Raw genomic sequence first — 114,182 nt, 5'->3', positions numbered from 1 at the left:
CGGCGACTTCGGCGTCGCACCCGACGTCGAGCTGTTCTCGCCGCTGCACGTCGAGAAGACGTCCTACACCGACGTCATCACGGGCGAAGGCACGCCGCTGACGTCCCCCTCGCAGCTCACGGTGCTGGACATCGCGCTGTTCGACGGCAGCACAGGAGAGCAGGTCGTGCAGACCGAATTCGACGGCGATATGACCCGCCTGTCGAACATCGCATCGTGGACGCAGCAGATCCCCGGCATCGGCGAGGTCCTCGAGTGCGCCACTCCGGGTACCCGCATGGTCGCCGCCATCGCTCCCGCCGACTTCGGTGAGGCAGCGCTCTCGAATTTCCAGCTCGACGAGGACACCACGGTCGTCGCGGTCATCGACGTGCTCGACACGAAGCTCGCAAGGGCGACGGGTCCGAAGCAGTTCAACAACGCGCGCAACCTGCCCACGGTCGTCCGCGCCGCTGACGGCCGCCCCGGAATCATCGTTCCGGACGGCGCGGCGCCGTCCGAGCAGGTCGAGCAGGTCCTGATCAAGGGCGAGGGCGAGAAGCTCGAGCAGGACACGGTCGCCTGGGTCAATTACACCGCTGTCGGCTGGGACTCGAAGACGGTCAGCGGCACGAGCTGGGACACGAACCCTGTCTCGGATCTCGCCCAGACCGCTCCGGCAGTCGCCGAAGCGATGGTCGGCGAGACCGTCGGATCCCAGCTGCTCGTGGTCGTACCCGCTGCCGAGGGCGGCGAAGCGATGGCCTACGTCGTCGACATCCTGGGTACCAGTCCCGCACCGGGGCAGTGATGGCGGTCCAGATCCCCGCGGAGGAGCGCCTGACGAATCTTGTCGTGGCGCTCATGGCCACGGAGGTCGGACTCACCAAGCAGCAGATCCTCGACAACGTATCGGGGTACCGTCAGCGCGCGGATGCCGGCACCAGGGCCGATGCGCTGGAGAAGATGTTCGAGCGGGACAAGGACGAACTGCGTTCGCTCGGAATCCCCGTGGAGACCATCGGTGACGCGACGGACCCCAACGATCTGCGCGAGGCGCGGTACCGCATTCCTCAGGCGGAATACGACCTGCCGGCCGACATCGACTTCACCCCGGCCGAACTCGCCGTGCTGCAGCTCGCGGGGAGCGTGTGGAGCGCCGAGTCCGTCTCGGGCGACGCCCAGTCCGGTGTGCGCAAGATCCGCGCGCTCGGCATCGACGGCGATGCGCCGATCATCGGGTTCGCGCCGCGGATCACCACGAGAGACGCCGCGTTCGGACCTCTCCAGGACGCGATCGAGTCGAGCCGCGTCGTGCGTTTCGACTACCTCAAGCCGGGGGAGGAGACCGCGCGATCGCGTCGCGTACGCCCTCTCGCGCTCGTCGACTACGAAGCGCGCTGGCACGTCTACGGCATCGATGCGGATGTCGAGGAGGAGCGCACCTTCCTGCTCAGCAGGATCGTCGGGGACGTGCGCGCGACCGCCGAGCGCTTCGACCCAGAACTGCGTGCGGGGGCGGGGGAGCGTGCCATGTCGGGTCTGGAGGACGTTGCTCGGCGCAACAGGGCGCTCCTCGAGGTGACGCCGGGCACAGAGGCGTCGCTCCGACTCGGCCGCCGGGCCGTGCCCGCAGCGCAGGGGATCCACGTGCACTACGTCGACCGGCACATCTTCGCCGACGAGCTCGCCTCCTACGGACCGGAGGTGCGCGTGGTGGAACCGGCCGACCTCCGCGACGCCGTGATCGAGCGCCTCGTGCAGATCATCGACGCACACCGGGACGAGGACCGATGATGGCCAAGCCCAAGCCTCTGCTCGCGTCCGAGCGGGTGCGCCTGTACCTCACGCTCGTTCCCTACCTGCTCGAACGAGGCCAGGTCTCCCTCGCCGAAGCCGCCGAGGAGTTCCAGGTCACGCCGGATCAGATGCGCGCCATGGTCGAGAAGCTCACGGTCATCGGCCTCCCGGGTGACTCGGGATACTGGCAGCAGCCGCACGAGCTGTTCGACATCAACTGGGACCTCCTCGACGAGCAGGACGTGATCGAGATCACGAACGACGTCGCGCTGCGCCGCGTGCCGCGTTTCACCGCGCGCGAAGCAGCCGCTCTGCTCGCGGGTCTGCAGATGGTCGCCGCGGTCCCCGAGGTGGCGGGGTCCGGGCTGGTCTCCGGCCTGATCGCGAAGCTGTCCCGCGGCGCGGCCGACGCGCCGGCCGCGGTCGTCGTCGCGACGGATGCCGTGGACGAGGTCCGTGAGGCCGTCTCCCGGGCGCTGCGCGAGGGCGTCGCCGTCTCCTTCACCTATCAGGCGCCGGATGCCGAGCCGACCACGCGCACGGTCGATCCCGTTCAGGTGATGATCACGAACGGCCAGTGGTACCTGCAGGGGTGGTGCCACATGCGCGAGGCCATGCGGACCTTCCACCTCGACCGGGTGAGCGAGCCTCGGCTGACGGACATCGCGATCACCCATCAGGGCGAGAGCGTCCCCGACCTGTTCACCGACGGTCTGCCCGACGGCAACGTGTCGGTGCGGCTGCCTCCGCTGCTGCTGCCGCTGCTCAGCGGATTCGTGGCGGACGGCGAAGAGCAGGACGGTCGGGTCCTCGCCCATGTTCGCCTGTCCGACCCCCGAGGCATCAAGCGTCTCGCCGGCCGATTCGGCGGGCGCATGCAGGTGCTCGGCCCGGCCGTGGCGCGCGCGGCGACGCGCGAATGGGCCGCCGCAGGACTCGCGCTCTATCATCGACCAGACGACCACTCAGATGGTTAGACTGATACGAACCCCCGAACCGAGGAGAACCACATGGCCGGCTTGACCGGATGGCACCTGCTCATCGTCCTTGCTGTCATCCTGCTCCTTTTCGGCGCAGCGAAGCTGCCAGCGCTCGCGAAGAGCGTCGGACAGTCCGCGCGTGTCTTCAAGGGTGAGATGTCCGCGATGAAGGACGAAGACGCCTCACGCAAGAACACCTCGACTGCTGCAGAGCCGGAGACGCCGTCGTCTTCCACGACGACCGACAACGGAGCCGCGTCCGGCACTGATCGCACGACCTGACCGCGGTGTCGGAAGGTGCGACGTCCCCGATCGAGGGGGACACTAATCGGCGTGAGCGCAGGATGTCGCTCGGAGCGCATCTCGTCGAACTCCGCAAGCGTCTGCTGATCTCGGCGGCAGCGCTGGTCGTCGCGATGATCATCGCGTTCTTCATCACGGACCCGATCATCGACTACATCACCCGTCCCTTCGAGGTCGTCGACGCGGCCAAGGGCGGCAAGGGACTCACCGGCCTCACCTTCTCATCGGTGACGGCGCCGTTCGACCTGCGGATGCGGATCGCGTTCTCGATCGGCATCTTCTTCGCAGCCCCGGTGTGGTTGTGGCAGATCTGGGCATTCCTGATGCCAGGGCTCACCCGCAAGGAGATCAAGTTCACGCTCGGCTTCGTGGCGGCAGCGGTGCCGCTCTTCTTCGCGGGCTGCTACGTGGCGACCTTCCTCGTGCCGCATGTGATCGAACTCATGGCGACGTTCACGCCCGAGGGCGGGAACAACCTCTACGAGGCCTCGAAGTTCTACGACTTCGTCTTCAAGCTGATGATCGTCGTGGGTGTGGCCTTCGTGCTGCCGGTCTTCCTCGTCGCGCTCAACCTCGCGGGAATCATGTCGGGCAGGGCGATCCTCAAGGGATGGCGCATCGCGATCCTCATCGCCACGCTGTTCGCGGCCCTGACGACGCCGGCCGCCGACGTGGTCAGCATGCTGATCCTGGGCGGCATCCTGATCGTGCTGTTCTTCGCGGCCGCGCTCTTGTCGATGCTGTTCGATCGGCGCAAACGCAAACGAGACGCCGCTGCGGGTCTTCTGCCGGACGCGAGCGCATGAGCTCGCCGGCCGACCGGTACGCGGCTGCCCGCGCGGCGGCCGACTCCCCGGAGACGGCCGCCTTCGCGTCGCGTCAGGCGTTCGATCTCGACCCGTTCCAGCTCGCGGGCTGCCACGCCCTCGAGCGCGGACGCAGCGTCCTGGTGGCGGCGCCCACCGGAGCCGGCAAGACCATCGTCGGCGAGTTCGCGATCCACCTCGCGATGCAGACCCCCAACCAGAAGGCGTTCTACACCACGCCGATGAAGGCGCTGTCGAACCAGAAGTTCCGAGAGCTCGTCGAAGTGTACGGCGCCGATCAGGTAGGTCTGCTCACCGGCGACACGAACATCAACGGCAACGCGCGCATCGTCGTGATGACGACCGAAGTGCTCCGCAACATGCTCTATGCGGATTCGTCGGCACTGACCGATCTCCGCTACGTCGTGATGGACGAGGTGCACTATCTCGCCGACCGCTTCCGCGGCCCGGTCTGGGAAGAGGTCATCCTGCACCTGCCGGCATCCGTCCGGCTCGTGTCGCTCAGCGCGACCGTCTCGAACGCGGAGGAGTTCGGCGACTGGCTGGACACGGTCCGCGGCGACACCGAGGTCATCGTCTCCGAGATCCGTCCGGTTCCGCTCGAACAGCACGTGCTGGTGCGCGACGATCTGCTGCCGCTGTTCGATGACCGCGCCGGCATCGCGACGGCACAGGTGAATCAAGAGCTGCTGCGCATCCGCTCGTTCACCGGCTCCCGATACGACAGCAACCGCCAGGCGCAGAGCTACGCCAGCAATCGGCACGCCGGGCGGCAGGCGCAGCGTCCGCCGCGGGGCGGCAAGCGCCCCGTGCGCGCCGCCAACGCGCGCCGTATCGAGCGGATGGACCGGCCGGACGTCGTCGACCTGCTGGCGCGCTCGAACCTGCTTCCGGCGATCTTCTTCATCTTCAGCCGCGTCGGCTGCGACGCCGCCGTGCAGCAGGTCAGCCGATCCGGCATCCGGCTGACCTCGCACGAGGAGCGCACGGAGATCCGCGCGATCGTCGAGGAGCGCACACGGTCGCTGCAGGACGAGGACCTCGGAGTGCTGGGATTCTGGGAGTGGCGCGAGAACCTCGAACGCGGCGTCGCGGCGCACCATGCGGGACTCCTGCCGGCCTTCAAGGAGATCGTCGAGGAGCTGTTCCGGCTCAAACTCGTCAAAGTCGTGTTCGCGACCGAGACGCTGGCGCTCGGCATCAACATGCCCGCTCGCACGGTCGTCCTCGAGAAGATGGAGAAGTTCAACGGCGAGGCCAGGGTCGCGATCACGTCCGGCGAGTACACGCAGCTCACCGGCAGGGCCGGCCGGCGCGGCATCGACGTCGAGGGCCACGCCGTGGTGCAGTGGACCGAGGGCATGGACCCGCAGGCCGTCGCCGCGCTCGCGTCGCGGCGCACCTACCCCTTGAACTCCAGCTTCCGTCCGACCTACAACATGGCGGTCAATCTGGTCGACCGATTCGGGCGTGCGCGGGCGAGAGAGATCCTGGAGAGCTCCTTCGCCCAGTTCCAGGCCGATCGCGCGGTCGTCTCGCTGGCACGCGAGGTGCGCGAGGCCGAGGCATCCCTGGCGGGCTACCTGTCGGCGATGGAATGCGAGCACGGCGATTTCGCGGATTACGCGGCGATCCGGCGCGAGCTCAGCGACCTGGAGAAGAAGCATCGTCAGGACGCGCACGGGCCGAGGTCGGCGCGCGACAAGCGCGTGAAGAAGATCGAGAGCCTTCGGCGGCGGATGCAGCGCCATGGATGCCATCGGTGCCCCGATCGCGAGAAGCACGCACGGTGGGGCGAGCGCTACTACAAGCTCAAGCGCGACACCGATCGGAAGCGGCGTCAGATCGAGACGCGCACCGGTACAGTGGCGCGGATCTTCGACCGCGTCCTCGACGTGCTCGCCGCACTCGAGTACGTCTCGGGCTCGGGCGACGAGCTCGTCCTCACGGATGCCGGTCGCACCATGCGGCGCATCTACGGGGAACGCGACCTCCTCGTCGCCGAGAGTCTGCGTCAGGGGCTCTGGAAGGGCCTCGATGCTCCGTCGCTCGCCGCGATGGCGTGCTGCCTGGTGTACGAGCCGCGTCGTGACGAGGCGAACTCGGGGGAGCGAGGTCTGCCCCGCGGAGCATTCCGCGCCGCATACGAGCGGACCACCGATCTTTGGGCGCAGCTCGACGATCTGGAGCGCGACCACCATCTGCCCGGCTCGGAGCCGCTCGCGGCCGGACTCGCGGGTGCGATGCACGCGTGGGCGCGCGGCCGGATGCTCGACCGCGTCCTGGTCGACGCCGACATGGCGGCGGGCGACTTCGTGCGCTGGGCCAAGCAGACGATCGATCTGCTCGATCAGCTCTCGATCGTCGCGGATGACATCGAGGTCGCACGCACCGCACGACAGGCCCTCGACGGCGTCCGCCGCGGCATCGTGGCCTACTCGGGGATCTGAGGCACCAGGATGCCGGAGCAGATCCCGCGCCCTCGCGCGCTCATGCCGCTGTGGCTGGCCGCCATCGTGGCGGCCGCGAGCGGCTGGCTCATGGATCTGGCGTACCCCGATGCGGCGGTGTGGATCCTCGCGTTCCCCGCGACCGCACTGCTGCTTCTCGCGCTGATCGGTCGGCGGGCAGGGGGCGCGCTGCTCGTCGGCCTGCTCCACGGCCTGGTCTTCTATCTGCTGCTCGTGTCGTGGACCGCGCGTTATCTCGGCCCGATCCCGTGGCTCGCGCTCGCGGGGCTCGAGGCGCTGATGACCGCTGTCGCCCTGATCCCGATCACGCTCGCCTACCGCTGGATGCCGCGGGCGTTCCCCGGCGCCTTCGCGCGACTCCTCGCCCTGCCCGCTGTCGTCGCCGCGCTCTGGGTCGGCCGCGAGCTCGTGGTCGGTGCGCTCCCGTACGGGGGCTTCCCCTGGGCACGACTCGGGATGACGCAGGCGGCGAGCCCGCTGGCGACGCTCTCCTCGTGGCTCGGCCTGAGCGGCCTGAGCTTCGTCATGGTGTTCGTCGTGGCGGCGCTCATCGAGTCGGTGCGGATGCGGCTGTGGCGGCGACCGGTGCGGGTGCTGCTCCCGCTCGCCGCAGTCGTGCTGCTGTTCGTGGTCCCCGCGTTCCCGACGTCCGCCACGGGAACCCTGCGCGTCGGCGCCGTCCAGGGCAACGGTCCGACGGGTTACTTCGACGAGCGTCCGCCGTATTCGATCATCGATGCGCAGACGGATGCCACCAGGCCGCTGTACGGGGAGGACATCGACCTCCTGGTCTGGCCGGAGGGATCCGTCGACGGCGACCCCTTCCAGAACGCGAACCTGGCTCGCCGGATGACGCTGGTCGCGAACCGTGCGGACGCGCCGCTGCTCGCCAATGCCGCGACCGAGCGCGACGGCGAGTACTTCAACACCTCGATGCTGTGGCTGCAGGACGGCACAGCGGAGCAGGCCCACGACAAGCGGCACCCGGTGCCGTTCGGGGAGTACGTCCCCGACCGCGCGTTCTACAACGCGATCGTCCCGGACCTGATCGGACTGATCCAGCGCGAGTACACCCCTGGGACGAACCCGCCGGTCATGGACGTGGATGGCGTGCTCGTCGGGCTCGCGATCTGTTTCGACGTGATCTACGACGACGTGATCCGCGAGGGCCTTAACGATGGGGCAGAGGTGCTGATCCTCCAGACCAACAACGCCGACTTCCGCGGCACGGACGAGAATCTGCAGCAACTCGCGTTCGCGCGCATGCGGGCGATCGAGACCGGCCGTTCGGTCGTGAACATCTCGACCGTCGGCACCAGTCAGATCATGCGCGCGGACGGGTCCGCGGTGGCCTTCCTGGATGCGGATGAGGCCGGAGCGATGCTCGAGGATGTCGAGCTTCGCTCCGGCCTCACGGCGGGTGTCGTCCTGGGCCCGTGGGTGCAGCAGCTGCTGCTGTGGGGCGGACCGGTGGCGCTCCTGTTCGGGTGGTGGCGCGCCCGTCGACGCGCTTAGGCGCCGATCTTCTCGCGGGTGGGGTCTTCACCGGCGCCACGACGGGCGCGGAGGAAGGCGAGGCGCTCTTCCAGGAGCTCCTCGAGTTCGGCGCGCGTGCGGCGCTCCATCAGCATGTCCCAGTGGGTGCGCGCGGCCTTCTCGTCGCTCTCCTCGAGCGTGACGGACTTGCCGTCGACCTGCAGGCGCGCTTCGGCGCCGCAGGAGCGGCACTCCCACGTCTGAGGGGGCTCGGCGTCCGCCGCGAACATCAGGTTCGTGACGTGTCCGCACGTGTCACAGGTGTAGGTGGTCTCGCGGCGCTCCATGAAAACGACGCCCTCTTCGCTCTGTAGGCTCTGGGCGCCGAGTCGGATGCCGCGCAGGCTGCGATCTGCCATTGTGTGGTCCTCTCGTCGCTCTCAGGTATAACGCTCTGACCTGTGCGCTTCATCCACGGCCCTGATTCCTCGGCGCGATTCACAGTGGAATCCCAGCAGAACGTGCTTCAGGGCGAGGCGAGGGCCTTCAGGGCTACATCGGCGCGATCGGTCACGATGCCGTCGGCCCCCGCCGCGACGAGGCGGCGCATGTCCTCCGGATCGTTCACCGTCCAGACGTGGACCTCGACACCGACGCGGTGCGCAGCGCGGACGAGAGACGCCGCGAACACCCGGATCGGTCCTCGGCGCTCCGGGATCTGCACGGCGTCCACGTCGCGGAGGACGCGAGCGGGGGAGAGGCGCAGAGCCGACAGCGCGCGCAGCGCCATGATGGTGTCGCGCCCCGCCGAGGTCGCGGGACGCTGCTCCGCTCCGGCAGCCAGGACCGCGTCCACGGCCCGTCGCCGACGCGCATCAGAGAAGCTCGTCACGAGAACACGGTGCGCGTGCGGGGCGATGATGGGTCCGAGGGGGCCGGCCGCGGCATCCGCCTTGACGTCGATGTTGAACCGGATCTCCGGGAATCCGGTGAGCGCCTCGGCGACCGTCAGCAGGCCGCCGTGCGGAGCGAGGAGGTCGGCGAGTTCGAAGGTGCGGACGTCCGAGACCGGACGCGGGTCTCCCAGCAGGCGTTCGAGCGTCTCGTCATGGAACAGGACGACGTCGCCGTCCGCGGTGACCCGGCAGTCGGTCTCGATGTACTCGGCTCCGGCGGCGTGGGCAGCTGCGAAGGCCGCAGCCGTGTTCTCCCACACGCTCGAGTCCTCGTCCGTCGAGGCCAGGCCTCTGTGGGCGAGAACGCGAGGGTGCTGCGAGCCGAGGAAGTACGGGTGCGTCACGCGCCGGGCGTGCCCGAACTCGGCGGTCCCTGGCGGGGCGTGAAGGCCGTGCCGATGCCCTTGAGCGCCTCGGTGAGCTCGCTCGGGATGATCCACAGCTTGCTGGACGGGCTCTCGCTGATCTTCGGCAGCATCTGCAGGTACTGATAGGCGAGCAGCTTGTCGTCCGGCTGACCCTGATGGATCGCGGTGAAGACGTTCTGGATCGCCTCCGCCTCGCCCTGTGCTCGGAGCACGGCGGCCTGCTTGTCGCCCTCGGCCTGGAGGATCGCGGCCTGGCGCTGACCCTCGGCCTCGAGGATCTGGGACTGCTTGGACCCCTCGGCGGTCAGGATCGCGGCGCGACGGTCGCGCTCGGCGCGCATCTGCTTCTCCATCGAGTCCTGAATCGAGATGGGCGGGTCGATCGCCTTGAGCTCGACGCGTCCGACGCGGATGCCCCACTTGCCGGTGGCCTCGTCGAGCACGACCCGCAGCTGTCCGTTGATGTTGTCGCGGCTGGTCAGCGCCTCTTCGAGGTTGAGCCCACCGACCACGTTGCGCAGGGTCGTCGTGGTCAGCTGCTCGACGGCTCCGAGGTAGTTCGCGATCTCATAGGTCGCGGCGCGGGCATCGGTGACCTGGAAGTACACCACCGTGTCGATCGACACGACGAGGTTGTCCTCGGTGATGACGGGCTGCGGCGGGAACGAGACGACCTGCTCGCGCATGTCGATGAGCGGCCGCAGCCGATCGATGAAGGGGACCAGGATGTTCAGACCCGGCGCCAGTGTCTTGTGGTAGCGCCCGAGCCGCTCGACGACGCCGGCGGTGGCCTGCGGGATGATGCGGATCGCACGCGCGACGGTCACCACCACGAAGATGATGACGGCGATCGCGAGGATCCATCCGATCACGGCTGGGATGAACGAGTCGTCCACGGGGTCTCCTATTCGCCGGCGGGGCGTACGACGGCGATGGCGCCGTTGATGGAACTGACGATGACGGGGGCGCCCTGCGGGATCGGCGTCGCGGTCGCGGTCCGCGCCGTCCAGGTGTCGCCGTTGGAGAGCTTGGCCTGTCCGGTGAGCTGGGTGATGTCGGACAGGGCGAATCCCGGGAGGTCGATAAGCGCTTCGACGTTCGACTTCGTCGGATCCTCACCGCGGCGCAGCCGTTTGAGCAGCGGGGGTCGCAGGAACAGGATGAACAGCGCCGCCGCGAGGGCGGCGGCGAGCACCTGCACCCAGACGGGGACACCGACGAGATCGGTGACGAGACCGACCACGCTTCCCAGCGCCAGCATGAGGAACGTGAAGTCGAGCGAGAGCATCTCGATGACGAGGAACGTCGCGATGAGGACGAGCCAGCCGATCCAGGCCCACTGATCCACGAGTTCGACGAACGCGGAGAAACCGTCCATGCACCCTCCTTTGCGGTCAACCTATCACGCGGCCGCAGCGGGGGAGGGGAGGGGGCGATTGGTAGGCTGGACCGGCCGCGCGACTGCGGCCGTACCCGCTTATCAAGGAGTCATCGTGACCGACGTTCTGCCCGCAGGATCCCTCACCGGCAAGGTCGCGCTCGTGACCGGTTCGTCGCGTGGAATCGGTGCCGACACCGTCCGCTACTTCGCAGAGGCCGGCGCCGACGTCGTCATCAACTTCCGCAACAAGGCACCGCGCGCGGAGAAGCTGGCCAACGAGCTTCGCGCTCTCGGACGGCGCGCGCTCGTCGTCGGAGCGGACCTCACGGACCCGGCATCCGTCGCGGAGATGTTCGATCGGGTGCGCGAGGAGTTCGGACGACTGGACATCCTGGTGCTCAACGCGTCTGGCGGCATGGAATCCGGCATGGCCGAGGACTACGCGCTGCTGCTGAACCGCGACGCCCAGCTGAGCGTGCTGAACACCGCGCTGCCGCTGCTCGGCGAGGGGTCGAGGGTCGTCTTCGTGACCAGCCACCAGGCGCACTTCATCCGGACCACGCCGACCATGCCGGAGTACGAGCCGGTCGCTCTGTCCAAGCGCGCCGGAGAGGATGCGCTGCGCGAGCTCATCCCCGAGCTCTCCGAGAAGGGGATCGGCTTCACGATCGTCTCCGGCGACATGATCGAGGGCACGATCACCGCGACCCTGCTCGAGCGCGCCAACCCCGGTGCGATCTCGGCGCGCCGTGAGGATGCCGGGAAGCTCTACAACGTCTCGGAGTTCGCCGCCGAGGTCGCACACGCCGCGCTGGACGAGGTGCCGGTCGACAACACGCGCCTCGTCGGAGACACGTCGTCGTTCGTCGCCGAGTAGCCGATCACGAGAGAACGGCCCCGCCTGCTGATGCAGACGGGGCCGTTCTGTCGTCGGAGCGATCTCAGGCGAGCTCGGTCCGGATGTCGTTCGTGATCGACTTCTCGTCCTTGCCGAGGGTGATGGCGCGGACGATCTGCACGATACCGATGACGACGAGAGCGATGCCGAGGATCCACCACAGCACGAGCACGGTGTACAGCGGTGCGAAGAGCACCACGACGCCCGCGATGATGCTGATGATCGCGAACGCGATCGTCCAGCCCTTGGACGCAGCCTGCTTGATGAGCGTGAGCGACACGATGCCGTCGACGATCCAGCCGACGCCGATGAAGATGCCGACGATGATCGCCAGGGTGGCCGTCGTCGCTGCGAGGTTCGCGAACGCGATCACGCTGACGACGACGTAGAGCAGGCCGAGGGCGATGTGGCCGACGCGCGCCCAGCCTCCGCCCTTGCCCGAGAAGATGCCGATCGCGATGTTCACGAGTCCGGCGATCAGGAAGAACAGCGCGAGGATCCAGGTCAGGACGCCGGCGGACTTGCCCGGCCAGACCAGCAGCAGGATGCCGACGACGAGAGCGAGGACGCCCGAGACCGCGAGCGCGACACGCAAAGAGGTGAATACGGATTTGGCTTCGGAGAGTGCGTCCGACATGAGAGTGCCTTTCTGGGAAGAACCTGTGAAGGTCGTGACCCAGAGTAGCGCGCGGCGCGGGCGAGAGGCCGAAGCGCACGCGGGCGGTGTCATTCTCGGTCACGACCTGGAATGATCGGTCCGGTGAACGACGCCGCGACCAGAGCACTCCAGGAGCTCGTCCTGATGCGTCGGGTCAGGGACCGCATCGACCGCGAGTATGCGCAGCCGCTGGACGTCGAGGCGCTGGCCCGCGGCATCCACATGTCGGCGGGCCATCTCAGCCGGCAGTTCAAGCAGGCGTACGGGGAGTCGCCGTACGCCTACCTCATGACGCGGCGGATCGAGCGGGCCATGGCGCTGCTCCGGCGCGGCGATCTCAGCGTCACGGAGGTGTGCTTCGAGGTCGGGTTCTCGTCGCTGGGTACCTTCAGCACACGCTTCTCGGAGTTGGTGGGCATGCCGCCGAGTGCTTATCGGGAGAATCCGGGTCTCGGGCCGGGAATCCCGTCGTGGGTCGAGAAGCAGGCCACCAGACCGATCAGGAATCGAGAAGCGAAAGCGGCCGTGCGACCGTAGCGTCGAATCCATGAACATCACCATCAACGCGAGTTTCCTTCCGCACACCGACGCCGAGGCGTCGCTCGCCTTCTACCGCGACACGCTCGGATTCGAGGTCCGCAAGGACGTCGGATACCAGGAGATGAGGTGGATCACGGTGGGTCCCGTCGGGCAGCCAGACACGGCGATCGTGCTGACGCCGCCCGCGGTCGACCCCGGCATCAATGATTCCGAGCGCGCCACGATCCTCGAGCTCATGGCGAAGGGCAGCTTCGGCGGTATCGTTCTCGCGACGGACGATGTCGACGAGGCGTTCGCGGCCATCGAGGCGAAGGGCGCCGACGTCGTGCAGGAACCGATCGACCAGCCGTACGGCATCCGCGACTGCGCCTTCCGCGACCCAGCGGGCAATATGGTGCGTCTGCAGCAGGCCTGAACCAGAGAGGACGACGATGGCGAGCATCGCCGATTCGCACGACAGCATCCGGGTGGCCGGTGCCCGTGAGAACAATCTGAAGGACGTCAGCGTCGTCCTCCCCAAGCGCCGGCTCACGGTGTTCACCGGAGTGTCGGGCTCGGGCAAGAGCTCGCTCGTATTCGACACGATCGCGGCGGAATCGCGCCGCATGATCGATGAGACTTACAGCGCGTTCGTGCAGGGGTTCATGCCTTCGGTGCCGCGTCCCGATGTCGATGTGCTGGAGGGCCTCACCACGGCGATCATCGTCGACCAGGAGCGCCTCGGTGCCAACCCCCGGTCGACGGTCGGCACCGTGACGGATGCGAACGCGATGCTGCGCATCCTGTTCTCGAAGCTGGGAGAGCCGTATATCGGTGGACCGACGGCGTTCTCCTTCAACATCCCGACCCAGAAGGCGAGCGGGGTCATGACAGGGCCCGGCGGCGAGAAGAAGATCGTGAAGGACGCGATCTACCTCGGCGGCATGTGCCCGCGCTGCGAGGGCAGGGGAGCGGTGTCCGATCTGGATCTCGCCCAGATCGTGGACGAGTCGAAGTCGCTGGACGAGGGCGCGATCATGGTGCCCGGCTACACCGCCGACGGCTGGATGGTGAAGGGATTCTCGGCATCCGGCTTCTACCCGGCCGACAAGCCGATCGCCGAGTTCACGGAGAAGCAGCGTCACCTCTTCCTCTACGGAGAGGTCACGAAGGTCAAGATCAGCGGCATCAACATGACCTACGAGGGCCTGATCCCCAAGATCACGAAAGCCATGCTCTCCAAGGATCTGGACGCCCTTCAGCCGCACATCCGCGCCTTCGTCCAGCGGGTCGCGACGTTCAAGACGTGTCCGGAGTGCGATGGCACGCGGCTGACCGAGGGCGCGCGTTCCTCGAAGATCGCAGGAAACAGCATCGCGGATGCGTGCCGGATGCAGGTGACCGACCTCGCCGAGTGGGTGGCGGAGCTGGATCTGCCCGGTGCGGGTCCTCTGCTGGACGCGCTGCGCGCGAACCTGAACTCATTCGTCACCCTCGGCCTGGGCTATCTCAGCCTGGACCGGCCGAGTGGAACGCTCAGCGGGGGAGAGGCGCAGCGGATCAAGATGCTCCGGCATCTCGGCTCGTCGCTGACCGACATCACCTACGTCTTCGACGAGCCGACCATCGGACTTCATCCGCATGACATCCAGCGGATGAACTCGTTGCTGTTCCAGTTGCGGGACAAGGGCAACACGGTGCTCGTGGTGGAGCACAAGCCGGAGACGATCACGATCGCCGACCACGTGGTCGATCTCGGGCCGGGCGCCGGTGCTGCCGGAGGCGAGATCTGCTTCGAGGGGACCGTCGAGGGACTCCGTGCGAGCGACACGATCACGGGTCGCCATCTCGACGACCGTGCGACGCTTAAGGATGCCGTGCGCGAGCGCACCGGGGTCATCGAGGTCCGCGGGGCGGACGACAACAATCTCCAGAACGTCGACGTCGACATCCCGACGGGGGTGCTCACCGTCGTCACCGGGGTCGCCGGTTCAGGCAAGAGTTCCTTGATCCACGGTTCGGTCACACCGCGCGATGGGGTCGTGTCGATCGACCAGAGCGCGATCAAGGGGTCGCGACGCAGCAACCCTGCGACCTACACGGGCCTGCTCGAGCCGATCCGCAAGGCGTTCGCGAAGGCGAACGGGGTCAAGCCGGCGCTCTTCAGCGCGAACTCCGAGGGTGCCTGCCCGTCGTGCAAGGGGTCGGGTGTGATCATCACCGAGCTCGGTTTCATGGACACGATCGAGACGCCATGCGAGGACTGCGGAGGCAAGCGCTTCCAGGCGGCGGTGCTCGAGTACACGCTCGGCGGCAAGGACATCACCGAGGTCCTGGATCTCCCTGTGTCCCAAGCGCGGGAGTTCTTCTCCGATGGCGAGGCGAAGATCCCCGCGGCGATGGCCATCCTCGGTCGACTCGAGGACGTCGGCCTCGGGTATCTGTCCCTCGGGCAGCCGTTGTCCACCCTGTCCGGCGGCGAGCGTCAGCGCGTCAAGCTCGCCATCCAGATGGGGGAGAAGGGCGACGTCTACGTTCTCGACGAGCCCACGACAGGCCTGCACCTCGCGGACGTCGACACGATCCTCGGCCTGCTGGACCGGTTGGTGGATGCCGGCAAGACCGTGATCGTCATCGAGCATCACCAGGCGGTCATGGCGCACGCCGACTGGATCATCGACATCGGACCCGGCGCCGGTCACGACGGTGGACGCGTCGTGTTCGAGGGATCACCCGCCGAGCTCGTCGCCGCCAGGTCGACGCTGACGGGGGAGCACCTGGCCGAGTACGTCGGCGCGTGACGGCAGCCGTCAGGAGAGAATGTCTCCGAGCTCGCTCAGCGAGCGGATGCGATAGGTCGCTTCGGAGAAATCCTGCGTCTTCGTGAACTCGTTGTGCACGACGACGCAGTCGATCCCTGCTGCCACGGCCGAGCGGAGGCCCCGAGTGGAGTCTTCCACGACGAGCGCGTCGGCTTTCGCGGCACTGAAGCGTTCGAGAGCTGTCAGATAGGGCTCGGGCGATGGCTTGGCCTGGTCGTAGTCCTCTCTGGTGAGCACGAAGTCCATGAAGCGGAGGATGCCCCGGTCGCCATGGATCAGTTCGAAATCGGTCTTCTTGGACGTCGTCACGATCGCCATCCGAACGTGCTGCGAGAGCTCGTCGAGCACATCGAGGACGCCGTCGATCTCGATCCGCTCGGTCCGCAGCGAGTCCCGATAGTACGCGTTCCGGACCTTCTTCAGGCCGTCGATCGTCAGGTCATCGATGCCGGCGAGAGCCGCCTGATGCCAGGTGCCGAGCCCGTGGGCCATGTCCTGCAGATACTGGTCGAGGTCGAGCGCCACGCCGACCTCGGCCAGCGCACGTTCGCCCGCCTTGTAGTACCAGTACTCGGTGTCGACCAGCACGCCGTCGTTGTCGAAAAGGATGAACTGCTTCACGGATCCCGATTCAGTCGCGGCGCGCGACGATCGTGTAGGTGCAGGGGATGAGGTCGCGCTCGGCATCCGGCCATGCGAAGCCGCCATCGACCTCCACCATGCGCGGACTGAACCGCCAGGGAAGTGTTCTGCCCTCATCGAAATGGATCAGACGGAGACCAGCGCGCAGGAGCGCTCCGATGATCTCGGACAGCGGGTGCGGCCATTCGTACGTGCGGGCGTGCGCAACCTTACCGTCACCGACGTAGGTCCCTTCGTCGTCCCACTGCTGCGCTCGTCCGTCTCCGAAGTAGGCGTACCGGGTCGTGAGGGTCGGCGCGTTCTCGTCCAGCGAGTAGAGGGTCGGGTGACCATCACGGATGAAGAACGTCCCGCCGGGCTTGAGCAGCGCGTGCACCTGTTCGGCCCACCGGTCCAGGTCGTTCAGCCAGGTGATGGTGCCGATGCTCGTGTACACGACGTCGAAGTCAGCGGACATCGCGGCCCGGGCATCCAGGACGTCCGTCTCGACCCAGGTGATGTGCGCGCCGACACGCTCCGCGAACCGGGCAGCGGTCCGCAGCGCAGCAGGGGAGAAGTCGACACCGGTGACCGCTGCGCCGGCGCGCGCGAGCGAAACCGTGTCGGTCCCGATGTGGCACTGCAGGTGGCAGACATCGAGTCCGGCGATCGTCTCGTCCGCGAGGAAGCGCGTCAGCACCGGGAGATCTTGGCGGACGACGTCGCTGAGATGCTCTGGATCGTCGAAGGCGTCGAGACCGTACGCCTGTTCGTGCAGCGCGGCGCGGTCGTCCCAGTTGGCGCGGTTCGCCGCGCGGGCGGTTTCCCAGTCGATCCGGATTTCTCCTGAGAGCCCTGCAGGATGTTCATGTGCGAGCGTCACAGGGAAGAGTTCGGTTCGGGCGATGACCCGGTCGCGCTCATCCGCCAGCTCGAGGCGTCGTGGATCGGCGAGGAAGGCGTCCAAGGACGCTTGCGAAGGGAACGTGTACAGCTGAACTTCGTGCGGATGCTGGTCGTTGCCAACGCCGAACGCCCGATGCAGGATCTCGGCGCCGTGGTCTGCGAGCAGCGAGATCACGGCGTCCTCGTACGCGCTCATCTCTGCAACGAGACCCGGTCGCGCCCAGAGCAGACAGCACAACGTCAGGGAACGTGAATCGGGCATGGATCCGATCATGCCAGGTCGATCCGGACGAGGATCGCGCTGACGCCTGTCACAGCCCCATACAATGCTGCCTGGTTTCACCGATAATGCACATTATGTCAGTTCGAGCGAACGAACCGCTCCCGCATCGCCAGTCGACCGCGCGTGCTCGCGGTTCAGGCGCTTCTGGAGGCGCCGAGTGAACGCCGCCCGATGAACAGCCACGCCAGTGGCCCGATGACCGGTACGAAGATCGCGACCAGCGTCCACGCGAGCGCTTGAAACGATGAAAGCGATCTGGCCGCACGTGCGACCGAGATGAGTGAGATCACGAGAAGAATGAACGTGACGGCCGCTGCACCCGACCACGCGATGTCGTACCAGGCGGGCACCAGCGGATTCACGGACTCAGGCATGCGATGAGCCTAACGGAACGCACGTCACCTCTCTCAGAGCTCACGGACGGTCAGCAGTGACCGGCCGTGTTCGCTCTCCTTGACGACTCGACCGCTCTCGATGAACCCGAGCTTCTCGAGCGCTCGTCGTGATGCGAGATTCCAGTCCCACACGCTGGCCCAGACGCGTCGGTAGCCGGCGGAATCCGCCCATGCCAGCACCGCCTGCCCGGCCTCGGTCGCGTAGCCACGGTTGTGCACCGCTTGCAGAAGCTCGAACGCGAGTTCCGGCTCGTCTGGTTCGCCATTGCCGTCGAACACCACGCCGCAGTAGCCGATCACATCGCCGAGATCCCGGCGCACGACGGTGAGCAGCCCCGGCCTCATGTCCGCCCGCTTGGACCGAAGGTTGGCCGCGATGTCCTCTGTCGAAGGACGCCCTGCCGCGTCGATCTGCCGATGCGGCGGAACCCGCCCGTCGCGTTCGGTCCAGAGCTGCCGGAAGACGACCGCGTCCGACTCCTCGGAGCGCCGCAGGATGAGGCGCTCGGTGTCGAGAGCGCTGAGTGGGGTATCCGCGGGCATAGGCAGATTCTCCCAGAGCCGCGCGCGAGTCTCACTCCCCCGGCGATGGAGTCTCCTGAACGAGCACGGCCAACCCGTCGATCACCCGCTCCACGCCGAAACGCCAGGCATGGTCGGGGCTGTAAGCCGCCTGCATCGTTGCACCTGCGGCCGCGCCGACGCGCGTGGCAAGGGGGAAGTCGTCACCGACATAGCGATCGAGGCGCGCGCCGAGCGACTCCCACTCCTCCCCCATTCCAACCGGCGTCGTCGCGATCGCGCGAGCCGCCGACCGGACGAAGTCGAGGACGAACGTCACGGCGGCATCCCGCGTGACGTCGTCGAGGCCGGTGCCGTCGAAGGCGTGCAGGTCATGGTCGTACTGGGCGATGGCGCCCGGCCCGAGTGCCGTTCGCGGATCTGTCACCTCGAGGAGCCAGAGGTGCGACAGGAACAGCTCTCGCTCGGCTTCCGCGACAGCGCGGACGCGCGAGCGCCAGTCCTTCTGCGCGAACAGGGGTCGAGGCATCCGATGCCGCGTCGCGTCCGCCATCAGGACGAGCAGGTCATCCCGGCTGTTGACGTGCGTGTACACGGACATCGTCGATATGCCGAGCCGCTCCCCCAGTCGCCGCATCGTGACGGCGGCCAACCCGTCGGCGTCAGCGATCTCGATCGCCGCATCGACGACCTCCGTGCCGGTCAGGCGCGACCGCGGCCCTCGGCGGCCCGCCCGAGGAGCCTCGACGTGGTCTGCCCAGAGCAGATCGATCAGGTGCTGAACCATGCCGTCGACTTCTTTCTCGGATGCGGAATATCGAGCCGTCCCATTACGCTGTACATCGTACATTGTATAACGACGAGAGGGCCCCATGCAGATCAACGCCACCGCAGTGTCACTCAACGTGCCGGACGAACAGGCGTCTGCGCACTTCGCGATCACCCATTTCGGGTTCACCGAGGCCATGGCTGCCGAAGGATTCGTGTCGCTCGAGCATCCGACTGCCGGGGTCAACGTGATCTTCCTGCGCACCGGATTGGGAACGTTCAAGCCCGAGCGCATCGCCGGCTCGGCGGGACAGGGTCTGCTGCTGGTGTTCGTCGTCGACGACATCGACGCGGAGTTCGCGCGGATCGCGGCGAACGGCGCGGAGGTCGTCACCGCACCCGAGACCGAGCCCTGGGGCGAGCGCTACTGCCAGTTCGCCGACCCGAACGGGCTGGTGTGGCAGCTCGTCAGCTGGGTGGACGCGCCGCAGGAGTGACCCTCACCCGTTGATCCGGATCAGCGCGCCTATGCTGAGGGCCGTGCTGATCTGGATCAACGGGGCCTTCGGCGCCGGCAAGACCCACACGGCGTTCGAGCTGAAGCGTCGGCTTTCGGGCGCCCATGTCGCGGACCCCGAGGTGGCGGGCTTCGCCCTCCAGCGGATGCTTCCGCCGGCCGCTCGTCGAGACTTCCAGGACCTCGCGCAATGGCGCTCTTCGGTGGTTGAGACGCTGCAGCAGATCGACGCGGTGCATCCGGGCCCGGTGTTCGTTCCCATGACGATCGTGCGCGACGACTACTTCGACGAGATCCTCGGCGGGCTGCGCGTCCGCGGCGTCGACGTCCGCCACTACGCGCTGATCGCCAGTCCGGAGACGCTCCTGAAGCGGTTGAGCACACGCATCGCCTTCATACGCTCGGGCCTGCGCCGAGAGTCCTGGGCGGTCGAACAGATCCCCCGCTGCGTCGCGGCCCTCGAGCAGGAGCGCTACGCCACCCATGTCGCGACGGATGATCGGACGACCGACGAGGTCGTCGAGTGGATCGCGCAGGATGCCGGTCTGACGCTGACCGCGCCGCGACTGGTCCCCTGGCGCTACCAGTTGCGGCGCTTGCGCGTCGGCATGCAGCACATCCGCTGAGCTAGCGTTGGATCCATGGGCGAAGCCACACCGACGATCGAGATCCGCACCGCGCGCGACGACGAACTCGAGCACGTGGTGCGGCTCCGTTGGATCTGGAATATCCACGATCGGGGCCAGCAGCCGGGCATGACCGAAGCCGAGTACGTCGCGGCGGCCGCCGGCTGGGCGCGCCAGCACGCCGCATCGCACATCCCGTTCGTCGCCGCGGCCGGTTCCGACATCGTCGGCATGGCCTGGCTCGCGCTGGCTCCGCGGGTTCCCACCACGAGCAGTCTCGCCCGGCTGTCCGGCGACCTCCAGTCCTGCTACGTGCTCACGCCGTACCGCGGCCGTGGCATCGGCGGACGTCTCGTGAAGACGGTGCTCGAGGCCGCACGCGACCACGGGGCCGAGCACGTGACCGTGCACACCTCGCCCGAGTCCATCGCGATGTATGCGCGCAACGGTTTCGAACCGCACCCGCGGCTGCTCTTCGCGGACACCACGAGCAGTGCATGACCGGCATCCGCATCACCGTGTGGGACGGCGACGAACACGAGCTCGCGCGCGCCGCTGACCTGTACGCTCAGACCTTCGCCGAAGCGCCCTACCTCGAGGACGCCTCGGCCGCCCGAGCATCTTTCGTCGAGCGCATCCACCGTTACGCCATCACAAAACCCGACGTCCGGTTGCTGCTCGCGTGGGACGGCACGGATGCCGTGGCGCTCGCCCTGGGCACAGGAATCGCCGCCGGTGATTGGTGGCGGGGCCGCATGGCCGCGCTTCTGGACGAGGACGTGCTGCGTCGCTGGTTCGGAGACGCCTGCTTCTGCGTCATGGAACTCGCCGTGCGCCGTTCGCACCGGCGCGGCGGGGTCGCCGCGGCATTGATGGAGGAGCTGCTCGCGGACGTGCCCTACGCGACCGCCGTGCTCAGCCGCTACGCCGAAGCGGAGGCGGCGGCACAGTTCTACGCCGCCCTCGGATGGGCCGAGATCGCCACCGGCATCCGCATCGGCGACTCTCCGGAACTCTGCGTGCTCGCGCGGGATCTGCGCTGACACGGGAGTAGCGTAGAGAGGTGCGATCGGCTCCCCTCTCCCCCGCGACGACGCCGGGGTGGCGGGCCTGGCTGATCTGGTCGGTGGGCGTCGCCGCCTACACTCTCGCGATCACGAACCGCACCTCGCTCGGCGCCGTCGGCGTCGATGCCGCCGAGCGCTTTCAGGCCGACGCCTCGACGCTGTCCCTGTTCGCGGTCGTGCAGCTCGCCGTCTACGGCGGGATGCAGATCCCGATCGGCATCCTGCTGGACAAGTACGGCTCACGTCCGATCATCACGATCGGCATGGTGCTGATGGCCGCGGGGCAGCTCGTCATGGCCGTCTCGCCGAGCATCGGAATCGCCCTCGTCGCGCGTGTGCTGCTCGGTGCCGGCGACGCGGCGGTGTTCCCGGCCGTCCTGCGCCTGGTGGCCACGTGGTTCCCCGCGCAGCGAGGGCCCGTCATGGTGCAGTTCACCGGCCTGGTCGGGCAGACGGGACAGCTCGTCGCCCTCATCCCGCTCGCGGCGCTCCTGCACGCGACGACATGGACCATCACGTTCGGCAGCATCGCCGGCCTCGGCATCCTGTTCGCCGTCCTCGTGTTCGCGGTGATCCGCAACCATCCACCGGAGCTCGCCGCTGACGTCACCGTGAACACCGACACCGGCGTCGTCCGCGTCGTGACCAGTGCGATCGACACGGGTGTCGGAATCCGCGCGGCGTGGGCGCACCCCGGCACCCGGTTGGCCTTCTGGTCGCACTTCACCACGCCGTTCGCGGGCACGGCGTTCGTGATCCTCTGGGGAATGCCCTTCCTGACCGCGGGCGAAGGCCTCTCGACCGCTCAGGCGGCAACGATCATCTCGGTGTATGTGGTCTCGGGAATGCTCCTGGGTCCGCTGATCGGCGACCTGTCGCGTCGCATCCCGAACCACCGTTCGCTCGCGCTCGTGCTTCCTGCCGTCGCCGCGCAGATGATCGCATGGACGGTCGTCATCGTTCTCCCGGGTCCCGCACCGATCTGGCTCCTGTACGTTCTGGCGATCGCACTCGCCACCGGCGGCCCGGCATCCATGATCGCGTTCGACCATGCCAGGACGCACAATCCGTCGCACCGGCTGAGCACGGCGACCGGCGTGACGAACGCCGGGGGTTTCATCGCGGCGCTGATCGCGATCTTCCTCATCGGGCTCGCGCTCGATCTGCAGGGCGCTGGGACACCCGAAACGTATTCCCTGGATGCTTTCCGCATCGCCTTCCTCGCCCAGATGCCGCTCTGGCTGCTGGGAGCGACGTTCATCGTGATCGAGCGGAAGCGCACCCGCATCCGCATCGGTCTGGACCCGGAACGGAGACGGCCATGACGTTCACCTTCGCGCAGGACGACACCAGGATCGATCGTGCCAGGGTGCACGCGTGGCTGAGCGAGAAGTCGTACTGGGCGGCCGGTCGCCCGCGACCGAAGCAGGATGCCGCGATCGACGGATCGCGCAACTACGGCGTCTGGGACGATGCCTCGCGCGTCCAGGTCGCGTACGCGCGGGTGGTCACCGATGGCGTCACCTTCGCGTGGCTCTGCGACGTGTTCGTCGATGAGGCTGTGCGCGGACAGGGCGTGGGAAAGATGCTCGTGGAGGGCATCATCGCGGACCTGCAGCCCCTCGGGCTCAGCCGGATGCTCCTCGCGACCGCCGACGCGCACGGCCTGTACGCGCAGTACGGTTTCGAGAACCCGGATGACCCGAGGCGCTACATGGTCCGGACGATGTCCTGACGCGACTTCTCGTCAGAACGCTCCCGGCTCATCCGAACGCATCGAGCGGCGTGAGACCTGCTCCCCCGCGACCGGATCGGTCTCGGTACGGGTCACCACGTCGGTACGGCGGCGCTTGGCGAGCATGATCAGTCCGATGATGAAGACGACCGCGCCGGCACCCATCAGGATGTAGCCGATCAGATCGAGGTTCGCCCACTCGACTTCGACGTTGACCGCGAATGCGAGGATCGCGCCGATGACGAACAGCACGACTCCGGTTCCGATGCTCATGAGAACTCCTTCCGGGACCGACAGGTCCGGTGGGGGCGCAGGAGCGCCTGGGGTCCCCAGGATCGGGCATCCGCGGCCGGAGAACCAGGGGGTTGACATGCGCGGACAGAGCCTCAGCGCCGCGGAGTCCACCCCACCGGTCGTGCACCGTCCGCCATCGCCTGTTCCCGGTCCGCCCGCGCCGACCAGCCCTGCGCCGCGTCCAGGGCATCGAATCCACCGCGCGCGAGTCGCATGCCGACATCGGCATGATGCATGCGCGGTGCTCCTCCTCGGCGAACGGATGCCCGGACGCTCCACGCGTCGTCGTCGAAGCCGCCACCGCGGAACACCCGGTAGTCGTCGTACCGCGCCGGGTCGAGCAGATCCCAGCACCACTCCCAGACGTTTCCGAGCATGTCGAACAGGCCGTTCAGGTTCGGCAGCTTCCCACCGACATCCTGCGGGTGACGCAGCCCGTCGGCGCTCGTCCAGGCGATATCCGGGAGCGGTCCGTAGTGCGGACCGGTGGATCCGGCGCGGCACGCGAGTTCCCATTCGGCTTCCGTCGGCAGACGGTAGCCGTCGCTGTCGACGTGCCAGGTGACGTCCTCGCCGTCGAACGAATAGGCAGGGTCCAAGCCCTCCCACTCGGAGGCCGCGTTGCAGAACCGCACGGCTCGGAGCCAGCTCAGGTCGGCCGCGGGCCGACGCGGATGCCGGGACGCGATTCCGAGGACCTCGGCGAACTGCTCCTCGGTGACGGCGAAGACGCCGATCTCGAAGCTCTCCAGCGCCACCGTCCGGTGCTGCTTCCGCCGCGCGTCGTGGAGGGTGACGGAACCGGCGGGGATCCGCGCGAGCTCGAAGTCCGTCACGACGCGGTCGCCGCGTCCCGCGCGGGCATCCGGATCGCGAAGATCCGCATGAAGTACTGGCAGAGGGGCCCCACGAGCAGAGCGAAGGCGAGTGTTCCGATCCCGACGTTCCCGCCGAGCAGCCATCCGATCAGGACGACCGTGACCTCGATGGCGGTCCGCACGATCCAGATGCGCCACCCGGTCACACGATGAAGACCCGTCATGAGCCCGTCGCGCGGTCCGGGGCCGAAGTGCGTGCCGATGTACAGTCCCGTCGCCGCCGCGAGCATCACGAGGCCGATCACGAAGAAGCAGATCCGCAGCCACAGGTCCTGCCCCGGCGGAATGATGGCCAGCCCGACATCCGCCGCCGGCCCGACGAGCAGAGCGTTCAGCAGGGTTCCGATGCCCGGCTTCTGCCGCAACGGGATCCAGAGCAGGAGCACGACGATGCTCGTGAGGATGGTGATGACGCCGAAGCTCAGCGGGACGTGATTCGCGATGCCCTGGGTGAGCACATCCCACGGCGCCGCGCCGATCTCGCCGCGGACGATGAAGGCGATCCCGATCCCGTAGAGGAACAGTCCGACCAGCAGCTGTGCGGTCCGCAACGGCAGACGTCGACTGGTGCGAGCGGTCACTGCGGTGCCAGTTCGATCCAGGTCGGATGCTTGGGCTCGCGCCCGTCGCCCGACGATGTGCGCGTCACCCGGCGCTTGACCCACGGCCCGACGTGCTGCCGGTAATACGCGAACCCGCTGGGTCCGGCCGACGGATGGGCGGTAGGCGCCCACCAGGCCGCCGGAGGCTCGTAGCCGAGTCCGTGCAGCACCCGCGCGGCGACGCGGTGGTGCCCTGCGGCGTTCATGTGCAGGCGATCCTCGGACCAGTACGGCGGAGAGGACAGCTCCTTGTCCGGCCAGTTCAACGCCCTGACCACGTCGGGTCTATTCTCGATCCGCCGGATGACGGCATCCGACAGCTCGTCTCCCCTGCGCTGCACGAGCGAGCCCATCGGCAGCTGACCCGAGGGGTTCGCACCGGAGAGCAGGATCAGGGTGACGCCCTCCTCGTCGCAGCGGCGCAGCACACGCGAGAACGCGTCGGCGATGTGCTCGACATCGGTCCGAGGACGCAGCATGTCGTTGCCTCCGCCGTTGAAGGACAGATGGGTCGGCCGCAGCGCGAGCGCCGGCTCCAGCTGCTGCTCCACGATCGGCCAGGCGAGCTTTCCGCGGATCGCGAGGTTCGCGTACTCGATCGGGTGGCCCGCGGCATCCGCCCAGCCCTGTGCGGCGATATCGGCCCAGCCGCGCACGCGCCCATCCGGAAGCTCGTCTCCGACGCCCTCGGTGAACGAATCGCCGATCGCCACGAATCTCACTGCACTCACCGCACCAGCCTATTGCTCGCCGCGGGGCGGAGCGCGCGGCGCGGGTTCTCGTCCTCAGGCGGCCGAGAGGACGAGAACCCGCGTGCGCGGATCAGGGGCGTGCGCCGCCGTTCGACGAGGGATGCGGCAGCCCGACCTCCGCCAGGACCGGCATGTGGTCGGAGGCGAGCGTGGCGACCACCTCGGCCGCGAGCGGCGTCACCTCGTCCGAGGCGAGCACGTAGTCGATGCGGCCGATGGGGTTGTCGCTGTCGAAGGTGTATCCGGGGCCGTCCCCCACCACCGACCAGACATCGGTGAGCTCCTGCGTGAACACGTCGTACTCGGTGGTGTCGGGTGCGGCGTTGAGGTCGCCCACGAGCACCACCGGCATGCCGGCGGACCGGGCCATCTCGTTGAAGACGGCGGCCTGATCCAGGCGTCCCTGCGCGCTCTGGTGCGTCAGGTGCGTGTTGTACACGCGAAGCTCGACTCCGCGCACGTGCACGTCGGCCTGAGCCAGGCCGCGCTGCTCGCCACCTGCGTGGTTCGGCAGCGGCGTGTTCGCGCAGTCGTCCATAGGGTACGACGACAGGATCGCCGTCCCGTACTGGCGTCGCTCGGTCCGGCCGTCGGTGGGATCGAGGTCGAGGTTCGCGGCGTAGCAGTAAGACATGTCGAGCCGCTGCGCCAACCACGCGGCCTGGTCGACGTACTCGGAACGCGCACCGAAGTGACGGTCGACCTCCTGCAGACCGATGACATCCGCGCCCGTGGACTCGAGCACCTGCGCGACGCGCTCCAGGTCGAGCACGCCGTCGGCTCCCTGGGCATGATGGATGTTGTAGGACACGATGCTCAGGCTGCGCTGAGCCGCATCCGGAAGCGGTGCCGACGTGGCGCCGGCCGGTGCCGAGCCGAGCAGTGCGATGCTCGTCACGACGATCGCGCAGGCGAACAGAGGGGGGAGGCGTTTCATCGCGTGGGGATCCTTTCGCGCCGTGCGGAGCGCACGGTCCGGATCAGCCAAACGCCTGCGCATGACCGGGAGGTGAAGCGGAGGTGAGCTCGTCACGGCGCACCAGTCACCCTCGGACGCAGGTCGGGTGAACACTTCGTGTCGCGCCGTGCGCTCAGCGGTCGTCGAGCGCTTTGCCCCGTCGATCGACGAGTCCCCAGGCGGCGACGGCCGCGACGACGAACACGGCCGCGAAGACGACGAACAGCAGCGGAGCGCCACCGGCGACCAGCAGCACGGGGACCAGCAGCGGCGCGATGATCGAGGCGATCCGTCCGACTCCCGCCGCCCAGCCTGCGCCCGTTGCGCGCAGGGAGGTGGGATAGATCTCCGGGGTGACCGCGTAGAGCGCACCCCACGCCCCGAGGTTGAAGAACGACAGCGCCATGCCGCTGGCGATGATCGAGGTCTCCCCGGTCGCCGTCCCGAACAGCACGGCGGACACCGCGGATCCGACCAGGAAGATCGACAGCGTGAGACGTCTCCCCCACACCTCGATGAGCCACGCCGCCACCGCGTAGCCGGGGAGCTGGGCGAGCGTGATGAGGAGCGTGAACCCGAACGAGCGCACGAGATCGTACCCGGCATCGACGAGGATGCTGGGGATCCAGATGAAGGCGCCGTAATACGAGAAGTTCACGCAGAACCAGACGAGCCAGATGCAGATCGTGCGCACGCGGAACTCGGCGTGCCAGAGCGTGCTCAGTCGTGCCCTCGTCGTCGCGGCCAGGGCGCGGGACGGCGGCTCCTTGCGGATGGCAGGGCCGGTGATGATCCCGGCATCCGTCTCGAAGGCCGTGACGATGCGCTCCGCCTCGGCGATCCGTCCGCGACCGGCGAGCCAGCGGGGCGACTCGGGCAGACCCCAGCGGACGACCAGGGCGTAGACGGCGGGGATGGCGCCCAGCGCGAAGGCCCAGCGCCAGCCGTCTTCGGACGCCGGGATCACGAAGTAGCCGATGAGGGCCGCGGCGGTCCACCCGACGGCCCAGAAAGCCTCGAGGATGACGATGAGCCGGCCGCGGATGCGGCTCGGTGCGAACTCGCTCACGTACGTCGACGCCACGGGCAGTTCGGCTCCGAGGCCGAGGCCCACGAAGAACCGCAGCACCAGCAGTGCGGCGACCCCGCCGACCAGCGCACTCGCGCCCGTGGCGATGCCGTAGATCAACAGCGTCAGGGCGAACACCTGGCGGCGGCCGAGGCGGTCGGCGAGAAGGCCGCCCAGGCTCGCGCCGATCGCCATGCCGATGAATCCCACCGACGCGATCCAGCCCGTCTCGGTCTTCGTCAGATCCCACTGCTGGGCGAGCACGGCGATGATGAAGGAGATGAGCCCGACGTCCATCGCGTCCAACGCCCAGCCCACGCCGGAGCCGGTGAGGACTTTGAGGTGGCGTCGTGTGAACGGGAGATCGTCGAGTCGCCCCCCGAGGGAGGCGCGACTCGGCAGAGTGTCAGCCATGACCCTCATCGTAGAGCCGCACCGCGCCTGCCCCGTGCATCATTCCGCGAGCAGTTCGCGCACGCGCGGGATCACCACGGTGCCGTACAGCTCGATGCTCTGCATCATCTGCTCGTGGGCCAGAGTCCCGGTGGCGTACTTGAGGTCGAAGCGTCCGAGGCCCAGCGTGCGCACCGTGTCGGCGATCTTCTGGGCGACGCGTTCCGGGGAGCCCGAGTAGATCGCCCCGGCGGGTCCGACGTCGTTCTGGAATCGCGCCCGGCTGTACGGGGGCCATCCTCGCTCGGCGCCGATGGTGTTGTTCATCGCCTCGAAGCCCTCGTATGCGGCGTCCCACGCCTCCTCGTCCGTGCGTGCGATGTGGCCGGGCGAGTGCACGGAGATCGGGTGCGAGGTCGTGCCGAAGCTCGCGACCGAGCGGTGGTAGAGGTCGACGAACGGTGCGAAGCGTCCGGCCGGACCACCGATGATGGCGAGCATCAGTCCGAGACCATGACGTGCGACGCGCACCACGGACTCCGGGCTGCCGCCGACGCCGACCCAGGTGCGCAGGCCTCGCTCGGTCTTGGGAAACACGTCCGCGTTCTCGAGGGCCGGCCGCATCGTGCCCGACCAGGTCACCGGCTTCTCCTTCAGCAGCTCCACGAACAGGTCGAGCTTCTCCTCGAAGAGCGCGTCGTAGTCACGCAGGTCGAAGCCGAAGAGCGGGAACGACTCGACGAACGATCCGCGGCCGAGCACGACCTCGGCTCGGCCGTTCGACACGGCGTCCAACGTGGCGAAGCGCTCGAACACGCGGACCGGGTCATCGGAGGACAGCACGGTCACCGCGGTTCCCAGCCGGATCCGCTCGGTGCGCGAGGCGATCGCCGCAAGCACCATCTCGGGTGCGGAGACGGCGAACTCCGTCCTGTGGTGCTCCCCCACTCCGAAGAAGTCGACGCCGACGCGGTCGGCCAGTTCCGCCTGTTCGACGATGTTGCGGATCGTCTGCGCGGCGGAGAGCATCTCGCCCTCGGAATCGCGCGTGATGTCGCCGAAGGTGTCCAGTCCGAACTCGATGTCCATGTCAACCCTTTCCTATTCAGGTGAATGAACCAGGATGGTCGCCGTGGCATTCCCGGCGACCGCCGGATCGTCAGCGCAGCAGGGCCGTGCGCAGCGTGTCGAGTCCGACACCGCCCATGTCGAGCGCGCGCTTGTGGAAGTCCTTCACGTCGAACGCGTCGCCCTGGCGTACCTGATAGGCGTCGCGCACCTGCTCCCAGATGCGCTGACCCACCTTGTACGACGGCGCCTGACCCGGCCAGCCGAGGTAGCGGTTGACCTCGAACTGCACGAACTCATCCGACATGTTCACGTTCTTGCGCATGAAGTCGAGCGCGTACTCGGCATCCCACGTGCCCTGACCGTCCAGCCGCGGCTTCCGGAGGTGCACGCCGATATCCAGCACGACGCGGGCTGCGCGCATGCGCTGGCCGTCCAGCATTCCGAGCCGGTCAGCAGGGTCGTCGAGGTAGCCGAGCTGCTGCATGAGGCGCTCGGCGTACAGCGCCCAGCCCTCGGCGTGCCCGGATGTGCCTGCCAGCAGGCGGCGCCACGAGTTCAGCTCGGCGCGGTTGTAAACGGCCTGCGCGATCTGGAGATGATGGCCGGGTACTCCCTCGTGGTAGACGGTCGTGAGTTCACGCCACGTGTCGAACTCGGTGACGCCCTCGGGCACGGACCACCACATCCGGCCCGGACGCGAGAAGTCGTCCGTCGGACCGGTGTAATAGATCCCGCCCTCCTGGGTGGGCGCGATCATGCACTCGAGCGTGCGGATCTCCTCGGGGATGTCGAAGTGCGTGGCGCCGAGCTCCGAGACGGCGCGGTCGCTCGTCTCCTGCATCCAGCGCTGCAGCGCGTCGGTGCCGTGCAGCTTGCGCGACGGGTCGGCCTCCAGGTGCGCGACGGCCTCCTCGACGCTGGCTCCGGCGAGGATCTCGTGTGCGATCGCGGTCTGCTCGTCGACCATGCGACGGAGCTCTTCGATCCCCCACTCGTACGTCTCGTCCAGATCGATCGTGGCGCCAAGGAATCGTCGCGAATTGAGCGCGTACAGGTCGCGCCCGACGGCATCCTTCTCGTCTGCGGCGTCGGCCAGTGTCGTCGCCAGGAATGTGCGCAGCTCGTCGTAGGCGACGCGTGCCGCCGAGGCGTTGTCCGCGAGGGTACGGGCGAGCGATGCGGGCAGCTCGCCTTCGGCCGGGGTCGCTTCGGCGACGAAGGCCGCGAAGAAGCCGTCGTCCGCCGTGTACCGTTCGATCTGCGTCGCCACTTCGACCGCCTGCCGACGGGCGGGCGTGACGCCGCGGGCGATTCCCTCGCGCAGGGTCGCCGTGTAGCCGCGCAGAGCGGCGGGGATCGCATTCAGACGCATCGCGATGACATCCCAGTCGTCGGGCGATGCGGTGGGCATGAGGTCGAACACCGAGCGGATGTCCTGGGGTGCCGAGGCGATGACGTTGAGATCGCGCAGGTGCCACTGCGCTTCGTGGAGTTCGAGTTCCAGCCGCAGTTCGCTGCCGAGGTCGGCCTTTGTGACCTCGTCGATGGCGTCGACCGGCTGCAGGGCCTCCAGCTTCGTCAGCGTGCGGCGGACCTCGGATGCGTAGTGCTCCTGCCCCTCGGGGCTCAGGTCGGCGTAGCGATCGTTCGCTTCATTGCGTCCGATGTAGGTACCGAGGGTGGGCGCGAGGAGGACGAGATCATCGACCCATTCCTCGGCGACCTGGTCGATCGCGGTGGGGGTGCGCGGAGTTGTGGTCATCCGCCCAGCGTACTGCGCACCCCCACCGCCACCACCGTCAGTGCGCTGCCTCGTTCCAGTCGCGCCCGCGCCCGACCTGGACGTCGAGTGGAACGGTCAGCGCGGCCGCACCGGCCATACGCGTGCGGACGATCTGCTCCGCGGCCTCCCACTCCCCTGCGCCGACCTCGACCACCAGTTCGTCGTGGATCTGCAGCAGCACGCGTGAGCGCATGCCGGCGCTCACGAGGTCGTCGTGGATCCGGAACAGGGCGATCTTCATGATGTCGGCCGCGCTGCCCTGGATGGGCGCGTTGAGGGCTGCGCGCTCAGCGTTCTCACGCAGCACGCGGTTCGGGCTGGTGAGGTCGGGGAACGGGCGACGACGGCCGAAGATCGTCTCGGTGTAGCCGACCTCCTTCGCTGCGAGGACGGACGCGCGCAGGTAGTCGCGCACCGCGCCGAAGCGGGCGAAGTACTCCAGCATGAGCTGCTTGGCCTCGGCCTGCTCGATGCGCAGCTGCTTGGAGAGGCCGAAGGCGCTGAGTCCGTACACCAGGCCGTACGACATCGCCTTGACCTTCGTGCGCATCGCCGACGTGACGTCGGCGGGCTCGACGCCGAACACGCGGGCGCCGACGAACCGGTGCAGATCCTCACCGCTGTTGAACGCCTCGATGAGACCTTCGTCACCGGACAGATGCGCCATGATGCGCATCTCGATCTGCGAGTAGTCCGCCGTCAGCAGCGTCTCGTACCCCTCGCCGACCTCGAACGCGCTGCGGATGCGGCGCGATTCCTCTGTGCGGACCGGGATGTTCTGCAGGTTCGGGTCGGTGCTGGACAACCGGCCGGTCTGGCTGCCGGTCTGCACGTACGTCGTGTGGACGCGGTGGTCGTCCTTGATGGCGGTGTCGAGGGACTCGATGATCTGCCGCAGCTTGGTCGCCTCGCGGTGCTGCGACAGCTGCTCGAGGAAGGGGTGCGGGCTCTTCTCCTGGATGTCGGCGAGCGACGCGGCATCCGTGGAGTACCCGGTCTTGGTCTTGCGCGTCTTGGGCAGCTGGAGCTCTTCGAACAGCACCTCCTGCAGCTGCTTCGGCGAACCGAGGTTCACCTCTCGACCGATCGTGGCGTATGCGTCCTGCGCGATGGCATCGGCGCGGGCGCCGAGCTCGGCGGAGAACGTCGAGAGGACCTCGTGGGAGACCGCGACGCCGGCGATCTCCATGTCGGCGAGCGTGAGCAGCGTCGGCAGTTCGATGCCTGTCAGCACCGAGGCCACCGACTCTGGCAGATCCTCACGCAGGGCGGCCGCCGTACGCAGGGTGAACCAGGCCTCCTGCGCCGGCGTGGCGCCATCGGTCTCGGGCACGAGCTGCGTCGGGTCGGCTTCCGGGAGCTTCTCACCGAGGTAGCGCTCGACGAGGTTGCCGAGCGTCTTGTCGGGGAAGCTCGGCCGCAGCAGCCAACCGGCCAGGATCGTGTCGTAGGCCAGACCGCCGATGCGGATGCCGGCGCGCAGCAGAGCCTTCACCTGCGGCTTGGCCTCGTGCATGACTTTCGGAGCGTCGGATTCCAGCCAGGGGCGAAGCGCCTGCGCGGTCTCGTCGTTCCAATCGGCCTCGTGCAGGCCCGTGCTGCCGGCGACGCCGATCCTGATGGGCATCCCGCCGGCGAGCACGAGGGTGAGAGCGAGCTCGTCGTTCTGAGCCGAGAGCCAGTCTGCGAGATCTGTCGGCGACGATTCGACGGGCGCGGGGATGACGACGGCGGGCGTGTCGTCCTCGACGGCTTCGGCGCCGACCGCCTCGAACACGCGCGGCAGCAGGGTGCGGAACTCGAGACGGGCGAAGATGTCGCGCACGGCCTGCGCGTCGATCGGCGCGACCACGAGATCCGCCGGTGCGAGCGGCAGCTCGACGTCGGTCAGCAGCCGGTTGAGCTTGCGGTTGCGACGCACGTCTTCGATGTGATCGCGCAGATTGCCGCCGACGACGCCCTTGATCTCGTCGGCGCGCTCGAGGAGCTCGTCGAGACTGCCGAACTGCGTCAGCCACTTCACGGCGGTCTTCTCGCCCACCTTGGGCACGCCGGGCAGATTGTCGCTGGTCTCACCGACCAGTGCGGCGATGTCGGGGTACTGCTCGGGGCGCACGCCGTAGCGCTCCTGCACCGTGAGCGGGTCGTAGCGCTTGAGCTGGGAGACGCCCTGCACCGACGGGTACAGCAGCGTCACCTCGTCGTTGACCAGTTGGATGGTGTCGCGGTCACCGGACACGACCAGGACGTCGTAGCCCTGCGCCGAGCCCTGCTTCGCGAGCGTCGCGAGGATGTCGTCGGCCTCGATGCCCTCCTGCGTGAGGACCGGGATCGACATCGCGGCGAGACAGTCCTGCAGCAGCGGGATCTGGCCGCGGAACTCCTGCGGCGTCTCGGACCTGGTGGCCTTGTACTCGGGGTATTCGTCGGTGCGGAACGAGTGCCGGGACGTGTCGAAGGCGATGGCCATGTGCGTCGGCTTCTCGGCCTTGATGAGGTTCACGAGCATCGACAGGAAGCCGTAGATGGCGTTCGTGTGCTGGTTGTCCTTCGTGGTGAAGTTCTCCACGGGGAGGGCGAAGAAGGCGCGATAGGCGAGCGAGTGGCCGTCGACGACCATGAGGGTAGGCTTTGCGGAGTCCGTCACCCTGTCAGCCTAACGAGGACGACAGACATGCGTTGAGGAGGATCGGTGAGCGACAGCATCCGGATGAACGGCCTGGAGTGGGCGACCGCCCGCGGCATGGGCGCTCTGGCCGAGAAGATGGGCATCGAGTTCACCGAATTCGGTGTGGAGCGCGCTGTCGCGACCATGCCGGTAGAAGGCAACACGCAGCCCGTCGGCCTCGTGCACGGCGGCGCATACGTCGTGCTCGGCGAGTCGCTCGGTTCGATGGCCGCGAACCTCCACGCCGGTCCCGGCAAGCTCGCGGTCGGCGTGGACATCAACGCCACGCACACGCGATCGGCCACGTCCGGTGTCGTCACCGGAGTGTGCACGCCGCTGCACCTCGGACGCAGCATCACGGTGCACGAGATCGTCGTCTCCGATGATCTGGGCCGTCGGTGCTCGACGATCCGCATCACCAACATGATCAAGGATCTCCCGGCCTGACGGGCGCCGCGGTGCGGCGGCCTCAGTCGGAGAGGATCCGCTGGAACAGGATGTGGTCCTGCCACTCCCCCGCGATGCGCAGGTACTTCGGCGCGATGCCGATCCTCTCGAAGCCGTTGCGCGCGAGCACGCGCTGCGACGCCGCGTTGTCGAGCAGCGTCGCGGCCTGCAGACGGTGGAGCCCGAGCTCCGTGCGGGCGTGATCGATCAGCACGGACACGACGCGGGTCATGATGCCGCGGCCGGCGAGCGACGCGTCGATCCAGTAGCCGAGATCGGCACTGTGGAACGCTCCGCGGACGACGTTCGCGATGTTCGCCACGCCCACCATCCGACCGTCCTCGTGGACGATCACGAAACGTGCGGCTCGGCCGCTCTCGTGGTCGCGGAGATGCTGCGCGATGAGCGCCTCATGCCATTCGACGGTGTAGAAGCTCTCGTCGCGCACCGGGTCCCAGCGCGCGAGGTGCGCCCGGTTGGCGTCGTATGCAGCGGCGTACACCTCGGCATCCCCCGATTCGACCAGACGCAGGCGGATGCCGTCGTCGAGGTCGAACGTCACTTCTTGGGAGCGAGCTGCTCGATGATCGCCTTCGCGACGTCCTGCATGGTGAGGCGACGATCCATCGACGCCTTCTGGATCCAGCGGAACGCCTCGGGCTCGGAGAGGCCCATCTTCTCGTTCAGCAGGCCCTTGGCGCGGTCGACGAGCTTGCGGGTCTCGAAGCGCTCGACCATGTCGGCGACCTCGGCCTCGAGCGTGATGATCTGCTCGTGGCGGGCGAGAGCGATCTCAATCGCCGGCAGCAGGTCGTTCGGCGTGAAGGGCTTCACGACGTACGCCAGCGCGCCGGCCTCGCTCGCGCGCTCGACGAGTTCCTTCTGGCTGAACGCGGTCAGCAGGACGACCGGGGCGATGTTGCCCTTGTGCAGCTTCTCGGCGGCGCTGATGCCGTCGAGCTGGGGCATCTTGACGTCCATGATGACCAGGTCGGGGCGCAGCTCGGTCGCGAGTGCGACGGCGGTCTCGCCGTCTCCGGCCTCACCGACCACGTCGAATCCGTTGTCTCGCAGGATCTCGACGATGTCGAGACGGATCAGCGATTCGTCTTCGGCGACGACGACGCGTCGCGGAGCGGATGCCGTGGACTGTTCAGCCTGTTCTTCGGTCACCCGTTCATTCTACGGGAGTGCAGGCGATGTCCGGTCGACGGCGTGTCGGCCGGGGCGGAGTGTCCATGATCCTGCGCTACAGTCGTAGACGCGATACAGGGCCGGCGTGGCGGAATGGCAGACGCGGAGCACTCAAAATGCTTTGTCCGAAAGGGCGTGTGGGTTCGAGTCCCACCGCCGGCACCGAAGGATGAGATCCGCCGCGGCGACCGTCACTCCGCGAGAACGGCGAGCTCCGCGATGACGCGCGGATGCGCGAGGATCCGGAAGTGGCCCCCGGCATCGAGGCGCACGTTCTTCGCCCCCGGCAGTTCGCTGCCCTCGGGGATGTGCGGATCGAAGCGCGCGTAGATCGACACGATCCTGCTGTTCGCCTCCTGCTGGCGCGCGAGTCCGATGATTCCCGGATCCAGCGGCGAGAAGGCCCGCAGCGTGCGCACCGGCATGATGCGTGCATAGCGCGACCCGCCGAAAGGAGTGGCGATCGCCAGCATCGAGCGCACCCGTTCCCCCGCCCGACCGACCATGACGAGCTTGCCGGCGAGACCGCCCTTGCTGTGCGCGACGATGATCACGTCCCGCAATTCGGACTGCTCGAGGAAGACCGTGACGTCCTCGGCGAGCTCGCTGATCGGACGGCGGTTGCGGTGCAGCGCCCGGACGACGTGGACGGGATGCCCCTGTGCGTGCAGCGCCTCGACGAGCGGCCTCAGGAACTGCCAGGTCTCGTAGACGCCCGGAAGGACCACGATCGGCGTCCTGGATCCGCTCTCGAACGATGCCGGATCGGTGCGATCGACGGCGGCACGAGCCTGCCACGCGATGGCGTAGACGTAGTCGCGGAACCACCACGACGCCCTGCGAAGAAGGGACGTCATCGTCGATACGTCACAGGGCGCGGGGTAGTGATCCCGCGCCCTGTGACGAGGTCCATCAGGCCCCTGCGGCCTTGTAGATCGGAGCGGCGCCGCCGACGGCATCCCCGACCTTGTGGACGCGGATGTCGTTCGTCGAGCCGACGATCCCTGGAGGGGATCCGGAGATCACGACGACCTTGTCGCCTTCGGCGGCGAGACCGTTCTTCAGCAGGTAGTCGTCCACCTGCAGGAACATCATGTCGGTGTGCTCGACGACATCGACGAGGTTCGAGCTGATGCCCCACGTCAGCGCCATGCGGCGACGGATGTCGGGCTCCGGCGTGAACGCGATCATCGGGATGCGCGAGCGCAGACGAGACAGGCGCCGTGCCGAGTCACCCGACTGCGTGAAGACGCACAGGTACTTCGCTTCGACGAACTCGGCGACCTCGAGCGCGGCGAGCGTGATCGCTCCGCCCTGGGTCTTCGGCTTGTTCGTGAGCGGTGCGATGCGCTCCAGGCCGTGCTCCTCGGTCGACGCGATGATGCGTGCCATGGTCTCGACCACGACGATGGGGTACTCACCGACGCTGGTCTCACCGGACAGCATCACGGCATCCGCACCGTCGAGGACGGCGTTGGCGACGTCGCTCGTCTCGGCACGCGTCGGCACAGGGCTGGAGATCATCGACTCGAGCATCTGCGTCGCGACGATGACGGGCTTCGCGTTGCGGCGGGCCAGCTCGACCGCGCGCTTCTGCACGATCGGCACCGCCTCCAGCGGCAGCTCGACACCCAGGTCGCCACGCGCGACCATGATGCCGTCGAACGCGTCGACGATGCCCTCGAGCGCGTCGACGGCCTGCGGCTTCTCGATCTTGGCGATGACGGGGACGCGCACGCCCTCCTCCGCCATGATCTCGTGCACGCGGACGACATCCGAAGCGTTGCGGACGAAGGACAGCGCGATGAGGTCGGCACCGATCTTCAGACCCCAGCGCAGATCCGCCTCGTCCTTCTCGCTCAGCGCGGGGACGTTGACGGCGACACCCGGCAGGTTGATGCCCTTGTTGTTGGACACCGGGCCGGCGACGATCACCTTGGTCGTGACGACGGTTCCATCGGTCTCGACGACCTCGACGCGGACCTTGCCGTCGTCGATGAGGAGGAAGTCACCGGGCTTGACGTCCTGGGGCAGGCCCTTGAACGTGGTCCCGCAGATCTCGCGGTTTCCGATGATCTCCTCGGTGGTGATCTTGAAGATGTCACCGACCTCGAGGTGGTAGGGGCCGGCCTCGAACTTGCCGAGGCGGATCTTCGGACCCTGCAGGTCGACGAGCACGGCCACCGCCTTGCCGGCGTCGTCGGCTGCGCGACGGACGTTGGCGTAGTTGGCGTCGTGAACGGAGTAGTCGCCGTGGCTGAGGTTCAGTCGGGCGACGTCCACTCCGGCTTCGATGATGGCCCGCACGTTCTCATAGGAACTGGTTGCGGGGCCGAGGGTGGCGACGATTTTCGCGCGTCTCAACAGAAGTCTCCAGGGTAGAAGAGGAATAGAACTGGCGACGGTGCCGCAGTCAGCCTACGCGGGCTGCAGGCCGATCGCGACATCCGTCGGACGCACCGGTGCAGGCAGCACCGTCTCGCCCATCAGGAAGCGGTCGACGCTCGCCGCGGCGGCGCGTCCCTCCGCGATCGCCCAGACGATGAGCGACTGTCCTCGCCCGGCGTCACCGGCCACGAACACGCCCGGGATCGTCGACTCGTACGAGTCATCGCGCCGGAATGCGCCTCGGTCGGTCACCTGCGGGCGCGTCTCGTCGGTGTAGCCGTCCTGCTCAGGGCCGGTGAAGCCCATCGCGATCAGGACGAGGTCCGCCGGGATCTCGCGCTCGGTGCCGCTCTTGGGCACGCGACGGCCGTCGACGTACTCGGTCTCGGCGACACGCAGCGCGCGCACCTCGCCCGCGTCGTTCGAGAGGAACTCGACGGTCGATGCGAGGTACACCCGCTCGCCGCCCTCCTCGTGCGCGGACGACACTTCGAAGAGCGTCGGCATCATCGGCCATGGCTGGTGGTCGGGCCGGGCGTCACCGGGCTGGCGGCCGATCGCGAGGTTCGTGACGCTGAGCGCCCCCTGACGGTGGGCCGTACCGATGCAGTCGGCACCGGTGTCGCCGCCACCGATCACGATGACGTGCTTGCCCTCGGCGGTGATCTGGTTCGGGACCTTGTCTCCGGCGACCACGTGGTTCGACTCGACGAGGTACTCCATCGCGAAGTGCACGCCGTCCAGGTCGCGGCCGGGGATCGCCAGGTCGCGCGGGACGGTGGCACCGGTCGCGATGACGACCGCGTCGTAACGGGCCCGCAGATCGGCCCAGCTGATGTCCTTGCCGATCTCGACGCCGGCGCGGAAACGCGTGCCCTCCTCCTGCATCTGACGAAGACGAGCCTCGATGTGGCTCTTCTCCATCTTGAAGTCCGGGATGCCGTAGCGCAGCAGGCCGCCGATGCGGTCGTCGCGCTCGAACACGGCGACGGTGTGGCCGGCGCGCGTCAGCTGCTGAGCGGCGGCGAGACCCGCGGGCCCGGAGCCGACGACGGCGACCGTCTTGCCGGTCAGGCGCTCCGGCGGCTCCGCCTCGACCCAGCCGTGCGAGAACGCCTCATCGATGATCGAGACCTCGACCTGCTTGATCGTGACCGCCGGCTGGTTGATGCCCAGCACGCACGAGCTCTCGCAGGGCGCGGGGCACAGCCGCCCCGTGAACTCCGGGAAGTTGTTGGTCGCGTGCAGGCGCTCGATGGCCGCGCGCCCCTCGCCGCGCCAGGTGAGGTCGTTCCACTCAGGGATCAGGTTGCCCAGCGGGCATCCGGAATGGCAGAACGGAACGCCGCAGTCCATGCAGCGTCCGGCCTGACGACGCAGCACCGCCTGGTCACCGGGTTCATAGACCTCTTTCCAGTCCATGATCCGCACCGGGACGGGGCGACGAGCAGGCAGCTCGCGCTCCGTCACCTTCAGAAAGCCCTTGGGGTCAGCCACCGGTCACCTCCAGGATCCGGTTCCAGATGACGTCGCCGTCCGGGTCGAGCCCGGCCTGCTCCGCCTCCTGGCGCATGTTCTGAACCGCGGCGAAGTCGCGCGGAAGCACCTTGACGAACTCGGTCGCCACGGTGTCGAAATCGGCGAGCATCTCTGCCGCCAGGGGGGATGCCGTGCGCTCGACGTGCTCGGTGAGAAGACTCCTCAGCACCTCGAGATCGGCGCGGTCGAGCTGCTCCAGACGCAGTTCGCCGCTGTCCAGGGACTGGGCGTTGACCTTGTCCGTTCGGAGTGCATGGACGTACGCGATGCCACCGGACATACCGGCGCCGAGGTTGCGACCCGTCGCGCCGAGGATGACGGCGAGACCGCCGGTCATGTACTCCAGCGCATGGTCTCCCACGCCTTCGACGACCGCTGTCGCCCCGGAGTTGCGCACCAGGAATCGCTCGCCGACCACGCCCGAGATGAAGATCGTCCCGCTCGTGGCGCCGTAGCCGATGACGTTGCCCGCGATGACGTTCTCCTGAGGCACGATGGTCGCGCCGCGCGGCGGACGGATCGTGATGTCGCCACCGGACAGGCCCTTGCCGACGTAGTCGTTCGCGTCGCCCTCGAGACGCAGCGCGATGCCGGCCGGCATGAACGCGCCGAGCGACTGCCCCGCCGTTCCCGTGAGTGTGACGTCGATCGTCTCCCTGGCGAGCCCTGCGGCACCGTAGCGCGTCGTGACCTCGTGACCGAGCATCGTCCCGACGGCGCGTTCCGTGTTGCGGATCGGCAGCTCGATGAGCACGGGCGAGCCGTCCTCGAGCGCTTCCTGAGCCATCTCGATGAGCTGGACGTCGAAGTGCGCGTCCAATTCGTGGTCCTGCTCCCGGCCGCTGCGGCGGGGCTCGGATGCCGGGAACACCGGTCCCTCGAGGATCGGCGACAGGTCGAGGCCGTCCGCCTTCCAGTGCTCGATCGCCGCGTCGGCCTCGATGAGGTCGCTGCGTCCGATGATCTCGTCGAGCGAACGGAAGCCGAGCTCGGCGAGGATCTCGCGCACCTCCTCCGCGATGAACTCCATGAAGTTCACGACGAACTCCGGCTTGCCCGTGAAGCGCTCGCGCAGCACCGGGTTCTGCGTCGCGACACCCACAGGGCAGGTGTCGAGGTGGCAGACGCGCATCATGATGCATCCGCTCACGACGAGCGGGGCCGTGGCGAACCCGAACTCCTCTGCGCCGAGCAGGGCGCCGATGACGACGTCGCGTCCGGTCTTGAGCTGACCGTCCACCTGAACGACGACGCGGTCGCGCATGCCGTTGAGCATGAGCGTCTGCTGCGTCTCGGCGAGGCCGAGCTCCCACGGGGTTCCGGCGTGCTTGAGCGAGTTCAGCGGACTCGCTCCGGTGCCGCCGTCGTGTCCGGAGACGAGGATGACGTCGCTGAGCGCCTTGGCGACACCCGCAGACACCGCGCCGATGCCGGACTGGCTGACGAGCTTGGTGTGGATGCGGGCATCCGGGTTGGCGCGCTTGAGATCGAAGATCAGCTGCTTGAGGTCCTCGATCGAGTAGATGTCGTGGTGCGGCGGCGGCGAGATGAGGCCGACGCCGGCGGTCGCGTGACGGGTGCGGGCGACCCACGGGTACACCTTGCCAGGAGGCAGCTGACCGCCCTCGCCGGGCTTGGCGCCCTGTGCGAGCTTGATCTGGATGTCCTCCGCCTCGGTGAGGTACTGGCTGGTCACGCCGAAACGTCCGGAGGCGACCTGCTTGATCGCGCTTCGGCGCTCCGGGTCGAGCAGACGATCCGGTTCCTCGCCGCCCTCGCCCGTGTTGGACTTGCCGCCGATGCGGTTCATCGCGATGGCGAGCGTCTCGTGCGCCTCACGGGAGATCGAGCCGTAGCTCATGGCTCCGGTCGAGAACCGCTTGACGATCGCGCTCACGGGCTCGACATCGTCCAGCGGCACCGGGGTGCGCTGGCCGGTGCGCAGCGAGAACAACCCGCGCAGCGTCTTCAGCTCGGCGGCCTGGTCGTCGACGAGCTTGGTGTACTCGCGGAAGATGTCGTACCGGCGGGTGCGGGTCGAGTGCTGCAGCCGGAAGACGGTCTCCGGGTTGAACAGGTGCGGCGACCCGTCCCGACGCCACTGGTACTCGCCGCCGGTCCACAGCCGCTCGTGTGCACGTGCGGCGGCGTCCTCCGGGTAGGCGTAGTCGTGGCGGGCCTGGTTCTCGGTGTAGACCTCGTCGATGCCGATGCCGCCGAGTTTGGTCTCCGTGCCGGTGAAGTACGCGTCGATGAACTCCTGGCTGAGGCCGACGGCCTCGAACACCTGGGCGCCCGCGTACGAGGACACCGTGGAGATGCCCATCTTCGACATGATCTTCAGCACGCCCTTGCCGAGCGCGTAGATCAGGTTGCGGACGGCCTTCTCCGGCGTGACACCCGTGATGAAGCCGGTGCGGACGAGATGCTCGACCGTCTCCATCGCGAGGTACGGGTTGACTGCTGACGCCCCATAGCCGATCAGCGTCGCGACGTGGTGCACCTCGCGGACGTCGCCCGCTTCGACGATGAGTCCCACCTTCATGCGGTTCTCGCGCCGGATCAGGTGGTGGTGGATCGCGGAGACCATCAGCAGCGAAGGGATCGGGACGAGGTCCTTGTTCGAGTCGCGATCCGAGAGGATCAGGAACTCGGCGCCGTCGGCGATCGCGGCGTCGACCTCGGCGCACATCTCCTCGATGCGGTCGGGCAGCGACTGCGGTCCGGCGTCGAAGTGGTACAGCCCCCGGATCGTCACCGAGCGGCGGGCCGGCATGGCCTTGTCGATGTGGCGGATCTTCGCGAGCTCGTCGTTGTCGATGACCGGGAAGTCGAGCGTGACGGTGTGCGCGTGCTCCGGACCCCAGCTGAGCAGGTTGCGCTCCGGCCCCAGGCCCAGCTTCAGGCTCGTGACGACCTCTTCGCGGATCGAGTCCAGCGGCGGGTTGGTCACCTGGGCGAACTGCTGAGTGAAGTAGTCGAACAGCAGACGGGGGCGCTCGCTCAGCACGGCGATCGGCGTGTCGGATCCCATGGCTCCGAGCGGCTCGACGCCGTTCTGGCCCATGGGCGTCAGGAGGATGCGCACCTCTTCCTCGGTGTAGCCGAAGGTGCGCTGGCGCCGGGTGATGGATGCCGGCGGGTGCACGATGTGCTCGCGCTCCGGCAGGTCGGCCAGGCGGACCGATCCCTCATCGAGCCATTTCTGCCACGGGTGCAGCGTGGCCAGCTGCTGCTTGATCTCGGCATCCTCGACGATGCGGCCGGCGGCCGTGTCGACGACGAACATCTTGCCCGGCTGCAGGCGACCACGGCGCTTGATGCGCTCCGGCTCGAACTCGAGCACTCCGGTCTCGGAGCCGATGACGACGAGTCCGTCCGTCGTCTCGGTCCAGCGGCCGGGACGAAGACCGTTGCGGTCGAGCGTCGCGCCGACGAGCGTGCCGTCGGTGAAGATGAGGGCGGCAGGGCCGTCCCACGGCTCCATCTGGTTCGAGTGGTACTCGTAGAACGCGCGCAGCTCGGGAGAGATGTCCGTCTGCTTCTCGTAGGCCTCCGGCACCATCATCAGGATGGCGTGCGGGAGGCTCCGGCCGGTGAGCGTGAGCAGTTCGAGGACCTCGTCGAAGGAGGCCGAGTCGCTCGCGCCGTCCGTGCAGATCGGCAGCAGCGGGCGGATGTCGCCGAGGAGCTCGGATTCGAGCTGCGACTGGCGGGCGCGCATCCAGTTCCGGTTGCCGCCGACGGTGTTGATCTCGCCGTTGTGGGCGAGCATCCGCAGCGGCTGCGCGAGCGGCCACGACGGGAACGTGTTGGTCGAGTACCGCGAGTGCACCACGGCGAGTTCGCTGGCGAAGCGCTCATCCTGGAGATCGGGGTAGAACGGCTCGAGCTGGAGCGTCGTCACCATGCCCTTGTAGCCGAGCGTGCGGCTGGAGAGCGAGACGAAGTAGGCGCCGAGCTCGTGACCGGCGCGCTTGCGCAGCCGGTAGGCGACGCGGTCGAGCGCGATGCCGGAGAGCGCGGGGGCGTCGCCGTGCGCAGGGCGCGCGACGAAGAGCTGCTCGAAGGCGGGGCGCGCCTCGTCGGCGAGCTTGCCGAGGTGCTCGTTGGCCGTCGGGACGACGCGCCATCCGAGGACGGTCAGGCCCTCTTCTCGGGCGATCCGCTCGACGCCGGCCTTCTGCGTGCGCCGCTCCCCCGCGTGCAGCGGGAGGAAGGCGAGGCCGACGGCGTATTCGCCGGCCGCGGGAAGTTCGAACCCTGACACAGCGCGGAGGAACTCGTCGGGCATCTGGGTCAGGATGCCTGCGCCATCTCCGGTGCCCGCATCCGAGCCGATCGCGCCGCGGTGCTCCAGGTTGCGCAGGGCTTCGAGCGCCTGCTGGATGATGTCATGACCTGGCGTGCCGCGGAGCGTGGCGACCATGGCAAGGCCACAGGCGTCCTTCTCGAACGCCGGGTTGTACATCCCCTGCTTCGGGGGGTAGGCGCCGGAGGCGCCGTAGGGAGGCTGGAAGTACACCAGTTACCGTCCTCAGATATTCAAGTGACACCGGGGACGACGTCGGCCCGCTCGTTCAGTGCAATGGATCTCCCGCCACGAGGCGGCTTATCGGGCGCCTGCCTCGTTCGTGGGAGCGGTGCTTGTGGCGGTGGCTCCTGCGGTGACCTCTTCGGACGGAGGCTCGCTCACGTCGACGAAGTCAGAGGGATTGTCCTGCGATTGTACATCAGCGTCGACGTCCTTCCGGCTGTAGCCGGGCTGGTACACCGACGGCTCGCGACCGGGGTGACGGCGCGTCTGGACGATGATGATCACGATGCCGACGACGACACCGAGGATGGCCGCCCAGACGTTGCTGCGCAGGCCGAGGATGATCTCGCTCGGGTCGATCCGGATGGACTCCCAGAGGATGCGGCCCGCGCTGTACCAGATCAGGTAGACCGCGAACAGGCGGCCCCACTGGAAGTACAGGTTGCGACCCAGCCACAGCAGCACGAGGACGCCGAGGCCGTTCCAGATCACCTCGTAGAGGAAGGTCGGGTGGAACAGCGTGCCGTCGGCGAGCCCTGGGGGGAAGGCCGGGTTGTCCGACTCGATCTCCAGTCCCCACGGCAGGTCCGTCGGCAGTCCGAACAGCTCGTGGTTGAACCAGTTGCCGAACCGGCCCATGGCCTGCGCCAACAGAAGGCCGGGCGCAAGAGCGTCCGCGAAGCTCCAGAACCGGATCTTCGCCCAGCGGCAGCCGAGCCACGCGCCCACCGCACCGCCGATGAGGGCGCCGTAGATGGCGATGCCGCCCTCCCAGATCGCCCAGATCGAGCCCGGCTGGAAGGGGTTCCACGTGTTGATGCCCTCGCCGAAGTAGTCGTTCGGGTGGGTGAAGACGTGGTACAGACGTGCGGCGATGATCGCCAGCGGCACCGCGATGATGACGATGTCGATCACGATCCAGGGCTCCGCACCGCGCTTGGTGAGGCGGTGGTTGGTCATCAGCGTGGCGACGATGATGCCCGCGATGATGCAGAGCGCGTAGTAGTAGATCGTCACCGGACCGATCGAGAACGTGTTCTCGGGCGGGCTCGGGATGCTGGTGAGCACGCCGGTGAGTGTGCTGGAGAGCGCGAGGGACATGAGTGCGATTCTAGTTTCTCTGGTCGGAGCGGGTGGACAGCGGCGTTCCCGCTGCCAGGGCGCGTGTCGTGACGGCGAGCCCGTCGAGGCCGCCGTCGCGGAGAGCGCGGACGAGTGCGGTGCCGACGATCGCGCCGTCGGCGTACTCCAGCACGCCGGCGATCTGCTCGGCTGTGGAGATGCCGATACCGACGCAGGCGCGATTGTCGCCGTGCTCTCGGAGGCGCGCGACGAGAGTGCGCGCCGCCTTGTCGAGCTGCGTGCGCTCTCCCGTGATGCCCATGGTGGACACCGTGTAGATGAACCCGGTGGACGATTCGGCCACGAGATCCAGGCGCGCGTCGGTGGACGTGGGCGCCGCGAGGAAGATCCGGTCCAGACCGGTGCGCCTGCTCGCTGCGATCCACTCGGCCGCGGCATCCGGTGTGATGTCCGGGGTGATGAGCCCTGAGGCTCCTGCCGCCAGCAGATCGTCCGCGTAGCGGTCGACGCCGTACTGGGCGACGGGGTTCCAGTAGGTCATCACGACGACGGGGACGTCGGTCGCTGCGGTGATCTCCCGGAGCGCCGTGAACAGGTCCTTCGTGCGGTATCCGGCGGCGAGGGCGGCCTGCGTGGCCTCCTGGATCAGCGGGCCGTCCATCACCGGGTCGCTGTACGGCGGCCCGAGCTCGATGACGTCGACGCCGTTCTCGGCGAGCGTGATCGCCGCGCGGATGCTGGTGTCGAGGTCGGGATATCCGACCGGGAGGTAGCCGACGAAGGCTCCGCGGCCGTCGTCGTTGGCGCGCCGGATGGCGTCTTCGACCCGGCTCATGCGTTCGGCTCCTCGTCGTACAGCTCGAAGTACCGCGCGGCGGTGTCCATGTCCTTGTCGCCGCGGCCGGACAGGCACACCGCGATCAGCCCTTCGGGGCCCATCTCGCGGCCGAGCCGGATCGCGCCGGCCAATGCGTGCGCGGATTCGATCGCGGGGATGATGCCCTCGGTGCGGCTGAGCAGCCGCAGAGCCTGCATCGCCTCGTCGTCGGTGGCGGGGATGTACTCGGCCCGGCCGATGTCGGCGAGCCAGGAATGCTCCGGCCCCACGCCGGGGTAGTCCAGACCGGCCGAGATCGAGTGCGATTCGATCGTCTGGCCGTCCTCGTCCTGCAGGACGTAGGTGCGGGCGCCGTGCAGGACGCCAGGACGACCGCGCTCGATCGAAGCCGCATGCTTGGGGGTGTCGACGCCGTCGCCCGCGGCCTCCACGCCGTACAGCTTGACCGTCTCGTCGTCCAGGAACGCGTCGAACATGCCGATCGCGTTGGACCCGCCGCCGACGCAGGCCACGACGGCATCCGGCAGCCGACCGGCCGTCTCGAGCAACTGCGCGCGCGCCTCTTCGCCGATGATCTTCTGGAAGTCGCGCACCATGGCGGGGAACGGGTGCGGCCCGGCCGCGGTGCCGAAGATGTAGTTCGTGGTCTCGACCGTCGCGACCCAGTCGCGGTAGGCGTCGTTGATCGCGTCCTTGAGGGTGCGCGAGCCCGTGCGGACCGGGACGACCTCGGCGCCGAGCAGACGCATCCGCGCGACGTTCAGGGCCTGGCGCTCGGTGTCGACCTCGCCCATGTAGATCGTGCAGTCCAGTCCGAACAGGGCGGCGGCCGTCGCGGTCGCCACGCCGTGCTGGCCGGCACCGGTCTCGGCGATAACGCGAGTCTTGCCCAGACGGCGCGTGAGCAGCGCCTGCCCGAGGACGTTGTTGATCTTGTGGCTGCCGGTGTGGTTGAGGTCCTCGCGCTTGAGGAAGATGCGCGCTCCCCCGGCGTGCTCGGCGAAGCGCGCCACCTCGGTCAGCGCCGACGGCCGCCCGGCGTAGCTGCTGAGCAGACCGGCGAGTTCGGCTCGGAACTCCGGATCGGCGATCGCCTCCTCGTACGCGACGGTGAGCTCGTCGATCGCCGCGATGAGGGACTCCGGCATGTATCGCCCGCCGAAGTCGCCGAAGAACGGCCCTGGTTGATCGCGCAGACTCACTTATCCGACCTCCAGAAAACGGTGCAGCGTGGCGACGGGGTCTCCGGTGACGAGAGCCTCGCCGATGAGGACGACATCCGCACCCGCGCCGCGATAGTGCGCGACGTCTTTCGGCGACAGCACCGCGGATTCCGCGATCCGCGTCGTCCCGTCCGGGATGAGATGCCCGATGCGGCTGAACAGCTCGCGATCCAGTTCGAGCGTCTTCAGATCGCGCGCGTTCACGCCGATCAGCGGTGCACCCAGATCGGCGGCGACGGCGATCTCCTCCGCGGAGTGCGTCTCGACCAGCGGCGTCATCCCGAGATCGGTGATCAGCTCGAAGAGCTCCGAGAGCACGCGCTGCTCGAGACCAGCGACGATCAGCAGCGCGAGATCGGCACCGGCCGCTCGCGCTTCGAAGACCTGGTACGGCGTCGCGATGAAGTCCTTGCGCAGGACAGGGACCTCCACGCGAGCGGTGACCGCCTCCAGGTCGGCGAGACTGCCGCCGAAACGGCGCTCCTCGGTCAGAACGCTGATCGCCGACGCGCCACCGGTCTCGTACAACGAGGCCTGATGGGCAGGGTCGGGGATCTCGGCAAGGGCGCCACGGGACGGGCTGGCCCGCTTGACCTCGGCGATGATCTTGACGCGGGATGCCGGGGCGAGAGCCGCACGGGCATCCTTCGCGGCCGGACGAGCCAGGGCTGCCCTCTCGACGTCCGCGAGCGGGCGCGCCTGCGCACGACGCTCGGCGTCTTCGACAGCGCCGGCCGTGAGGTCGGCGAGAACCACTAGTGCGCCTTCGGCGAGTACTTGGGGCCCTTCACGCCGTAACCGGCCTTCGCGAGGATCCACCCCAGCAGCGCGCCGATCACGATGATGCCGACCGAGACCCACACGAACAGCGGCTGCTCCAGGCAGAACGCGACGGTGCCGGCGGCGACGCCGAGCAGCATGACCACCACAGCGGTCCAGGCGGCAGGCGAGTGTCCGTGGCCGGGGTCTGCGATGGGGTTGCTCATGGGGATTCCTCCGGGTCGATGGCGGGCGTCGTCAGTCTATCGGTCTCAGCGCGTCGGGTCGGTTCCCCGCGACAGCTCGTCCCAGGAATCGATCGCGTCGACGGGGCCCGTCGCGGCGGTGGCGTCCGTGGCGGTGCGGAAGCGCCGGCCGCCTGCCTTCCATCCGCGCGCCGTGATCATGACGAACACGGAACCGACGAGCAGGACGATCCAGCCCACCAGGGCGATAGTGGGCCACGCCGTCGGCTGGACGGCGTCGACCAGGTCCGCGATCGCCGTGTCACCGGCGAGACCCGTGAGCTCCGTGACCGTCGACGCCACGGCGCTCAGCGGTCGCGTGATCAGGATGTTGAGCGTCGACCAGCCCAGCAGCACCGCGATCACGGCACCGAGCGCCGCGAACACGTAGCGCAGCACGGGGCCGACGATCGCGAGCACCGCGGCCAGAGCCAGCACCGCGAGGCTGAGCGGGGTGAGCAGCACGAGGGCCTGTGCACCGGTCACGAGGATCGGTTCGGCGGCGTCGTGCCGCTCGACGACGAGCCAGGTCTGGGTCGCGGAGAGCACGCCGATCCCGCCCGCGGCGAGGAAGCCGAGGACCGAGAGCGAACGACCGCGCTGCGCGAGACTCATGCGTCCGCCGCCTGGACGGGCTCCAGGTCGGTCGTGTCGAAGCAGGTCCGTGTACCGGTGTGGCACGCGGGCCCGCTCTGGTGCACCTGCAGCAGGATCGCGTCGCCGTCGCAGTCCAGGCGCGCCGCGTGGACGCGTTGGGTGTTGCCTGAGGTGTCGCCCTTGCGCCAGTACTCCTGACGGGACCGCGACCAGTAGGTCGCGCGCCCGCTCGTGAGCGTGCGGCGCAGGGCCTCGGCATCGACCCAGGCGAGCATGAGCACCTCGAGGGTGTCCCACTGCTGCACGATCACCGGGGCGAGGCCCTCCGCGTTGAAAGCGACCTGTGCGATGCGGCTTTCGACCTCGGTCATCGGACCAGCACCCCCTCGGCGCGCAGCGCGTCCTTGACGTCTCCGACCGTGAGTGCGCCCGTGTGGAACACGCTCGCGGCGAGGACGGCATCCGCGCCTGCCTTGATGGCAGGAGCGAAGTCGGACGCCTTGCCCGCCCCACCGGAGGCGATCACGGGTACGGAGGCGACTTCGCGCATGAGCCGTACGAGCTCGAGGTCGAACCCATCCCGAGTGCCGTCGGCGTCGATTGAGTTGACCAGGAGCTCGCCGGCGCCGCGTTCGGTGGCCTCGCGCGCCCAGTCCAACGTGTCCAGCGTCGTCTCGGTGCGGCCGCCGTGCGTGGTCACGACGAAGCCGGAGGCGGTGGCCGGTGAACGCTTGACATCGAGCGACAGCACCAGCACCTGGGCACCGAACCTGTCGGCGATCTCGCCGAGGAGCTCCGGTCGGGCGATGGCCGCCGAGTTCACGCCGATCTTGTCCGCACCGACCGCGAGCAGGCGCGCCACGTCGTCGACGCTGCGCACTCCCCCGCCGACGGTCAACGGGACGAACACCTGCTCGGCCGTTCGCTGGACCACGTCGTACGTGGTGGCACGGGCATCGACCGTGGCGGTGACGTCGAGGAACGTGATCTCGTCGGCTCCCTGCGCCGCGTAGTGCGCCGCCAGTTCGACCGGGTCGCCCATGTCGCGCAGATTCTCGAAGTTCACGCCTTTGACGACCCGGCCTGCTGCGACGTCGAGACACGGGATCACACGGCTCGCGAGAGCCATCAGAGCCTCGCGGCGTGGATCGCGGTGACCAGCAGCGCGCGCGCTCCGAGCGCGTACAGCGCGTCCATCACCTGGTTGACGCCCTTGCGAGGGATCATCACCCGCACGGCCACCCAGGTCGGGTCCTTGAGCGGGGAGATCGTCGGGGATTCGCGCCCCGGCGTGATGGCGACGGCCTGCTCGACGAGGTCGGCGGGGAGGTCGTAGTCCAACAGGACGTAGCGACGGGCGACGATGACGCCGCGCAGGCGCCGGAGCAGGGTCTCGGTGCCCTCGGCATCCCCCGGCCGGCTGATCAGCACGGCCTCGGATTCGATGATCACGGGGCCGAAGATCTCCAGACCCGCCTGGCGGAGGGTCGTGCCGGTCTCCACGACGTCCGCGATCGCGTCTGCGACGCCGAGGCGCACGGCGGATTCGACAGCGCCGTCCAGCGGGACCAGCTCGGCCTCGACGCCGTGTTCGCGCAGGAACGCGTCGACCAATCCGGGGTACGCGGACGCGACGCGCACACCGGCGAGGTCCTCGATGCCCGAGAACGCCCCGGGGGGCGCCGCGAAGCGGAACGTCGAGTGGGCGAAGCCGAGCGCCTGGACCTCGCGCGCCTGCTGCGGGACGTCCTTGAGCAGGTCACGGCCGGTGATGCCGACATCCAGTGCGCCGGACGCCACATACGTGGCGATGTCGCGCGGACGGAGGAAGAAGAACTCGACGTCGTTCTCGGCGTCGACGATGTGCAGGGTCTTGGAGTCGCGGCGGCCGGCGTATCCGGCCTCGGCGAGCATCTCGGCAGCTGTCTCGGACAGCGAGCCCTTGTTGGGAACGGCGATGCGCAGCATGGGGGTCTTTCGGTTCAGGAGATCGACAGGACGGAGCGCATCACAGATGTCGGTAGACGTCCTGGAGGCTCAGGCCCTTCGCGATCATCATGACCTGGACGTGGTACAGCAGCTGCGAGATCTCCTCGGCAGCGGCGTCGTCGGATTCGTACTCCGAGGCCATCCAGACCTCGGCGGCCTCCTCGACGATCTTCTTGCCGATCGTGTGCACGCCGCCGTCGAGCTCGGCGACGGTCCCCGAGCCCTCCGGGCGGGTCTCGGCCTTGGTACGGAGCTCGGCGAACAGCTCGTCGAAAGTCTTCACGATTCCAGGCTAGCGGCTCGCGCGAGGTCCCTGAGTCCGCTGATGGCGGCCTCGATGTCATCCGCACCGTACACGGCCGACCCTGCGACGAAGGTGTCGGCGCCGGCGGCCGCCGCCTGATCGATCGTCGCGGCCGAGATGCCGCCGTCGACCTGGAACCACACATCGGAGCCCCGGCGCCTGGCCTCATCCACCAGCGCACGCAGCTTCGGCATCGTGTCGGGCATGAAGCCCTGGCCCCCGAACCCTGGCTCCACCGTCATCACGAGGATCTGGTCGAACTCGTCGAGCACGTCGTACAGCGCCTCACCGGCCGTTCCCGGCTTGATGGCCACGCCGGCCCTGGCGCCCATGTCGCGCAGGCGGCGCGAGAGCGCGATCGGGTCCTGAGCGGCTTCGAGGTGGAACGTCACGCTGGCGGCCCCCAGCTCGGCGTACCCCGGCGCCCAGCGATCGGCGTCGCTGATCATCAGATGCACGTCCAGCGGGATCGGGCTGGTCGCCTGGATCCGTTCCACCATCTGCGGGCCGAAGGTGAGGTTGGGCACGAAGTGGTTGTCCATCACGTCGACGTGGACGAAATCGGCCGTCGCGATGCGGGCCAGCTCCGCCTGCATGTTCACGAAGTCGGCGGCCAGGATGCTGGGGTTGATGCGCGGCGCATCGGGCAGCGTGGTCATAGCGATCCCTTCTCGGTGCGCTGCAGCAGCGCGAGGAACATGGCGTCGGTGCCGTGGCGGTGCGGCCACAGCTGCACCCGGCCTGAACCGTCGGATGCGAGATCGATCGACGACCGGCTGATACCCGTGACCACCGCACGCGCATCCAGCTCGACGAGGTCGTCGCGCTCGCGCAACACCTCGGACACCACGCCGGTCGTCTCAGCGAGGTGCGGTGAGCACGTGACGTAGGCGACGACTCCACCGGGTCGCAGCGCGTCGGCAGCAGCGAGCAGCAGCTCGGTCTGCAGGGCCGTCAGCTCGGCGACGTCCGCCGGGGTCTTCCGCCACCGGGCCTCGGGCCGGCGGCGCAGAGCGCCCAGCCCCGTGCAGGGGGCGTCGACGAGGATGCGATCGAACTGTGCCGGCCGCGATGCGGCGAGCACGCGGCCGTCCTCGACGTGCACCGGCACCTCGCCGGTGATCGGACGCAGCGCGTTGCGGACCAGACCCGCCCGCGCGGGGATGACCTCGTTCGCCTCGAGCCGGGCGCCGTGCAGCTGCGCCACGGCCGCGAGCAGCGCGGTCTTCCCGCCCGGGCCGGCGCAGAGATCGAGCCAGCGCTCCCCGTCGTCGACCGGAGTGGCTGCCGTGAGCGCCAGGGCGACGAGCTGGGATCCCTCGTCCTGCACGCGGACGGTGCCTGCGGCATCCGCCAGGTAGCCCTGCGGATCACCGCCTGGCGCGCCGAAGGCCGTCGGGGCGTAAGGGCGTCGGGGATCGGATGCTTCGGCGAGGCCGGGCAGCGCGGCGAGTGTGACCTCGGGCGAGACGTTGTCGGCGTCCAGAAGCGCTTCGAGTTCGTCCGCGCGGTCCTCGGCGGCGAGAGCGCGGCGCAGGGCCCTGATCACCCAGACGGGGTGCGCGGTGCGCAGGCCGAGTCGCTCATCGTCCGAGCGCGCCTGCGCGGTGATCCGCTCCTCCCACTCCCCCGGTGTGTCGCGGGCGATGCGACGCAGCACCGCATTGGCGAAGCCGGCGGCTCCCCTGCTGTGCGCGGCGGCCAGATTCACGGACTCGTTGACCGCGGCGTGCGACGCCACGCGCGTGGCCAGCAGCTGGTGGGCCCCCAGGCGCAGCGCGTCGAGCACGGCCGGATCGATTTCGGCGGCGTCCCGGCCGGCGGCCGAGGAGATGATGGCGTCGTAGGTGCCGCGACGGCGCAGCGTGCCGTACGTGAGCTCGGTGGCGAGTCCGGCATCCTGCGGTGACAGTCCGGCCTCCGTGATCGCGCCGGGGAGGATCAGGTTCGCGTAGGCATCCGACTCCGTCACGGCGCGGATCACGTCGTAGGCGACGCGGCGGGCGCCCTGCACGGCGCGATCAGGACGCGCCGTGCCACCGGGGCGCGACGGACGTCGTGAGGAACGCTGGGGACCGCTCATGACCCGACCACCGTGCTCTCGCCCTCGCGGCGGCCGCGCCACCAGTCGGCGGCGGCCATCGCCGCCTTGCCCGCGGGTTGCACCCTCGTGACGGCGAGCGGGGTGGTCGCCGTGCCGATCAGGAGGGAGTGCTTGGTCCCTGCCATCGCACCGGGGGCGAGGACGTCGACATCGACCGCCGGTTCGGCGGCCAGGATCTTCAGCCGAGCACCGTCGACGCTCGTGTGCGCGCCGGGTTCGCTGGTGACTCCCCGGTAGCGGGCGTACACCTCGTCGAGGGGACGGGTGAAATCGAGCAGGCCGTCCTCCAGGGACAGCTTCGGCGCCAGCGAGACCTCGCCGGTCTGCGGTCTCGCCGTCGCCGTCCCGTCGGCGATCGAAGCCACGACCTCCGCGGTCAGCGGGGCGCCGGCTGATGCGAGCGCGTCCAGCGCGACATCTGCAGTGGCATCCGGCGGCACGTCGAACACGCGGTCGGCGTAGACGTCGCCGGCATCCAGCGCCTCGACCAGCCGGAACACACTCGCGCCGAGTTCGCGATCGCCCGCGATCAGCGCTCGCTGCACGGGTGCGGCCCCGCGCCATGCGGGCAGCAGCGAGAAGTGGAGGTTGATCCATCCGTGCGACGGCGTCGACAGCAACGGTTCGCGCACGATCCCGCCGTACGCGACGATGACGCCCAGCTCGGGAGCCAGCGCGGCCACGCGTGCGGTCGCGTCGGCGTCGAGACGGGCGGCCTTGATCACCTCCAGCCCGAGTTCCGCGGCGGCCAGCGCGACGGGCGACGGCGTGAGGACGCGCTTGCGCCCCTGCGGCGCGTCGGGGCGGGTGATGACGGCGACGATCTCGTGGTCGGCGGCGAGCAGCCGCAGAGTGGGGACGGCGACGGCCGGCGTGCCGGCGAAGACGAGGCGCATGAAGGTTCTCCGGTGGGATCAGATCTCAGGTTCGAGGATATCGAGCCGCAGCGCGAGCGAGGCCCTGGCCGGGCGTCCCTTGCCGCGTCTGCGCTGCACGCCGTCCGCGATCACCTGGGCGCGCAGCGCGGTGGCGACCGCTGCCCCGGCCGCGTACTCGAAGCGGACGAGGGCGCGCACGCGTCCATCGTCGTCGGCGAGCGGCACGGGGCCCAGGACCGCCTCGGAAGGCAGACCGAGCGCGCGGACGGCTTCGATCGCCGCACGCACCGAGGCCGAGGTGCCTTCCATCTGCGCGACGCGGACCGTCGGCGGCATGTGCAGCGGTGCGCGCGCCTCCAGCTCGCTGCGTGCGTACCCGGAGTGGTTCCAGGTCGCCAGCGCTACTGCGACGGGGCCCTGAATGCCCACGAGGTGCACGGGGGCGCCGGGTGCTGCGAGAGCCGTGGCGTTCGACCACCAGCGCAGGCAGGACTCGCCGATGCGCAGATCCGGTGCCTGCAGCATCCGCGCCCCGTCCAGCAGCACGACGGCGCGATAGCCGCCGTCGGCGAGCGGCTCCGCACCGCGCGTCGCGACCACGAGGCTGGGCTTGTCATCGACGCGGGCGATGGGATGCGTGCCGTCGGCCACGATCACCCGGATGCCGGGGAACGCGCGGCCCAGTTCGTCGGCGGTCCGCTCGCTGCCGGAGGAGGCGAGGCGCAGCTGGGTCGACGAGCACTCGGGGCAGGTCCACGTGCGGGCGGCGCGTCCGCACCAGCCGCAGACGGGGACGGCACCGCGCGTCCTGGCACCGAGGGGGCCGGCGCACTGCGGGCAGCGCGCCGGGCGACGGCAGTCGGCGCAGACCAGGGACGGAGCGAAGCCAGGGCGGGCTACCTGGACCAGCACCGGCCCGTCGGCGGCGGCGTCTCTGGCGGAGCGGAACGCGCTCGAAGGAATCCGTGCCCCACCCTGCTCGAGCTCCTGCGGCGTGCTCAACTGGACGCGCGGCAGCACGCGCCTGGTGGCCCTGATGTCCTGTAGCCAGCCGAGGTGGACGAGTCGTTCGACGTCGCTGGTGCGCGTGTGCCCTGCGAACAGCAGCGCGCTGCCCTCCTGCTCCTGACGCAGCAGCGCGGCGTCTCTCGCGTGCACATAGGGGGCGAGCGGCTCCGACAGCAGTGGGTCGCCGTCATCCCAGACGATCACCAGGCCCGCATCCACCGGCGCGTACACGGCCGAACGGTTGCCGATCACGACGCAGGGCGCCTGTTCGAGGGTCCGCAGGAACGCACGGTAGCGGTCGGGATTGCTCTGTCGCGCGTCGTGGCGCACGACCGCCTCGGTCGGTACGAAGGCGTCCAGCGCGGTGAGCGCCCGATCGAGATCACGATGGTCTGGGACGACGATGACGGTCGAACGACCGGCGGCGAGCGTGTGCGCCGCCGCGGCGCCCAGCAGCGCGGTCCACCCCAGCAGGCCGCCGTCGGGGGTCGGCAGGGCCTCGACCGCCGCTCGACCGGCGCTGTCGAGGACGGTGCGCAGTCCGTCGTAGCGGTCGATCACGGCGGATGCCGTTTCGAGCGCCTCGGCGGACGGTTCGGGTACCGCGGCATCCGCTGTCCAGGCCTTCTCGACCCGTACCTGGCGCTTGGGGATGGCGAGGCGCAGGATGTCGGAGGCCGACCCGGCCGCCCGGTCGGCGGTTCGTCTGGCGAGCCGGTAGAGGCCGTCTGTGAGCACGGGCACGGCCGAGACGATGTTGTCCACCGCCGACAGCGGTCGGTCGGCATCGCTCTCGGCGTCGATCTCGACGATGTAGCCGTCGACGACGCGACCTGCCGTGCGCAGCGGCACCTTGACCCGCACGCCGGGAGTCACCTCGCCGAGTTCCTCGGGCAGCGCGTAGTCGAACAGTCGGTCCAGCTGCGGCAGCGGCGAGTCGAGGAGCACGCGCGCGATGCGCCGGCTCTCGTCGGCCATCAGACGCCGGCGGCGCGGCGCAGCTCTTCGGCGCGGTCTGTCCGCTCCCAGGTGAAGTCGGGCAGCTCACGACCGAAGTGGCCGTAGGCGGCGGTCTGCGCGTAGATCGGACGCAGCAGATCGAGCTCCTCGATGATGGCCTGCGGTCGCAGGTCGAAGACATCGGTGATCGCGCGTGTGATCTCCTCGTCGGCGATCCTGCCCGTGCCGAACGTCTCGACGTACAGCCCGACAGGGCGTGCGACGCCGATGGCGTAGGCCACCTGCACCTCGATGCGATCGGCGAGTCCCGCGGCGACCGCGTTCTTCGCGACCCAGCGCATCGCGTAGGCGCCGGAGCGATCGACCTTGGACGGGTCCTTGCCGCTGAACGCGCCGCCTCCGTGGCGGGCTGCGCCGCCGTAGGTGTCGATGATGATCTTGCGGCCGGTCAGCCCGGCATCCCCCTTGGGACCGCCCGTGACGAACGGACCGGCGGGGTTGATGTAGTACGTGAGATCCGACGGGATGTCGAGCCCGGTCGAGGCGAGCACGGGGTCGATGACGTGCTCGCGGACCTGCGCCTGCAGCTCCTCCTGGGAGATGTCGGGGTGGTGCTGGGTGGAGAGCACCACGGCGTCGACCGTTTTGGGCGTGAAACCCTCGTAGCCGAGCGTCACCTGGGTCTTGCCGTCGGGGCGCAGGTACGGCAGCAGACCCGACCGGCGCACCTCGGTGAGGCGCTCCGCGATCCGGTGTGCCGTCCACCCCGCCATGGGCATGAGCTGCGGGGTCTCGTTGGTCGCGAACCCGAACATGATGCCCTGATCGCCGGCGCCGAGCGCGTCGCGCTGCTCGGTGGAGCTGCCGTCGCGGTGCTCCTGCGCCTGGTCGACTCCGTGAGCGATGTCGCTGGACTGCTCCCCCACCGACACGCTCACTCCGCACGACGAGCCGTCGAAGCCGGTGTCGCTGGAGGTGTAGCCGATGCCGTTGACGACGTCCCGCACGATCGTGGGGATGTCGACGTACGCCTCGGTGCGGATCTCACCGGCGACGTGGACGAGGCCCGTCGTGACGAGCGTCTCCACGGCGACTCGGGACCCGGGGTCCTTGGCGATCAGCCCGTCGAGGATGCTGTCCGAGATCTGGTCGCAGATCTTGTCGGGGTGGCCCTCGGTGACGGATTCGGACGTGAACAGGCGCAGTGCGGTCATGAAGGCTGTCGCGCTCTTACTCGGCGTGACGGATGCGCAGCTTGTCCTCGTTGATCTCGTGGAGCGCGATCGTGAGCGGCTTGTCCTCGACGGACGAGTCGACCAGCGGGCCCACGTTGTCGAAAAGGTTGCCTTCGTGAAGGTCGGAGTAGTAGTCGTTGATCTGGCGGGCGCGCTTGGACGCGTAGATGACCAGCTCGTACTTCGACTCGACGCGGTCGAGCAGGTTGTCGATGGGCGGGTCGATGATTCCGTTGGTGTGGTGTCCGGCCATGGTGGGACCTCCAGATCAGGCGACGGGATCGTCGCGAAGTCGAAACGGCGGGCGCGCGGCAGCGTTCAGCGCGCAGTCGCCTCAGACAATTCTACGACCTCGCGGGCCGCTGAGGAGACATCCTCGTTCACGATGAGGTAATCGAACTCGCTCTGAGCGGCCAATTCGACTTTCGCGGTGCGCAGCCGACGGGCCCGCTCCTCCTCGTTCTCGGTGCCTCGACCGACGAGCCGGTGCACGAGTTCGTCCCACGACGGCGGCAGCAGGAAGATCAGCGTCGCGGACGGCTCGGCCGCCCGCACCTGGCGGGCGCCCTGCAGATCGATCTCGAGTAGAACGGTCCTGCCTTCGGCCAGAGCCGAGTCGATCGGAGCGCGAGGAGTGCCGTAGCGGCTCTTGTTGTGCACGACGGCGTACTCGAGCAGCTCGCCGTCGGCGATCAGCCGGTCGAACTCGGCGTCGTCGACGAAGTAATAGTGCACCCCGTCGATCTCCCCGGGACGCGGGGGCCTGGTCGTCGCAGAGACCGAGAGGTGGATCTCGGGGTTCGCCTCGCGGATGTGCGCAGCGACCGTGCCCTTGCCCACCGCCGTCGGACCGGCCAGGACCAGGAGGCGACTGCGTCCTGCGCGCGGCTGGTGAGGCGGGAAGCGCTCGTCCAGCCAGGCGGCGAGCACGTCGCGCTGCCGGATGCCGAGTCCGCCGAGCCGCTTCACCGGCGAGATGTGCAGCTCCTCGAGGATGCGGTCCTTCTTGCCGACCCCGATCGCCGGGAGGGCGAGCAGGAAGTCGGTGACCCGGAACGATCCGGCGACGGAATCCGGATCGGCGGTGGCCTGGGCGAGGACCTTCTGCGGAGCGATGACCCGCGTGGTCAGGTCGCGCTTGAGCGCTGCCCTCGCGCGTCGGCGCTCGACAGCTCTCTGCGCGGCGGCGACGCGATCGACCTCTGGAACGGGACGCTTGTCAGCCACGCAGGACCTCCCGGTAGCTCTCGGCAGAGCGCTCGATGGCGTCGGCGAGTCCGTCAGGTCCCGCGGAGAGGATGCTGCGGCTCTCGCTCGCCAGCACCTGCCCTGCCGCATCCCCGTAGCGCGCGCGGAGATCGGCCGGACCAGCGCCCTGCGCACCGAACCCGGGGCCGAGGATCGGCGCCGGCGGGGAGAACGGCGACAGACCCGCCTGTTCCCAGTCGACGGTCGCGCCGATGACGAAGCCGTTGCCACCCCACTCACCGGCCGGGTTGTCCGCGGCGTTGCGCTGCGACACCTCCGCCACGATCGCCGCGGAGACGGTGCGCCCGTCCGGATCCTGCGATCGCTGCACGCCTGCGGCATCCGGATTGCTCGTCGCGGCGAGCACGAATGTGCCCTTGCCATGGCGGGCGGCCAGGGCGAATGTCCCATCCAGAGCGCCGACGCCGAGATACGGGTTGACCGTCAGGGCGTCGGCCTCGAGCGGTGAACCAGGCGTGAACCAGGCTTCGGCGTACGCCTCCATGGTCGTGCCGATGTCGCCGCGCTTGGCGTCGGCGATCACGAGCAGTCCCGCGGTGCGGGCTTCAGAGAGCACGTCCTCCAGCGCGGCGAATCCGGCGGACCCGAAGCGCTCGAAGAACGACACCTGCGGTTTCACGAACCCGACGCGACCGGTGGCGGCCTCGACGGTCCGAAGCCCGAACTCGCGGACGCCCTGAGCGCTCTGCGACAGCCCCCAGGCGTCCAGCAGTGCGGCGTGCGGGTCGATGCCCACGCACAGCGGGCCGTGTCCGGCCAGTGCCGCCCTGGCGCGCTCTCCGAAGCTCAGGCTCACAGCGCGTTCTTCCGATCGATCGCGTACTCCTGGAGGCTGCGCACCTGGAAGCCCTCGTCTGCGGCATCCATCCCGCTCACGGCGGCGCCGAGCACGGCCATGGTCGTGAACAGCGCCTTGTCGGCGGCGACCGCGGCGGCACGGATCTCGTAGCCGTCCGCACGGGCCGCTCCCCCGGACGGCGTGTTCACGACGATGTCGATCTCGCCGTCGTTGATGAGGTCGACGATGTTGCGCTGACCGCTGGACTGCGTCTCGCTGTACTTCGCCACCACCGTCACCGGGATGCCGTTGCGGGACAGGATCTCGGCGGTGCCCTCGGTCGCGACCAGGGTGAACCCGAGCTGACGCAGCCGGTGCGCCGGGAGGATCACCGCACGCTTGTCGGCGTCTGCCACCGAGATGAACACGGTGCCGGAGGTCGGCAGTCCGCCGTACGCAGCGGCCTGGCTCTTGGCGAACGCGGTCGGGAAGTCCTTGTCGATGCCCATGACCTCACCGGTCGAGCGCATCTCCGGGCCGAGCACCGAGTCGACCGTCTTGCCGTCGCGGGTGCGGAACCGCTTGAAGGGCAGGACGGCCTCCTTGACGGCCACCGGAGCATCCAGCGGCACCTGCGAGCCGTCCTGGACCGGCAGCATGCCCTCGCTCTTCAGCTCGGCGATGGTCGCACCGACCATGATCCGGCTCGCCGCCTTCGCCAACGGGATGCCGAGCGCCTTCGAGACGAACGGCACCGTGCGGCTGGCACGGGGATTGGCCTCGATGACGTAGAGCACGCCGGCGCTGATGGCGAACTGCACGTTGAGCAGGCCGCGGACACCGACGCCCTCGGCGATCGCGAGGGTCGCCTTGCGGACGCGGTCGATGTCGCTGCGTCCGAGCGAAACGGGCGGCAGCGTGCAGCTCGAGTCCCCGGAGTGGATGCCGGCCTCTTCGAGGTGCTCCATGACGCCGCCGATGTACAGCTCGTGGCCGTCGTACAGGGCGTCGACGTCGAGTTCGATGGCGTCGTCGAGGAAGCGGTCCACCAGCAGCGGCTTGCCCTGCTCGATGATGACCTCGCCCGCCGTGCGCACGAAGTAGTCGCGGAGGCTGGCCGTGTCGTACACGATCTCCATGCCGCGTCCGCCGAGCACGAAGCTCGGGCGCACCAGCACCGGGTAGCCGATCTCCTCGGCGATCGCGACGGCGCCGTCCGCGTCGGTGGCCGTGCCGTGACGCGGCGCCACCAACTCGGCGTCGGCCAGCAGCTGCGAGAACAGCTCGCGCTCCTCGGCGATGTCGATCGCGGCCGGGCTCGTGCCCAGCACGGTGTAGCCGGCGGCCTCGATGCCCTTCGCGAGGCCGAGCGGGGTCTGTCCGCCGAGCTGGCACACGACACCGAGGATCGTGCCGCTCGCGGCCTCGGCATCCAGAACCTCGAGGACGTCCTCGAGCGTGAGCGGCTCGAAGTAGAGCCGGTCGCTGGTGTCGTAGTCCGTCGAGACGGTCTCCGGGTTGCAGTTGACCATGACGGTCTCGTAGCCGGCATCCGACAGCGCGAACGAAGCGTGCACGCACGAGTAGTCGAACTCGACGCCCTGGCCGATGCGGTTCGGGCCGGAGCCGATGATGACGACCTTGGTCCGCTCGGAAGGCGCGACCTCGGTCTCGAAGTCGTAGCTCGAGTAGTGGTACGGGGTCAGCGCGGGGAACTCGCCGGCGCAGGTGTCGACCGTCTTGTAGACCGGTCGGATTCCGAGGCCGTGGCGCACACCGCGCAGCTCGGTCTCGGTGACGCCGCGGATCTCGGCCAGCTGCGCGTCCGAGAAGCCGTGCTCCTTGGCATAGCGCAGGGTGTCGGCGTCCAGCTCGGCGGCGACGCGGACCGTCTCGGCGACCTCGTTGATCAGGACGATCTGGTCGAGGAACCACGGGTCGATCGCGGTGGCGTCGAAGGCCTGCTCGATCGTCGCGCCCTTGCGCAGCGCCTGCTGCAGGGTGACGATGCGGCCGTCCGTCGGGGTCTTCGCGATCTCCAGGAGCTCGTCGACGCTGCGGTCCTCGATGCCCCAGTGGAAGCTGGATCCGCGCTTCTCGAGGGATCGGAGCGCCTTCTGCAGCGCGGTGGCGTAGTTGCGGCCGATCGCCATCGCCTCGCCCACCGACTTCATGGTGGTCGTCAGCGTCGGGTCGGCGGCCGGGAACTTCTCGAACGCGAACCGGGGGACCTTCACGACGACGTAGTCGAGCGTCGGCTCGAAGCTCGCGGGCGTCACACCCGTGATGTCGTTCGGGATCTCGTCGAGACGGTAGCCGAGCGCGAGCTTCGCGGCCAGCTTCGCGATCGGGAATCCGGTCGCCTTCGACGCCAGCGCGCTGGAGCGCGACACACGCGGGTTCATCTCGATGACGATGATGCGCCCGTCTTCGGGGTTGACCGCGAACTGGATGTTGCAGCCACCGGTGTCCACACCCACGGCGCGGATGATGTCGATGCCGATGTCGCGCAGCTTCTGGTACTCGCGGTCGGTGAGCGTGAGCGCCGGTGCGACCGTGATGGAGTCCCCCGTGTGCACGCCGACCGGGTCGACGTTCTCGATGGAGCAGACCACGACCGTGTTGTCGGCGGTGTCGCGCATGAGCTCCAGCTCGTACTCCTTCCAGCCGAGGATCGACTCCTCGAGGAGCACCTCGTTCGTGGGCGAGTCGTGCAGGCCGGCGCCGCCGATGCGGCGCAGGTCCGCCTCGTCGTACGCGAAGCCCGAACCGAGCCCGCCCATCGTGAAGCTGGGACGGACCACGAGCGGGTAGCCGAGCTTCTCGGCGCCCGCGATGAGCTCGTCCATCGTGTGACAGATGACGGATGCCGCGACGTCGGCACCGGCCTCGATCACGAGCTCCTTGAAGATCTGGCGGTCCTCGCCCTTCTTGATGGCCTCGACCTTGGCGCCGATGAGCTCGACGTCGTACTTGGCGAGGATGCCGCGCTCGTCCAGCGCCATGGCCGCGTTCAGTGCGGTCTGACCGCCCAGGGTCGGCAGGATCGCGTCCGGGCGCTCCTTGGCGATGATCGTCTCGATGACCTCAGGGGTGATCGGCTCGATGTAGGTCGCGTCGGCGAAGTCGGGGTCGGTCATGATCGTCGCCGGGTTGGAGTTGACGAGGATGACGCGGATGCCCTCTTCGCGCAGCACACGGCAGGCCTGGGTGCCGGAGTAGTCGAATTCGCAGGCCTGACCGATGACGATCGGGCCGGAGCCGATGACGAGTACGGAGTGGATGTCGTCGCGCTTGGGCATTACTTGGCGTCCTTGTTCTCGCGGACCAGATCCGCGAACCGATCGAAGAGGTAGTTGGCGTCGTGGGGGCCGGCGGCGGCCTCGGGGTGGTACTGCACCGAGAAGGCCGGGATGTCGAGGGCGCGCAGACCCTCGACGACGTTGTCGTTCAGCCCGACGTGGCTGACTTCGACGCGACCGTAGCCGGCCGGGCTGTCGAAGACGCCCTCGATGGGCGCGTCGACTGCGAAGCCGTGGTTGTGGGCGGTGATCTCGACGCGACCGGTGGTCTTGTCGCGCACCGGCTGGTTGATGCCGCGGTGACCGAAGGGCAGCTTGTACGTGCCGAGGCCGAGGGCTCGGCCGAGCAACTGGTTGCCGAAGCAGATGCCGAAGAACGGCAGCTTCTCGTCGAGGACCGAGCGCAGCAGTTCGACGTGGCCGTCCGAGGCCGCGGGGTCGCCCGGACCGTTGGAGTAGAACACCGCGACCGGCTCGATCGCGCGGATCTCCTCGATCGTGGCGGTCTGCGGCAGCACGTGCACCTCGAAACCGCGGGCGGCGAGGTTGTCGACGGTCGCCTGCTTGACGCCGAGGTCGAGCACGGCGAGGTTCCCGATCTTCTCGCCCACGGCGGGCGTCACGGTAGCGGCATCGACCGAGACGTCGGCGGAGAGGTTCTGGCCCGCCATCTGCGGAGCCTCCTGCACGATGCGCAGCTGCTCCTCGGCATCCAGGGCCGCGGCCTCTCCGGAGAAGATCCCGCCGCGCATGGAGCCGGCGGAGCGGATGTGGCGGGTGATCGCCCTGGTGTCGATCCCGCTGATCCCGACGATGCCGTCGCTCTCGAGCGTCTCGTCCAGCGAGGTGTCGGCACGCCAGTTGGACACGACGCGCGACGGGTCGCGGACGATGTAGCCGGCCACCCAGATGCGGCGGGACTCGGGGTCCTCGTCGTTCATCCCGGTGTTGCCGATGTGCGGTGCGGTCTGCAGCACGATCTGTCCGGCGTAGGAGGGGTCGGTGAGCGTCTCCTGGTAGCCGGACATGCCGGTGGCGAAGACGACCTCGCCGAGGGTGGTGCCGCGCGCGCCGTAGGCGCGGCCGCTGTGGCGTGTCCCGTCCTCGAGGACGAGGACGGCCGGTTCGAGCAGATGGGTCATGACGAGGCTCCCGTCTTGGGGGCCGCGATGAGCGGCCGCAGTTCGGAGATGAGGTGTGCGGGGTCACCGGTGGTGACCCGGAGGTAGGAGTCGACCGGATGGGCGTCGGCGACGTCCCAGACGATCTTGACGAGCCCGTCCGGTTCGACGACACGATCGATCGTGACGGTCGCCCGGTCGACGGCCTGCAGGCGGTCGCGGCTGAGGAAGACGGTCGGTGCGCCGTCCAGGCACAGTGCCACTCCGCGGTCCGTCACCGCGATCTCGCCCCGGGCACGGTAGGTCAGCGGGGAGATCGCGAGGCGCTCGAGGGGCTCGTCGTGCTTGGTCGTCGAGACGTACAGCACCTCGTGGCGCGCGCGCACCTCCGCGTGCTCCGGCACGCCGAGCGGAGCGGTCAGACCAGCGTCGCGGCGGAGTCGACGGCGCCACGCGAAGAGCATCGCCAGCAGGATGCCGAGCGCGATGAGCCCGGTGAGCAGGAACACGAGGTCCCGGGTCACTGGGCCAGCTCCTCGACCAGGACGCCGTCCGCGACGGTCGTCAGGCCGCGGTGGATGGTCCATCGCACGCGACCGGGCAGTTCCCGACCGAGATACGGCGAGTTCACGCTGCGACCGTGCAGGTCGGCTTCCGTGAACACGCCGGGGACCGACGGGTCGTAAAGGGTCACGTTCGCCGGCACTCCGACCTCGAGCGCACCGAAGCCGTCCAGGCGGCCGATGCGCGCAGGGTTCGCGCTCATGACACGGGCGACATCCGCCCAATCGAGCAGACCCGTGTCGACCATCGACTGGTGCACGACGCGCAGGGCGCTCTCGAGACCCACCATGCCGTTGGCCGCGGCCTGCCACTCGCACGCCTTGTTCTCGCTGGGGTGCGGAGCGTGGTCGGTCGCGACGATGTCGATCGTGCCGTCGGCCAGGCCCTCTCGTACCGCGAGGACGTCCTCCTCGCGGCGCAACGGTGGGTTGACCTTGTAGCGCGCGTCGTAACCGCGGACCAGCTCGTCCGTCAGCAGCAGGTGGTGCGGGGTGACCTCGGCGGTCACCGCGATGCCGCGCTTCTTGGCCCAGCGGATGATGTCGACGGAGCCGGCGGTCGACAGGTGGCAGACGTGCAGGCGGGAGCCGACGTGCTCGGCGAGCAGCACGTCCCTGGCGATGATCGACTCCTCGGCGACGGCGGGCCAGCCTGCGAGACCGAGCTCGGCCGACACGGTGCCCTCGTTCATCTGCGCGCCCTCGGTGAGCCGCGGGTCCTGCGCGTGCTGGGCGATGACGCCGTCGAAGCTCTTCACGTACTCGAGGGCTCGCCGCATGATCAGCGAGTCCCAGACGCAGAAGCCGTCGTCGCTGAACACGCGGACCTTCGCCCGGGAGGCGGCCATGGCCCCGAGTTCGGCGAGACGCTCGCCCTTCTGTCCGACCGTCACCGCGCCGATCGGCTGCACCGTGGCGTACCGCGCGGCCTCGCCGAGGGCGAGCTCCTGCTCGACCACGCCGGCCGAGTCGGCGACCGGCGAGGTGTTGGGCATCGCGAATACGGCGGTGAAGCCACCGGCCGCGGCGGCGCGCGTGCCGGTCAGCACGGTCTCGGACGCCTCGTAGCCCGGCTCGCGCAGATGCGTGTGCAGGTCGACGAGACCGGGGAGGGCGACGAGGCCGTCGGCCTGGATCGTCTCGGCTCCCGCGCGGCTCAGACCCGAACCGATCTCGGCGATGACGCCGTTCTCGATCACGATGTCCGCGCTGTCGCGCCCGAGCAGCTGGACGCCTTCGATGACGAGGGTCTGGCTCATTTCACTTCCCCTCGTTCGTCTTCGCGCTCGCCCGCCAGCAGCAGGTAGAGCACGGCCATTCGTACCGAGACCCCGTTCGTGACCTGCTCCAGCACCGTGGAGCGGGCGGAATCGGCGGCCTCGGAAGAGATCTCGAGGCCCCGGTTCATGGGGCCAGGATGCATCACAATGCTACCGTCCGGCAGCCCTGCCGCACGCACGGCGTCGAGTCCCCATCGTCGGGAATACTCCCGCTCACTGGGGAAATACGCGGCGTTCATGCGCTCGAGCTGGATGCGCAGCATCATCACCGCATCCGGGCCTTCCGCCAGCGCCTCGTCGAGGTCGTAACGGACACGGACCGGCCAGAGCGAGACGTTCTGCGGGATCAACGTCGGCGGGGTCACGAGCGTGACCTCGGCGCCGAGTGTCGTGAGCAGCCACACATTGGAACGCGCGACGCGCGAGTGCAGCACATCGCCGACGATCACGACGCGGATGCCGGACAAATCGCGCCCTCGGCTGTCGGCGCCGTAGCGGCGCTTGCGGATCGTGAACGCGTCGAGCAGCGCCTGCGTCGGGTGCTCGTGCGTGCCGTCGCCGGCGTTGACGACTCCCGCAGTGATCCAGCCGCTCGTGGCGAGCGTCCGCGGCGCGCCGGAGGCTCCGTGGCGGATGACGACGGCATCCGCCCCCATTGCCTGCAGCGTCTGGGCGGTGTCCTTCAGGCTCTCGCCCTTCGAGACGCTGGAGCCCTTCGCGGCGAAGTTGATGACGTCGGCCGAGAGTCGCTTCGCCGCGGCCTCGAACGAGATCCGCGTCCTGGTCGAGTCCTCGAAGAAGAGGTTCACGACCGTCTTGCCGCGCAGCGTCGGAAGCTTCTTGATCTCGCGGGACTGCGTGTCCGACATGTCCTCGGCGACATCGAGGATCCGCAGCGCGGTCGCGCGGTCGAGGTGCTGGGTGTCGAGCAGATGCCTCATGCTTCGATCGTCACCTCCTCGGCGCCGTCGTACTCGGACAGACGCACGTTGACGCGCTCCTGGCGGGAGGACGGGATGTTCTTGCCGACGAAGTCCGGCCGGATCGGGAGTTCGCGGTGACCGCGGTCGACGAGGATCGCGAGCCGCACGACCGACGGGCGGCCGATCGACTGGATCGCGTCGAGCGCCGCGCGGATGCTGCGCCCGGAGAAGAGCACGTCGTCGACGAGGACCACGGTCCTGCCGTCGATGCCGCCGGCAGGGATCTCGGTCGGACGGGGCGAACGGGTGGGGTGCTTGGCGAGATCGTCCCGGAACAGGGTGACATCGAGCGCGCCGACAGGAACCGGCTGCTGGGCGATGTCGCTGATCAGAGCGCCGAGTCGTTCGGCGAGGGCGACGCCGCGAGTGGGAATCCCCAGGAGGACCAGATCGGTCGCTCCGCGATTGGATTCGAGGATCTCGTGTGCGATGCGGGTCAGAGCCCGCGAGATATCGGCTTGCTGCAGCACGGTGCGCGTGCTCATCCGCCGCTCCCTTCTCCGCCTCACAGGACGGTGTTAAAGGTTGCTCGTGGATCCAGTCTATCGGAGTGCAGCGCCGCAGGCGGACTCCGCGGCGCGCGGGACTCAGCGATCGATCGGGCCGTGCAGGACGCCCCAGGCCTCACGGGATTCATCGATCATGGCCGGAACACGCGAGCCGGGGAACGCCCGCGCCGCCGCGATGCAGCCCCGGTCGCTGCACTCGTGCAGCACCACTCGACCGCCGCTGACCGGCAGGCCGAGCTCGAGACGGAAGGTCTCCATGTCGTGCGAGGTGTCCGTCACCGCCACGACCGGAAGGTCGACCCGACGGCCCGTCGACCGCAGCTCGATCGTCCCTCGTTCAGCCGCGCCGGCCTGGAACCACAGGCTCAGACCGACCAGGACCACGAACCCGCATGCGAGCAGCATGAGCACGACCGCCCACCACTGCGGAGCCATCAGAAAGCCGAGGCCGACGCCCACCGCGCCCGCGAGGGCGAGCAGGACACCTGCGACGCGCTGTCCGGCGGCGCTGCGATGCCCCATGAGCTCCACCTGGATCCAGTCGGTGTGCGCGTTCGGGGCGTCGGGCATGGCACCACTCTAGAGAGAGCGATGCCTGGGACGCCACGACGGATTCGGGGGCTCAGGCTCCCAGCCGAAGCGCCTCGTCCGTGACGCCGTCGATCTTCTGGGCGCGGATCTCGTGGCCGGCCGAAGAGAGGCACCGACCGGTCTTCAGGTCCCACTTCCAGTCGTGCATGCTGCACGTGAGCACACCTTCCTCGTCGATCTTCCCCGTGCGGGTCAGGTCGGCGCGCAGGTGCGGGCAGCGCCGCTGCACGACCCAGTCGCCGATCTCGGCATCCTCGGTCTGATCGGTCTGCTCCTGGTACCAGTTCTCGACGTACTCGATGCGGTCGACCGACAGGCACTTGAGGAACGTCGTGAGGAACTCGTTGAACTTGCCGCTGCGGCCGACCGAGAACTGCATCGACAGGAAGATCGAATTCGACCAGTCGATCTCGCGGTCGCGGATGTTCGTGGAGACGAGGTCAGCGGGGATCGTGTACCAGTAGATGCACTCCTCCCCCGCGTACTCGCGCACCTTCGCCTTGGGGAAGTCGACGACCATGTCCAGATCGCCGATGCGGAACCGGACGCAGCCCCCGACGCCGAGACGGATCGTGCGCGACTTCTTCAGCAGCGGCTCCCACCACTCCTTGATCGTCTGGAGCATCTCAGCCGGCGGGATGATCTCGGCGCGCGAGGCCTCCTCGTCGCGGATCTCCTGCTGGCGGGACGCGCGCTGGGACTCGAGGTAGTCCCACTTCTCGTCGAAGATGTGGGCGATCTCGGCATCCGAGTAGAGCGTCTGCTCGCTCGTGACCTCGCCGCCGGCGACCGTGACGACCGTGCCGGGGATGAACAGCTGCCCGTCGTACTGCGGCGCCTTCTCGGCCAAGTGCTCGAGGAACTGCTTCTGATCGGTGAAGATCGACTCGCCGTTGCGGCCGAAGCCGTTGAAGTCGAACAGATCGTCGCGCAGGAACATCGGCGGGCCTGCCATCGGGAACACGTGCGGGGCGTCGACCTTCTCGATGTAGTACATCGCCCGCTTGTTCTGCGCGTCGCGCTTGAGCTGCGCGAAGTTCTGCTTGGCATCCAGCGGCAGGTCGTAGACCATGGGCCACCAGATCGCTCCGGAGACCTGCGTGAAGTACGCGTCCGGCGTTCCGAAGTCGAGCAGCTTCTCCAGATCCAGCGGGTGCGAATCGTTCTGGTTCAGCACCGAACCTGTGCCGTCGTCGACGCTCAGCGAGGAGTCGCCGATCGGGCCGTCGCTGGGTGCGCGCAGCGGCGTGATCATGATCTTCAGCTCACCGCGCCGGATGACTTCTCCGGCGGGCGCATACGTGATGTTCGTGTAGCCGAGCGCGCGGATGTCCTGCTCGAGCTCGTCGGTCGGATACTCCGGCAGCAGGACCTCGATGTCCTTGCGGATGTAGCGCTCGAGCAGCCGAGGATCGAAATGGTCGCGGTGGCGGTGCGAGATGTACAGGAAGTCGGCATCGCGGCCGAACCGCTCCCAGTCGAGCCCGCGGTTGTCCGGGAACGGGAACCAGGATCCGAAGAAGGACGGACCGAGGACAGGGTCGCAGATGATGTTCCCGCCGGCCGTCTCGATGAACATCCCGGCGTGGCCGAGTCCCGTGATCCGCATGCGTCTTTCCTCCCGAACTGGACCGACCGAGTCTACCCGGCAGGCGCTGGAAGGCGCCCGAGGCAGGGCCGGGCATAACCGTCGTCACGGCGCCGGGAGTACCCGCACCACGGATCTCTTGAACTCCGGCATGGCCGAGATCGGGTCCGTCGCGGCGATGGTCAGGAGGTTCGCTGAGTGCTCCTGCGGATAATGGAACGGCAGGAAGACGGTGTCCGGTCGGATGCCGCTGTCCGTGACGACCTGGGCGGTGACGGCTCCGCGGGCGTTGACCAGCACGATGCGGTCGCCGTCGTGCATACCCCGATCGGCCGCCGTGGCGGGATGCAGCGTCGCTTCGAGCACCGGGCGCGCCGCGACCAGTTCGGCCACGCGCCTGGTCTGCGCGCCGGACTGGTAGTGCTCGAGCAGGCGGCCGGTGATCAGCGTGAGCTCATCACCCGTCGCCGCGGCTTCCGGTTTCTCTCGGACCGAAACGGGCACGATGCGCGCGAGGCCGTCCGGATGCGCGTATCCGTCGAGCAGGGGGCGCGGGGTACCGCGGGATCCGCGCGGGTACGGCCAGAAGGCGTCGATGTCGGCATCCAGTACCGCATGGCTGAGCCCGGAGTAGTCGGCGACGCCCCCGGCGGACGCGCGCGCCAGTTCGTCGAACACGGCCGAGGGATCGAGGTCGAAGCGTCCAGGGGCATCCAGGCGGCGCGCGAGCTCGGCGAGGATCCACAGCTCGCTGCGCACCCCTGGAGGCGCCTGCTGCGCCCGCCGTCGACGGATGACCCTGCCCTCCAGATTGGTCATCGTGCCCTCCTCCTCGGCCCACTGCGTGACCGGGAGCACGACGTCGGCCATCGCCGCCGTCTCGGAGAGGAAGAAGTCCGAGACGACCAGCAGATCCAGGTCCCCCAGCCGTGCACGCACGGCGCCGGCATCAGGGGCGGAGATGACGGGATTCGAACCGTGGACCAGGAGCGCGCGGATGCCGTCGCGCTCGCCGATCGACTCGAGCAGCTGCACCGCCGGCAGACCGGGGCCGGGGAGGTACTCCGGCTCGACGCCCCACACGTCTGCGACGTGCGCTCTGGCATCGGGGTCGGTGATCTTGCGGTACCCAGGCAGCTGATCGCACTTCTGGCCGTGCTCTCGACCGCCCTGCCCGTTGCCCTGTCCCGTGAGCGTCCCGTAGCCGCTGCCCTCCCGTGTCGGCAGACCGAGGATGAGGGCGAGGTTGATCGCGGCCGTCGCTGTGTCCGTCCCGTTGGCATGCTGCTCGACGCCGCGTCCGGTGAGGATGAACGTGTTCCCGCCGTCGGCCAGCCGCCGGGCGACCCACCGGAGGACGGCGACCGGCACGCCCGTGGCCTGTTGCGTCCTGGCGGGCCACCAGCCGGCGACGCTGCGGCGGAGCGCCTCGAACCCGGTCGTCCGGCGTTCGATGGAAGCGTCGTCGTGGAGTCGCTCCGCGATCACGATGTGGGTGAGCCCGAGCAGCAGCTCCAGATCCGTGCCGGGCGCCGGGGCGACGTGCATGCCCTGGCCATCGTCGGTCAGCCGTGCGGTCGAGGTGCGCCGCGGGTCGACGACCACGAGCCCCCCGGCGGCCCTGGCAGCGGCCAGGTGGGAGAGGAACGGCGGCATGGTGTCCGCGACGTTCGACCCGAGAAGCAGGACCGTGTCCGCGGCGTCGAGGTCGGTCAGCGGGAAAGGCAGCCCGCGGTCGATGCCGAAGGCGCGGTTCGCGGCCGCGGCGGCCGAGGACATGCAGAACCGGCCGTTGTAGTCGATACGCGAAGTCCGCAGTGCGATGCGGGCGAACTTCCCCAGTTGGTACGCCTTCTCGTTGGTCAGCCCTCCTCCCCCGAACACGCCGATCGCGTCGGGTCCTGACTCGGTCTGCAGCAGTCGGACCCGATCCGCGACGGCATCGAGCGCCTCCTCCCACGACGCCGGCGCGAGCGAGCCGTCCTCATCTCTGATCAGGGGCTCCGTGAGGCGATCCGGCGCGTCCAGGAGCGTCGAGGATGTCCACCCCTTCTTGCACAGCCCGCCTCGGTTGGTAGGGAAGTCCCGACCGGCGACAGTCATGGACGGGTCTGATGCCGGAGCATCCGCCCTGCGGGGCGTGAGGCTCATGGCGCACTGCAGCGCGCAGTACGGGCAATGCGTGTCGGTGCTCATGCCGTCGCCACGGCGAAGCGCTCGAGCAGCTCCGTCAGCCGCGGCTTGCACCCGCCGCATCCCGTCCCCGCCCTGGTGTCCCGTCCGAGGCACGACACGGTGTCGTTGCCTGCCGCGATGGACTCCGTGATGCGCTGCACGCTCACCCCGTTGCACGAGCACACGGTCGCGGCCGGGGCGAAGGCATCGGCCCCGGAAGCGGCGTCCTGCGCGCCGTCCAGACGCAGCAACAGGGACCGGTCGGACGGCAGCTCGCCGCGTCGGTCGTACAGCTGCGTCAGCTCGGCCGCCGTTCGCGGCATACCGACGCACGCGAAGGCGTCGAGCACACCGCCTCGGGTGACCATCTTGACGTAGCGGCCGTGCTGCGGATCCGCCCATTGCGCCACGTGGCGGTGCGACGCGGGGTCGCCCGATGGCGCGTCCCAGATGTCGATGTCGACGTCGCCCACCGCGACCACGTCGACGTCCTCGCCTTTGAGCATGACGACGGCATCCCGCTCGCCGGGTGCTGGTTCGAGGTGCGCGGATCCGGTGGCTTGCGCGGCGAGCCGAGCCGCCAGCCAGTCGGCCTGCCGCCAGCCGGGACCGATCAGGCCGGAGGGCGCGCCGGGGAGTCGGGGCAGCTCCTCGTTCTCGCTCGTCCGAGGGACGACGTGCGCGCAGTCGCCGATCGCGTACACGTCCTCGTCGGTCCACGAGCGCAGGTTCTCGTCGACGACGATGCCCGCGCCGGCACGCAGTCCCGACAGCGTCGCCAGTTCGGTGCGGGCACCGACGCCGCACGACAGCACGAGCAGGTCGCCGCGCACGTAGTTGCCGTCGGCGGTGACCACCGCGTCGAACGTGCGCGACCCCTGCTCATCGGTGTGGAAGGCGATCGCCTCCGCGCGGCTGTGCGCGTAGACGGTGATGGCCCTGGCCCGCAGCACGCGGGCGAGCACCGTGCCGGCTCCGCGGTCCAGGTTGCGAGGCATCGGGGTCGGCCCGTGGTGCAGGACGCTGACGTCCGCGCCGGCGTCGGCGGCGAGCAGCGCGAACTCGAGACCCAGCACTCCGGCCCCGAGCACGATGATGCGTTCGCGTGCCTCCACGGCCGCGCGCACGCGGTCGGCATCGGCCAGATCCCGCAGCACCGTGACGCCTGCGGGCAGTTCGGGGTCGGCCCCCACGACTCCGGAACCGGCGCGGATCAGTGCCGCCTCGTCGTAGCGCGGACGCTCGAGTCCGGCCAGCGTCGGCACGTTCGCTCTGGCGCCGGTGGCGAGGACCAGGCGGTCGTAGGCCAGCTTCTCCCCCGTGTCCAGTTCGACGTGCCTGCCCGCGCGGTCGATGCGTGTGACCCGGACGCCCAGCACGACCCTGGCGCCGGCGGTCACGCTCTCGGCCGGGTCGTGCAGCACGATGCCGTCCCTGTCCGCACGGGCCGCGGCGAGCTCGGCGATGAGCACCCGGTTGTACGGCGCGTGCGATTCGGCGCCGATGACCGTCAGCGCCACCGCACCGTCGCGGACGGCGGGGAGGAGATCTTCGCAGAGCCTCGCACCGACCGGACCGAAGCCGATCACGACGATGCGCAGCGGGCACGGCACGTCAGATCCGCCGTCCGTCGAGCGCCGCGCGCGGCAGGCCGTAGGCCAACAGGGTGACGACGAGCAGCACCAGGTAGGCGATCGCGAAGCCGATGAACGCGCTCTCGTATCCGCCCGAGGCGAGCTGCGACGCGTTGAGCACCTGCGGGACGAGGAACCCGCCGTACGCGCCGATGCCGGAGATGATTCCGAGCGCTGCGGCGGCCCGGCGCTGGACCGCCGCGGCATCCTGCTCCTTGCGGGCGACGGCACGGGCGCTGAACACGATGGGGATCATCCGGTACGTCGACCCGTTGCCGATGCCCGTCGCCGCGAACAGCACGAGGAACCCGAGCAGGAAGAGCCAGAACTGCCCGAGTGCGAGGACACCGAGGATGCCGAGGGCGCCGATCGCCATGACGGCGAACGCCGCGATCGTGATCCGCGCGCCGCCGAAGCGATCGGCCAGCCGCCCACCCAGCGGACGGAACAGCGAACCGACGAGCGCACCCAGGAAGGCGAGCGAGACCGCCGCCGTGCCGATGTGCAACGCGGAGAAGTCCGGGAACTGGTCGGCGATGAGCTTCGGAAAGACGCTCGAGAAGCCGATGAACGAGCCGAACGTGCCGATGTACAGCAGAGCGAGCAACCACAGGTGTCCCTCGCGCAGGGCCGCGGCCGACCCGGCGAAATCCGCCTTGGCGGATGACAGGTTGTCCATGTACCGCCAGGCGCCCCACGCGGCGACGACGATGAACGGCACCCACATCCAGCCGGCCAGCGGCAGTCCGAGACCGATGCCGGCGGTGAGCGACACGACGATCGGCACGAGGAACTGCGCGACCGATGTGCCGAGGTTGCCGCCCGCTGCGTTCAGGCCGAGCGCCCAGCCCTTCTCGCGCTGCGGGAAGAAGTAGGTGATGTTCGCCATCGAGCTGGCGAAGTTCCCGCCTCCGAAACCCGCGAGACCGGCGATCACGAGCATCATCCAGAACGGGGTCTCCGGGTTCCCCACGGCGATTCCCAGCAGCACGGACGGGATGAGCAGCAGCAGAGCGGACACGATCGTCCAGTTGCGACCGCCGAACTTCGGGACCATGAACGTGTACGGGAACCGCAGTGTCGCACCGACGAGGCTCGGCAGCGAGATGAGCCAGAACGTCTCGGCGCTGGTGAAGGCGAAGCCGGCCGCCGGCAGCAGCACCACGACGATGCTCCACAGCTGCCAGACGATGAAGCCGAGGAACTCGGCGTAGATCGACCAGCCGAGGTTGCGGCGCGCGATGCGCCGGCCGTCGGATGCCCAGAACCGAGCGTTCTCGGGATCGAAGCCGTCGATCCACCGGCCGGGACGGCGGGTGAGGACGACGGCTGCGGCTGCGGTGTCCGGATGCGCTGATTCGACGGCGGGTGTGCTCATGCCACAGACGATAGGAGCGCGGTGTTTCGTCCGACCGCGTTCCGGATTACCGCACGGTCACTTCTGCGTCACGCTCCGGCACGGGAACGGTGAGGACGACGTCACACGCCGGAAACATGCACGGCCGGCGCGTCAGCCCTCGAACAGGCCGCGGATGTCGTCGGCGGTGAGCGTCTGGGCGAAGAGCTGCTCGTCGTCCATCACCGCCGTGAACAGTCGCGCCTTGCGCTGCTGCAGCGCGAGGACCTTCTCCTCGATCGTCCCGGTCGCGATCATCCGGTACACGAACACCTGCTCGGTCTGGCCGATCCGATGCGTCCGATCGACGGCCTGCGCTTCGGCCGCCGGGTTCCACCACGGGTCCAGCAGGAACACGTAGTCGGCCTCGGTCAGGGTCAGTCCGAAGCCACCGGCCTTCAGGCTGATCAGGAACACGGGCTGCTCGCCGCTGCGGAACCCGTCGATCACGCCGCGACGGTTGCGGGTCGCCCCGTCCAGATACGCGTACGGCACGCCCGCCTCGTCGAGGCGCTCAGCGGCGAGGGACAGGAATGACGTGAACTGGCTGAAGACCAGGGCACGGTGCCCCTCGGCCTGCAGCTCCTGCACGCGCTCCAGCAGCACCTCGAGCTTGGCGGACCCGATCCGCGCGTCCTCGCCGTCGATGAGCGCCGGTGCCAGGCTCAGCATCCGCAGCATCGTGAGCGAGCGGAACACGATGAAGCGGTTCCGGTCGAGGTCCTGGAGCAGCCCGAGAACCTTCTGCCGCTCGCGCTGGAGGACCGTGTCGTACAGCGTGCGATGTGCAGGCGTCAGCTCCACGTGCAGCAGCTGCTCCTGCTTCGGGGGCAGATCGGCCGCGACCAGATCCTTGGTCCGGCGGAGCATGAGCGGCCGGATGCGGCGGCGCAGGCGCTCGAGCCGCCGTTGGCGATACGGCGCCCCCTCCTCGTTCTCGGGGACCTTGCCCTGCTCGATGGGCTGGATGTACTCCTGACGGAACTTCCGCGCCGAGGGGAACAGCCCAGGTGCCGCCAGGCGCAGCAGGGCCCACAGCTCCCGGAGGCTGTTCTCCATCGGCGTTCCGGTCACGACGAACGTGACATCCGCGCGCAGGGAGGCGATCGCCCGGTGCTGGAGGGTCGCCGGGTTCTTCACGAACTGCGCCTCGTCGAGGATCAGCATCGCCCACTCGACAGCGCTGAACGCGCCTTCGTCGAGGCGGGCGACCGTGTACGACGTCACGATCAGGTCGGCGTCCGCCGCGGCATCCGCGACCGACTCGCCGCGCTTGGCGCTCGTGCCGTCGATGATGCGCACGTCCAGGTCGGGGGCGAAGTGCGCCGCCTCGTCCTGCCATGTGCCGAGCACCGAGGTCGGGGCGACGACCAGGATCGGTCGGTGCTCCCCCGCCTCGCGCACGTGCAGGATGAGGGTGAGCAGCTGCAGCGTCTTTCCCAGCCCCATGTCATCGGCGAGGATGCCGCCGAGCCGGTGCCGCCACAGGAAAGCGAGCCAGTCGAAGCCGGTCTTCTGATACGGCCGCAGCTGTGCGGACAGGCCATCGGGGACGTCGGTGGGAGGCACGCTCTCCGCATCGCGCAGCCCCTCGACGGTCGCCCGCCAGCTCACCGCCGGCTGCGCCTCGTCCGCGAGGTCCTCGAACTCCTCCCAGAGCGCGACCTGGTGGCGGCTGATCTTCGGCCCCGCCTCCCACTCGGCGAGCTCGGCCGCCTCGTCCAGCAGATCGCGCAGCCGTTGCAGCGCCGGATGCGCGAGCGAGAAGTAGCTGCCGTCGACCAGCAGCAGCTTGTTGCGCCGCATGGCCAGAGCGGTGAACAGCGGCTCGAACGGGATCGTCCGTCCGTCGATCGTGACGAGGATGCCCAGGTCGAACCAGTCGGTCGACGTGGTCTCGACCGTCGACACCGTGATGAGCGGGTCGCCGGTGAGTTCGCGGTAGGCCTGCGGAGTTCCCCGGTTGTCGACGACGACTCCGATGGTCTCCCAGCGGCCGAGGATCGTCGACACGAACTCCGCGGCATCCGTGTCCCGCAACGTGCCCTGCGGTGCGAAGGCGACCGGGAGGACCGCTTCCCAGGTGTCCCGGATCGCACTCAGGATCTCCGCCTCGCGTGCCGGATCCCGCACGGCGGCGCCGCCGGGTTCGATCTCGTACCGGCCGAACCCGGGGTAGTCCCAGCGCAGCGTGTACTCGACGACATGACCGCTGCGGTGGACCACGGTGACGTGCGCCTGCGGCTCGGACGGCTCAGGCAGATCGACGCCGGGGGCGGCGCGGGCACCGGCTTGACGCACGAGCTGGGGGTAGGCCTCGGACAGGAAGGCGTCGCGCTCGGCCGCGGGAATCGCGATCTCGGCGGGCCCCGACAGCAGAGCGTGCGCGATCGGCGTGAGATCCACGGGAGCGAGGGTGACCTGGATGCGGGCACCGTGCACGTCCCAGGCGTACACGCCGGATCGACCGAGTGGGCGGACCCTGTCCGCCGGGTACGGGACGGCATCGATTTCGACGCTCGGTGCGAGCAGCAGCCCGTCCTCGGCCGCGCCGATCGTCGCACTGACCTCGGCGCGTTCCGCGAACCGGATGTCGGTGTGCTTCTGCATCGGCACGATCGCGATCCCGTTGGCCCTGGCGTCGCTCAGGTGATCCCAGAGCAGGCGCGAGACGACGAGGTCGAGGAGGATCCATTCCCCCGCCGTGCCGGAGAGCAGGGATTCACGCGCGATGCTCAGCAGATCTCCGAACCACCTCACCTGCTCGGGCGCGAATCGACCGGACGATCGCCGGATCGCGTCCCAGCCGGCGTCGCCCTGGATCCAGTTGCCGGTGGATTCGCTGCGCATGAGCGGCCGCACCGCGAGCAGCACCTCATCGCCCCTGTTCTGGGCGAGCTCGCGCGGATGCGCCGTCATCACGGGCCGTGGTGCCCACTGGTGCGCGCCCTGGGCCGCTCGGCGGCGCACTTCCAGGCCGAGGGCGAGCGGGATCGCCTCCGTCTGCGTCGCCGGCAGCAGCGACCGCCACGCGGGAGTCCGGGAGCGCGACGCCGACGGCGACGGCATCCGGGGGCCGAGTTTGGCGTTGCTCGCGAGCAGCACCGCGACGACATGCTTGCACTTCGATCGCACAGGACACGCGCAACGGCTGGTCATGATCGAATCGTCGTCGGCGAACTCGATCGCACAGCTGTACGGCCGCCCGCCCGCCCCTGAGACCTGGCCGTTGATGCGCCGACGGTCGGTGTTCCAGATCGCGTACAGCACCTTGCCGTCGCGGGCGTAGCCGAAACCGCGTTCGAAGCTGCCTGGGTCGGTGTGCGCGAGGATGTCCTGCTCGGGGACGAACGGCGCGGTCATGCTCGTCATCCTCTCCCCGGCGTCGGACACCGGCGGGGTCTGTGCGGATCCCGAGGGCGTCAGCTGGCGCGCGCGACCCTGGCGAGGACGCCGTGCACGAATGCGCCGGAGTCGTCGGTCGAGAACTCCTTGGCCAGTTCCACGGCCTCGTCGATCGCGACGGCCGTCGGCACCTGGTCGTTGTACAGGATCTCCCACACCGCAATCCGCAGCAGGGCCCGGTCGACCGCCGGCATGCGCTCGATCTTCCAATCCCGGCTGTGCGTCGTGATCTGCTCGTCGATCTCGTCCTGGTGATCGATGATGCCGTCGGCGATCTCGCGCGCGTACAGCCAGCTGGCTTCACGGGCCGGTTCGCTGGCCGCGCGCTTGGCCTCGGCCGCGAGCGTCACACCGATCGCGTCACCGCGGACGTCGGAGGAGAACAGGATGTCGAGAGCGCGCTTGCGCGCCTTCGTACGTGCGCCCACGCCTTACTTCTCGCGGCCCAGGTATTCACCCGTACGGGTGTCCACCTTGATCTTGGTGCCGGTCTCGACGAACAGCGGGACCTGCATCTCGTAGCCGGTCTCGACGGTGGCCGGCTTCGTGCCGGCGGACGAGCGGTCGCCCTGCAGGCCCGGCTCGGTGTAGGTCACCTCGAGGGTGACGGACGCCGGCAGGTCGATGTACAGGGGGTTGCCGTTGTTCGTGGCGATCGTGACCTGCTGGTTCTCCAGCAGGAAGTTCTTCGCGTCGCCGACGGTCGCGGCGCCGACGGTGATCTGGTCGTAATCGGCGACGTCCATGAACACGAAGCCGTCGCCGTCGGTGTACAGGTACGTGAAGTCGCGGCGATCGACGTTCTCGAGCTCGATCTTGGTGCCGGCGTTGTAGGTCTTGTCGACGACCTTGCCGGTCATGACGTTCTTCAGCTTCGTGCGCACGAACGCGCCGCCCTTGCCCGGCTTGACGTGCTGGAACTCGACCACGCTCCAGAGCTGGCCATCGATGTTGATGACGACGCCGTTCTTGATGTCTGCGGTGGATGCCATGAGGAGCGGGTTCCGTTTCGTGTCGAGGTGTGCGGGGCCGCGCGGACGCGGCCGACAGTCGATTCTACGGGATCAGGGCCGTCAGCCGCCGCACGGCGGTCGCATAGCCGTCGACGCCCTCTCCGATGACCCGCACGGCGGCCACGTCCTCGAGGTACGAGAAGTGCCGGAACCGCTCGCGGGCGTGCACATCCGAGACGTGCACCTCGGCGAACGGCAGGGCCACGCCGGTCAGCGCATCGCGCAGGGAGACAGAGGTGTGGGTCAGCCCGCCGGGGTTGATGACGATGCCGGCGCAGTCCTCGCGTGCCGCGTGGATCGCGTCGATGAGCACGCCCTCGTGGTTGCTCTGGATCGCCCGCACGTCGAAGCCGGCGGTTGCCGCGGCCTCCGCCGCGATGCGCTCGGCGTCCGCGAGCGTGGCGGTCCCGTACACCTCCGGCTCACGCGTGCCGAGGAGGTTCAGGTTCGGGCCGTTGACGAGGAGGAGGCGGCGGGACGTCACGATCGCACCTTACCGGCGTCGTCCAGCGATCGCGCCATCTCGATCTCCGGTCCGATCGGTCCGCTGAACCGGAACCCCGTCGGCGCGAAGCCGGCACGACGGTAGGCGCTCTGGGCGCGGTCATTGTCGGCGTGCACGTCGAGCGTCAGAACGGGGTCTCCGAGCGTCCTCGCCCAGTCGGATGCCGCGGCGAGCAGACTGTCGATGATGCCCTGTCCGCGGTGGGACGGCCGCACGTAGACCCCGACGACGTCGCTGCGCCGCTGCTCGAGCGCACGTCCGTGATGATCGGTGTCGCCGACCGCGCGGCGCAGCACGGAGACCGAACCGACCCACTCGCCGCCGTCGATCGCGACGAACTGCGCGCTCTGATCCGTTCCGGCGGCGCGCGCGGTGCGCTCCTGCCAGAAATCGTCCGGCCGGACAGTGGCGTTCGCGAGCGTGTCCAGGAACGCGATCGGGGCCGCGGCATCCGCCAGGGCGTGCAGGCGCAGCTGCCGCACCTCGCGCCACTCGTCCGCGCGCACGCGGCGGACGGACGTCGTCACTCGCCGACCTCCTGGTACGCGGCGAACAGCAGCGACTCGTCCGGAGCCTGCAGCACGGTCGGCTTCGCGATGTCGTCCAGCACGATGAAGCGCAGCATGCCGCCGCGCGACTTCTTGTCGCGCTGCATCGTGGCCAGCAGCTGCGGCCACGCGCCGGAACGATAGCTCGTCGGCAGCCCGAGGGACTCGAGGATGCTGCGGTGACGCTCCACCGCGGCATCCGGCAGGCGTCCGGCCAGACGCGAGAGCTCGGCCGCGAAGAGCATGCCCACGGAGATCGCCGCCCCGTGGCGCCAGCGGTACCGCTCGGCGTGCTCGATCGCGTGACCGAGGGTGTGACCGTAGTTGAGGATCTCCCGCTGGCCCGCCTCCCGGAAGTCCTCCGACACGACCCGCGCCTTCATGTCGATCGCGAGCTCGACCGTGCGTCGGAACTCGTCGGTCGATGTGTCGACGGCCCGGCCCGGATCGGCTTCGACGATGTCGAGGATCTCCGGGGCCCAGATGAACCCGGCCTTCACGACCTCGGCGTAGCCGGCGGTCGCCTCATGCGCACTGAGACTGCTCAGCTCGTCGAGGTCGCCGATCACGGCGCGCGGCGCCCAGAACGCACCGACGAGGTTCTTTCCCTCGGCGGTGTTGACGCCGGTCTTCCCGCCGACCGAGGCGTCGACGAGCCCGAGCACGGTGGTCGGCACCTGGACGACCTGGATGCCGCGCAACCAGGTCGCGGCGACGAACCCGGCGACATCGGTGACCGCTCCCCCGCCGTAGCCGACGACGGCATCGGTCCGCGTGAAATCGGCCTGTCCCATGATCTGCCAGCAGAAGGCGGCGACCTCGATCCGCTTGCCCTGCTCGGCATCCGGGATCTCCGCCAGGAGCACTTCCCGCGGTCCGTCCGACGTGCCGGCGAGCAGACGCTCGCGGAGTTCGGCGGCGCGGGCGCCGAGCGTAGGCGGGTGCACGATCAGGATCTTGCGCACCGCGGGATCCAGGGCTTCGGAGACCCTGTCGAGGATGCCGCGCCCCACGGTGATGTCGTAGGTGCTCTGCCCCGTGACGCTGATGGTCGTGATGCTCATGACAGTCCTCTCCGCCAGTCGGCGATCTCCCGCGCGATGCGCGTCATCGGTCGGCGCGACGTGTCGAACACGATCGTCGCCACCTGTTCGTACAGCGCCCGCCGCTGCTCCAGAATGCGCTCCCACCGGTCCAGTGGATCCTCGTCACCGGTCACCAGCAGCGGTCGGGACGTTCCCTGGATGCGCTCGGCGACGGCCTCGCGGTTCACGGTCAGGAACACCACGGGGTCGTCGGCGAGGAGCTCCCTGGTCTCGGCATCCGTCACCGCGCCGCCGCCGAGCGAGATGACGCCGCCGTCGAGGAGCGCCTCGGCGACCGCGGCCCGTTCCAGCTCACGAAAGTGCGCCTCGCCGTGCTCGGCGAAGATGTCGGTGATCGGGCCGTGGGCCGCCACGACACGCTTGTCGGTGTCGACGAACGGCACACCGAGGTGCTTGGCCACGCGCCGACCGACGCTCGTCTTCCCCGCGCCCATCGGGCCGACGAGGACGAGCGTCAGGGGTCGATCCTCAGACATCGCCGACGGCGAGGCCCGTCTCCGAGGAGGCCGCGGTGCGCAGGTCGGCCGGGATCGCATCCAGGTAACCCTGCAGGTTCCGCCGCGTCTCGCCGACGCTGTCCCCGCCGAACTTCTCCAGGACGGCACCCGCCAGCTCGATCGCGACCATGGCCTCGGCCACGACGCCGGCGGCCGGCACGGCGCACACGTCGGAGCGCTGGTGGTGGGCGGTCGCGGTCTCGCCGGTCGCGACGTCGATCGTGCGCAGCGCGCGCGGGACGGTGGCGATCGGCTTCATGCCGGCGCGGACGCGGAGCACCGTTCCCGTCGACATGCCGCCCTCGGTGCCGCCGGCCTTGTCCGACGCACGAGTGATCCCGGCCTCGGCGGCGAACAGCTCGTCGTGCGCGGCCGATCCGCGACGACGCGTCGTCTCGAAGCCGTCGCCGACCTCGACGCCCTTGATCGCCTGGATACTCATCAGCGCCTGCGCGAGCCGTGCGTCCAGACGGCGGTCCCACTGCACGTGCGAGCCGAGCCCGGGGGGCAGACCGTAGGCGAGCACCTCGACGATGCCGCCGAGGGTGTCGCCGTCCTTCTTGGCATCGTCGACCTCGTCGACCATCCGTGCGGAGGTCTCGGGGTGGAAGCAGCGCAGCGGATCGGCATCCAGGGCGTCCACGTCGTCCGGGGCGGGCAGCGCGGCGTCGGCCGGCACCTGCACGGGTCCGATCGACAGCGTGTGGCTGACGAGGCGGATGCCGAGCTCGCCGAGGAATGCGCGCGCGACCGCGCCGAGGGCGACGCGCGCGGCGGTCTCACGGGCGCTCGCGCGCTCGAGGATCGGGCGCGCCTCGTCGAAGTCGTACTTCTGCATGCCGACGAGATCGGCATGGCCGGGGCGGGGCCGCGTGAGCGGTGCGCCGCGTCCGCGCGACTTGTCGGTGAGTTCGACGGGCTCCGGGCTCATCACCTCGGTCCACTTCGGCCACTCGGTGTTGCCGATGCGCAGCGCGATCGGGCTGCCGAGCGTCTTGCCGTGGCGGATGCCGGAGGACAGCGTCAGCTCGTCCTGCTCGAACTTCATCCGCGAACCGCGGCCGTAGCCGAGCTTGCGCCGAGCGAGATCCGCCTGGATCTGGTCGGGCGAGATGGGAACACCGGAGGGCAGGCCCTCCATGACGGCGATGAGTTCGGGACCGTGCGATTCGCCGGCCGTGAGCACGCGGAGCATTGCTCCAGTCTCCCACGACCGCGGACCGTGTGACGTCAGGCGTCGAGCGCGGCTCGCATGGCGGCGACGACGGCATCCTCGTCGTCGAGCGGCTGCGCAGGGTCGCTGTCGCGGAAGATGCGGATCTGGCGGACGGCCTGGTGCAGGAGCATCCCGAGGCCGGAGATGATCGGCGCGTCGGACCAGTCCCCCGCCAGCGCCGACGGCCACGGGGCGTACGCGGCGTCGAAGAGCGCTCCGCCGTGTTCGGCGAGCGGCGCGGTGATCTCGCGGTCGAGTGCCGTGCCGCTGGGCAGCGTGGCGACGGTGAGGTCGACGTCCTCCGCCGTCTCCGCGAACGGGCGGACTTCGACGTCGATGCCCAGCTCGGCGCCGAGCTCGACCAGCGATCGTGCCCGCTCCGGCCGACGCGCTCGGACGTCCGCTCGACGCGCGCCGAGATCGCCGGCTGCCACGAGAGCCGATGCCGCGGTCGCACCGCCGCCGAGAAGACGGATCGAACGCACCTCGCGCACGCCGTTCTCGCCGAGAGCGTCGACGATGCCGCCGACGTCGGTGTTGAAGCCGCGCGGGGCGTCGCCGACCAGTAGCGTGTTGACGGCGCCGGTCATCTCGGCGTGCCGATCGCGCACCGCCGCCGCCCGGAACGCGACCTCCTTGAGCGGCATCGTGAGTGAGAGGCCTCGCCAGGTGTCGTCCAGCGACGCCAGCGCGTCGGAGAACCCGTCCGTGTCGACCTGACGCCTGCTGTACTCCCAGTCGAGTCCGAGCACCCGATACGCCGCGGCGTGCAGCGCCGGCGACTTCGAATGCGAGATCGGATCGCCCCAGACGGCGAGGTGCACGGCGTCCCCGGTCAGCCGCTGCATCCGCTCTCCGGGTTGCCGTTCTCCTTGCACCACTGCGCCCAGAGCTTGATGGCCTCCTGGTGCTGCGCGTAGGTCTCCGTGAAGACGGTCTCACCGGTGGACGGGTTGACCGTGACGAAGTACAGCCACGGCCCGTCCGCGGGCGTCATCGCCGCTCGGATCGCGGCATCGCTGGAGGTGGCGATCGGACCGATCGGCAGCCCCTTGTGGACATACGTGTTCCACGGGTTGTCGTCGCGCTGCGCCTCTTCGCTCGTCGAGACGGAGCCGGCGTGCAGTTCGCCGTACCCGTACTGCGCGGTCGAGTCCATCTGCAGGAAGCCGCGCGTCTCCGGGTTGGACTCGTCCAGGCGGTTCTGGATCACGCGCGAGACCTTGTCGAAGTCCGCCACACGCCCTTCGCGCTGGATGATCGACGCGATCGTCAGGATGCGCTGCGCGTCCGCCTCGGGCACTCCGGCTGCGGTGAGGGATTCCCTGGTGCGATCCACCATCGTCTGGATGACGTCCGTCGCCGTCGCACCGGGATCGAACGTGTACACGGCGGGGAAGAGCCAGCCCTCGAGGCTGTCTGCCGGGACACCGTACGCCGCCGGATCGGCCGCTGCGGCTTCGAGGTCCGCCAGCGGCATCTCGAGCGTCTCGGCGATCGTCGGAAGGATCGCCGCCAGCGTGGATCCCTCCGAGACGCCGACGGAGTTCTCCATGCGGTTCTCGGGGTTCTCGATCGCTTCGAGCGCGGCGGCCGCCGTCATCCGCTCCTGCAGCCGGTAGACGCCGGGCATGAAGTTGGGGTTGAGGCCCTCCTCGATGAGCATGTCGTAGAAGACGTCCTCGGTCTTGGTGACGCCGCCCTCGTACAGCGCCTGGGAGATGGGCTGACCCGTGAAGCCCTCCTCGATCGTGATGAGGACCTCACCGGTTGCTTCGCCAGGGGCGTAGTCCTTCGGCTCGCCCCAGCCCATCGCGTCGCTGATCCGGTCCCCGTAGGTGTTCCACGCCCACACGCCGCCGGCGGCGATGCCGCCGAGGAGGACGAGGATGATGATCAGTGCGACCAAGCATCCGCGTCGCCTGCGGCGAGGAGGAGCGTGCTGATCGTCGGCGCTCGGTGCGAACAGGTCCTCGAGACTTCCGCCGGTCGCAGGCGCGTGGGCCAGAGGACTCGGCTCCGCGGGCGTCGGTGCGGCCGGACTCTGTGCCGGTGCCGGGACGGATGCCGCGGCCGGGGTGCCGTCGACGCCGACCGGGTCGGACGCTGCCGAGGGCTCGACATCGATCGCACCGGTCCCCCCGGTGCGCTGCGCCGCTTCTCTGGCGGCGCGGCGGGATCCGGGCGGCGGGGGCGCCTGGTCGACCGTCGGGTGCTCGGTCGCCGGGTCCGGGAGGTTGTCGAACAGATCTCCCTGGGGCATGTCAGTGGGTCTCCTCATCGAGATCGACGGAGGTTCCGGCGGGGGTTCCGGAGCTCTTCTCCATGTCGATCGCCTGCTGCAGCAGGACCACTGCCGCAACCTGATCGACAATGCTACGAGAGTTCTTCTGAGATCTCCCCGAAGCGCGCAGGGCCTGATGCGCCGACACGGTGCTCAGCCGCTCGTCGATCAGCCGCACGGGGAGGCCGGTCCGCCGCGCGAGCGCGGTCGCGAACTCACGCGCATCGGTCGTGGACGCGGTGTCTCCGCCGCGCATGTTGACCGGGAGCCCGACGACGAACTCCAGCGGCTCGTACTCCCCCGCGAGCTCCGCGAGGCGCTCGACCGACGCATCGTCGCGCTTCACGGTCTCGACGGGAACGGCGAGCAGGCCGTCGGGGTCGCAGCGAGCGACCCCGACTCTGGCCTTTCCCACATCGATGCCCAGCCGGATGCCGCGGCGGAAAGCGCTCACGCGCCGCGCAGCTCCGTGACGATGCCGTCGAGAGCGGCGGGAAGCGCGGAGGCATCGGCGCCGCCGCCCTGTGCGACGTCGTCGCGCCCTCCTCCACCGCCGCCGAGCGCGGCCGCGGCGATCTTCGCGAGCGCGCCCGCCTTGGCACCGGCCGAACGGGCCGCGTCGTTCGTGGCCACGACGACCATCGGGCGTCCGGAAACGACGCCGCCGAGAGCGACGACGGCGGCGTCCGCGCCGAGACGGTCGCGCACGCTGAGGGCGACACCGCGGATGTCATCGGCCGAGCCGACCTCGCCCAGCGACTGCGCCGCGACGCGGTAGGCGCCGACGCGCTCGGCCGCTTCGGCGATCGCGGGGACGCGTCCCTCGCGCTCCTTGGCCTCGAACTGCGCGATGCGCTTCTCCGCGGCCTTGAGGTTCGCGGCGATCTCCGCGATGCGCTCGGCGAGCTGATCGCGCGGGGTCTTCAGGGTCGACGTCAGCTGCGAGACCAGCGTGCGCTCGGCGGCGAGTTCGCGGAACGCGTCCTGGCCGACGAGTGCTTCGATACGACGGTTGGATGCGCCGACGGACGACTCGGCCGTGATGCTGACCAGGCCGATCTCGGCGCTCGTGGAGACGTGCGTTCCGGCGCAGAGCTCACGCGACCATGGTCCGCCGATGTCGACCATCCGCACGACATCGCCGTACTTCTCGCCGAACAGCGCCATGGCGCCGGCCTCCTTGGCCTCGTCGAGGGTCAGAACGCGGGTGGTGACCTCGAGCGCGTCCTGGACGGCCCGGTTCGTGATCTCCTCGATCTCGGTGCGGGTGTCCGCGGACAGGGCCTGGCTCCAGGAGAAGTCGAAGCGCAGGTACCCGGCGCGGTTGAGCGAACCGGCCTGAGTCGCATCCCGGCCGAGGGTGTCCCGGAGGGCGGCGTGCACGAGGTGCGTCGCGGAGTGCGCCTGGCGGGCGGCACGGCGGTTGGCCGCGTCGACGACCGTCGTCGCGCGGTCGTCGACAGCGACCGACCCGGTGGTGACGGAGACGGTGTGACTGATCAGTCCGGCGACCGGCTTCTGCACGTCGAGCACCTCGAGCGAGAATCCGGCTCCCGTGATGGTGCCCTTGTCGGCGACCTGGCCACCCGACTCGGCGTACAGCGTCGTCTCGGCGAGCACGATCTCGGCGATCTGGCCCTCGGACGCGCTGGCGACCGGCGCGCCGTCGACGAGGATGCCGAGGACGGTCGACTCGGTCTCGAGTTCGGAGTACCCGTCGAACCCGGTCTCGCCGAGTCCGCGCAGTTCGCGGTAGACGGACACATCCGCGAGCTGGCGCTTGCGGCTCTTCGCGTCCGCCTTGGCCCGCGTGCGCTGCTCGCGCATGAGTTCGTCGAATGCGGCGCGGTCGACGTTCAGACCCGCCTCTTCCGCGACCTCGAGGGTGAGATCGATCGGGAACCCGTACGTGTCGTGCAGCAGGAACGCCTCGGAACCGGCGAGCGTCTTGCCGCCCGTCTTCTTGGTCTCGCCGAGCGCGAGGTCGAGGATCGTCGAGCCCTGTGCGAGCGTACGCAGGAACGTCTCCTCCTCCGCGATCGCCGTGGCGGAGAGCCGATCCCAGTCGGCCTCGAGAACCGGGTAAGCCGTCTTCATGGCGTCGCGCGACGCCGTGAAGAGCTCGGGGAACGTGGGCGCATCGACGCCGAGCAGGCGCATGGCGCGGACCGTGCGGCGCATCAGACGGCGCAGGATGTATCCGCGTCCCTCGTTGGAGGGCTTGACGCCGTCGGAGAGCAGCATGAGCGAGGAGCGCACGTGGTCGGCGATCACGCGGAAGCGCACGTCGTCCTCGTGGACCTTGCCGTAGGTGCGACCCGAGATCGCCTCGGCCCTGTCGAGGACGGGACGGACCTGGTCGGTCTCGTACATGTTCTCGACGCCCTGCTTGAACATGGCGACGCGCTCGAGGCCCATGCCGGTGTCGATATTGCGCTTCGGCAGGGCTCCTGCGATGTCGAAGTCGACCTTCGTGCGCACGTCGCTGAGGAGGTCCTGCATGAAGACGAGGTTCCAGATCTCGGTGAACCTGTTGTCGTCGACGATCGGGCCGCCCTCGCGACCGTACGCCGGACCGCGGTCGATGTAGATCTCCGAGCACGGACCGCCCGGCCCCGGCTGACCGGTGTGCCAGTAGTTGTCCTCCTTGCCCATCCGTTGGATGCGCTCGGCGGGGAGCCCTGCGATCTTCTGCCAGAGCGCTGCGGCCTCGTCATCGGTCTCGAAGACGGTGACCCAGATGTCCTTCTCCGCGAAGCCGAGGCCGCCGTCGGCCTCGGACGTCGTCAGCAGCTCCCAGGCGTAGCTGATCGCACCCTCTTTGAAGTAGTCGCCGAAGGACCAGTTGCCCAGCATCTGGAAGAACGTGCCGTGCCTGGCGGTCTTGCCGACCTCTTCGATGTCGTTCGTACGGATGCACTTCTGCAGGTCGGCGGCGCGCGCGTATGGCGCCGGGACGACTCCTGTCAGGTACGGCACGAACGGGACCATGCCGGCGATCGTGAACATCACGGTCGGATCGTCGGAGACCAGCGAGGCCGACGGGACGATGGTGTGGTCGTTCTTCTCGAAGAAGGAGAGATAGCGCTGCGCGATGTCCGCAGTGTTCATAGGGGTACGGCTGTCCTCGTGTGGGATGGAGACGACACCGCAGACGCGGTGCCGATGCGGAGATCAGTTCTCGTCGGACTGGGCGAGTCGTGCCTCCTGGGCGCGGTACGCGTCACCCAGGATCGCGGTGAACCCGGTGATGCGGGCGTCCACCTCGGCGAGCATGTCCTGACCGCGAGGGTCCTTGCTCATGAAGTGCGCAGCGATGAATCCGCTGATCACTCCGATCAGAAACCACAGCAGCTTCTTCATGTCGATGTCCTTGCCCTCAGTCCGCCCAGGCGCGGTCGTTCCATCGTATGCGGAAACGACGAGAGGCGTCGGGAATCCCCGACGCCTCTCCGTGCTGTTTCGCGGTGACGCGGATCAGCGAGCCGCGTAGTACTCGACGACGAGCTGCACTTCACAGGTCACGGGGACCTCGGCGCGCTTCGGACGACGGACCAGGCGTGCCTGCAGCTTGTCGAGCTCGACCTCGAGGTAGCCCGGAACCGGGGGGAGCACCTCGGCGTGACCGCCGGCTGCCGCCACCTGGAAGGGCTCGGTGCCCTCGCTCTTGGCCTTGACGTGGATGAGCTGACCCGGCTTCACGCGGAAGGACGGGCGGTCGACGAGCTGACCGTCGACGAGGATGTGACGGTGCACGACGAGCTGGCGAGCCTGCGCGGTCGTACGGGCGAAGCCCGAACGCAGCACGAGGGCATCCAGACGCATCTCGAGCAGCTCGACCAGGTTCTCACCGGTCAGGCCGTCCTGACGACGTGCCTCGTTGAAGGTGTTGCGCATCTGCTTCTCGCGGATGCCGTACTGCTCGCGCAGACGCTGCTTCTCACGCAGACGGACGGCGTAGTCGCTGTCAGCCTTGCGCTTGGTGCGGCCGTGCTCGCCCGGAGCGTAGGGACGCTTCTCGAGGTAGCGGGCGGCCTTCGGGGTGAGTGCCACGCCGAGGGCGCGGGACAGACGGACCTTGCGGCGGTCCTGGGACTTCGTGACCACGAAGTTCTTCCTTCCGATGACGTGGACGTGTCTTTCACGTCTCACGGGCGTATCTCCCGTGTCCTGCCTTCGCGCGCACGCCGGGGCGCGGAGAAGGTGGGGATGAACACGGGGATGCCCGAAAACACGGTTTCGAGCCGATCAAGTCTAACAGACCGGCCGCATGGCTCAGCGATCGCCGAGGATGCGCCTGATTCTCTCCAGTCGTGCCGCGATGTCGCGCTCGGCGCCGAGCGGCTTCGGGTTGTAATAGCGCCGCCCGTCCAGCTCGTCCGGCAGGTACTGCTGCGGCAGGACGCCGTGCTCGGCGTCGTGCGGGTATCGGTAGCCCTTGCCGTGCCCCAGCCGCTTCGCTCCGGCGTAGTGCGCGTCGCGCAGGTGCAGGGGCACCCTCCCGAAGCCTCCGGCGCGGACATCCGCGATCGCGGCATCGATCCCGACGTACGCGGCGTTCGATTTCGCCGTGGTCGCGAGATAGACCGTGGCCTCGGCGAGCGGGATGCGCCCTTCGGGCATCCCGATGAACGCCACGGCGTCCGCGGCGGCCGTCGCGATCACGAGCCCCTGCGGATCTGCCAGACCGATGTCCTCGGCGGCCGAGATGACCAGCCGTCGGGCGATGAAGCGCGGGTCCTCCCCCGCTTCGATCATGCGCGCCAGGTAGTGCAGGGCGGCATCGGGATCCGATCCGCGGATCGACTTGATGAAAGCGCTGATGACGTCGTAGTGCTCGTCGCCCTGACGGTCGTAGCGCAGCAGCGCACGATCGACGGCCTGCGCGACGTCGTCGTCGGTGATGGTCGGGCCGCCTGCGGCGCCGGCATCCTCGGCATCCTCATCGCGGTCGTCGTCACCGTCCTCGTCCGAGGTACCCGAGAGCGCCACGGCGGCCGCGGCCTCGAGTCCGGTCAGCGCGCGCCTGGCGTCGCCCGACGCGAGGCGGACGAGCGCCGCGCGGGCCGCGTCGCTCAGGGCGACCGCGCCGTGCAGACCGCGGGCGTCGCCGACGGCGCGATCGACGAGCTCGCCGATGTCGTCGTCGGTCAACGGCTGCAGCGTCAGCAGCAGCGAGCGCGACAGCAGCGGCGAGATGACCGAGAACGAGGGGTTCTCGGTCGTCGCGGCGATCAGGATGACCCAGCCGTTCTCGACCCCCGGGAGCAGGGCGTCCTGCTGCGCCTTCGTGAAGCGATGGATCTCGTCCAGGAAGAGGATCGTTGTCTGCCCGTAGAGATCGCGCTGCGTGACGGCCTCCTGCATGACCTCGCGCACGTCCTTCACCCCTGCGGTGATGGCCGACAGCTCGACGAACCGGCGACCGGACGAACGTGCGATGGCCTGAGCGAGCGTCGTCTTGCCCGTCCCAGGCGGCCCCCACAGGATGATCGACACCGCACCGGGTGAGGTCGCATCGGGGTCCGCCAGCGCCAGGATCGGCGAACCGGCCCTGAGCAGGTGCTTCTGACCGGCGACCTCGTCGAGGGACACCGGGCGCATCCGCACCGCGAGCGGGGTCTGCCCCGACATCAGGGATGCGGATGAACTCATACCTCCAGGCTAATGCGGGCGACGGACACGCAGCGCCCCGGCAGGGGCGCTGGCTGCGCGACGGTAGGCTCTCAGATGCTGCGACGACGAAGAAGGGGTCATGATGGCCGGACGCAAGAACGCCGAGCGCGCCGAGCAGAAGCGCGCTCGCCGGTATGCCGCACGCACCGCCTGGCACGAGGGGCAGATCCGCCGCCGCGCACGCGACAACACGATCGTGGGCATCGCCGGCGGCCTGATCGTCGTCGGCGCGATGGTCAGCCAGTTCGCGCACGCCCAGGTCACCGCCCCCGAACCGACTCCGACCCCGAGCCCGAGCCCGAGCCCGAGCGAGACGACCGCGCCGCTCGATCCGCTGCTGCCGAACACGACACCCGAGCCGACGACGCCGCCGGCCGAATGACCCTCACCGTCGGCATCCGACGTTGTGAGAACTTCGCTCCACAGTCGTAACCTCCCCGGTCGAGCGCTGAAACGCGTGGCGGCCACGCTGGACACAGCCTCATCAGAGTGCTCCCGTCCCCCGTGGAGGTCCCGTGTCGTACATCAAACCTGCCGAGCTCGTCACCCGCATGGTGGACGCCGGCGCATACAAGATGCAGCTGTCCACGCGTGACACGCTGATCCGCGCCTTCATGGGCGCCGCCCTGCTCACCATCGCCGCGGCCTTCGCGGTCACCGTGTCCACGCAGACCGGCCAGCCCCTGCTCGGTGCGCTCCTGTTCCCCGTCGGGTTCGTGATGCTCTACCTGCTCGGCTACGACCTGCTCACCGGGGTGTTCACGCTCGGTCCGCTGGCCGTGCTCGATCGCCGCCCCGGCGCGACCTTCGGTGCGCTGATGCGCAACTGGGGCCTGGTGTTCCTCGGCAACTTCGGCGGAGCCTTCCTCGTCGCCATCCTCATGGCGATCTACTTCACCTACGGCTTCTCGACCGAGGCGAGCGCGGTCGGGCAGGCCATCAGCGACATCGGCCACGGCCGGACCGTCGGCTACGCCGATCACGGCGCCGCCGGAATGCTCACGCTGTTCATCCGCGGCGTGCTGTGCAACTGGATGGTCTCGACCGGCGTCGTGCTCGCGATGATCTCCGACTCGACGATCGGCAAGATCGTCGCGATGTGGATGCCGATCATGCTCTTCTTCTACATGGGCTTCGAGCACTCGATCGTGAACATGTTCCTGTTCCCGTCCGGGCTGCTGCTGGGCGCCGACTTCACACTGTGGGACTACCTGATCTGGAACGAGATCCCCACGGTCTTCGGCAACCTCGTGGGCGGTCTGCTGTTCGTCGGACTCCCCCTGTACTACACGCACGGCCGGCCGAAGGCTCGGAAGGCGCGGGCCGCAGGGCGCCGGGCTCGAGCCACGGCATCCGCACCGGCCGCCCCGGCTCCGACGGAGGACGTCGTGGACACGGCGACCAGGGAGCCGGCTCGGGTCTCCTGAACGCACGACGAAGGAGGGCGAAGCGATCGGATCGCTTCGCCCTCCTTCCTGTGTCAGGCCGACCGGAACCGGTCGACGACGACCTCGGCCATGCGGAGATCGGCGCCCAGGGGCGCCGAGACGAGGTCGGCGCCCGCCGCCTGGACGAGTCCGGCGAAGTAGCCGGGCGCGAGGACGTGGCTGGCGGCGATGACGCGCCGAGCTCCGGCATCCCGCGCGGCCTGCACGGCCTCGGGGATCCGCGGATCGATCGCCGAGGCGTAGCCGATCGTCACGGGCGCGGGGATCAGCGAGCGCAGCCGTTCCGCTGCGGTCTCGACGTCCGCGATCGCGGCCGGGTTGCTGGAGCCGGCGGCGGCCAGCACCACGGCGTCTCCGTCGACCCATGTGCCTCCGATCGCCGCCCGGAGCCGCGTCGCGAGGACCTGAGCGACGAGCGGATGCGTACCCAGGGGCTCGGCCTGCCGCACCCCGGCATGGCGGCGCACGGCCCTGGCGATGTCGACGGCGGTGTGGAAGCCCACGGAGAGCAGCAGCGGCACCACGACCACGTCGTCGTCCTCGACCGCGCGGTCGACGACCGAGGCGATGTCCGGTTCCTGCACGTCGACGAACGCCTGGACCACCCTGGTGCGCGGGATCTGTTCGCGCACCAGCGCGACGAGCTCTTCGATCGTGCGCTGACCGTCGGCCGAGTCCGTGCCGTGCGAGCACGCGATCAGGGTCGTCATGAGTCCTCCTGGGACGTTGTCTCCGGTTGCGCCGCGGCGCCGGGGGTCACGGCGTCTCCACCACGGTGAGACGATACCCGCGCTTGATCACCGTCTTCACGGCATCCGGACAGCCCAGAGCTTCTCGCAGTCGCGCGATCGCCATCTCGACCGCATGCGCGTTCTCGCCACCGCGTGGCAGCACTCGGCCCAGCTCCTCGCGCGACAGCACGCGTCCGCCGGCGTCGAACAGTGCTCCGAGCACGTTGGCCGAGGCGCGCGAGAGCGGGATGAACCGGCCGTCGACCAGCGCACCGCCGCTTCGCACTTCGATGGTCCCCGCCATGGTGATCAGCTGCGGCGCCAGGCCCGTGGCGTAGTGATCCACGACGCATCGCACGAGCGATCCGAGGCGCCCGCGGACCGCGAGCGTCGTGCGCAGGCCGGCCGCGTCGAGCGGCGTCGCCGTCACAGGGCCGACGGAAGCCAGCAGCAACCGTCCGGAGGTGGCTCGCTCGCGGATCGCCTCCAGACGCCCGCCGCGCTCCGCCGCTCTGATCCACTCCGCGGCGCCTGGCGCCGAGGTGAACAGGACCGCGTCCACCTCGCCGGTGGCCGCCTGCATCGCGGAACGGCTCACGATCTTGGGATCCGGCGGCGGGCCCCAGCGGTACACGGTGATGTTCACGACATCCGCTCCGTGCTGCGTCATGAGTTCGTCCAGACCGTCCGACCCGGCGCCGTGGTGCTGGATCGCGATCCGACGTCCGGCGACGCCGCTCACCGTGAGGTACTCCCCCACTTCGGCAGCCGTCTCGGATTCGGCGACCCAATCGGCGACGAAGCCCGCCTGCTGGATCGCGCCATGCGCCTTGGGGCCTCTCGCGACGAACTGCGTGCCGCGGAACGCCTCGGCCAGGTCCTCCGCGAGTCCGTTCTCGTGCGCGGCGTCGATCCACCCGCGGAATCCGACGCCGGTGGTGACGATCACGACATCCGGAGGATGGGCGATGAGCGCGCGGGTGCGTTCCAGGAGGACGTCGTCGTCGGCGTTGGGAAGGATGCTGAGGGCGGGCGCCCGGTACACCTGCGCGCCGCGCCGTTCCAACGCGGTCGCGAGGTCGCCGGCGCGCCGTTCGGCGGCGATCACCATGGTGCAGCCGGTGAGCACGGCCTCGAGCTGGGGTCGTTCTGTCACGCCAGGGATGCCCCGATCCGCTCGGGCGCGGGCATGAGCAGATCAGCACGCGCCACATCGCCGATCACGATGACGGCGGGGTTGCGCAGGCCGATGGCTGCGGCGTCCTCGGACGCGCGACCCAGCGTCGTCCGCGTCGTCCGCTGCTGCGGCGTGTGCCCGCTCTCGACGAACGCCATAGGGCGATCCGCCGCGATGCCGTGCCGCAGCGCTGCGTCGACGATCCCGCCGAGGGCGGCGACGCCCATCAGCACGACTGTCGTCACAGAGTCATCCGCCATCGACTCCAGCGTACTGGTCGTGATCGGCCCCTGACCGTTCACCACGTGGATCGCGGATGCCGTGCCGCGGTGGGTCACCGGGATTCCGGCCGCCTGCGGAACGGCGATCGCGCTGGACGGCGCCGGCACGACGTCGACCGGGATGCCCGCGGCCAGGCACGCCTGCATCTCCTCCCCGCCGCGACCGAACACGAACGGGTCTCCGCCCTTCAGCCGCACGACGCGGCGACCGGCCGCGGCGTGCTCGACGATGAGGCGGTTGATCTCCTCCTGCGGTACGGGGTGGCTGCCGGGGCGCTTGCCCACGTCGATGACCTGCACGTGCGGGTCGATCGCCTGGAGCACCTCGATCGTCGGTCCGAGCCGATCGGCGACGATCACGTCGGCCTCCGCGATCAGCCGCCGCGCACGAACCGTCATCAGGTCGGCGGGGCCTGGGCCGCCGCCGACGAGATCGACTCGCCCGGGGCCGCCTTCCCGCTGCCGCCGCAGCGGCAGTCGTCCTTCGGCGAGCTGATCGCCGATCGCGTCGCGCACCGTGGCGCTGCGGCGCGGGTCGACACCGACCGTGCTCGTCACGGCGACGGTGATGTCGCCGGAGTCCACCTGAGCGGTCATCCTGGCCGAACCGTGTCCGCCGTCGCCGGCGTTAATGCAGAGCACTCTGCGGCGTTCGCACCGGGCTGCGATGTCCCGATCGACACGCTGCCGTCCGGTGGCGGCGTGCACGAGCCACGCACCGCGGAGGTCGGAGCCGCGGAACGTCCCGCGTCGCCACGGGATCGCATGGGCCTCGACGAGGGCTGCGGTCTCCGGGTGCAGATCGGGGGCGACCACCCGCACGCGGGCACCCTCGGCGAGGAACCTGCGCAGGCGTCGGGCCGTCACGGCTCCCCCGCCGACCAGCAGGACGTCACGGCCGGTCAACGCGACCGAGAGCATGAGCGTCATCGCAGCTCCTCGGCGTCGATGTGGACGACCTCGTCGATGATGACGACGGGCCAGCGGCGCAGCGCGATCGGCGTCTTGCCCTGCGCGTCGAGACACTCGCCGGTGCGCAGATCGAACACCTGCTTGTGCATCGGGGAAGCGACGGTCGGCGCGTCGCCTCGAGTGCCGACGATGCCCCGGGACATGACGTTCGCGCCGCTGTACGGATCGAGGTTGGCGACGGCGTGGACGCTGCCGTCTGCGAGGAGGAACAGGGCGATCTGGGTCGTCCCGAACAGTGCGGCCCTGCCGCGTTCGACCTCGAGGTCTGCGATCGCGCACACGCGGATCAGGGTCTGCTGCTCTGCCGCGATGGTCATCGGCGCACCTCCAAAGTGGTTCCTGCGATCAGCACGCCGCCCTCGGCACGCTCCTGCGCGGTCGCCGGACGCACCTGACCGCGCTCCGCGACGTAGGCGAGGGACGGGTCAGGCGTGTCCGAGGCGTTCACGAAGGACTCGAACCGGCGCAGCTTCTCCGGGTCGCGCAGAGTCGCGGCCCACTCGTCCTCGTAGCGGTCGACGTGCATCGCCATCGCTGCATCCAGATCCGCGCAGATGCCGAGGCTGTCGTCGAAGATGACCTCCTTGAGGCCGTCGAGTCCGCCCTCGAGCTCCTCGCACCATCCGGCCGTCCGCTGCAGCCGGTCGGCCGTGCGGATGTAGTACATGAAGAACCGGTCGATCGCCCGGATGAGTCCTTCGTCGTCGAGGTCGGATGCCAGCAGCTCGGCATGACGGGGCGAGAAGCCGCCGTTGCCGCCGACGTACATGTTCCAGCCGGTCTCGGTGGCGATGACCCCGACGTCCTTGCCTCGAGCCTCGGCGCACTCGCGGGCGCAGCCGGAGACGCCGACCTTCAACTTGTGCGGCGACCGGAGCCCGCGGTAGCGCAGCTCGAGGCGTACGGCCATCCCCACCGAGTCCAGGACCCCGTACCGGCACCAGGTGGATCCGACGCACGACTTCACGGTGCGAAGGGCCTTGCCGTAAGCCTGACCCGATTCGAAGCCCGCATCGACCAGCCGCTGCCAGATCTCGGGCAGCTGCTCGAGTCGCGCCCCGAACATGTCGATGCGCTGGCCGCCCGTGATCTTCGTATACAGGCCGTAGTCGTCGGCGATCCGGCCGATGGCGATGAGGCCCTGAGGCGTCACCTCGCCGCCAGGCATCCGCGGGACGACTGAGTACGTGCCGTCCTTCTGCATGTTCGCCATCACGTGGTCGTTGGTGTCCTGAAGGGCTGCGTTCTCGCCTGCCAGCACGTGCTCGCCCACGAGCACCGCCAGGATGCTGGCCAGCGCCGGCTTGCAGACATCGCAGCCGCGGCCCCGGCCGAAGCGGGCGATGACGGCGCTGAACGTCGTCAGGCCCGAGACCCGCACCGCGTCGAACAGCTGTCGGCGCGACATGTCGAAGTGCTCGCACAGCGCGTTCGATGCCGTCTGCCCGAGCTTCGACAGCTCCTGCCCGACGAGCTTCTTGACCGTGAAGATGCACGAACCGCAGGTGGCGCCTGCCTTGGTGCACGCCTTGACGGCACCGGCGTCCATGCAGCCTTCCTCGTGCACAGCCTGGCGGATGCGGCCGGCCGAGACGTTCGAGCACGAGCACACCACCGCGGCGTCCGGAAGTTCGCCCGTCGGCGCCTCGACACCCCCCTCCGGCATCAGGTAGGCAGCCGGATCCGCACCCAGCGGCGCGCCGACGAGCGGACGGAGAGACCCGTATGCGGAGGCATCTCCGACGAGGATGCCGCCCAACAGCGTCTTCGCGTCATCGGAGAGCACGAGCTTCTTGTAGACGCCGGCCACCGGGTCGGCGTAGACGACGTCGAGGGCGTTCGGCGTCGTGGCCATCGCGTCGCCGAAGCTGGCCACGTCGACACCGGAGAGCTTGAGCTTGGCGGATTCGTCATAGCCGGGGAAGGTGGCGTCGCCGCCCAGCAGCCGCGTCGCGGCGACCTCGGCCATCGCGTATCCGGGCGCCACGAGACCGACCGAGCGGCCGTCGTAGTTGGCGACCTCGCCGATCGCGAGGATGTTCTCGTCCGCTGTGCGGCATCGGTCATCGATCAGCACGCCACCGGTCGGGTGGACCGCCAGCTGGGCGTTGCGCGCGAGCTCGTCGCGCGGGCGGACGCCGACCGTGAACACGACGATGTCCGCCGCGTGCATGCTGCCGTCCTGGAACTGCAACTGGGTGACGGACCCCGACGCGTCCGGGTCCAGGCGAGTGGTGCGGCTCTGCGTCCGCACGGCGATGCCGCGCGATTCGATCAGTCGGCGCAACATCGTGCCGCCGGCGAAGTCGAGCTGGGCCGACATCAGCCGATCGGACGACTGGACGACCGTGCACTCGACGTCGAGACCCTGCAGCGCGCCGGCCGCCTCCAGACCGAGCAGCCCGCCGCCGATCACCGCTCCGCGCAGCGGGCGGCCGAGTTCGGCCGTGCGTCGCTCGACGAAGGCCCGCATCCCGGCGACGTCGTCGAGCGTGCGGTACACGAAGCATCCGGGCAGATCGGAGCCGTCGACCGCGACCCGCGCCGCGTACGAGCCCGTGGCGAGGACAAGGGTGCCGTAGCCGTAGTCGAGTCCGGATCGCGTCCGCACCGTGCGCCTGCGCCGGTCGATGCCGATGACCCGATCTCCGCCGATGAAGTGCACCCGCTCGTCGTCCAGCACCTGCCGGTCGAGGGTGAGATCGTCCGGCGTCGCACCCGAGAAGAACGACGTGAGGCCCACGCGATCGTAGGGTGCGCGGCCCTCGTCTCCGATGACGGTGACGGCGAGCCCGTCATCCGTGCGGGTGAGCAGGCTCTCGACGAAACGATGCGCGACCATGCCGGCGCCCACCACGAGCACATCGGATGATGCTGCCAGTCGTTCTCTCACGGTGCCTCCTGTGTTCGGTGCTCCCGACGGTAGATCGGCGGTGTTTCGCGCAATGTCCGGCCTCCGTTACGCGCGTCGAACGATCCGCTCACAAATCAGTAACGAACATGTGAGGGCGCAGGGGCCCGCCGGAAGCTGAGCCGCAGCGCCGCGCATACTAGGCTGATCACCGTCCCTTTCACCTCCCGCGGGATGACCGCGCAAGGAGCACATCGTGTCTGCCACCGAATCGCCGAAGCCGACTCCCCCCGTTCCCGCACCACCGCGGGTTCCCGGTCCGCCGCGCGTCCCCGTCGCCCCCGCCGCACCCGCGGCGCCGACGATCGCCGGCGCAGCCGACTGGGGTCGCGTCACGGAAGACGGCACCGTCGAGGTGCGCGAAGGCGACACCTGGCGCGTCGTCGGGCAGTACCCGGATGCGTCCGGTGACGAAGCACTGGCCTACTTCGTCCGCAAGTTCGAGGACCTCGCGTTCAAGGTCACCACGCTCGAGCAGCGCCTCGCCGCCGGCGGAGCGGCCGCCGGCGAGCTGACGGCCCAGGCTTCGCACCTGGTCAAGGAGGTCACGGATGCCGCGGCCGTGGGCGATCTCGCAGGACTCCGTGAGCGCCTCGACGCCCTGACCGCCTCCCTGGCCGAGGCCAGCGCGCAGGAGGCCGAGCAGGCCAAGGAGCTGCTGGACCAGGCGATCGCCGAGCGCACCGTGCTGGTGGAGCGCATCGAGACCATCGCCGCGGGCGACCTGTCCAAGGCGCACTGGAAGCAGGTCACCGCCGAGGTGACCGAGCTGTTCGACACCTGGCAGGCGCAGCAGCAGAACGGTCCGCGTCTGCCGAAGTCCGTCTCGCAGCAGCTGTGGAAGCGATTCCGCGACGCTCGTGCCACGATCGACCGTCAGCGCCGCGCGTTCTACGCCGAGCTCGACGAGACCCACAAGGCCGCGCGCGACGTCAAGACGCGCCTCGTCGAGCGGGCTGAGGCCCTGGCACCGCGCGGTGTCGACGGCATCCCGTCCTATCGCGCGCTGCTAGACGAGTGGAAGGCCGCCGGCCGTGCCGGCCGCAAGGTGGACGACGCGCTGTGGGCCCGCTTCAAGGCGGCCGGCGACGCCCTGTACGCCGCGCGCGCCGAGCAGAGCGCAGCCGAGGAAGCCGATTCGGCCCCGAAGATCGAGGCCCGCACGGCACTGCTCGAGCAGGCCAAGGCAGTGGCGGACGAGCCGAACATCAAGCGCGCCCGTGCGCTGCTGACCGGAATTCAACGGCAGTGGGATGAGGTCGGCCGGATCTTCCCGCGCGACAAGGAGCGTGCGCTCGACGACAGACTCCGCGTCATCGAGCAGGCTCTCAAAGCCCGCGAGGAAGTGGACTGGAAGAAGAACAACCCCGAGACCAAGGCGCGGGCGAACGACATGAGCCAGCAGCTGCTGGACGCGATCGAGAAGCTCGAAGCCGAGAAGGCCGCAGCCGAGAAGGCGGGCGACAAGAAGGCCGCGGCCGCGGCCGCAGACGCCCTGGAAGCGCGCCGAGCCTGGCTCAACGCGCTGGGCAGCTGAGCGCCTTCACCGATTCTCCACAGAAGCCGCCCTCCGGTCCATCCGGAGGGCGGCTTCGTGCACACTGGGGCACATGCATCCCGGCCTCCTCTATCGACCGGGAACGCGTCTGTCCGACGCCGAGCTGACGGCGATGCGTCTGGACGGCCTGCTGTTCGAAGTGGGTGACGCGTTCCTGCCCGCCGACATCCCCGAGACCCTGGACGCACGCCTGGCGACACTTGCCCCGCGCATCCGCGATGAGCACGTCGTCTCAGGGATCACCGCGGCCTGGGCCCACGGCGCCGGCGACCGGCCACCGGCCAGGTGCCACGTGCGACCGCACGTGGCACGCCGGCTGCGGGCGCCATCGGATGGCTCGGTCGTGCTGCACGACGGCGTCGTACCGGAACACGAAATCCAGACGGCCGGGGGCGTCCGAGTGCTCACGGTGACCGCTACGCTCGTGGATCTCGCACGCTCAGCCCGCACCGACGGCGTCCGTGCGTGGCTGCTCGCGCTGGTACGAACGGATGTTGATCAGGTGGGTGCGGCGGTCGACCTGCTGCGTGCCCGCGAGAGACTCCCCGGGAAGCGCCAGGCGATCGCGGTGCTCGAATCCTCCTACGAGGAGGTCACGCGGTAGACGTCGTAGACCGCGTCGATCCGGCGCACCGCGTTCAGCACGCGATCGAGGTGCACGGCGTCACCCATCTCGAAGACGAACCGGCTGAGGGCGAGGCGCTCGTCGGTGGTGGTGACCGTCGCCGACAGGATGTTCACGTGGTGCTCGCTGAGCACCCGCGTGACGTCCGACAGCAGCCCTGATCGGTCGAGTGCTTCGACCTGGATCTGCACGCGGAACACGCTCTTGGACGTCGGACCCCACTCGACGTCGACGAAGCGCTGCTCATCGGCGCTGAGCGCCTTCACGTTCACGCAGTCGGAGCGATGCACGGAAACGCCGCTGCCGCGCGTCACGAAGCCGACGATCGCGTCGCCGGGAACCGGGGTGCAGCACTTCGCCAGCTTCACCAGGATGTCGGACGCACCGCGCACCAGAACGCCCGAGTCGCCGGCTCGCGGCTCACGGGAGGGGACGACAGGGATCGTGATCGCGCCGGTGTTGGTCTCCTCCGCCGCCACCAGGGCGGTGACCTTCTCGATCACCGACTGCGTGGAGACGTGTCCTTCACCCACGGCGGCGTACAGCGCCGAGACGTCCTCGTAGTGCAGTTGACGCGCGAGCTCCGAGAACGACTCCTGGCTCATCAACCGTTGCAGGGGCAGGTTCTGTCGGCGCATCGCACGGGCGATGGCCTCCTTGCCCTGCTCGATCGCCTCTTCGCGGCGTTCCTTGGTGAACCATCCGCGGATCTTGTTGCGGGCACGAGTGCTCTTGACGAAGCCGAGCCAGTCCTGGCTGGGTCCGGCGTCGGGGTTCTTCGAGGTGAAGACCTCGACCACGTCTCCGCTGGAGAGCTCGGATTCCAGCGGGACGAGACGCCCGTTGACCTTCGCACCCATCGTGCGGTGCCCGATCTCGGTGTGCACCGCGTAGGCGAAGTCGACCGGAGTCGCACCGGCCGGCAGACCGATCACACGCCCCTTCGGCGTGAAGACGTAGACCTCCTTGGCACCGATCTCGAACCGCAGCGAATCGAGGAACTCGCCAGGGTCGGCGGTCTCGGCCTGCCAGTCCGAGATGTGCGCGAGCCAGGCCATGTCGGTGTCGGAGGCACGGAGCTCGGCCTTGCCGCCGTTCATCCGCTCCTTGTACATCCAGTGCGCCGCGACACCGAACTCGGCCTGCTGATGCATCTCATGCGTGCGGATCTGGATCTCGACCGTGCGGCCGCTCGGGCCGATCACGGTCGTGTGCAGCGACTGGTAGAGGTTGAACTTCGGCGTCGCGATGTAGTCCTTGAAGCGGCCGGGCAGCGGGGTCCAGCGCGCGTGGATCGCCCCGAGCACCGCGTAGCAGTCGCGAACCGACCCGACGAGGACGCGGATGCCGATGAGGTCGTAGATGTCATCGAACTCGCGTCCGCGGATGACCATCTTCTGGTAGACGGAGTACAGCTGCTTGGGGCGTCCGACGACCTTGCCGCGGATGCGGAGGTCGCGCAGATCCTCGTCGATCGCCTCGATGACCTGCCCGAGGTACTTCTCGCGCTGCGGGGTGCGCTGCGCGATCAGGCTGTTGATCTCGGCGTAGATCTTGGGGTGCAGCACGGCGAACGAGAGATCCTCGAGTTCGCTCTTGATCGCCTGGATGCCGAGGCGGTGCGCCAGCGGCGCATAGATCTCGAGCGTCTCCTTGGCTTTCTTCGCGGCCTTCGCCGGCGGGACGAAGCCCCAGGTCCGTGCGTTGTGCAGGCGGTCGGCGAGCTTGATGAGCAGCACGCGGATGTCCTTCGACATCGCGACGATCATCTTGCGGACGGTCTCCGCCTGCGCGCTCTCGCCGTACTTGACCTTGTCGAGCTTCGTGACGCCGTCGACGAGCATCGCGACTTCGTCGCCGAACTCGGCGGTCAGCTCGCTCAGCGCGTAGCCGGTGTCCTCCACGGTGTCATGCAGCAGTGCCGCCGCGATGGCGCGAGGGCCGAGACCGAGTTCCGCGAGGATCTGAGCGACCGCGAGCGGATGCGTGATGTACGGCTCGCCGCTCTGGCGCTTCTGTCCGGTGTGCTTCTCCTTGGCGACGGCATAGGCGCGATCGATGATCGCCAGGTCGCCCTTCGGGTGGTTCGCACGGACCGTGCGGTTGAGCATGTCGAGGTCGTCGACGCGGGGCGCGCGCGAGAAGATGCGAGGAACGAGTCGTCTGAGACTGGATCCCTGCGCCTGCGTGTTCGCCTCCGCCATCGCCTACCTCCTGGGCTCTGCAATCCTACGCGCCTGGGAGGGGCGCCGGCCCCACCCCCGAAGCGTCAGACACCGGCGACGGCGCGATCCCGAGCCTCGCGGATGCGGGCGTCGCGCTCGGCGATGGCCGGCTCCTTCTCACGGAACAACGAGTACAGCGGTGCCGCCACGAACAGCGTGGAGTACGTCGCTACGAGGATGCCGATGAAGATCGACAGCGAGATGTCGGTGAGCGTCTCCGCGCCGAGCCAGAAGGCGCCGATGAACAGGATCGCGCCGACCGGCAGCGCGGCCACCACTGACGTGTTGATGGAGCGGATCAGCGTCTGGTTGACAGCGAGGTTGACCGACTCGCCGAACAGGCGGGCGGACTTCTCCCCGTCCTCGGTGGTGTTCTCCCTGATCTTGTCGAACACGACGGTGGTGTCGTACAGGGAGTACGCGAGGATCGTCAGGAACCCGATCACGGCGGCGGGAGAGATCTCGAACCCGGCCAGCGAGTACACACCGACCGTGATGACCAACACATCGAGCAGACCCAGGATCGCCGCGGCGGACATCTTCCAGGTGCGGAAGTAGATCGCCAGGATCAGGAACGTCAGCGCCAGGAAGATCGCGAGGCCCCACAGGGACTGCCGGGTGACGCTCTCACCCCACGCAGGGCCGATGAACGACGAGGTGACCTCGCTCTGCTCGACCCCGTACGCCTCGGCGAGGGCCGCAGCGACCTGCTGCGTCTCGGCGGCGCTCATCTGCGAGGTCTGCGCGCGGACATCCGTGCCACCGATGACGGCGACCTTGGTGGTCGCGTCGGGAACGACCTCGTGCACGGCGTCCGTGGCGAGGCTCTGATCCGTCGAATCGGGGGCGGTCACCGTGAACTGCGAGCCGCCGGTGAACTCGATCGAGAACTGCGGAGGGCGGATGAACAGCACGAGGATCGACCCGACGACGAGCGCGATCGCGATCCAGAACCACAGTCGACGCTTGGCGACGAACGGGAACGAGGTCTTGCCCGTGTAGAGGTTGTTGCCGAACTCATTCATGGAGAACATCAGTGCTCGCCCTCTTTTCCGGTCGTGCTCGTCGGATCGCCGGTCGCCAAGGCTTCGGCGCGCTTGCGCTCGGCGATCGTCTGCCGGCGGTCGGCCTCCGCCCGGGAGCGGGCGTTCTTCGCGCCGCGACCCGCGGTCGCGGTCTCCACCTGCCGGAACTGCGTCCTCGTGTGGTAGACGGCCCCGAGGCTCTCCGGATCGAGTCCGGACAGCTTGTGGCCCTCGCCGAAGAACTTCGTCCGCACCAGGAGCTGCATCACCGGGTGCGTGAAGATCACGAAGATGAACACGTCGATGAGGGTCGTCAGACCCAGCGTGAAGGCGAAGCCCTTCACCGTGGCATCCGCGAGGATGTACAGCACGACGGCGGCGAGGATGTTGATGGACTTCGAGATGTAGATGGTGCGCTTCGCGCGGCCCCAGCCGTCCTCGACGGCCGAGGTGACGGACTTCCCGTCTCGGAGCTCGTCTCGGATGCGTTCGAAGTACACGATGAACGAGTCGGCCGTGAACCCGATCGACACGATCAGACCCGCGACGCCCGCGAGCGAGAGCCGGTAGCCGATGCGCCAGGCCAGGATGCAGATGATGATGTACGTCAGCACCGCCATGACGGCGATCGATGCGATGATCACCCAGCCGAGGGCGCGGTAGCTGAACAGCGAGTACAGCGCGACCAGCACGAGACCGATCAGACCCGCGATGAGGCCGATCTGCAACTGCTGCGTGCCGAGCGTGGCCGAGACGGTGTCCGAGCTCTCCACGCTGAAGCTCAGCGGGAGCGCACCGTACTTCAGCTGGTCCGCGAGGACCTGGGCGCTCTCCTGCGTGAAGTTGCCCGAGATGCTCGGGTTGCCGTCCAGGATGACGCCGTTCATCTGCGGAGCGGAGATCACCTTGCCGTCGAGCACGAAGGCGAACTGGTCGCGCGGGCTCAGGCCATCGAGCTTGTTCTGGTACAGGCGCTGACTGATCTCGCCGAACACGCCGGCACCGTCGTCGTCCAGATCGAGCTGCACGATCCAGGCGGCGGTGCGCGGGTCGCGCCCGCTGGTCGCGTCGTCGATGGCGGTGCCGTCGAGTTCCTGCGGGCCGAGGATGTACTTGGTCGTGCCCAGGTCGTCGCAGGTGATGAGCGGCTTGTCGGCCGGCGCGTTGGACGGATCGTTCTGCGGATCCGTGCAGTCGTAAGCGAGGAACTCCTGCTGCAGCTTCTCCGTGACCCAGGACAGGTCGCTCGAGTCGGTCGGCTCGGCGCTCGGCACGTCGTTCGCCGATGGGTCGGGGGTCGGGTACGGCGTGGCGTTTCCGTCGTCGCCGGTGAACTCGGTCGCGGCGGCGGTCGTGTAGATCACCGGACGCAGTTCGAGCTGTGCGGCCGCCTGGATCCGCTCGCGCGTCTCCTCGTCCGCCTCGCCGGGGATCTGGACGACGATGTTGCGGCCGCCCTCGGTCGTGATGTCGGCCTCGGCGACGCCGGACGCGTCAACGCGCTGACGGATGATGTCCGCCGCCTGGTCGAGCTGCTCCTGCGTCGGGTCCGAGCCGTCCTCCGTCACGGCGCTCAGGATGATCTGGGTGCCGCCCTGGAGGTCGAGCGCGAGCTCAGGAGTCCACGAGCTCTGCTTGAAGCCGTAGACGCCGAGGGCATTGATGCCGAACAGGGCGGCCGTCACCAGGAGCAGGCCGAGGAGGACCCGCCATGCATGACGGGTCGGAGTGGAGGATGCCACGTGAGTCGCGCTTTCTGAGAAGTCCGGCGGGGAAGTTGTGCGTGCTACGCGCTGCGATGCTACTTGCCGTCGGTGTCGCCCTCGAGACGCGCACGCGTCTGCTCGGGCGTCTCGACACCGTACGCGGCGTCATCGGCGACCGCGGCATCCGCGGACTCGTCCGTCGCGACGTGGGCGACGTCCTCGTCGATCTCGGAGTCGTCCTCGATGTCCTCGGTGGGCTCGACGACGCGCAGGATCGCCTGGCTGTGCACCTCGACGACCGCGCCGGGCGCGAGCTCGATCTGCGCCGGCTGGTCGAGGTTCTCGGGGTCGAACGACACGACCGTGCCGTACAGGCCGCCCTGCAGGAGCACCTTGGCGCCGGGGATGGTCTTCTGCGCCTTCTCCTCCTGCTCGGCCTTCATCTGCTTGTTGCGCTTGCGGGTGTTGATCACCATGAAGATCAGAAGAACCGCAAGAAGACCGAACAGCATGATTTCCATCAGGAGGAACCTTTCCAGGGCGCACGCGCCAGAGCGTGCAAAAGAGGGGTCGGGGGAAGCCTTCAGCGATTATAGGTCATCGAACAATGCGGACCCCTCCGGATGCGCGACGCCGAGATGCGCGTACGCCTCCGGCATCGCCACACGGCCACGGGGCGTCCTGCCCAGGAACCCGATCCGCACGAGGTACGGCTCCACCACGCTCTCGACCGTCTCGGCCTCTTCGCCCACCGCGACGGCGAGAGTGCTGAGCCCGACCGGTCCCCCGCGGAATCGCCGCACGAGTGTGTCCAGCACGGCGCGGTCGAGCCGGTCGAGCCCGATCGGGTCGACGTCGTAGAGCTCGAGCGCCGCACGCACGTCCGCCATGGAGGCCTCGCGGCCGGCGCCGTGCACGAGCGCGTAGTCGCGGACGCGGCGCAGCAGCCGGTTCGCGATACGCGGCGTCCCTCGTGAGCGCCGCGCGATCTCCGCACGCGCGTCCTCCGGCACGCGGACGTCGAGGACCAGCGCCGAGCGGGCGATGACCTTCTCGAGGTCGGATTCGTCGTAGAACTCGAGGTGGCCGGTGAATCCGAAGCGGTCGCGCAGCGGGTTCGGGAGGAGTCCGGAGCGAGTGGTGGCGCCGACCAGAGTGAAGGGTGCCAGATCCAGCGGGATGCTGGTGGCCCCGGCACCCTTTCCGACCATGATGTCGATGCGGAAGTCCTCCATGGCGAGGTACAGCATCTCCTCGGCTGAGCGAGCCATGCGGTGGATCTCGTCGATGAAGAGCACCTCACCGGCGACCAGGCTGGACAGCAGCGCCGCCAGGTCGCCGGCGTGCTGGATCGCGGGGCCGCTGCTGAGCCGCAGCGGCCGATCGCTCTCATGCGCGACGATCATGGCGAGCGTCGTCTTGCCGAGACCAGGAGGTCCGGCGAGGAGGATGTGATCGGCCGGTCGCTGCTGGATGCGGGCGGCTTCGAGCAGCAGCTGCAGCTGACCGCGCACCTTGGGCTGGCCGACGAACTCGCCGAGGCTGCCGGGGCGCAGCGCGCCCTCGATCGCGAGCTCGACCTCGTCCTGCGGCTCCGCGGCGTCACGGGCGTCAGCCACGGCCGCCTCCCTGAGCCGGCCCGAGCAGCGCGAGCGTGCGGCGTAGCAGCGCCGAGACCGATGACCGCTCGGCCTCACTGGCCTCGCCGACCGTCTGTGCCGCCGCTTCGGCGGCGACCTTCTCCGACCAGCCCAATCCGATCAGCGCCGCCGTCACCTGGTCGACGACATCCGGCGCCACCGCACCGGTGCGCGTGGTCGGCGCCGGGGCCTGCACCTTGCCGGCGAGCTGAAGGACGATGAGCTTCGCTGTCTTGGGCCCGATGCCGGACACGCGCCGGAACGGGGCATCGTCCTCGGCCGTGACCGCTTCGGCGATCTGGTCAACGGTCATGTGCGACAGCACTCCGAGAGCGGATTTCGGGCCGACCCCTGTGACACCGAGGAGCAGGCCGAAGATCTCGAGCTCGTCCCGCTCCGCGAAACCGAACAGACTGAGGGCGTCTTCGCGGACAATGAGGCTGGTGTGCAGTTGAAGCCGCTCCCCCACGCGGGCCGTGTGCGCGACGTCAGCCGGCACAGCGACGGAGAAACCCACGCCGCCGACCTCGATGACGACCTGATCGGACGTGGCGTGCAGAACGACGCCGTGCAGGGAGGAGATCATCTGCCCAGCCTAGAAGACGGATCGTAGTTATGTTCGAGCGACACGCTCGGCCTCTGCCCACGCGCGCTGCGCCGGAGTCAGACCGCCGCCGATGCGGGCGACGGCGGCGTCACGACGCCACGCGTGGCACAGCGCGATGGCGAGGGCATCCGCCGCGTCCGCCGGCTGCGGCGGGGCGTCCAGACGCAGGATGCGCGCGATCATCGACTGCACCTGCTTCTTGTCCGCGGAGCCGTAGCCGGTCACGGCGGCCTTGACCTCGCTCGGTGTGTGCGTCTGCGCCGGCAGGCCTGCCTCGGCGGCGACCAGCAGCGCGACACCGCTGGCCTGCGCCGTCCCCATCACGGAGTGGCTGTTGTGCTGCGCGAACACGCGCTCCACAGCCACCGCATCCGGGGCGTAGGCCGCCACGACCTCCCGGATCCCCGCGGCGACGGCCGCGAGCCGTTCTCCGACCGGAGCATCGACCGGGGTCCGGACGACGCCGACGTGCACGAGGCTCGCACGCCGCGAACGACCGACGTCGACCACGCCGATGCCGCACCGGGTCAGGCCGGGGTCGATCCCGAGCACGCGAATCGTCGAGGTGGTCACTCCCCCAGGCTATGCGCGGCGGCGCCGCCGATCGCGACGGCGCGCCCTGCGACAGCCCTCAGCGGCCGGTCCATGCCATCGCCGCCTGCGCGTCGTCCATGAACGCGGACTTCGCGCGGGTGTAGTCGTCGTAATCGGCGGCGTCGGCGAATCCCGCGGCCAGCTCGCGTTTGGTCGTCTCGTAGCGTGCACGTGCGTCCGGGTCCGCGCGCAGCCAATCGCGGAAGGCCCTCACGAAGTCCGCGAACGGCGAGTCCGCGCGGCGGACGTGCAGGATGACGCCGTCGATCGGGTCCGGCATTTCCGACGTATCGGCGAACAGGAGGACCTTCTCGTGACGGTCACCCGAGCATCCGGGCCGCGGGATGTCCGTGTGCACGCCGGGCGAGTCGGGGCGCGATCCGAGCGCTCGGACGAAGCCGGCATCCCGCAGTGCGGATTCGAGTCGCGACGGCTCGGGAATCTGCGTCACGAGCAGCTGGAGATCGAGGAACGGCTTCGCCGCGAGACCGGGAACGGCGGTCGAGCCGATGTGCTCGATCGCGGAGCCCGCTGGCAGGCTTCCGGCAGCCAGGCCGGCGCGCACCCGCGCCATCCAGTCATCCGCGACCCGTGGCCACCGCCGGTCGTACGGCACGATCAGCGGCGCCACCACGTCTGCGCCTACTCCTCGTCGTCGTTCTCGAGCTCGGCCTGGACCTCGGCGGTCAGGTCGAAGTTGCTGAAGACGTTCTGCACGTCCTCGCTGTCCTCGAGCGCGTCGATGAGGCGGAAGATCTTGCGGGCGGTGTCGGCGTCGATCTCGACCTTGAGGTTCGGCACGAACTCCACGTCTGCGGATTCGTACTCGATGCCCGCGTCGACGAGAGCGGAGCGGACGCTCACCAGATCGGTCGCCTCGGTGACGATCTCGAAGCCCTCGGCGTGCGGCTCGATCTCCTCGGCGCCGGCCTCGAGAGCCGCCATCATGACGTCGTCCTCTGTCGTCCCCTCGGACTTCACGACGATGACGCCCTTGCGGCTGAAGTTGTAGGCGACGCTGCCGGGGTCGGCGAGTGTTCCGCCGTTGCGGCTGAGCGCGGTGCGCACCTCGGCCGCGGCGCGGTTCTTGTTGTCGGTCAGACACTCGATCATGAGCGCCACGCCGTTGGGTCCGTAGCCTTCGTACATGATCGAGGTGTACTCGACGGCCTCGCCGCCGATGCCCGCACCGCGCTTGATCGCACGGTCGATGTTGTCCTTCGGGACCGAGGTCTTCTTCGCCTTGAGCACCGCGTCGAACAGGGTCGGGTTGCCCTGGAGGTCAGCACCGCCCAGTTTGGCGGCGACCTCGATGTTCTTGATGAGCTTGGCCCACGACTTCGCGCGCTTCGCGTCGATCGCGGCCTTCTTGTGCTTCGTGGTGGCCCATTTGGAATGCCCGGACATATGACTCCCGCTCGTTTTCGCGCCCTCGTCTGCAACCGTTCGGGATGAGGGCGCCGTTCATTCTACGCGGTTCCGCGGCGCGGACCGGTGACATGTCGATCAGCCGTGGATGCTGGTGCGTCCCGTCCGCTGCCGTGCGTCGCGGATCGCGGGGACGTCCGGCAGCTCGATCGGCTGGTCCATGGCGGCATCCGGAATCCACGACTCCCAGCCCTCGTCCAACGGCCAGGAACCGTCGGCGATGAAGAGGCGGCAGGCGTTATCGGCCAGCGCGCGGATCGCTTCCGCCTGCGCGGCGGTGAACCGCCCCTGCACGACGGCGGCGTCCAACTCATCGGCGTCCTTCAGCCAGATGTCCTCCGACCCCGGGTGTCCGGCGTCCACCCACACATCCAGCACGAGGTCTCGCGTGAAGATCGACGGGGGCTCTCCCGCCGCGCGCCGATGCGGCAGTTCGAGGTTCACGTACGCACCGCTGGGAGTGCCGTCGGCGTCGCGGAAGAACCAGATCGACCACGGCATTCCCGTCGGCGCGACGCGCACGATCCCTTCGCCGCGCCAGGTGGACTCGCGGATGACCCATGGCACGGTGAATCGCTCCTCGAGCGGCACGTCGCGGCTGCTGCGCCCGTCCGCCGGGACCGACTCGAGTCGTGCGGAACCGGAAGGGATCCACACGACGAGGCCGCGCTCGTCATCGCGGATGACGCGCGCCGTTTCGATGAACCGCCGGTAGCGCCACAGGATCACCTCGCCCGCGGCGAAGAACGGCCGCGCGTCGCCGACGGAAGCGGCGTCATCGACGGACGACTCGAGCGGGCCGCCGTCGTGGCCGTCACTGCTCAGCAGGGCGATCGCCTCGTCCAGGGTCGGCGGTGTCGTCGAGACGGGCAGCCACCCCTCACCACGACGGCCGATGAGAGTGGCGTTTCCGCCGCTGGTGCTGACATCCTCGGATCCGATCGGCAGACGCATGCCGCAACACTATGTTCAGCGGGTCCGGACATGCTCCAGGAACCGCCGATGGAAGCGGTCCTCGCCCGCCACCTCCGGGTGGAAGGAGGTTCCGAGCAGGACGCCCTGCTCCACGGCCACGACGCCGCCGTCCGGAAGCCGACCGATCGCCTTAGCACGAGGGCCGACGGTCTCGATCAGAGGCGCGCGGATGAACGTGGCGTGCACCGGGGCATCGAATCCATCGACATCCAGCCTCGTCTCGAACGACTCGGTCTGCCGGCCGAAGGCGTTGCGGCGCACCACGACATCGAGCCCGCCGAAGCTCTGCTGGTCCGCCGCTGCGTCCAGCACGGCATCCGCGAGCAGGATGAGCCCGGCGCAGGTGCCGTACATCGGCATGCCGCCGGCGATCGCCGCCCGCAGCGGCTCGGCCAGGCCGAAGGCACGCGCCAGCTTGTCGATCACGGTCGACTCGCCGCCAGGGAGCACGAGACCGTCGACCTCCGCCAACTCCTCGGGGCGCCGGACGAGCGTCACCGCGGCGCCGAGGCCCTCCAGCACACGAGCGTGCTCTCGCACGTCGCCCTGGAGGGCGAGGACGCCGACCCTCGGACTACCAGCCACGCTCGGCGAGGCGGTGCGGCGCGGGGAGATCGGAGACGTTGATCCCGACCATCGCCTCGCCGAGCCCGCGCGAGACCTCGGCGATGACCTTCGGGTCGTCGAAGAAGGTCGTGGCCTTCACGATGGCCTTCGCGCGCTCCGCCGGGTTGCCCGACTTGAAGATGCCGGAGCCGACGAACACGCCATCAGCCCCGAGCTGCATCATCATCGCGGCATCCGCCGGCGTGGCGACGCCGCCGGCGACGAACAGGACGACGGGGAGCTTCCCGGTCTCGGCGATCTCGGCGACCAGGTCGTACGGGGCCTGCAGCTCCTTCGCCGCGACGAAGAGCTCGTCCTTCGGCAGAGCCGTGAGGGCTGCGATCTCGCCGCGGATCCGGCGGATGTGCTTCATGGCCTCGGAGACGTCGCCCGTGCCGGCCTCGCCCTTGGAACGGATCATCGCCGCGCCCTCGTTGATGCGACGAAGCGCCTCACCCAGGTTCGTGGCGCCGCACACGAACGGCACGGTGAAGCCGTACTTGTCGATGTGGTTCACGTAGTCGGCCGGCGACAGCACTTCGGACTCGTCGATGTAGTCGACGCCGAGCTCCTGCAGCACCTGCGCCTCGACGAAGTGGCCGATGCGGGCCTTGGCCATCACCGGGATGGAGACGGCGTCGATGATGCTGTCGATCATGTCGGGGTCGCTCATGCGCGAGACCCCGCCCTGAGCCCGGATGTCGGCGGGGACGCGCTCGAGGGCCATGACGGCGACGGCGCCGGCGTCCTCGGCGATCTTGGCCTGCTCAGCGGTGACGACGTCCATGATGACGCCGCCCTTCAGCATCTCTGCGAGGCCGCGCTTGACGCGCCCGGTTCCGGTGGCGACTGGCTGGGACATCGGGTTTCCCTTCGATGAGGTTCAACGATCCTTTTGATCTATGCCAAAAGATAGCACTGTCGCAGGACGAACTAGACTCGTGTGTCGATGGGTGACACGAACGAACAGATCACCGGCGCGACGGCCGCCGAGATCGCCGCCAGCGTGCGCGGACTGCGCGACCGCGGCCTGCTCCGCGCCGGCGACGTGCTGCCCCCGGTGCGCGAACTCGCCGAACGCCTCGGTGTGAATCGCAACACCGCCGTGGCGGCCTATCGCCAACTGGTCCAGGCCGGTCTCGTGCAGACCCGTGGTCGCGCCGGGACCGTCATCACCGGGCATTCCCCGACGGCGCAGGACGGCTATGCCGCCGACACGGTGCTGCGCGACGTCGGCACCGGCAACCCCGATCCCGCCCTCATCCCGGACCCCTCCCCCGTGCTCGCCGGCTTCGGCGGGCGCCCCGTGCTGTACGGCGAACCCGTGATCGACCCCGGTCTCGAAGCCTGGGCCCGCGAGTGGATGGCGTCGGCGCTGCCGACCGCCGACTTCCGCATCACGATAACCAGCGGCGCCGTGGATGCCGTGGAGCGGCTGCTCGCTCAGGCGCTCACGCGCGATGACGCGGTCGCGCTCGAGGACCCCTGCTTCCTCGCCAGCATCCATACCGTGCGACTCGGCGGATACCGGGCGGTCCCCGTGCCGGTCGACGAGGAGGGCATGACGGTCGACGGCCTGCGGGCGGCTCTGGATGCCGGAGTGCGGGCCGTGATCTGCACTCCCCGCGCCCAGAACCCCACCGGCGCACGACTGAGCCCACGCCGTGCGGCGGCGCTGCGCGCGGTGCTCGCCGATCATCCGTACGTGCTGCTGATCGAGGACGACCACTTCTCGATGCTGTCGCCGCACCCGTACGAATCGCTGATCACCCCGGAGCATCGCCGATTCGCCCTGATCCGCAGCGTTTCCAAGTTCCTGGGTCCTGACATGTGCCTGGCCGTCGCCGCCACGGATCCCGAGACGGCCGCGCGACTCGCCGAGCGCCTGAGCCCCGGGACCACCTGGGTCAGTCACCTCCTGCAGCGGCTCGTGCTCGGGCTGGTCACCGATGACGCGGTCCAGGCGCAGATCGCCGCCGCAGGTGAGCACTACGCGCAGCGCAACGGCGCGTTCGCCGATCGGCTGCGCGAACACGGGCTGCACGCAACGCAGGGCGACGGGATGAACCTCTGGGTCGAGCTGCCGGAGCCGGCCTCGGTCGTCTCAGAGCGCATGATGCGCCGCGGATGGCTCGTCCGCACGGGCGACGCCTTCCGCCTCGCCGACCGCGCGGCGCCATCGCACCACCTTCGTCTCACCGTCCACGACCTCACCGGCGACGAGGGCGACGCGCTGCTCGCCGACCTCGTCGCCGCCACCCGATGAACCACCTCCCGATGAGAAAGAGCAAGCCATGAAGATCCTGTCGATCCAGTCCGCCGTCGCATACGGCCACGTCGGCAACTCCGCAGCGGTGTTCCCCCTGCAGCGCATCGGCGTCGACGTCCTGCCGGTCTACACCGTGAACTTCTCCAATCACACCGGCTACGGCGCCTGGCGGGGTCCGCTCATCGATCCGTCCGATGTCCGCGACGTGATCACCGGTATCGAGGAGCGCGGCGCCTTCCCGAAGGTCGACGCCGTGCTGTCCGGCTACCAGGGCGGCGAGGGCATCGGCGAGGTCATCATCGACGCGGTCGCGCGGGTGAAGGCCGCCAACCCCGCTGCGGTGTACGCCTGCGACCCGGTGATGGGCAACGCGAAGAGCGGATGCTTCGTCGCACCGGCCATCCCCGTGCTGCTGCGCGAGAAGGTGGTCCCGATCGCCGACATCATCACGCCGAACCAGTTCGAGCTCGGTTTCCTCACCGGAACCGAACCGGACTCGCTCGACTCGACCCTTGCCTCGGTCGACGCCGCGCGGGCGATGGGCCCCTCGGTGGTGCTCGTGACCAGCGTCGAGCGTCCCGACCGCGAAGAGGGCACGATCGAGATGCTCGCGGTGGACGACAAGGGCGCCTGGCTCGTCGCCACGCCGCACCTACCGATGAAGGCGAACGGATCGGGAGATGTCACGGCGGCACTGTTCACCGCCCACTACGTCGCCACGGGTGACGCGAAGCTCGCTCTGGAGCGCACCGTGTCGAGTGTGTTCGACCTGCTGCAGGCGACGCTCGACTCGGGTGAGCGCGAGCTGCAGCTGATCGAGGCGCAGGAGTTCTACGCGAACCCGCGCATGCAGTTCACCGCTCGTCAGGTGCGCTGACGGTCAGTCCTCGGGCCAGGCGCCCGCCACGGTCTGACGCACCTCACCCAGCAGCTGCGGCAGCGCCTTCGTCTTCGCGATGATCGGGAAGAAGTTCGCGTCCGACGACCACCGCGGCACGATGTGCTGGTGCAGGTGCGCGTCGACGCCTGCCCCGGCGACGGCGCCCTGGTTCATGCCGAGGTTGAACCCGTCGCAGTTCGCCACGGAGCGCAGGACGCGCATCCCGGTCTGCGTGAGCGCGCCGATCTCGGCGACCTCCTCCGCCGTCGCCTGGTCGTACGTGGCGATGTGCCGGTAGGGGCACACGAGCAGGTGGCCGGAGTTGTACGGGAACAGGTTCAGCAGCACGTACGCGGTGCGTCCACGGGCGACGATGAGGCGCTCCTCGTCGGCGTGCTTCGGCGCCTCGCA

Annotated in this window: 111 protein-coding genes and 1 tRNA gene (2 of these 112 running past the window's edge); 25 read left to right on the top strand and 87 right to left on the bottom strand. The window is 69.0% G+C overall.

Going from position 1 to position 114,182, the window contains the following annotated elements; translation table 11 throughout:
* The 7 genes from OED01_RS08370 to lnt all read left to right on the top strand — a co-directional run.
* Positions 1-790: the 3' portion of an FKBP-type peptidyl-prolyl cis-trans isomerase gene (locus tag OED01_RS08370; RefSeq protein ID WP_264154828.1), read on the top strand. 143 nt of this gene lie to the left of the window's left edge; the window shows 790 of its 933 coding nt (coding positions 144-933); the start codon falls outside the window, past its left edge; the stop codon is at positions 788-790.
* Positions 790-1,776 (top strand): helix-turn-helix transcriptional regulator, encoded by a 987-nt coding sequence (locus tag OED01_RS08365; protein ID WP_264154827.1) that lies wholly within the window; start codon positions 790-792, stop codon positions 1,774-1,776. The genes OED01_RS08370 and OED01_RS08365 overlap by 1 nt, the downstream gene beginning before the upstream one ends.
* Positions 1,776-2,756: a helix-turn-helix transcriptional regulator gene (locus OED01_RS08360; protein ID WP_318841097.1), complete on the top strand. Its 981-nt coding sequence runs from the start codon at positions 1,776-1,778 to the stop codon at positions 2,754-2,756. The genes OED01_RS08365 and OED01_RS08360 overlap by 1 nt, the downstream gene beginning before the upstream one ends.
* A 33-nt stretch (positions 2,757-2,789) precedes the next feature.
* Positions 2,790-3,041 carry a twin-arginine translocase TatA/TatE family subunit gene (gene tatA, locus OED01_RS08355; protein ID WP_264154825.1) on the top strand — a complete coding sequence of 84 codons (252 nt, stop codon included), beginning with the start codon at positions 2,790-2,792 and terminating at the stop codon, positions 3,039-3,041.
* A gap of 62 nt (positions 3,042-3,103) precedes the next feature.
* Positions 3,104-3,868, top strand: a complete 765-nt coding sequence (gene tatC / locus OED01_RS08350; protein ID WP_264157940.1) for a twin-arginine translocase subunit TatC — start codon at positions 3,104-3,106, stop codon at positions 3,866-3,868.
* Positions 3,865-6,339 carry a DEAD/DEAH box helicase gene (locus OED01_RS08345; RefSeq protein ID WP_264154824.1) on the top strand — a complete coding sequence of 825 codons (2,475 nt, stop codon included), beginning with the start codon at positions 3,865-3,867 and terminating at the stop codon, positions 6,337-6,339. The genes tatC and OED01_RS08345 overlap by 4 nt, the downstream gene beginning before the upstream one ends.
* A gap of 9 nt (positions 6,340-6,348) precedes the next feature.
* Entirely contained in the window at positions 6,349-7,875 is a 1,527-nt protein-coding gene (gene lnt, locus OED01_RS08340; RefSeq protein ID WP_264157894.1) for an apolipoprotein N-acyltransferase, read from the top strand.
* Here the strand turns inward: lnt and OED01_RS08335 are convergent.
* The 4 genes from OED01_RS08335 to OED01_RS08320 all read right to left on the bottom strand — a co-directional run bounded on the left by OED01_RS08335 (position 7,872) and on the right by OED01_RS08320 (position 10,538).
* Positions 7,872-8,255, bottom strand: coding sequence for an RNA polymerase-binding protein RbpA (locus tag OED01_RS08335; RefSeq protein ID WP_264157893.1), 384 nt, complete (start codon positions 8,253-8,255; stop codon positions 7,872-7,874). The two genes, lnt and OED01_RS08335, sit on opposite strands and share 4 nt — an antisense overlap.
* 107 nt (positions 8,256-8,362) lie before the next feature.
* Positions 8,363-9,136 carry a glycerophosphodiester phosphodiesterase family protein gene (locus OED01_RS08330; RefSeq protein ID WP_264157892.1) on the bottom strand — a complete coding sequence of 258 codons (774 nt, stop codon included), beginning with the start codon at positions 9,134-9,136 and terminating at the stop codon, positions 8,363-8,365.
* Complete coding sequence (locus tag OED01_RS08325) at positions 9,133-10,056, bottom strand: SPFH domain-containing protein (RefSeq protein ID WP_264157891.1); 924 nt, start codon at positions 10,054-10,056, stop codon at positions 9,133-9,135. The genes OED01_RS08330 and OED01_RS08325 overlap by 4 nt, the downstream gene beginning before the upstream one ends.
* Before the next feature lie 8 nt (positions 10,057-10,064).
* Positions 10,065-10,538: an NfeD family protein gene (locus OED01_RS08320; RefSeq protein WP_264157890.1), complete on the bottom strand. Its 474-nt coding sequence runs from the start codon at positions 10,536-10,538 to the stop codon at positions 10,065-10,067.
* 115 nt (positions 10,539-10,653) lie between these two features.
* Here OED01_RS08320 and OED01_RS08315 point away from each other — a divergent pair, with 115 nt between their 5' ends.
* Positions 10,654-11,418 (top strand): SDR family oxidoreductase, encoded by a 765-nt coding sequence (locus tag OED01_RS08315; RefSeq protein ID WP_264157889.1) that lies wholly within the window; start codon positions 10,654-10,656, stop codon positions 11,416-11,418.
* Positions 11,419-11,482: 64 nt separating this feature from the next.
* On the opposite strand, the gene OED01_RS08310 is transcribed toward OED01_RS08315, so the two are convergent.
* Positions 11,483-12,076, bottom strand: a complete 594-nt coding sequence (locus OED01_RS08310) for an HdeD family acid-resistance protein (RefSeq protein WP_264157888.1) — start codon at positions 12,074-12,076, stop codon at positions 11,483-11,485.
* Between the two features lie 165 nt (positions 12,077-12,241).
* On the opposite strand from OED01_RS08310, the gene OED01_RS08305 reads away from it, so the two are divergent.
* Genes OED01_RS08305 through OED01_RS08295 form a run of 3 tightly spaced genes read left to right on the top strand, consistent with a single transcriptional unit; the run spans position 12,242 to position 15,417 of the window.
* A complete protein-coding gene (locus OED01_RS08305) occupies positions 12,242-12,634 on the top strand; it encodes a helix-turn-helix transcriptional regulator (RefSeq protein ID WP_264157939.1) in 393 nt (130 codons plus the stop codon).
* A 10-nt stretch (positions 12,635-12,644) separates the two neighbouring features.
* Entirely contained in the window at positions 12,645-13,052 is a 408-nt protein-coding gene (locus OED01_RS08300; protein ID WP_264157887.1) for a VOC family protein, read from the top strand.
* Between the two features lie 16 nt (positions 13,053-13,068).
* Positions 13,069-15,417 carry an excinuclease ABC subunit UvrA gene (locus tag OED01_RS08295; RefSeq protein ID WP_264157886.1) on the top strand — a complete coding sequence of 783 codons (2,349 nt, stop codon included), beginning with the start codon at positions 13,069-13,071 and terminating at the stop codon, positions 15,415-15,417.
* 9 nt (positions 15,418-15,426) lie between these two features.
* Here the strand turns inward: OED01_RS08295 and OED01_RS08290 are convergent, their stop codons facing one another.
* From OED01_RS08290 to OED01_RS08270, 5 genes are all read right to left on the bottom strand, one after another.
* Positions 15,427-16,059 (bottom strand): HAD family hydrolase, encoded by a 633-nt coding sequence (locus OED01_RS08290; protein ID WP_264157885.1) that lies wholly within the window; start codon positions 16,057-16,059, stop codon positions 15,427-15,429.
* Between the two features lie 10 nt (positions 16,060-16,069).
* Positions 16,070-17,227 (bottom strand): class I SAM-dependent methyltransferase, encoded by a 1,158-nt coding sequence (locus OED01_RS08285; protein WP_264157884.1) that lies wholly within the window; start codon positions 17,225-17,227, stop codon positions 16,070-16,072.
* Between the two features lie 155 nt (positions 17,228-17,382).
* Positions 17,383-17,622, bottom strand: coding sequence for a PLDc N-terminal domain-containing protein (locus tag OED01_RS08280; protein ID WP_264157883.1), 240 nt, complete (start codon positions 17,620-17,622; stop codon positions 17,383-17,385).
* 33 nt (positions 17,623-17,655) lie between these two features.
* Positions 17,656-18,186 carry a GNAT family N-acetyltransferase gene (locus OED01_RS08275; RefSeq protein WP_264157882.1) on the bottom strand — a complete coding sequence of 177 codons (531 nt, stop codon included), beginning with the start codon at positions 18,184-18,186 and terminating at the stop codon, positions 17,656-17,658.
* Between the two features lie 31 nt (positions 18,187-18,217).
* On the bottom strand, positions 18,218-18,952 hold the full coding sequence (locus OED01_RS08270; RefSeq protein WP_264157881.1) for a TetR/AcrR family transcriptional regulator: 735 nt from the start codon (positions 18,950-18,952) through the stop codon (positions 18,218-18,220).
* A gap of 85 nt (positions 18,953-19,037) precedes the next feature.
* Between OED01_RS08270 and OED01_RS08265 the strand changes: the two genes are divergently transcribed.
* From OED01_RS08265 to OED01_RS08240, 6 genes are read left to right on the top strand one after another with little or no spacing between them, the layout of a single operon-like run.
* Positions 19,038-19,430 (top strand): VOC family protein, encoded by a 393-nt coding sequence (locus OED01_RS08265; RefSeq protein WP_264157880.1) that lies wholly within the window; start codon positions 19,038-19,040, stop codon positions 19,428-19,430.
* A 43-nt stretch (positions 19,431-19,473) separates the two neighbouring features.
* Positions 19,474-20,076 (top strand): AAA family ATPase, encoded by a 603-nt coding sequence (locus tag OED01_RS08260; RefSeq protein ID WP_264157879.1) that lies wholly within the window; start codon positions 19,474-19,476, stop codon positions 20,074-20,076.
* Between the two features lie 15 nt (positions 20,077-20,091).
* The gene (locus OED01_RS08255) at positions 20,092-20,577 is read left to right on the top strand and encodes a GNAT family N-acetyltransferase (RefSeq protein ID WP_264157878.1); all 486 of its coding nucleotides are present in this window, start codon (positions 20,092-20,094) and stop codon (positions 20,575-20,577) included.
* Entirely contained in the window at positions 20,574-21,119 is a 546-nt protein-coding gene (locus tag OED01_RS08250; protein ID WP_264157877.1) for a GNAT family N-acetyltransferase, read from the top strand. Before OED01_RS08255 ends, OED01_RS08250 begins: the two co-directional genes overlap by 4 nt.
* Before the next feature lie 20 nt (positions 21,120-21,139).
* Positions 21,140-22,468, top strand: a complete 1,329-nt coding sequence (locus tag OED01_RS08245) for an MFS transporter (protein ID WP_264157876.1) — start codon at positions 21,140-21,142, stop codon at positions 22,466-22,468.
* Complete coding sequence (locus OED01_RS08240) at positions 22,465-22,878, top strand: GNAT family N-acetyltransferase (protein ID WP_264157875.1); 414 nt, start codon at positions 22,465-22,467, stop codon at positions 22,876-22,878. Before OED01_RS08245 ends, OED01_RS08240 begins: the two co-directional genes overlap by 4 nt.
* Before the next feature lie 12 nt (positions 22,879-22,890).
* On the opposite strand, the gene OED01_RS08235 is transcribed toward OED01_RS08240, so the two are convergent.
* From OED01_RS08235 to polA, 9 genes are all read right to left on the bottom strand, one after another.
* Complete coding sequence (locus tag OED01_RS08235) at positions 22,891-23,151, bottom strand: DUF6458 family protein (protein WP_264157874.1); 261 nt, start codon at positions 23,149-23,151, stop codon at positions 22,891-22,893.
* Positions 23,152-23,264: 113 nt separating this feature from the next.
* The gene (locus OED01_RS08230) at positions 23,265-24,008 is read right to left on the bottom strand and encodes a formylglycine-generating enzyme family protein (RefSeq protein WP_264157873.1); all 744 of its coding nucleotides are present in this window, start codon (positions 24,006-24,008) and stop codon (positions 23,265-23,267) included.
* The gene (yczE, locus tag OED01_RS08225; protein ID WP_264157872.1) at positions 24,005-24,631 is read right to left on the bottom strand and encodes a membrane protein YczE; all 627 of its coding nucleotides are present in this window, start codon (positions 24,629-24,631) and stop codon (positions 24,005-24,007) included. The genes OED01_RS08230 and yczE overlap by 4 nt, the downstream gene beginning before the upstream one ends.
* Positions 24,628-25,374 carry an SGNH/GDSL hydrolase family protein gene (locus tag OED01_RS08220; protein WP_413231628.1) on the bottom strand — a complete coding sequence of 249 codons (747 nt, stop codon included), beginning with the start codon at positions 25,372-25,374 and terminating at the stop codon, positions 24,628-24,630. Before OED01_RS08220 ends, yczE begins: the two co-directional genes overlap by 4 nt.
* Before the next feature lie 100 nt (positions 25,375-25,474).
* Positions 25,475-26,341 carry an endonuclease/exonuclease/phosphatase family protein gene (locus OED01_RS08215; protein ID WP_264157870.1) on the bottom strand — a complete coding sequence of 289 codons (867 nt, stop codon included), beginning with the start codon at positions 26,339-26,341 and terminating at the stop codon, positions 25,475-25,477.
* A gap of 154 nt (positions 26,342-26,495) precedes the next feature.
* Positions 26,496-27,845: an MFS transporter gene (locus tag OED01_RS08210; protein ID WP_264157869.1), complete on the bottom strand. Its 1,350-nt coding sequence runs from the start codon at positions 27,843-27,845 to the stop codon at positions 26,496-26,498.
* Between the two features lie 39 nt (positions 27,846-27,884).
* The gene (locus tag OED01_RS08205; RefSeq protein ID WP_264157868.1) at positions 27,885-28,913 is read right to left on the bottom strand and encodes an LLM class flavin-dependent oxidoreductase; all 1,029 of its coding nucleotides are present in this window, start codon (positions 28,911-28,913) and stop codon (positions 27,885-27,887) included.
* A gap of 70 nt (positions 28,914-28,983) precedes the next feature.
* Positions 28,984-30,657 (bottom strand): DUF885 domain-containing protein, encoded by a 1,674-nt coding sequence (locus OED01_RS08200; RefSeq protein ID WP_264157867.1) that lies wholly within the window; start codon positions 30,655-30,657, stop codon positions 28,984-28,986.
* A 37-nt stretch (positions 30,658-30,694) separates the two neighbouring features.
* Positions 30,695-33,325, bottom strand: a complete 2,631-nt coding sequence (gene polA, locus OED01_RS08195; protein WP_264157866.1) for a DNA polymerase I — start codon at positions 33,323-33,325, stop codon at positions 30,695-30,697.
* A gap of 63 nt (positions 33,326-33,388) precedes the next feature.
* Here polA and OED01_RS08190 point away from each other — a divergent pair, with 63 nt between their 5' ends.
* Entirely contained in the window at positions 33,389-33,793 is a 405-nt protein-coding gene (locus OED01_RS08190; protein ID WP_264157938.1) for a hotdog fold thioesterase, read from the top strand.
* 22 nt (positions 33,794-33,815) lie between these two features.
* On the opposite strand, the gene OED01_RS08185 is transcribed toward OED01_RS08190, so the two are convergent.
* Complete coding sequence (locus OED01_RS08185; RefSeq protein WP_264157865.1) at positions 33,816-34,355, bottom strand: GNAT family N-acetyltransferase; 540 nt, start codon at positions 34,353-34,355, stop codon at positions 33,816-33,818.
* Positions 34,352-34,966: an ANTAR domain-containing response regulator gene (locus tag OED01_RS08180; protein ID WP_264157864.1), complete on the bottom strand. Its 615-nt coding sequence runs from the start codon at positions 34,964-34,966 to the stop codon at positions 34,352-34,354. Before OED01_RS08180 ends, OED01_RS08185 begins: the two co-directional genes overlap by 4 nt.
* A 100-nt stretch (positions 34,967-35,066) precedes the next feature.
* On the opposite strand from OED01_RS08180, the gene OED01_RS08175 reads away from it, so the two are divergent.
* Positions 35,067-35,149: transfer RNA gene (locus OED01_RS08175), tRNA-Leu, on the top strand.
* Positions 35,150-35,178: 29 nt separating this feature from the next.
* Here OED01_RS08175 and OED01_RS08170 read toward each other — a convergent pair.
* The 48 genes from OED01_RS08170 to OED01_RS07935 all read right to left on the bottom strand — a co-directional run bounded on the left by OED01_RS08170 (position 35,179) and on the right by OED01_RS07935 (position 90,092).
* Positions 35,179-35,844, bottom strand: a complete 666-nt coding sequence (locus OED01_RS08170) for an esterase/lipase family protein (protein WP_264157863.1) — start codon at positions 35,842-35,844, stop codon at positions 35,179-35,181.
* 55 nt (positions 35,845-35,899) lie between these two features.
* On the bottom strand, positions 35,900-37,351 hold the full coding sequence (gene pyk / locus OED01_RS08165; RefSeq protein ID WP_264157862.1) for a pyruvate kinase: 1,452 nt from the start codon (positions 37,349-37,351) through the stop codon (positions 35,900-35,902).
* Between the two features lie 54 nt (positions 37,352-37,405).
* Complete coding sequence (locus OED01_RS08160) at positions 37,406-38,872, bottom strand: glutamate synthase subunit beta (protein WP_264157861.1); 1,467 nt, start codon at positions 38,870-38,872, stop codon at positions 37,406-37,408.
* Positions 38,865-43,385: a glutamate synthase large subunit gene (gene gltB / locus OED01_RS08155; protein WP_264157937.1), complete on the bottom strand. Its 4,521-nt coding sequence runs from the start codon at positions 43,383-43,385 to the stop codon at positions 38,865-38,867. The genes OED01_RS08160 and gltB overlap by 8 nt, the downstream gene beginning before the upstream one ends.
* Positions 43,386-43,526: 141 nt before the next feature.
* The gene (lgt, locus tag OED01_RS08150) at positions 43,527-44,552 is read right to left on the bottom strand and encodes a prolipoprotein diacylglyceryl transferase (RefSeq protein ID WP_264157860.1); all 1,026 of its coding nucleotides are present in this window, start codon (positions 44,550-44,552) and stop codon (positions 43,527-43,529) included.
* A gap of 10 nt (positions 44,553-44,562) precedes the next feature.
* Complete coding sequence (trpA, locus tag OED01_RS08145) at positions 44,563-45,369, bottom strand: tryptophan synthase subunit alpha (RefSeq protein ID WP_264157859.1); 807 nt, start codon at positions 45,367-45,369, stop codon at positions 44,563-44,565.
* On the bottom strand, positions 45,366-46,574 hold the full coding sequence (trpB, locus tag OED01_RS08140) for a tryptophan synthase subunit beta (RefSeq protein WP_264157858.1): 1,209 nt from the start codon (positions 46,572-46,574) through the stop codon (positions 45,366-45,368). Before trpB ends, trpA begins: the two co-directional genes overlap by 4 nt.
* The gene (gene trpC, locus OED01_RS08135) at positions 46,575-47,351 is read right to left on the bottom strand and encodes an indole-3-glycerol phosphate synthase TrpC (protein WP_264157857.1); all 777 of its coding nucleotides are present in this window, start codon (positions 47,349-47,351) and stop codon (positions 46,575-46,577) included.
* The gene (locus OED01_RS08130; RefSeq protein ID WP_264157856.1) at positions 47,351-47,581 is read right to left on the bottom strand and encodes an HGxxPAAW family protein; all 231 of its coding nucleotides are present in this window, start codon (positions 47,579-47,581) and stop codon (positions 47,351-47,353) included. The genes trpC and OED01_RS08130 overlap by 1 nt, the downstream gene beginning before the upstream one ends.
* Positions 47,582-47,626: 45 nt before the next feature.
* Positions 47,627-48,214, bottom strand: coding sequence for a Trp biosynthesis-associated membrane protein (locus OED01_RS08125; protein WP_264157855.1), 588 nt, complete (start codon positions 48,212-48,214; stop codon positions 47,627-47,629).
* Positions 48,211-48,567: a phosphoribosyl-AMP cyclohydrolase gene (gene hisI / locus OED01_RS08120; RefSeq protein ID WP_264157854.1), complete on the bottom strand. Its 357-nt coding sequence runs from the start codon at positions 48,565-48,567 to the stop codon at positions 48,211-48,213. The genes OED01_RS08125 and hisI overlap by 4 nt, the downstream gene beginning before the upstream one ends.
* Complete coding sequence (gene hisF, locus OED01_RS08115) at positions 48,564-49,325, bottom strand: imidazole glycerol phosphate synthase subunit HisF (protein ID WP_264157853.1); 762 nt, start codon at positions 49,323-49,325, stop codon at positions 48,564-48,566. The genes hisI and hisF overlap by 4 nt, the downstream gene beginning before the upstream one ends.
* Positions 49,325-50,164 carry an ATP phosphoribosyltransferase gene (gene hisG, locus OED01_RS08110; protein ID WP_264157852.1) on the bottom strand — a complete coding sequence of 280 codons (840 nt, stop codon included), beginning with the start codon at positions 50,162-50,164 and terminating at the stop codon, positions 49,325-49,327. The genes hisF and hisG overlap by 1 nt, the downstream gene beginning before the upstream one ends.
* 40 nt (positions 50,165-50,204) lie before the next feature.
* Positions 50,205-50,468, bottom strand: a complete 264-nt coding sequence (locus tag OED01_RS08105; RefSeq protein WP_264157851.1) for a phosphoribosyl-ATP diphosphatase — start codon at positions 50,466-50,468, stop codon at positions 50,205-50,207.
* Positions 50,465-51,148, bottom strand: a complete 684-nt coding sequence (gene rpe / locus OED01_RS08100) for a ribulose-phosphate 3-epimerase (RefSeq protein WP_264157850.1) — start codon at positions 51,146-51,148, stop codon at positions 50,465-50,467. The genes OED01_RS08105 and rpe overlap by 4 nt, the downstream gene beginning before the upstream one ends.
* On the bottom strand, positions 51,145-52,572 hold the full coding sequence (locus OED01_RS08095; protein WP_264157849.1) for an RsmB/NOP family class I SAM-dependent RNA methyltransferase: 1,428 nt from the start codon (positions 52,570-52,572) through the stop codon (positions 51,145-51,147). The genes rpe and OED01_RS08095 overlap by 4 nt, the downstream gene beginning before the upstream one ends.
* Positions 52,569-53,489 (bottom strand): methionyl-tRNA formyltransferase, encoded by a 921-nt coding sequence (locus OED01_RS08090; RefSeq protein WP_264157848.1) that lies wholly within the window; start codon positions 53,487-53,489, stop codon positions 52,569-52,571. Before OED01_RS08090 ends, OED01_RS08095 begins: the two co-directional genes overlap by 4 nt.
* An 18-nt stretch (positions 53,490-53,507) precedes the next feature.
* Positions 53,508-55,457, bottom strand: a complete 1,950-nt coding sequence (locus tag OED01_RS08085) for a primosomal protein N' family DNA-binding protein (RefSeq protein WP_264157847.1) — start codon at positions 55,455-55,457, stop codon at positions 53,508-53,510.
* Positions 55,457-56,653: a methionine adenosyltransferase gene (gene metK / locus OED01_RS08080; RefSeq protein ID WP_264157846.1), complete on the bottom strand. Its 1,197-nt coding sequence runs from the start codon at positions 56,651-56,653 to the stop codon at positions 55,457-55,459. Before metK ends, OED01_RS08085 begins: the two co-directional genes overlap by 1 nt.
* A 16-nt stretch (positions 56,654-56,669) precedes the next feature.
* The gene (rpoZ, locus tag OED01_RS08075; RefSeq protein ID WP_120228631.1) at positions 56,670-56,927 is read right to left on the bottom strand and encodes a DNA-directed RNA polymerase subunit omega; all 258 of its coding nucleotides are present in this window, start codon (positions 56,925-56,927) and stop codon (positions 56,670-56,672) included.
* Between the two features lie 65 nt (positions 56,928-56,992).
* Complete coding sequence (gene gmk, locus OED01_RS08070) at positions 56,993-57,901, bottom strand: guanylate kinase (RefSeq protein WP_264157845.1); 909 nt, start codon at positions 57,899-57,901, stop codon at positions 56,993-56,995.
* Complete coding sequence (pyrF, locus tag OED01_RS08065) at positions 57,894-58,739, bottom strand: orotidine-5'-phosphate decarboxylase (protein ID WP_264157844.1); 846 nt, start codon at positions 58,737-58,739, stop codon at positions 57,894-57,896. Before pyrF ends, gmk begins: the two co-directional genes overlap by 8 nt.
* On the bottom strand, positions 58,736-62,023 hold the full coding sequence (gene carB / locus OED01_RS08060) for a carbamoyl-phosphate synthase large subunit (RefSeq protein WP_264157843.1): 3,288 nt from the start codon (positions 62,021-62,023) through the stop codon (positions 58,736-58,738). The genes pyrF and carB overlap by 4 nt, the downstream gene beginning before the upstream one ends.
* Positions 62,023-63,165, bottom strand: coding sequence for a glutamine-hydrolyzing carbamoyl-phosphate synthase small subunit (carA, locus tag OED01_RS08055; RefSeq protein ID WP_264157842.1), 1,143 nt, complete (start codon positions 63,163-63,165; stop codon positions 62,023-62,025). The genes carB and carA overlap by 1 nt, the downstream gene beginning before the upstream one ends.
* Positions 63,162-63,668, bottom strand: coding sequence for a PH-like domain-containing protein (locus OED01_RS08050; RefSeq protein ID WP_264157841.1), 507 nt, complete (start codon positions 63,666-63,668; stop codon positions 63,162-63,164). The genes carA and OED01_RS08050 overlap by 4 nt, the downstream gene beginning before the upstream one ends.
* On the bottom strand, positions 63,665-64,966 hold the full coding sequence (locus OED01_RS08045; RefSeq protein ID WP_264157840.1) for a dihydroorotase: 1,302 nt from the start codon (positions 64,964-64,966) through the stop codon (positions 63,665-63,667). Before OED01_RS08045 ends, OED01_RS08050 begins: the two co-directional genes overlap by 4 nt.
* Positions 64,963-65,928, bottom strand: coding sequence for an aspartate carbamoyltransferase catalytic subunit (locus OED01_RS08040; RefSeq protein ID WP_264157839.1), 966 nt, complete (start codon positions 65,926-65,928; stop codon positions 64,963-64,965). Before OED01_RS08040 ends, OED01_RS08045 begins: the two co-directional genes overlap by 4 nt.
* Positions 65,925-66,455, bottom strand: coding sequence for a bifunctional pyr operon transcriptional regulator/uracil phosphoribosyltransferase PyrR (pyrR, locus tag OED01_RS08035; RefSeq protein ID WP_264157838.1), 531 nt, complete (start codon positions 66,453-66,455; stop codon positions 65,925-65,927). The genes OED01_RS08040 and pyrR overlap by 4 nt, the downstream gene beginning before the upstream one ends.
* Positions 66,456-66,557: 102 nt before the next feature.
* Complete coding sequence (locus OED01_RS08030) at positions 66,558-67,049, bottom strand: hypothetical protein (RefSeq protein WP_264157837.1); 492 nt, start codon at positions 67,047-67,049, stop codon at positions 66,558-66,560.
* A gap of 52 nt (positions 67,050-67,101) precedes the next feature.
* On the bottom strand, positions 67,102-68,679 hold the full coding sequence (locus tag OED01_RS08025; protein WP_264157836.1) for a Rieske 2Fe-2S domain-containing protein: 1,578 nt from the start codon (positions 68,677-68,679) through the stop codon (positions 67,102-67,104).
* Positions 68,680-68,763: 84 nt separating this feature from the next.
* Positions 68,764-70,854: a molybdopterin oxidoreductase family protein gene (locus OED01_RS08020; RefSeq protein WP_264157835.1), complete on the bottom strand. Its 2,091-nt coding sequence runs from the start codon at positions 70,852-70,854 to the stop codon at positions 68,764-68,766.
* Positions 70,851-72,446 (bottom strand): FAD-dependent oxidoreductase, encoded by a 1,596-nt coding sequence (locus OED01_RS08015; RefSeq protein ID WP_264157834.1) that lies wholly within the window; start codon positions 72,444-72,446, stop codon positions 70,851-70,853. The genes OED01_RS08020 and OED01_RS08015 overlap by 4 nt, the downstream gene beginning before the upstream one ends.
* A 1-nt stretch (position 72,447) precedes the next feature.
* Entirely contained in the window at positions 72,448-73,845 is a 1,398-nt protein-coding gene (locus OED01_RS08010; protein WP_264157833.1) for an MFS transporter, read from the bottom strand.
* Positions 73,846-73,977: 132 nt separating this feature from the next.
* Positions 73,978-77,226, bottom strand: coding sequence for a DEAD/DEAH box helicase (locus OED01_RS08005; RefSeq protein WP_264157832.1), 3,249 nt, complete (start codon positions 77,224-77,226; stop codon positions 73,978-73,980).
* A 59-nt stretch (positions 77,227-77,285) separates the two neighbouring features.
* Positions 77,286-77,696 (bottom strand): transcription antitermination factor NusB, encoded by a 411-nt coding sequence (gene nusB / locus OED01_RS08000; RefSeq protein WP_264157831.1) that lies wholly within the window; start codon positions 77,694-77,696, stop codon positions 77,286-77,288.
* A 3-nt stretch (positions 77,697-77,699) separates the two neighbouring features.
* Positions 77,700-78,260 carry an elongation factor P gene (gene efp, locus OED01_RS07995; RefSeq protein ID WP_264157830.1) on the bottom strand — a complete coding sequence of 187 codons (561 nt, stop codon included), beginning with the start codon at positions 78,258-78,260 and terminating at the stop codon, positions 77,700-77,702.
* A 64-nt stretch (positions 78,261-78,324) separates the two neighbouring features.
* Positions 78,325-78,768, bottom strand: a complete 444-nt coding sequence (locus OED01_RS07990) for a type II 3-dehydroquinate dehydratase (protein ID WP_264157936.1) — start codon at positions 78,766-78,768, stop codon at positions 78,325-78,327.
* A complete protein-coding gene (locus tag OED01_RS07985; RefSeq protein ID WP_264157829.1) occupies positions 78,762-79,313 on the bottom strand; it encodes a GNAT family N-acetyltransferase in 552 nt (183 codons plus the stop codon). Before OED01_RS07985 ends, OED01_RS07990 begins: the two co-directional genes overlap by 7 nt.
* Complete coding sequence (gene aroB, locus OED01_RS07980) at positions 79,310-80,398, bottom strand: 3-dehydroquinate synthase (protein ID WP_264157828.1); 1,089 nt, start codon at positions 80,396-80,398, stop codon at positions 79,310-79,312. Before aroB ends, OED01_RS07985 begins: the two co-directional genes overlap by 4 nt.
* Positions 80,395-80,916: a shikimate kinase gene (locus OED01_RS07975; RefSeq protein WP_264157827.1), complete on the bottom strand. Its 522-nt coding sequence runs from the start codon at positions 80,914-80,916 to the stop codon at positions 80,395-80,397. Before OED01_RS07975 ends, aroB begins: the two co-directional genes overlap by 4 nt.
* Positions 80,909-82,132, bottom strand: coding sequence for a chorismate synthase (gene aroC, locus OED01_RS07970; RefSeq protein WP_264157826.1), 1,224 nt, complete (start codon positions 82,130-82,132; stop codon positions 80,909-80,911). Before aroC ends, OED01_RS07975 begins: the two co-directional genes overlap by 8 nt.
* A gap of 35 nt (positions 82,133-82,167) precedes the next feature.
* On the bottom strand, positions 82,168-83,001 hold the full coding sequence (locus OED01_RS07965; protein ID WP_264157825.1) for a shikimate dehydrogenase: 834 nt from the start codon (positions 82,999-83,001) through the stop codon (positions 82,168-82,170).
* Positions 82,989-84,416, bottom strand: coding sequence for an endolytic transglycosylase MltG (gene mltG, locus OED01_RS07960; protein WP_264157824.1), 1,428 nt, complete (start codon positions 84,414-84,416; stop codon positions 82,989-82,991). Before mltG ends, OED01_RS07965 begins: the two co-directional genes overlap by 13 nt.
* A 1-nt stretch (position 84,417) precedes the next feature.
* Positions 84,418-84,891 carry a Holliday junction resolvase RuvX gene (gene ruvX / locus OED01_RS07955; RefSeq protein WP_264157823.1) on the bottom strand — a complete coding sequence of 158 codons (474 nt, stop codon included), beginning with the start codon at positions 84,889-84,891 and terminating at the stop codon, positions 84,418-84,420.
* Entirely contained in the window at positions 84,888-87,548 is a 2,661-nt protein-coding gene (gene alaS / locus OED01_RS07950) for an alanine--tRNA ligase (protein ID WP_264157822.1), read from the bottom strand. The genes ruvX and alaS overlap by 4 nt, the downstream gene beginning before the upstream one ends.
* Positions 87,549-87,611: 63 nt before the next feature.
* Positions 87,612-87,800: a hypothetical protein gene (locus tag OED01_RS07945; RefSeq protein WP_264157821.1), complete on the bottom strand. Its 189-nt coding sequence runs from the start codon at positions 87,798-87,800 to the stop codon at positions 87,612-87,614.
* 114 nt (positions 87,801-87,914) lie between these two features.
* Complete coding sequence (rpsD, locus tag OED01_RS07940) at positions 87,915-88,544, bottom strand: 30S ribosomal protein S4 (RefSeq protein ID WP_264157820.1); 630 nt, start codon at positions 88,542-88,544, stop codon at positions 87,915-87,917.
* Positions 88,545-88,712: 168 nt separating this feature from the next.
* Entirely contained in the window at positions 88,713-90,092 is a 1,380-nt protein-coding gene (locus OED01_RS07935; protein ID WP_264157819.1) for a replication-associated recombination protein A, read from the bottom strand.
* A gap of 100 nt (positions 90,093-90,192) precedes the next feature.
* Between OED01_RS07935 and OED01_RS07930 the strand changes: the two genes are divergently transcribed.
* Positions 90,193-90,495: a hypothetical protein gene (locus OED01_RS07930; protein WP_264157818.1), complete on the top strand. Its 303-nt coding sequence runs from the start codon at positions 90,193-90,195 to the stop codon at positions 90,493-90,495.
* Between the two features lie 133 nt (positions 90,496-90,628).
* On the top strand, positions 90,629-91,540 hold the full coding sequence (locus OED01_RS07925) for a formate/nitrite transporter family protein (protein WP_264157817.1): 912 nt from the start codon (positions 90,629-90,631) through the stop codon (positions 91,538-91,540).
* Between the two features lie 53 nt (positions 91,541-91,593).
* Here the strand turns inward: OED01_RS07925 and OED01_RS07920 are convergent, their stop codons facing one another.
* The 5 genes from OED01_RS07920 to nirB are packed head-to-tail and all read right to left on the bottom strand — an operon-like array spanning position 91,594 to position 97,615.
* Positions 91,594-92,271 carry a sirohydrochlorin chelatase gene (locus tag OED01_RS07920; protein WP_264157816.1) on the bottom strand — a complete coding sequence of 226 codons (678 nt, stop codon included), beginning with the start codon at positions 92,269-92,271 and terminating at the stop codon, positions 91,594-91,596.
* Positions 92,272-92,317: 46 nt separating this feature from the next.
* Positions 92,318-93,448 (bottom strand): uroporphyrinogen-III synthase, encoded by a 1,131-nt coding sequence (locus OED01_RS07915; protein WP_264157815.1) that lies wholly within the window; start codon positions 93,446-93,448, stop codon positions 92,318-92,320.
* Entirely contained in the window at positions 93,445-94,680 is a 1,236-nt protein-coding gene (gene cobA / locus OED01_RS07910) for a uroporphyrinogen-III C-methyltransferase (protein ID WP_264157814.1), read from the bottom strand. Before cobA ends, OED01_RS07915 begins: the two co-directional genes overlap by 4 nt.
* Positions 94,677-95,039: a nitrite reductase small subunit NirD gene (nirD, locus tag OED01_RS07905; RefSeq protein ID WP_264157813.1), complete on the bottom strand. Its 363-nt coding sequence runs from the start codon at positions 95,037-95,039 to the stop codon at positions 94,677-94,679. The genes cobA and nirD overlap by 4 nt, the downstream gene beginning before the upstream one ends.
* The gene (nirB, locus tag OED01_RS07900) at positions 95,036-97,615 is read right to left on the bottom strand and encodes a nitrite reductase large subunit NirB (RefSeq protein ID WP_318841133.1); all 2,580 of its coding nucleotides are present in this window, start codon (positions 97,613-97,615) and stop codon (positions 95,036-95,038) included. Before nirB ends, nirD begins: the two co-directional genes overlap by 4 nt.
* Positions 97,616-97,829: 214 nt before the next feature.
* Here nirB and OED01_RS07895 point away from each other — a divergent pair, with 214 nt between their 5' ends.
* Entirely contained in the window at positions 97,830-99,170 is a 1,341-nt protein-coding gene (locus OED01_RS07895) for a DUF349 domain-containing protein (RefSeq protein WP_264157812.1), read from the top strand.
* A gap of 73 nt (positions 99,171-99,243) precedes the next feature.
* On the top strand, positions 99,244-99,795 hold the full coding sequence (locus OED01_RS07890) for a type IV toxin-antitoxin system AbiEi family antitoxin (protein WP_264157811.1): 552 nt from the start codon (positions 99,244-99,246) through the stop codon (positions 99,793-99,795).
* Here OED01_RS07890 and OED01_RS07885 read toward each other — a convergent pair.
* The 12 genes from OED01_RS07885 to pdxS form a co-directional block, all read right to left on the bottom strand.
* Positions 99,774-102,020 (bottom strand): RelA/SpoT family protein, encoded by a 2,247-nt coding sequence (locus OED01_RS07885; RefSeq protein WP_264157810.1) that lies wholly within the window; start codon positions 102,018-102,020, stop codon positions 99,774-99,776. The two genes, OED01_RS07890 and OED01_RS07885, sit on opposite strands and share 22 nt — an antisense overlap.
* Positions 102,021-102,085: 65 nt before the next feature.
* Complete coding sequence (secF, locus tag OED01_RS07880; RefSeq protein WP_264157809.1) at positions 102,086-103,075, bottom strand: protein translocase subunit SecF; 990 nt, start codon at positions 103,073-103,075, stop codon at positions 102,086-102,088.
* Positions 103,075-104,808, bottom strand: coding sequence for a protein translocase subunit SecD (gene secD, locus OED01_RS07875; RefSeq protein ID WP_264157808.1), 1,734 nt, complete (start codon positions 104,806-104,808; stop codon positions 103,075-103,077). Before secD ends, secF begins: the two co-directional genes overlap by 1 nt.
* A 59-nt stretch (positions 104,809-104,867) precedes the next feature.
* Entirely contained in the window at positions 104,868-105,293 is a 426-nt protein-coding gene (locus tag OED01_RS07870; RefSeq protein ID WP_264157807.1) for a preprotein translocase subunit YajC, read from the bottom strand.
* 69 nt (positions 105,294-105,362) lie between these two features.
* A complete protein-coding gene (gene ruvB / locus OED01_RS07865; RefSeq protein WP_264157806.1) occupies positions 105,363-106,391 on the bottom strand; it encodes a Holliday junction branch migration DNA helicase RuvB in 1,029 nt (342 codons plus the stop codon).
* Entirely contained in the window at positions 106,384-106,998 is a 615-nt protein-coding gene (gene ruvA, locus OED01_RS07860) for a Holliday junction branch migration protein RuvA (protein WP_264157805.1), read from the bottom strand. Before ruvA ends, ruvB begins: the two co-directional genes overlap by 8 nt.
* A 27-nt stretch (positions 106,999-107,025) precedes the next feature.
* On the bottom strand, positions 107,026-107,592 hold the full coding sequence (gene ruvC, locus OED01_RS07855; RefSeq protein WP_264157804.1) for a crossover junction endodeoxyribonuclease RuvC: 567 nt from the start codon (positions 107,590-107,592) through the stop codon (positions 107,026-107,028).
* A gap of 58 nt (positions 107,593-107,650) precedes the next feature.
* Complete coding sequence (locus OED01_RS07850; RefSeq protein ID WP_264157803.1) at positions 107,651-108,247, bottom strand: GrpB family protein; 597 nt, start codon at positions 108,245-108,247, stop codon at positions 107,651-107,653.
* An 8-nt stretch (positions 108,248-108,255) separates the two neighbouring features.
* Complete coding sequence (locus tag OED01_RS07845) at positions 108,256-109,020, bottom strand: YebC/PmpR family DNA-binding transcriptional regulator (protein WP_264157802.1); 765 nt, start codon at positions 109,018-109,020, stop codon at positions 108,256-108,258.
* A 99-nt stretch (positions 109,021-109,119) separates the two neighbouring features.
* On the bottom strand, positions 109,120-109,995 hold the full coding sequence (locus tag OED01_RS07840; protein WP_264157801.1) for a ribonuclease FAU-1 family protein: 876 nt from the start codon (positions 109,993-109,995) through the stop codon (positions 109,120-109,122).
* Positions 109,996-110,010: 15 nt separating this feature from the next.
* Positions 110,011-110,601 (bottom strand): pyridoxal 5'-phosphate synthase glutaminase subunit PdxT, encoded by a 591-nt coding sequence (gene pdxT / locus OED01_RS07835; protein WP_264157800.1) that lies wholly within the window; start codon positions 110,599-110,601, stop codon positions 110,011-110,013.
* Positions 110,591-111,484 carry a pyridoxal 5'-phosphate synthase lyase subunit PdxS gene (pdxS, locus tag OED01_RS07830; protein ID WP_264157799.1) on the bottom strand — a complete coding sequence of 298 codons (894 nt, stop codon included), beginning with the start codon at positions 111,482-111,484 and terminating at the stop codon, positions 110,591-110,593. Before pdxS ends, pdxT begins: the two co-directional genes overlap by 11 nt.
* An 87-nt stretch (positions 111,485-111,571) precedes the next feature.
* Here pdxS and OED01_RS07825 point away from each other — a divergent pair, with 87 nt between their 5' ends.
* Both OED01_RS07825 and pdxY read left to right on the top strand, forming a co-directional pair.
* The gene (locus OED01_RS07825) at positions 111,572-112,888 is read left to right on the top strand and encodes an aminotransferase class I/II-fold pyridoxal phosphate-dependent enzyme (RefSeq protein WP_264157798.1); all 1,317 of its coding nucleotides are present in this window, start codon (positions 111,572-111,574) and stop codon (positions 112,886-112,888) included.
* Positions 112,889-112,916: 28 nt separating this feature from the next.
* On the top strand, positions 112,917-113,768 hold the full coding sequence (gene pdxY, locus OED01_RS07820; RefSeq protein WP_264157797.1) for a pyridoxal kinase PdxY: 852 nt from the start codon (positions 112,917-112,919) through the stop codon (positions 113,766-113,768).
* A gap of 3 nt (positions 113,769-113,771) precedes the next feature.
* Here pdxY and OED01_RS07815 read toward each other — a convergent pair whose 3' ends face one another.
* Positions 113,772-114,182: the 3' portion of an HIT family protein gene (locus OED01_RS07815; RefSeq protein WP_264157796.1), read on the bottom strand. The gene runs 156 nt beyond the window's last position; 411 of the gene's 567 nt are visible here — the last part of the coding sequence; its start codon lies off the right edge, out of view; its stop codon occupies positions 113,772-113,774.

This window comes from Microbacterium sp. M28, assembly GCF_025836995.1.
Lineage (GTDB): Bacteria > Actinomycetota > Actinomycetes > Actinomycetales > Microbacteriaceae > Microbacterium.
The sequence above is the reverse complement of the archived record's forward strand: the minus strand, read 5'-3'. Positions and strand labels throughout refer to the sequence as shown.

What these genes read in the sequence shown, in the direction of transcription:
- OED01_RS08210 (WP_264157869.1), bottom strand. Translation starts at nt 27,845, where the DNA reads ATGGCTGACACTCTGCCGAGTCGCGCCTCCCTCGGGGGGCGACTCGAC.
- OED01_RS08190 (WP_264157938.1), top strand. Translation starts at nt 33,389, where the DNA reads ATGAACGGCCTGGAGTGGGCGACCGCCCGCGGCATGGGCGCTCTGGCC.
- alaS (WP_264157822.1), bottom strand. Translation starts at nt 87,548, where the DNA reads ATGAACACTGCGGACATCGCGCAGCGCTATCTCTCCTTCTTCGAGAAG.
- tatA (WP_264154825.1), top strand. Translation starts at nt 2,790, where the DNA reads ATGGCCGGCTTGACCGGATGGCACCTGCTCATCGTCCTTGCTGTCATC.
- OED01_RS08005 (WP_264157832.1), bottom strand. Translation starts at nt 77,226, where the DNA reads ATGACCGCGCCGTTCGTCCCCGAGCAGGACATCCTCGCGCACACCGAC.
- OED01_RS07945 (WP_264157821.1), bottom strand. Translation starts at nt 87,800, where the DNA reads ATGAAGAAGCTGCTGTGGTTTCTGATCGGAGTGATCAGCGGATTCATC.
- pdxS (WP_264157799.1), bottom strand. Translation starts at nt 111,484, where the DNA reads ATGTCCCAGCCAGTCGCCACCGGAACCGGGCGCGTCAAGCGCGGCCTC.
- tatC (WP_264157940.1), top strand. Translation starts at nt 3,104, where the DNA reads ATGTCGCTCGGAGCGCATCTCGTCGAACTCCGCAAGCGTCTGCTGATC.
- OED01_RS08125 (WP_264157855.1), bottom strand. Translation starts at nt 48,214, where the DNA reads ATGAGTCTCGCGCAGCGCGGTCGTTCGCTCTCGGTCCTCGGCTTCCTC.
- OED01_RS08010 (WP_264157833.1), bottom strand. Translation starts at nt 73,845, where the DNA reads ATGAGCACACCCGCCGTCGAATCAGCGCATCCGGACACCGCAGCCGCA.
- hisG (WP_264157852.1), bottom strand. Translation starts at nt 50,164, where the DNA reads ATGCTGCGCATCGCCGTTCCCAACAAGGGCTCGCTGTCCGAGACAGCT.
- OED01_RS08255 (WP_264157878.1), top strand. Translation starts at nt 20,092, where the DNA reads ATGGGCGAAGCCACACCGACGATCGAGATCCGCACCGCGCGCGACGAC.
- OED01_RS08280 (WP_264157883.1), bottom strand. Translation starts at nt 17,622, where the DNA reads ATGCCTGAGTCCGTGAATCCGCTGGTGCCCGCCTGGTACGACATCGCG.
- OED01_RS08090 (WP_264157848.1), bottom strand. Translation starts at nt 53,489, where the DNA reads ATGCGCCTCGTCTTCGCCGGCACGCCGGCCGTCGCCGTCCCCACTCTG.
- OED01_RS08295 (WP_264157886.1), top strand. Translation starts at nt 13,069, where the DNA reads ATGGCGAGCATCGCCGATTCGCACGACAGCATCCGGGTGGCCGGTGCC.
- lgt (WP_264157860.1), bottom strand. Translation starts at nt 44,552, where the DNA reads ATGTCCCTCGCGCTCTCCAGCACACTCACCGGCGTGCTCACCAGCATC.
- rpoZ (WP_120228631.1), bottom strand. Translation starts at nt 56,927, where the DNA reads ATGGCCGGACACCACACCAACGGAATCATCGACCCGCCCATCGACAAC.
- cobA (WP_264157814.1), bottom strand. Translation starts at nt 94,680, where the DNA reads ATGACGCTCATGCTCTCGGTCGCGTTGACCGGCCGTGACGTCCTGCTG.
- OED01_RS08305 (WP_264157939.1), top strand. Translation starts at nt 12,242, where the DNA reads ATGCGTCGGGTCAGGGACCGCATCGACCGCGAGTATGCGCAGCCGCTG.
- OED01_RS07920 (WP_264157816.1), bottom strand. Translation starts at nt 92,271, where the DNA reads ATGACGACCCTGATCGCGTGCTCGCACGGCACGGACTCGGCCGACGGT.
- pdxY (WP_264157797.1), top strand. Translation starts at nt 112,917, where the DNA reads ATGAAGATCCTGTCGATCCAGTCCGCCGTCGCATACGGCCACGTCGGC.
- aroB (WP_264157828.1), bottom strand. Translation starts at nt 80,398, where the DNA reads ATGAGCATCACGACCATCAGCGTCACGGGGCAGAGCACCTACGACATC.
- OED01_RS07870 (WP_264157807.1), bottom strand. Translation starts at nt 105,293, where the DNA reads ATGGAAATCATGCTGTTCGGTCTTCTTGCGGTTCTTCTGATCTTCATG.
- nirD (WP_264157813.1), bottom strand. Translation starts at nt 95,039, where the DNA reads ATGACCATCGCGGCAGAGCAGCAGACCCTGATCCGCGTGTGCGCGATC.
- OED01_RS08030 (WP_264157837.1), bottom strand. Translation starts at nt 67,049, where the DNA reads ATGCCCGACGCCCCGAACGCGCACACCGACTGGATCCAGGTGGAGCTC.
- OED01_RS08365 (WP_264154827.1), top strand. Translation starts at nt 790, where the DNA reads ATGGCGGTCCAGATCCCCGCGGAGGAGCGCCTGACGAATCTTGTCGTG.
- OED01_RS08250 (WP_264157877.1), top strand. Translation starts at nt 20,574, where the DNA reads ATGACCGGCATCCGCATCACCGTGTGGGACGGCGACGAACACGAGCTC.
- ruvA (WP_264157805.1), bottom strand. Translation starts at nt 106,998, where the DNA reads ATGATCTCCTCCCTGCACGGCGTCGTTCTGCACGCCACGTCCGATCAG.
- OED01_RS08275 (WP_264157882.1), bottom strand. Translation starts at nt 18,186, where the DNA reads ATGCCCGCGGATACCCCACTCAGCGCTCTCGACACCGAGCGCCTCATC.
- OED01_RS08300 (WP_264157887.1), top strand. Translation starts at nt 12,645, where the DNA reads ATGAACATCACCATCAACGCGAGTTTCCTTCCGCACACCGACGCCGAG.
- OED01_RS07825 (WP_264157798.1), top strand. Translation starts at nt 111,572, where the DNA reads ATGGGTGACACGAACGAACAGATCACCGGCGCGACGGCCGCCGAGATC.
- OED01_RS08040 (WP_264157839.1), bottom strand. Translation starts at nt 65,928, where the DNA reads ATGAGGCATCTGCTCGACACCCAGCACCTCGACCGCGCGACCGCGCTG.
- OED01_RS08170 (WP_264157863.1), bottom strand. Translation starts at nt 35,844, where the DNA reads ATGACGTCCCTTCTTCGCAGGGCGTCGTGGTGGTTCCGCGACTACGTC.
- metK (WP_264157846.1), bottom strand. Translation starts at nt 56,653, where the DNA reads ATGACCGCACTGCGCCTGTTCACGTCCGAATCCGTCACCGAGGGCCAC.
- lnt (WP_264157894.1), top strand. Translation starts at nt 6,349, where the DNA reads ATGCCGGAGCAGATCCCGCGCCCTCGCGCGCTCATGCCGCTGTGGCTG.
- secF (WP_264157809.1), bottom strand. Translation starts at nt 103,075, where the DNA reads ATGTTCTCCATGAATGAGTTCGGCAACAACCTCTACACGGGCAAGACC.
- OED01_RS08020 (WP_264157835.1), bottom strand. Translation starts at nt 70,854, where the DNA reads ATGAGCACCGACACGCATTGCCCGTACTGCGCGCTGCAGTGCGCCATG.
- OED01_RS08085 (WP_264157847.1), bottom strand. Translation starts at nt 55,457, where the DNA reads ATGGCCGACGAGAGCCGGCGCATCGCGCGCGTGCTCCTCGACTCGCCG.
- gltB (WP_264157937.1), bottom strand. Translation starts at nt 43,385, where the DNA reads ATGTACAACCCGGCGTTCGAGAAGGACGCCTGTGGCCTTGCCATGGTC.
- OED01_RS08335 (WP_264157893.1), bottom strand. Translation starts at nt 8,255, where the DNA reads ATGGCAGATCGCAGCCTGCGCGGCATCCGACTCGGCGCCCAGAGCCTA.
- OED01_RS07975 (WP_264157827.1), bottom strand. Translation starts at nt 80,916, where the DNA reads ATGTCTGAGGATCGACCCCTGACGCTCGTCCTCGTCGGCCCGATGGGC.
- OED01_RS08345 (WP_264154824.1), top strand. Translation starts at nt 3,865, where the DNA reads ATGAGCTCGCCGGCCGACCGGTACGCGGCTGCCCGCGCGGCGGCCGAC.
- OED01_RS08215 (WP_264157870.1), bottom strand. Translation starts at nt 26,341, where the DNA reads ATGAAACGCCTCCCCCCTCTGTTCGCCTGCGCGATCGTCGTGACGAGC.
- OED01_RS08130 (WP_264157856.1), bottom strand. Translation starts at nt 47,581, where the DNA reads ATGAGCAACCCCATCGCAGACCCCGGCCACGGACACTCGCCTGCCGCC.
- OED01_RS08200 (WP_264157867.1), bottom strand. Translation starts at nt 30,657, where the DNA reads ATGACCACAACTCCGCGCACCCCCACCGCGATCGACCAGGTCGCCGAG.
- rpe (WP_264157850.1), bottom strand. Translation starts at nt 51,148, where the DNA reads ATGACCACGCTGCCCGATGCGCCGCGCATCAACCCCAGCATCCTGGCC.
- hisI (WP_264157854.1), bottom strand. Translation starts at nt 48,567, where the DNA reads ATGACCGAGGTCGAAAGCCGCATCGCACAGGTCGCTTTCAACGCGGAG.
- OED01_RS08285 (WP_264157884.1), bottom strand. Translation starts at nt 17,227, where the DNA reads ATGCCCGATTCACGTTCCCTGACGTTGTGCTGTCTGCTCTGGGCGCGA.
- trpA (WP_264157859.1), bottom strand. Translation starts at nt 45,369, where the DNA reads ATGAGCCGGGTCGAAGACGCCATCCGGCGCGCCAACGACGACGGCCGC.
- OED01_RS08320 (WP_264157890.1), bottom strand. Translation starts at nt 10,538, where the DNA reads ATGGACGGTTTCTCCGCGTTCGTCGAACTCGTGGATCAGTGGGCCTGG.
- OED01_RS07930 (WP_264157818.1), top strand. Translation starts at nt 90,193, where the DNA reads ATGATGGCCGGACGCAAGAACGCCGAGCGCGCCGAGCAGAAGCGCGCT.
- OED01_RS08205 (WP_264157868.1), bottom strand. Translation starts at nt 28,913, where the DNA reads ATGGACATCGAGTTCGGACTGGACACCTTCGGCGACATCACGCGCGAT.
- OED01_RS07885 (WP_264157810.1), bottom strand. Translation starts at nt 102,020, where the DNA reads ATGGCGGAGGCGAACACGCAGGCGCAGGGATCCAGTCTCAGACGACTC.
- aroC (WP_264157826.1), bottom strand. Translation starts at nt 82,132, where the DNA reads ATGCTCCGCGTGCTCACGGCCGGCGAATCGCACGGTCCCGAACTCATC.
- efp (WP_264157830.1), bottom strand. Translation starts at nt 78,260, where the DNA reads ATGGCATCCACCGCAGACATCAAGAACGGCGTCGTCATCAACATCGAT.
- mltG (WP_264157824.1), bottom strand. Translation starts at nt 84,416, where the DNA reads ATGCCCCAGGGAGATCTGTTCGACAACCTCCCGGACCCGGCGACCGAG.
- OED01_RS08265 (WP_264157880.1), top strand. Translation starts at nt 19,038, where the DNA reads ATGCAGATCAACGCCACCGCAGTGTCACTCAACGTGCCGGACGAACAG.
- OED01_RS08045 (WP_264157840.1), bottom strand. Translation starts at nt 64,966, where the DNA reads ATGAGCCAGACCCTCGTCATCGAAGGCGTCCAGCTGCTCGGGCGCGAC.
- pyrR (WP_264157838.1), bottom strand. Translation starts at nt 66,455, where the DNA reads ATGAGCACGCGCACCGTGCTGCAGCAAGCCGATATCTCGCGGGCTCTG.
- OED01_RS07935 (WP_264157819.1), bottom strand. Translation starts at nt 90,092, where the DNA reads ATGAGTTCATCCGCATCCCTGATGTCGGGGCAGACCCCGCTCGCGGTG.
- OED01_RS07965 (WP_264157825.1), bottom strand. Translation starts at nt 83,001, where the DNA reads ATGCAGCGGCTGACCGGGGACGCCGTGCACCTCGCCGTCTGGGGCGAT.
- OED01_RS07840 (WP_264157801.1), bottom strand. Translation starts at nt 109,995, where the DNA reads ATGCGTCTGCCGATCGGATCCGAGGATGTCAGCACCAGCGGCGGAAAC.
- OED01_RS08235 (WP_264157874.1), bottom strand. Translation starts at nt 23,151, where the DNA reads ATGAGCATCGGAACCGGAGTCGTGCTGTTCGTCATCGGCGCGATCCTC.
- OED01_RS08270 (WP_264157881.1), bottom strand. Translation starts at nt 18,952, where the DNA reads ATGGTTCAGCACCTGATCGATCTGCTCTGGGCAGACCACGTCGAGGCT.
- carB (WP_264157843.1), bottom strand. Translation starts at nt 62,023, where the DNA reads ATGCCCAAGCGCGACGACATCCACTCCGTACTCGTCATCGGCTCCGGC.
- OED01_RS07845 (WP_264157802.1), bottom strand. Translation starts at nt 109,020, where the DNA reads ATGTCCGGGCATTCCAAATGGGCCACCACGAAGCACAAGAAGGCCGCG.
- OED01_RS08025 (WP_264157836.1), bottom strand. Translation starts at nt 68,679, where the DNA reads ATGCGGATCACGGGACTCGGCCACGCCGGGATGTTCATCGAGACGGCC.
- OED01_RS08240 (WP_264157875.1), top strand. Translation starts at nt 22,465, where the DNA reads ATGACGTTCACCTTCGCGCAGGACGACACCAGGATCGATCGTGCCAGG.
- OED01_RS07890 (WP_264157811.1), top strand. Translation starts at nt 99,244, where the DNA reads ATGCATCCCGGCCTCCTCTATCGACCGGGAACGCGTCTGTCCGACGCC.
- OED01_RS08360 (WP_318841097.1), top strand. Translation starts at nt 1,776, where the DNA reads ATGGCCAAGCCCAAGCCTCTGCTCGCGTCCGAGCGGGTGCGCCTGTAC.
- OED01_RS08095 (WP_264157849.1), bottom strand. Translation starts at nt 52,572, where the DNA reads ATGAGCGGTCCCCAGCGTTCCTCACGACGTCCGTCGCGCCCCGGTGGC.
- hisF (WP_264157853.1), bottom strand. Translation starts at nt 49,325, where the DNA reads ATGGCTCTCGCGAGCCGTGTGATCCCGTGTCTCGACGTCGCAGCAGGC.
- OED01_RS08310 (WP_264157888.1), bottom strand. Translation starts at nt 12,076, where the DNA reads ATGTCGGACGCACTCTCCGAAGCCAAATCCGTATTCACCTCTTTGCGT.
- carA (WP_264157842.1), bottom strand. Translation starts at nt 63,165, where the DNA reads ATGACCCATCTGCTCGAACCGGCCGTCCTCGTCCTCGAGGACGGGACA.